Genomic DNA, 113,819 nt, shown 5'->3' with positions numbered 1-113,819 from the left:
CCGGGTCCCCGGTGGCGAACCCGAGGGAGGGGTGCACCTCCACCCAGGGCCGGGGTGTCTGCTCCACGAGGGCGCCCAGTCGCCTGGTCTGGTTGCCGGAGAGGAAGTGGGCGACGGTCCGCCCGGTGGTGAGTGACATCGGGTACTCGTCGCTGTAGGGGTCCACCGGCGGATGCCAGTCGACGACCTGGAGGTGGATCCGCCCGTCGGGGTGGTAGGTGCGGCCGGTCTCGAACAGCCGGGGTGTGCCCGGGTGGTCGGTGGACGGGCAGGGCCAGGCGATGCCTCCGGTCTCCTCCAGCCGCTCGTAGGTGATGCCGTAGTAGTCGTTGACCGTCCCCGCCGACGCGATCCGCAGTTCCTCGAACACCTCCCGCGAGCCGGCGAAGGCGAACTTGTCGCCCGCGCCGAGCCGCTGGGCGAGTTGGCACAGGACCCAGGTGTCGGTGCGCACGCCCGGGGGCGGTTCCTGGGCCTTGTTGTGCTTGACCACACGCGCCTCGGCGTTCGCCATCACCCCCTCGTCCTCGGCCCAGGTCGTCACGGGGAGGACTACGTGGGCGTTGGCCGCCGTCTCGGAAAGGAAGAAGTCGAATTGCGCATGGAACTCGACGGCGTCGTAGCCGTCCTTGACCACCCGGTAGTTGGGCAGCGACACGAAGGGGTTGTTGCAGACGCCGATCAGGCCGCGGATCTCGCCGCGCTGCATCTGCCAGACCATCTCCATCATCGAGGTCCCGGCGGGCGGGAGTTCGGACTCCTCGATGCCCCAGATCTCGCAGATCTGCCGGCGGTGCTCGGGATTCGTGATCGACCGGCCGCCCGGGAGCAGGTCGGACTTCTGGCCGTGCTCCCGGCCGCCCTGGCCGTTGCCCTGGCCGGTGATGGTGCCGTACCCGGCCCCCGGCCGGCCGATGTTGCCGGTGGCCACGCAGAGGTTGATGACGGTGAGGCAGTTCTCGACGCCCTGGGAGTGGTGCTCGATGCCCCGGGCGTGCCAGGCCATGGCCTTGCCCGCGCTCGCGAAGGCCCGGGCGACCTGGACGATCTGCTCGGCGGGCACACCGCAGATCTCCGCGGCGCGGGACGGCGGGTACTCGGCGGCCTTGGCGCGCACCTCCTCCCAGCCGGTCGCGTGCGTGGCGAGGTACGCCTCGTCCGTCAGGCCCTCGGCGATCACGACGTTCAGCACGGAGGTGAAGAAGGCGGCGTCGGTGCCGGGCCGGAGGGCGACGTGGATGTCGGCGGTGCGGGCGATCGCCGTCTCCCGCGGGTCCACGACGATCAGGCTCGCGCCGCGGTCCCGGGCGCCCCGGCCCGGTCGATGCCGAAGGCGAGCTTGTTGGCACCCGCCGCGGAGACCATGCAGAGCCGGCCGTTGTAGTCGACGTGGCGGGACTTCAGCGCGACGCGGGCGAACTTGCCGACGAGATAGGTCTTCTCGGAGAAGAGGCTGGCCCCGCCCAGCATCCCGAAGGCGTCGTTGCCGTGGGCTTCCTGGATACGCCGGACCTCGGAGGCGGTGAAGTCGAGGGCCTCCTCCCAGGACACCTCCCGGAAGGGTTCGTCCCGGGACCGGCGCATCAGCGGGGCGGTGAGGCGGTCGGGGTGGTTGACCTGCTGATAGGCGTTGATGCCCTTGGGGCACAGGCGCATCCGGTTGACGTCGTGGTTGCGCGGCTCCACGCCGAAGACCTTGCCGCCGTTGTCGACGCGGAGGTACATCCCGCACTGGACCCCGCAGAAGCAGCAGTGGGTCGGCACGAGGGTCTCGCCGTTCTGGTCGGCGTGCCACTGGTCGGCCGGGATGCCTCCGGCGTCGCGGAAGGCCCGGGTGCCGGGCGGGGCGATGGAGGGGTCGAGGGGGACCGCCGTCCGCTGGTCGGACGTCACTTGAAGCCCTTCTTGACGTGGGTCAGGTACGCGTTGCCGCGCAGGACGCGCTTGCAGCGGGGGCAGTACTCGGCCCATTCGGCGAAGTCCAGCTTCAGGTCCCGCATGGTGCCCTGGAGGTTCTCGACGTAGGGCGTGGTGTCCACGGGCTCCTGGCAGCGGCGGCAGTGGAAGACCTGTTCGTTCTGCCGGGCGGTGTACTTGAACAGCTGCATCCCGACGGCTGCGGGGCGCTGCACGATGTGGAAGAACTTGCCGAACGGGATGTAGATCAGCGTGAAGACCACGGACACCATGTGCAGGATCGCCAGGAACTCGTAGCCGCCGCCGTGCAGGAACAGGGAGGAGAAGGTGAGCAGGAGCCCGGTCACGGAGATGACGATGAGGGCGATCAGCGGGACGAGGTCGTAGGCGAAGCGCTGGCCCGTGACGGCGCCCCGGTCCCTCATCCGCCGCCACAGGAAGTAGGAGGCTCCCGGGATGACGAGGACGGCCGCGATGTCCAGCCCGTGGAACATGAGCCAGCCGAAGAAGTCCAGCGAGTCGAAGCCGAGGACCTTGAATCCCCAGATCCGCATCTCGTAGCCGGGCCCGGAGCCGGTGGCGGAGGTGAAGGTGAACCAGCCCCAGGTGAGGGGGAAGGTGATCAGGGCGGCGAGGACGCAGCCCCAGAAGATCAGCTGGTGGGCGACCCACCGGCCGTGCGAGCGGGCGCCGAGGAACTTCTGGAAGCCGAGGTAGGTGGCGATCATGCGCGGCACCGCGGTGGGCGCGCGGCGGAAGTTCTCCATGGAGAGGAAGCTGCGCCAGCCCTGCTTGAAGAGCCGGCGGGCGCCGGGGGAGGAGACCCAGACCGTGTAGCGGTAGGTGACGCCGAAGGCCAGGAAGACCGTCGCGACGGCGTACGGGAGGAGGGCGGAGTCGAAGTCCCGGAGCATCCGGCTCCCGAACACGATGGCGAGGACCAGCAGCACCGACACGGCGGTGGCCGTGAGTGCGGCGCGGGTCTGGACGGGCAGGGGCTGCCGGCTTCCAGGGGCCGCCGCGCCCGGGGCGCCGGGCCCGACCGGTACGCCGGGGCCGCCCGGTCCGCCGGGGCCGGGCGTTTCCCCCGCGAGGGCCGCCGGGGCCGCGGGCGGGGTGGCGGGCCGGTCCGGCGGGGCCGGCGGAACGGGCGGCTTCGCCGGTACGGCGGGGTCTTCGGGTGGCTCGGTCACGGAGACACCGTAGGGCGATTTATACCGTTGGACCCGTTCTGCGGGGCGGCGGGGTGAGGCTTTCGGCCGAACGTTCCGCCCCCGCGCGGCCACTTCCCGACGCCCCGTCACACCCGGGGACCGTCAACTACGGTGGCGTCATGGGCGACCACCACAGCTCCGCATCCGGGAGCACACCGAGCGGGCCGGCGGGCGGACTGACCGATGTATTGGGCTTGCGGGTCGGCCACGCGGCCGTCCCCGGTCCCGGGGCCCTCAGCGGTACGACCGTCGTCCTGGCACCGGAGGGCGGCGCGGTCGCGGCCGTCGACGTCCGGGGCGGCGGCCCGGGCACCCGGGAGACCGACGCGCTCGACCCCCGCAACCTCGTCCAGCGTGTCGAGGCCGTCGTCCTCACCGGCGGCAGCGCCTACGGCCTGGATTCCGCGGCCGGGGTGATGGCCTGGCTGGAGGAGCAGCACCGGGGTGTGCGGGTGGGGCCGGACCCGGCGCAGGTGGTTCCCGTCGTCCCGGCCGCCTGTGTCTTCGACCTGGGCCGCGGCGGCGACTGGAAGGCCCGGCCGACGGCCGCGACCGGGCGGGCGGCCGTCGCGGCGGCCGCCGCGCAGGACGAGGGCGCGCCCGTGGCGGAGGGCTCGGTCGGCGCCGGGACGGGCGCCGTCATCGGCGCGCTCAAGGGCGGGATCGGGACGGCGAGCCGGGTGCTGGACTCCGGGATCACGGTCGCGGCGCTCGTCGTCGCCAACGCGGTCGGGTCCGCGGTGGACCCGCGCACGGGCGCGCTCTACGGTGCGTACGTCACCGAACGCGCCGCCGAACCGGCGCCGGAGGTGCACGCGGCGGCGCTGCTCCGCGTCGCCGAGGCCCGCGAGCGGCAGGGGCCGCAGCCGCTGAACACGACACTCGCCGTGGTCGCCACCGACGCGGACCTGACCCGCGCCCAGGCGCACAAACTGGCGGGCACCTCGCACGACGGCATCGCCCGCGCCGTCCGCCCGGTCCATCTGATGAACGACGGCGACACGGTGTTCGCCCTGGCCACGGGCGCGCAGGCGCTGGACGCCGGCAATCCGCTCGCCCTCAACGACCTCCTCGCGGCGGGTGCGGACGTGGTGACCGAGGCGATCGTCCGGGCCGTCCGCGCGGCCCGGGGAGTCGACGGCCCCGGCGGCCCGTTCCCCGCCTACCGGGACCTCTACGGCACCGGCTGACGCCCGGCGGCCGCCGGTCGCGGAGACATACGACGGACGGGAACTCCCGTCCGTGCGCCCGTCGTTTTACCTGAACCTTGACCGCACTGTCCGCCCCAGGCGCTACGTTGAGCAATCGGAAAGTGACGTGTGGCGACGGCCTGGAGACCCTCTTGAACGATCCCATCGACCCGCACGAGACCACCGGAACCCACATCGCGCGACTCCTCGGCCGGGCGCTCAACTCCTTCGAGCTGCCGGACGCCGTGGTGGAGCGCCTCGAATCGGCGCTGGCGCACGCCGGTTCACTGCACTCCTCGCACCACTCCTCGGGGTTCCACCGGTCGCTGTACCGCCACGCCTACCTGCTGAGCGACGGCAGTCCGCTCGTCCTGTGGGAGCTGGTGCACAGCACCGGCCGGGAGGAGGCGGAGCAGCACGAGGTGTACGCGGAGGAGCAGGAGGCCCGGCTCGCCGCGTCCCGCCTGCCGGCCGGATTCCCCGGACTCGGTGACGACGAGGGGCGGTTGGGCCAGGGACCGTTCGACGCGGGGCCGTTCGCTCCGGACGCCGGGGCGCCCGCCTTCGACCTCGACGCGGACCTCGATCTGCTCGCCGCGCTGATGTCCCCGCCCCCGCCGCCCCTCCCGCCGGTGTACACGATCGACGACTCCCCGGACCACGCCCGCCGGGTGCTGCGCCGCGCGGAGAACGCGGACCGGCCCGGCGAGCACACGGCGCTGCGGCTGCGCGCCGCGTTCGCGCACCACATCACCCAGGTCTTCGGCCGGCAGTACCGGGTCGACGGCAAGGACGCCGGATTCACGCTCTACGAGCACGCGTTCCTGCTCATGGACGGCACCGAGACCAGCCTGTGGGAGGTCGAGCACACGGCCACCCCCGACGGCCGCCATATGTGCGAGGTGTACGAGGAGGAGCGAGCGGCCCGCCAGGCGATGGAACTCCGCGCGCAGGTCCGCTGACGCGGAACGCCGGGGCACTGACGCCACGCACCGCGCGCCGGGTCCCGCGGCCCTGTCGGGGCCGCGGGACCCGGCGCGCGGCGGCCGGGAGGCGGAGGGTCAGCGGGTGAGCGCGGGCTCCGGTTCGCCGGCTCCGTCGGCGGGGTGCCCGGCGGCGTGACCGGCGTGGTCACCGGCGGGCGACACGTCGGCCGCCGCCGCCCCCGGCGCGTCGTCGGGGCCGTCCCCTTCGGCGACCGCCGCGGTCTCCTGGTGCTGCTTGGGCCGGGCCGGGAGCGCGAACATCAGCAGGAAGATGGCCCCGAGGACCGCCGCGACCCACCACAGCGAGTGCCGGAACGCGTCGGTGAACACCGCCCCCACGGCCCCCGCCCCCGCCGCGTCGGGCGCGAGGTGTGCCTCGTCGACCGTGCCGAAGAAGACCACCGAGACGAGCCCCAGTCCGAGGGCGTTGCCCATCTGGGTCGTCGTGTTGATGAGTCCGGACGCCGATCCGGCGTGCTCGCGCGGCACTTCGGACAGGACCGCGTCGGTCAGCGGTGCCACGATCAGGCCCATGCCGAGCCCCATCACGACCAGCGGCAGCACCATCTGCCAGGGTTCGATCGCGGTGCCGTACCGGCCGGCCTCCCAGATGTAGAGGAGCAGCCCGAGCGCCATCGTCGCCGCGCCCGCCTGGAGGACCTTGCGCCCGAAGCGCGGCACCAGGAGCTGCACCGAGAGGCCCGCCGCCACCGACACGGCCACGGAGAACGGCACCCCGGTCACGCCCGCCTTCAACGGGCTCCAGCCCAGCCCGATCTGCATGTACAGCGTCCACACCAGGAAGAAGATGCCGAGCACGACGCCGAAGGTCAGCTGCACGGCGATACCGGCGGCGAAGCTCTTCACCCGGAACAGGGCGAGTTCGACCAGCGGGGAGCCGTCCCGGCGGGTCTTGCGGCGCTCGTACAGCACGAAGGCGCCGAACACCGGCAGGCTGCCTGCCATGCACAGGTGACCCCACAGCGGCCAGTCCAACTCCCGTCCACGGGTGAGCGGGTAGATCAGCATCAGCAGGCCGAGGGTGATCAGGGCGACGCCGACGAGGTCGAGCCGCAGTGCCTTCGCGGCGCGGGACTCGGTGATGTACTTGCGGCCCAGCAGGAAGCCGGCGATGCCGACGGGCAGGTTGATCAGGAAGATCGGCCGCCATTCGAGGCCGAACAGGTTCCACTGGGTCAGCAGCGCCCCCAGCAGCGGCCCGGACACCGCGCCGAGTCCGACGACGGCTCCGAACAGCCCGAAGACCTTGCCCCGTTCGTGCGCGGGGAAGGTGACATGGACGATGGAGAGCACCTGCGGCACCATCATCGCGGCCGACGCGCCCTGGAGCAGCCGGGCCGCGACCAGGGTCTCCGCGTTCGGGGCGAACCCGCAGAGCGCGGAGGCGGCGGTGAACGCGGCGATGCCGACGAGGAAGAGGCGCTTGCGGCCGTAGATGTCGCCGAGCCGGCCGCCCGTGATCAGACCGGCCGCGAAGGCGAGGGCGTACCCGGCGGTGATCCACTGGATCGCGCCGAAGGAGGCGCCCAGGTCCCCTTCGATGCTGGGGATGGCGATGTTGACGATGGTGACGTCGACCAGGTCCATGAAGGCGGCCGTCATCACGACGGCGAGGGCGATCCACCGCCGCCGGTCCCCCGCCGCGCCCGCACCCGGCTCCGCGCCCGAGACCGGCCCGCTCCCCGTGGCCGGGCCCGCCTCCGTGTGCGCGCTCGCCTCCGGGTGCGCGCTCGCGTCCGTACCCGTACCCGTCTTCGTGGCCGCGTCCTCGGCCCTGGGCTGCTGTGAACTCATACGGGAAGTCTGTCGGCCATATAGGTCAGATCATGTCCTGTACGGGGAGCATCCTGGACCCATGACGGACACCCCGGCACGGCTGCTGAATCTGCTGTCACTGCTCCAGACGCCACGCGAGTGGCCCGGGAGCGAACTGGCCGAGCGGCTGGAGGTCAGCGCGCGCACCATCCGGCGCGACATCGACCGGCTGCGCGCCCTCGGCTACCCGGTCGAGGCCACCAAGGGCGCCGTCGGCGGCTACCGGCTGGTGGCCGGTGCGGCGATGCCGCCGCTGCTGCTCGACGACGAGGAGGCGGTCGCCATCGCGGTGGGGCTGCGGGCGGGCGCCGGGCACGCGATCGAGGGGGTGGAGGAGGCGTCCGTACGGGCGCTCGCCAAGCTGGAGCAGGTGCTGCCGTCGCGGCTGCGCCACCGGGTGTCGACCCTCCAGGCGGCGACGCTGCCGCTGACCCGGGGCGACGGCGCGTCGATCGACCCGCGCACCCTGACGGTGATCGCGGGCACGGTCACCGGGCACGAGCACCTGCGGTTCGCCTACCGGGCGGGCGACGGCGCGGAGACCCGGCGGAAGGTGGAGCCGTACCGGCTGGTGTCCACGGGACGGCGCTGGTACCTGGTCGCGTACGACCTCCAGCGGGACGACTGGCGGACCTTCCGGGTGGACCGGGTGACGGAGCCGTTCGCGACGGGCGCACGGTTCACCCCGCGCGAGGCGCCGGTGGGGGACGCGGCGGAACTGCTGAGCCACACGATGTCCCGGTCGCAGCAGGAGCATGAGCTGGACGTGGAGTTCGAGGCGCCGGCGTCGCACGTCGCGGCGAAGCTGCGCGGGGAACTCGGAGCGCCGGAGCCGACGGGAGAGGAGACCTGCCGGCTGCGCGGGCGCTCCACGGACTCGGTGGAGTGGCTGGCGATGCGACTGGCCCTGGTGGACTGCGAGTTCACCGTGCACGGACCGGAGGTGCTGCGGCAGTACATGACGGCGCTGGCCGGCCGCCTCGCCCGCTCGGTGCCGCCCCGGCCCTGACGGCGGCGCGCCACCGGTGACCCGGAGCCGCCGCCCGAGCCCGGGAGCCAGAGCCCGGACCGGAACGCCACCCGGGTGGGGCCGCGCCGAAAGGCAAGCCGCGCAACCCGCGCCCGGCGGCCCGGAGTTCGGGCCGCCTCGCGGGGAGCGGGTCGCGTCAGGCCGCCGCGTCGAAGCCCGTGTCGCGGGCCATCTTCTTGAGTTCCAGCAGCGCGTGCTTCTCGATCTGGCGGATCCTCTCGCGGGTGAGGCCGTGCTCCTTGCCGACCTCGGTGAGGGTGCGCTCGCGGCCGTCCTCGATGCCGTACCGCATGCGGATGATGGAGGCGGTGCGGTTGTCCAGCTTGCCGATCAGGCCGTCGAGTTCCTCGCTGCGCAGCAGCGTGAGCACCGACTGCTCCGGGGACACCGCGGAGGTGTCCTCCAGCAGATCGCCGAACTGGGTCTCGCCCCCGTCGTCCACGGACATGTTGAGGCTGACGGGGTCACGGGCCCAGTCCAGGACGTCGGTCACGCGCTCCTCGGTGGAGCCCAGCTCCGCCGCGACCTCGGCGGCCTCCGGGTCCCGCCCGTGCTCGCGGTTGAACTCGCGCTGGACACGGCGGATCCGGCCGAGCTCCTCCACCAGGTGGACGGGGAGCCGGATGGTCCGGGACTGGTCGGCTATGGACCGGGTGATCGCCTGGCGGATCCACCACGTGGCGTACGTCGAGAACTTGAAGCCCTTGGCGTAGTCGAACTTCTCGACCGCGCGGACCAGGCCGGCGTTGCCCTCCTGGATCAGGTCGAGGAGGGGCAGCCCGCTGCGCGGGTACCGGCGGGCGACGGCGACGACGAGCCGGAGGTTGGAGCGGATGAAGACGTCCTTCGCGCGCTCGGCGGCCTCGGCGAGCGCCTCCAGCTCCTCCTCGGTCGCCTTGGTGTCGCTCTGCACCTCTCCGTCGAGGATCTGGCGGGCGTACACCCCGGCCTCGATGGTCTGGGACAGCTCGACCTCCTTGGCGGCGTCGAGCAGCGGCGTGCGCGCGATCTCGTCGAGGTACATGCCGACCAGGTCGCGGTCGGCGATCTCCCCGCCCACGGCGCGAACGCTGCTTGCCCTGTCGGTCCCTCCGGACTCGGACTGCCGACGGGCGACGGCACGGGTTGCCATGCGAGCTCCCTTGCTGAGTAGGTCGCGACACCCTCTCGGGTGCCCTGCATCCGATGAAAACAACGACTGGAATCAGGACAGAATTCCCATGCGAGGCATCGATTTTCGCGATCATGCAGTACCCTGTCCGGCTCTCGCGCCCGGCCGGGGACCTCGCCCACCACAGATCCGCAGGTCAGGGCGGGGGAACCGAGAGGTCCGCACCCCGGGCGGCCGCCGTCGGCCGCACCGCGTGTGAGACCACCGTCACCCTCGGGCACCAGGGTTCCGCCCCCGCGGACAACGCCGTCCGCGTCTGCGCTTCTGCCCCACTAGACGTCCGGTACCCCCGCACGGTTGCTCAGGATGCCCGTTTTGTCGTCGCGAGCCCGCGCGAACCCGGCGCGTTTGTCGTCGCGACCCCGCGCGAACCCGGCGCGCGCCGCGCACACCCCGCACCGGCCCTTCGCGCACCCCTCAGCCGAACTGGACGGACCGCTTGGCGAGCCCCATCCAGAAGCCGTCGATCACGCTCCGCCCCTGGTCCAGCTCCCCTTCCGACGCCCCCAGGGTCACGAAGAGGGGCGCGAAGTGCTCGGTGCGCGGGTGGGCGAGGCGTCCGGCCGGCGCCTTGTTCTCGAAGTCGAGGAGGGCGTCGATGTCCGCGCCCGCCAGCGCCTCGCGCCCCCACTCGTCGAACTCGGCCGACCAGGCCGGGGTGCCGTCGTGCCGCAGGGCGGCCAGGTTGTGCGTGAAGAAGCCGCTGCCGACGATCAGCACACCCTCGTCGCGCAGCGGCGCGAGCCGCCGCCCGATCTCCAGGAGCCCGCTCGGGTCGAGGGTGGGCAGGGAGATCTGGAGGACGGGGACGTCCGCCTCAGGGAACATCTCCACCAGGGGCACGTACGCGCCGTGGTCGAGGCCCCGGTCGGGCACGTCCTGGACCGGCGTCCCGGCCCGGCGCAGCAACTTGCACACCGCGTCGGCGAGGGCGGGGGCGCCGGGGGCCTCGTAGCGGACGCGGTAGTAGTGCTCGGGGAAGCCCCAGAAGTCGTATACGAGGGGAAGGGTCTCGGTCGCGCCGAGGGCGAGTGGGGCCTCCTCCCAGTGCGCGGAGACGACGAGGATCGCGGTGGGGCGGGGCAGCTCCGCGGACCAGGCGGCGAGTTGCCCGGGCCAGACCGGGTCGTCGGCGAGGGGCGGGGCGCCGTGCGACAGATACAGGGCGGGCATGCGCTCGCTTGCGGGTACGCGCTCCCCCGCGGACAGGCGCTCCGGCGCGGGTACGCGCGCCCCGGCGGGCGGCGCGGGTACGCGCCCTCCGGCAGGCGCGGCGGCGGCGTTCATGGCGGCTCAGCCTCCGATCATCAACTTGAAAGTTCAAGCTCGTAGCACCGACCACCCTAGGTCCAATTAGTTCAACTTTCAAGCATAGGGTCGTAGAGTGGGTTCATGAACTTGGCATCCACTGGTGACAAAGGCGTCGCACCCCGATGGCTGACCGAGGACGAGCAACGTGTGTGGCGCTCGTACCTCCACGCCACCACTCTCCTGGAGGACCACCTCGACCGCCAGCTCCAGCGGGACGCGGGCATGCCGCACATCTACTACGGCCTGCTCGTGCAGCTCGCGCAGGCGCCGCGGCGCCGGATGCGGATGACCCGGCTGGCGATCGACGCGAAGATCACCCGCTCCCGGCTCTCGCACGCCGTGGCCCGGCTGGAGAAGAACGGCTGGGTGCGCCGCGAGGACTGCCCCTCCGACCGGCGCGGCCAGAACGCCGTGCTGACGGACGAGGGGTACGAGGTCCTGAAGCGCACCGCGCCCGGCCATGTGGAGGCCGTGCGCCAGGCGATGTTCGACCGGCTCACCCCCGAACAGGTCCGCCAGCTCGGCGAGATCATGCAGGTCATAGCGGAGGGCCTGCAGCCGCAGGACACCGGCGCCGACCTCCCCTGGCTCCGCTGAGAGCAGGACGCGGGTGAGAGCAGGACGCGGGCGCCGACGGGCAGGCGCCGCCCGCACCCACGGCCGAGGGCCCGGCCCGGGGAACCACCCCCGGGCCGGGCCCTCGGCCGTAGCGCCTCACCGCACTCGCGGCCCCGGCGCCGGTGTCGGTGTCAGTGTCAGTGCGCGACCACCGGCACCCTGACCTGGTCCTCGGCGCCTTCCCCGGCGCCCGGACCGCCCCCGGCCGGACCCATGTCCGGGCGGCCCGTGTTGACCAGGGCGGCGGCGATCGCGGCGGCCGCCACGAGGATGCCGACGGCCCACCAGATCGCCGACGAGAAGCCGTGCACCATGCCCTGGAGCTCCAGCAGCCTCGGGTCCCGCGCGCCGGCCGCGTGCGAGGCGATGTACGAGGTGGTGGCGGAGGCGGCGATGGTGTTCAGCAGCGCGGTGCCGATCGCGCCGCCCACCTGCTGCGAGGTGTTGACCATCGCGGAGGCGACACCGGCGTCGGCCGGGTCCACCCCGTGCGTGGCCAGCGACATCGCGGGCATGAACGCCGTACCCATACCGAGGCCCAGCAGCACCTGGGCGGGCAGGATCAGGCCCGCGTAGGAGCTGTTCACGTCGAGCTGGGTCAGCATCAGCATGCCGGCCGCGGCGACGAGGAAGCCGGGCGCCATCAGCAGGCGCGGCGGCACGCGCGTCATCAGCCGGGTCCCGATCTGGGTCGAGCCCACGATCATGCCGACGATCATCGGCAGGAAGGCGAAGCCCGTCATGACCGGGGAGTACTCCTTCACGACCTGGAGGTAGAAGGTCAGGAAGAGGAAGAGCCCGAACATCGCGATGATCGCCAGACCCAGCGACAGGTAGACACCGCCGCGGTTGCGCTCGGTCAGCACCCGCAGGGGCAGCAGCGGCGAGGACACCTTCGCCTCGGTGACGACGAAGGCCAGCAGCAGGACGGCGGACGCGATGAACATGCCGACGGTCAGACCGTCCGACCAGCCCGCCGACTCGGCGCGGGTGAAGCCGTAGACCAGCGCGACCAGACCCAGGGTGGAGAGGACCACGCCCGGCAGGTCGAGGGGCGAGCGGTTGCGGGCGCCGGAGGGCTCGCGGATCACCAGATAGGCGCCGATCGCCGCGACGATCGCGAACGGGATGTTGACGAAGAAGGTCCAGCGCCAGTTCAGGTACTCGGTGAGGAAGCCGCCCAGGATCAGGCCGACCGCGCCACCGCCACCGGCGATGGCTCCGTAGATGCCGAACGCCTTGGCGCGCTCCTTGGCGTCGGTGAACATCACGGCCAGCAGCGACAGGGCCGCCGGGGCGAGCAGCGCACCGAAGGCACCCTGGAGGGCACGGGCGCCGAGCATCATGGCCTCACTGGTCGCGGCGCCGCCGAGGGCGGACGCGGCGGCGAAGCCGAGGAGGCCGACGACGAAGGCGCGCTTGCGGCCCCAGAGGTCGGCGATCCGGCCGCCGAAGAGCAGCAGTCCGCCGAAGGCGAGGGCGTAGGCGGTGATGACCCACTGCCGGTTGCCGTCGGAGATGCCGAGGTCCTGCTGGGCGGTGGGGAGCGCGATGTTCACGATCGTCGCGTCCAGCACCACCATCAGCTGGGCGAGGGCGATGAAGACCAGGGCCTTCCAGCGGTTGGGCTCGGAAAGGGAGAGATCGGGCGTCTTGGGCATGGGTCCCGCCACCTAGGTGTTCGCTGAGGGCACGCGGAAGCCGCGCGTGTCGGTGAGAGGTCCCGTCGCACGCCGGAGGCGCGTGCGGCGGTGAAGGTCCGTCCGGCGGGGTCGCGTCGGTGGGACGCCCCCGGGCGGGGTGAGGTCGTGGGTCACGCGGGACGGGGTCCTGCCGTCCGGTGCGCGTGCCGCGGGGTCAGGCGGCGCGTGGGCCGCGTGCGGTCATGGGGTGCTCCGCAGGTCGTCGAAGGTCGCTGCCGAGCCGGGCAGGGTGGAGCGCGCGGGCGCCTCCAGTCCGTCCAGGAAGAGCTGGAGATGGCGGTGGACGAAGCGGTCCATGTTCGGGCACAGGGTGCCCGGCAGGGGCCGGGTCAGCTGGGAGAGGGCGACCATCAGATCGCCCACGGCGACGTCCGGGCGCACCCGCCCGGCCGACTGGGCCCGGCGGACGAGACCCTGGACGGCCTCCTCCAGACGGTCCTTCCCGGCGAGCAGATCGGGGTGGTCGCTCTCGAAGGCGCCGGAGAGCATCGGGCACAGGGCGCCGATGCGCTCGTCGGCCGCGGCGTGCACGAACCGCCGCAGCGCCGCGAACGGGTCGGCCTCCTCGGCCGTCGCCGTCCCGGCCGCCGCCGTGGTCCGCGCCATCACGGAGAGCACGACCTCGCGGACGAGCACGGCACGGTCGGGGAAGTGGCGGTAGAGCGTGGCGTTGCCGATGCCCGCGCGGCGGGCGATCTCGTCGAGCGGGACGTCGGGCCCGTTCTCGACGAACATCTCGCGCGCGGCCGACACGATCCGCTCCCTGTTCCGCAGGGCGTCGGCCCGCGGTCGCGGGGTGCGGCGCGCTTCGGTGGCGGCGGGGCTCACGGCTCCACGTCCTTCCGGTCGGTCCCGCCGGGGCGGGTGGGTTCCCCCGGGCGGGTCGGTCCCGCCGGAGCGGGCCGGCTCCACCAAAGCGGGGAGGGCTTCCCCGTTTCACGGGGCCACGAGTGCAAACGGGGAAGCGGTCCCCGGTTATTTCCCCTGATCAATGTGACCCCCATCACCTTCCCGCGATCCAATCGCCCTGCCCGAAAGACCCCTCGAACGGCTCAGCCCGGCGCGCGCCCCCCGGGCCCCCGGCACAGGCTGATCCGCAGAGCGCAGCGAGGGTCCGGCCTGCTGCCGCGGACCGAAGGCGGACGCATGCAGCAGCCCCACCACCGGATATCCGGCGAGAGCAGCACCCGGTCCCCGCGGCCGGGAGGCAGTGCGCCTCGCCCCCGTTCGCGCCGCCTCGGGGCCCTGGCCGCCGTCGCCGCTCTCGCCCTGGCGGCCCTGACCACCGCGAGCGCGACCCTCCCCGCCTCCACCCGCGCGACCGCCGGCCCGGTCGCCGCCCCGGACGCCACCGGGCTGGGACCCTGCCGCCTGCCGGCCCCCCTGGGCGTCCAGATGTCGGTGGGACTGCCCACCCCCGAGGGCTACACGCCCTCCACCGGCGAGATCAGCGCCCTCAACCTGATGATCGACTTCCCGGACGCGGAGGGCGAGGGCTCGGCACTCGACCGGCTCGCCGAGTTCTTCCCGCAGACCTCCGAATGGTTCCGCACCAGCTCCTACGGACGGCTCAGCTACCGGCCCCACGCCCCGGTGGGCGACTGGCTGCGCATGCCCCGCCCGTTCGCCGACTACGGCATAGAGCGCGGCTCCCCCTACGAGCCCGGCTACCGGGAACTCGTCGAGGACCTGGTCGAAGTCGCCGACGCCGAGGTCGACTTCAGCGCCTACGACCTGGTCAACGTCCTCGTCACCCCCAACGCGGGCCCCTCGGCGCTGGACACCGTGCTCTCGGTGACCTTCTCGGGCAACGGCGAGGCCCCGCACGCGGACGGGGTGCCCCTCTCCAACACCTCGTTCGTCTACAGCCGCCAGGACGACGGCTCGGGCTCGTACGAGGAGACCGGCTACCGGGTCCTCCCCCACGAGAACGGCCATGTCTTCGGCCTGCCCGACCTCTACACGGCCGACGGCGGCGGCGCGGTCGGCCACTGGGACATCATGTCCGAGGACTGGGGGGCCAACAACGACCTGCTCGGCTGGCACAAGTGGAAGCTCGGCTGGCTGGACAACGAGCAGATACGCTGCGCCGCCGCTCCCGGCACCACCGAGTACGCACTGACCCCCCTGGCCACCTCCGGCGGTTCCAAGATGGCCGTGGTACCGCTCGGCGAGGACACCGGCTACGCCGTCGAGGTGCGCACCCGGGGCGGCAACGACGACGAGGTGTGCCGTCCGGGCGTGCTCGTCTACAAGGTCCGCTCCGGGGTGGACACCGGCCAGGGCCCGATCACGGTCGCGGACAGCAAGCGGGACAGCGGCGGCTGCACCCGCAGCCCCAATGTGCACGCCGAACTGTCCGACGCCGCCTTCGTGCCGGGCGAGACCTTCACCGACGACAAGCACGGGGTGCGCATCTCGGTGGTCGGCGAGGAGAAGGGGACGTACCGGGTCCGGATCACCCGCTCCTGAGCCCGGCGACACCCTGGCGCGGAGGGCCTCACGCGTCCGGGGCGAACTCCGCGCGGAGGGCCTGCTTCAGCACCTTGCCCGTCGCGTTGCGCGGCAGGGGCGCCTCCCGCAGGGCCACCCGCGACGGCACCTTGTACGCGGCCAGCGCCCGCCCGGCGTGGGCCCGCAGCTCCTCCGGTCCGGCCGCCGCGCCGGGGCGGAGCCGCACCACCGCGGCCACCTCCTCCCCCAGCCGGGCGTGCGGCACCCCGAGCACCGCGCAGTCCACCACGTCCGGGTGCGTGTGCAGCACGCCCTCCACCTCGACGCAGTACACGTTCTCGCCGCCGCGCAGGACCATGTCCCGCAGCCGGTCCACGACGGTGACCAGGCCGTCGCCGGTGCGCCTCGCCAGGTCGCCGGTGCGCAGCCAGCCGTCCCGGAACGCCTCCGCCGACGCGGCCGGGTCGCCCCAGTAGCCGCGCACCGTGCCCTGACCGCGCAGCCACAGCTCGCCGACCTCGCCGTCCGGCAGCGCGGCACCGTCCGGCCCCGCGATCCGCACCTCCACGGCGGGTGCGGGGCGGCCCGCGCTGTGGGGCCGGGACCGGTAGGCGTCACCGGAGTTGGCCAGGACGCCGCCGCTGGTCTCGGTCAGCCCGTAGCCGTTCCGCGGTTCGATCCGGTCGCCGTGGGCGGCGGTCAGTCGGGCGAGGAGGCCTGGTGGCGGGGGCGCGCCGCCGGTGCCGAGGTGGGTGAGGCTCGCGAGGGCGGACCCGGCCCGCCCGGCCGCGTCCAGCAGGTCGAGAGCGGTGGTCGGGACGCCCGAGAAGTGGGTCGCCCGGTGGGTGTCGATCAGCCGGACGGCGGCGTCCGCGTCCCACTTCGGCATCAGCACCAGGGTGCCGCCGACGCCCATCGTCGTGTAGACCGTGGTGAACGCCGCGACATGGAAGAACGGGAAGGTGGTCAGCGCGACCGGGGCCCCGCCCTGGCCGGGCAGCAGTCCGCGCCCGAGGGCGGAGACCGTGGCGTGGTAGCGGGGGTGGACGGTCGCACCCGCCTGGGCGAGATGGGTGGCGACCGCGCCCCGGGGGCGCCCGGTGGTGCCCGAGGTGTAGAAGACGGTGGCGTCCGACTCCGGTGCCACGTCGACGTCCGGGGGGCCGGCGTACGGGTCGGGCGGGCCGAAGTCCTCGTAGCGGTCCGCCTCGTGGTGCGTCCCGGGCCCGCCGTGGAAGAGGACGCAGCGCGCCCCGGTCCGCCGTCGCCAGGCGTCGACACGCGGCAGGTGCTCCCCGTCGACGAGGAGCACGCGCGGGGTGCAGTCGTCGAGCGCGTACCCCAACTCCCCTTCCGTCCAGTGCGTGTTGAGCGGTACGGCGACGAGGCCCGCCAACTGGGTCGCCCAGAAGGCGATCTGCCACTCGGGGTGGTTGCGCATCACGAGCGCAGCCCGGTCGCCGGGCGCGAGTCCGTAGACGCCGGTGAGGTGGCGGGCGAGCGCGCTCGCGGCGGCGAAGAACGCGCCGTAGGTGTAGGAGCCCGTCTCCGCGACGAGGAACGGGCGGTCCCCGTACGCCCATGCCGTCTCCGCGAACTCCCGCAGGGTGCGCGGCCCGGAGACGTACTCCAGCGCGCCGTCCTCGCCGCGGACCACCTCGAAGGGCGCGCCGGGCGCGGTCAGCCGGGCGAGCCCCGGGTCGGGCGGCGGGGACGCGGGCGTGGGCGTGGACGGCACGCGGCGACGCTATGCGGGGCCCGCTCCCTGGTCAAGGCGGGTCCGGGCGGGGCGCGGCGGGTCCCTGCCGTCTCCGGATCATGTCCGGGGCACGGCCCGGCGACGCGCGTCAGGGCTCGATGAGGCCGGCCCGGATCGCGTACCGCGTGAGTTCCAGGCGGTCGCGCAGGCCCAGCTTCTGGAGCAGGTTGGCGCGGTGCCGTTCGACGGTCTTGGCGCTGATGCCGAGCAGCTCCGCGATCTCCCGGGAGGTGTGGCCCTCGGCGACCAGCTTGAGGATCTCCTCCTCGCGGTCGGTGATCGCCCGGCCCGGGACGCCTTCGCCGTCGCGCGCGGACTCCAGGTAGTCGCGGATCAGGGCGTTGATCGCGCCCGGATAGAGGAACGGCTCGTCCCGCATGGCGGCCCGGCAGGCGGCGACCAGGTCGCGGTCGGCGACGGACTTGAGGACATATCCGGCCGCGCCCGCCTTCAGGGCCTCGAAGAGGTACTGCTCGTTGTCGTACATGCTGAGCACGAGGATCCGCAGCTCCGGCTGGAGGCGGGAGAGTTCACGGGCGGTCTGGAGGCCGGTGAGCCGGGGCATGGCGATGTCGAGGACGGCCAGGTCGGGGCGCTCGGCGCGGGCCTTGTCGATGGCCTCCGCGCCGTCGCCGGCCTCGGCGACGACGGTCAGGTCCGGTTCACTGTCGAGGATCAGCCGGACACCGCGCCGCACGAGGGCGTGGTCGTCGGCGAGCAGAATGCGGATGGGCGGCGCGGCCGCCGGGGAGACCGGGCCGGGGGCGGACTCGGGTGCGCGTCCGGCGGCCGGTTCGGCGGGACCGGGACCGGCCGGTTCGGGTGCGCGTCCGGCGGCGGGCTCGGGTGCGCGCCCGGCGGCCGGTTCGGGTGCGCGTCCGGCGGCGGGCTCGGCGTGACCGGGACCGGCCGGTTCGGGTGCGCGTCCGGCGGCGGGCTCGGGTGCGGGCCGGGGCTCGGGCATGTCAGCGGCCCCCGTTCATGACGGGACCGACGGGCCCCTCGCCCGGCCCGTCGCCGGGCGCGTCGGGCGAGAGGCGGGGCGCGTCGGTGCGGGGCCCGGCGTCCCCGTCGGCCGACGGCCCGGCCGGCAGGTCCCCCTGGCTGGGCACGGCGAGGCGGATCTCGGTGCCCCCGCCCGGCGCGGCCCCCACGCTGAGGTCCGCGCCGACCAGCAGCGCCCGCTCCCGCATCCCGTGCAGCCCGGCGCCCTCCGGGGCGCCGCGGATCCCGCGCCCGTCGTCGCGGATGCGCAGCTCCACCCCGGTGGGCGTGCGGCGCAGCGCCAGCTCGACGTTCTTCGCCTCCGCGTGCCGGACGGTGTTGGTCAGCCCCTCCTGCGCGACGCGGTAGAGGACGAGTTCGGCCTCGTCCCCGAGCGGCGGCAGCGGGGTCTCCAGCTTCCGGCGGGCGGTGAGTCCGCCGTGCGTCGGGGTCTCGCTCACCAGCGACTTGAGCGCGCTGACCAGGCCGAGTTCCTCCAGGACACCGGGGCGCAGCCGGCGGGCGATCCGGCGGATCTCGTCCAGGCTGCTCCGGGTCGTCTCCTGCACCTGGAGGAGTTCGGTGCGCAGGCCCTCCGGCGCCTGGTCGGCGACCCGCTTGAGTTCGAGGAGGACGGCGGTCAGCGTCTGCCCGACCTCGTCGTGGAGTTCCTGCGCGATACGGCGGCGCTCGGCCTCCTGCGCGGAGAGGGCGCGGGCGCTGCTGGTCGCGCGCTCGGCCTCCAGACGGTCGAGCATGCTGTTGAACGTCGTGATCAGGTCGGCGATCTCGCGGTGGCCCGTGGCGGCCGGACGCGGCCCGGGCCGCAGCAGGTCGATGGAGGTCATGGCGCGGGTGAGGCGCTGGAGGGGCGCCAGGCCGAGGCGGAGCAGGGCCGCGTTGGCGATCAGCATGACGCCGAGGCCCGCCGTGAGGATCAGCGCCTCGGTCAGGACGACCGGGGTGGAGACCGTGACCGGGCCGAGCAGCAGCAGCGTGGTGGCGAGGACCAGCACCGCCGCGTTGAGCAGGAAGATCCGCCAGAACAGCGACACTGCGACACCGCCTCCTCCGCGATCGATGCCCTCACTATCGCGCGTGCGTACCGGTACAGGGACGCCGGGCCCCCGCGGGCGCGCCGCCCCGCCGGAGCCCTCCCGCACCGCCGGAGCCTTTCCCCGCCGCACCGCCGGCCCCGGCCGCGACGCCCTCCGGGAGTGCGGGGCGCGCGCGGACGGGGTGCCCCGGGCACGACGGGGCCGCGCCGATCGCACACGGGTGGCGGCGGCGCCCGTGCCAGGGTGACGGCGCCGGCGGAGGGCGTCCATCGGGTCCGGCACCCACTTCGGGCGGGGTGCTCCCACCACCTGCCCGAAACGTCACGTACAGGGTGTCACCGCAGGAAATGGGTGTCGATGCGGATGGTGGGGTCCATGCGCCCCCGGTGACGCTGGGGGCAGGGCTTGCCGGGCCGGTCACGACGCCGTCGACCGCGACCCGGGCGGTGGTGGTTGCTCTCTCGCGGGCCGGCGCGACGACGCCGCGTGAGGGTCGGGCGCCGGGGGTCCGTGACGGACCGCCGACGAGAGGGGAGGCGCCCGTGTCGGTCACCACGTGGATGGCCATCGGGGTGTTCGCGGCCGTCTATGTGCTGATCGCCACGGAGTGGGTGCACCGGGTCGCCGCCGCGCTCGGCGGTGCGGTCCTGATGCTGGTCATCGGCGCCACCGACGCCGAGCACGCCTTCTTCTCGGAGCACGCGGGCATCGACTGGAACGTCATCTTCCTGCTGCTCGGGATGATGCTGATCGTCGCGGTCCTCAAACGGACGGGCGTCTTCGAGTACATCGCCATCCGGGCCGCCCAACTCGCGGGCGGCAGACCGTACCGGCTGATGGTGCTGCTGATCCTGGCCACCGGTGTGCTGTCCCCGTGGCTGGACAACGTGACGACCGTGCTGCTCATCGCGCCGGTCACGATCCTGGTGTGCCGCAGGCTCGGGCTGCCGGTGGTGCCGTATCTGATCGCCGAGGTGATGGCCTGCAACATCGGCGGGGCCGCGACCCTGATCGGCGACCCGCCGAACATCATGATCGGCTCGCGCGCGAACCTGTCGTTCAACGACTTCCTGATCCATATGACGCCGATCGTCGTGGTGCTGATGGGCGTCCTGATCCTGATGAGCCGGCTGCTGTTCCGCTCCGCGTTCCAGGAGGACCCCGAACGGGCCGCCGCGGTCGCGGAGTTGGACGCGCGGGGCGCGATCAAGGACATGCGGCTCCTCGTGGTCTGCGGTGTCGTGCTGGTCGCGGTGATGACCGGGTTCGTCCTGCACACCACGCTGCACCTGGAGCCCTCGGTGGTGGCGATCAGCGGCGGGCTGATCCTGCTCGCGGCCTCCCGGCTGTCTCCCGGCGAGGTCGTCAAGGACGTGGAGTGGGAGACCCTCGCGTTCTTCACCGGCCTGTTCGTGATGGTCGGGGCGATGGTGCAGACGGGCGTCATCGGCGACCTCGGCAAAGCGGCGGCGGAGGCGACCGGCGGGGATCTGCTGCCCACCTCGATGGCGCTGGTCTTCGGCTCGGTGGTCCCGTCGGCGGTGATCGACAACATCCCGTTCGTGGCCTCGGTCAGCCCGATCGTCGCCGAGATCGTGGCCTCTTCGGGCGGGTCCGAGAAGGCCGAGATGCTGTGGTGGTCGTTCGCCCTCGGCGCGGACCTGGGCGGCAACGCCACGATCATCGCGTCCTCGGCGAACGTGGTGGTCGTGGGTCTCGCCGAACGGGAGGGCCACCACATCTCGTTCTGGCAGTTCAGCCGCTACGGCCTGATCGTCACCGCCGTCACCGTCTCCCTCGCCGGGCTGTACGTGTGGCTCCGCTACTTCGTGCTGGCCTGACCCATGTCCCCGAAGACCCGGAGAAGGAGACGCCCATGACCGCCCGCCCGTCACGACACCTCCGGCTCGGGGTGCGGCGTCTGCGGCTCGGGGCGATCCGGGCGATCCGCTTGTGCCGAGGGGGCGTTCCGGAGCACGGGCCGCCGCGCCCGCTCCCGCCGGCGAGGCGGGCCCGCCGCCGACCCCGGCGCCGGGGGCTCAGGCGGGCCCCGGGGCCGGACCGGAGGAGGCCGCCGACACCGCCGGCACCGACGCGCTGCGCGCGCTGGAGGAGCGGCTGCACCGCGAGGACCCCCGGTTCGCCGAGGCCCTGGCGCACGGGCGCCCGTGCCGGCCGCGGGAGTACCGGCACGGACGGGCGTGGCTGCTCACCGGGTTCGGCCTGGTGCTGCTCGGTATCGGCATCGCCGTCGGCGACGGTCTGCTGATCGCGACGGGCCTGGTCACCGCGGGGCTGGGCGGACACCTCTTCGACCCGCCGCACGGCCCGCGCGCACCACGCCGCTGACCCGCGAAAGCCCCACAGAATTTCGCGCCTTTCCTCATGAATTGCCACGGTAGAAAATTCTTCACCCCATTTCTCCTGCGCTACAATTTTTACCGAGCCATTACGCTCCATTGAGCGGGATCGCGCTCATTCCAGAAGTCGGCAGGAATTCGACGCACAGCGGGGGGACGTGACATGAGCCGGAACGGCCGCACCACCGTCCCGCACCCCGCCGGGCTCGCTCCGGTCACGGCGACCACATCGGCCGCACCGACCGCACCGACCGCACCCGCCGAACTCCTCGCCGCCCGCGTCGAGAACGCGGCGCGCGACAGCGTGCCCGAAGCCGCCGGACGCCGCGCCTAGCTCCGCCGGACGCCTCGCGGCTCCGCCGGAGCATCCGCTTCCGGGCCCTCGCCGGCCCTTTCGCGAACACGCACGCGCCGCCTTTCACCCACGCGTCTCCTTTCCGCGTTCCGGAGGCGTGACGCGGATCACATCCACGCTTGCGTGAACCACGGAGAAACACCCTCGGGCCGATACCGGCATGTCATGCAGAATCCACTCCGGCATCTCTGCGCCGACGGCCGGCCGGCAGCAACGCGCTGTTCTCCCCCGGCCGCCGGCACTGCCGTCCGCACGCCCGCACCCGCGCTTTCTGGAGCAGACCATGGAACACACCGCCTACACCCGCCGGACGTCCCTGCCCGGCGTCGGGGTCCGCTACGACCTGGAGACCGACGCCGGCCAGCACCTCTCCGTCGTCGTCCGCCCCGACGGCCGCCGGATCCTCGCGTTCCACGACCCCGAGGACGACGACAACTGCAAGGACGCGGCGGCCCTCGCCCCGCACGAGTCCACCGCCCTGGCGAAACTGCTGACCCCGGACCCGGTGGCCCATATCCACCAGCACGTCGAGATCGACCTGGTCACCGAGCACATCGAGATCACCAAGCGCTCGCCGTACGCGGGCCGCACGCTCGCCTCGACCCAGGCCCGCACGCGCACCGGCGCCTCCGTCGTCGCCGTCCTGCGCCGTACCGCGGCCGTTCCCTCACCCACCCCCGACTTCCGCTTCGCGATCGGCGACACGCTCGTCGTCGTCGGGACCCGCGAAGGCGTGGACGCCGTCGCCGAACTGATCACCGGAGGATAGACGCCTGTGCACCACACGACTGCCATGCTCATCGAACTCGGGGCGATCGTCCTCGCGTTGGGCCTGCTGGGACGGCTCGCCGGGCGGGTGGGGTTCTCCCCCATCCCCCTCTACCTGCTCGCCGGACTGGCCTTCGGCCACGGCGGACTGATCCCCCTCCGGGCCAGCGAGGAGTTCATCGCGACCGGCGCCGAGATCGGCGTCATCCTGCTGCTGCTCCTCCTCGGACTGGAGTACAGCGCCTCCGAGCTCGTCACCAACCTCAAGACCCAGTACCCCTCCGGCGCCGTCGACTTCGTGCTGAACGCGACACCCGGCGCGGTCGCGGCCCTGGCCCTCGGCTGGGGGCCGGTCGCCGCCGTGGCGCTGGCGGGGGTCACCTGGATCTCCTCGTCCGGAGTCATCGCGAAGGTGCTGGGCGACTCGGGACGCCTCGGCAACCGCGAGACGCCCGTGATCCTGGGGATCCTGGTCATCGAGGACCTGGCCATGGCGGTCTATCTGCCGATCCTGACCGCGCTCCTCGCCGGGGTGAGCCTCGCGGGCGGTTCGGTCACCCTGCTCATCTCGCTGGGCACGGTCGGCGCCGTCCTCTATCTCGCCCTGCGGCACGGGCGGGTCATCAGCAAGGCGGTCTCCTCCGACAACGCCGAGATGCTGCTCCTCGTCGTCCTCGGCCTCACCCTGCTCGTCGCGGGCGTCGCCCAGCAGCTCCAGGTGTCGGCCGCCGTCGGCGCGTTCCTCGTCGGCATCGCCCTGTCGGGCGAGGTCGCGGAGGGCGCGAGCAACCTGCTGACGCCGCTGCGGGATCTGTTCGCCGCGGTCTTCTTCGTCTTCTTCGGCCTCTCCACCGACCCGGCCGACATCCCGCCGGTGCTGGTGCCCGCGCTGATCCTCGCGCTCGTCACCTCCCTCACGAAGATCGCCACCGGCTGGTACGCGGCGCGCCGCGCCGGCATCCGCAGCGCCGGGCGCTGGCGCGCGGGCGGAACCCTGGTGGCGCGCGGGGAGTTCTCCATCGTGATCGCGGGCCTGGCGGTGGGCGTCGAACCCCGGATCGGCCCGCTGGCGACGGCGTACGTCCTGATCCTGGTGATCCTCGGCCCGCTGGCGGCGCGCTGGACGGAGCCGGTGGCGCTGCGGCTGACGGGGCGGGGCGGGTCCGCGCCCGCGCCCGTGCCTGCGCCTGCGCCTGCGCCCTTGCCTGAGTGTGCCGTTGGTCCCGCTTCTGTGTCAGAGGTCCCGGACGGGGTGGCGGTTGCCGTGGCGGGCCCGGCGGAGGAGGCGGGCGCGGTGCGCCCGAGCGGCTGACCGACCGGGCTCCGGGAACCGGTGTACGCCAAGCGGGCGCGGGCGAGGGAACGTTCCCCCGCCCGCGCCCGGTCCGTCCGTCCGGCGTACCGTCGCCGACTCGCCCCGCGTACCGCCGCCGACTCGTCCGGCGTACCGTCACCGACTCGCCGTGCGGCCGGTCTGCCTTACTCGGACTTGACCTCGATCGTCCCGTTGTCCGACGGGCCGGCAGTCGGGGCCGAAGCCCCCGCGACCGCTCCGGCCGCCGCCGTCGTCCCGTTCTTCCGGGTGATCCCCTGAAGCAGCTGCGCCAGGTCGACACCCGTGGTGGAGCCGAGGAGTTCGAGCCCCTGGGCGACGTTGTCGGCGACCGCGCGCGGCAGACGACCGGCGCCGTCCGTGGAGATGACCGTCATCTTGTCGATGGCGGACAGCGGCTCGGCCGCCTTGCCGACGACCTGCGGCAGCACCTCGACGAGCATCTGCAGCACGGCCGCGTCGCCGTACTGGGCGAAGGCGTCCGCCTTCTTCTGCATGGCCTCCGCCTCGGCGGAACCCTTCGCCGCGATGGCCGCGGCCTCCGCCTCACCCTCGATCCGCACGGCGTCGGCGAGCGCGGCGCGGTGCGCCTTCTCGCCCTCACCGGTCAGCCGGGCGCGCTGGGCGTCGGCCTCGGCCTGCTTGACCAGGGCGATACGCCGGGCCTCGGCCTCCTGCTCGGCCTGGTAGCGCGCCGCGTCGGCGGGCTTGCGGACCTTGGTGTCCAGCTCACGGTCGGTCAGCGCGGCCTGGCGCTCGGCGACCTTCTCCTGCTGGCTGAGGATCTCCTGCTGGCGGTCGGCCTCGGCGAGCGGGCCGGCCGCGGCGGCACGGGCCCCGGCCTCGTCCGTCTCGGCCTTGATCTCGGCCTGCTTGAGGGCGAAGGTCCGCTGCGCGATGGCGATCTCCTCCTCCGCCTTCAGCCGCGCCTGCTCGGACGCGCGCCGGGCGACGGCCTCGGCGATGTCCGCCTCCTGCTTGGCGCGCGCGGCCTCCGGACGGCCGAGGTCCTCCAGGTAGGAGCCCTCGGTGGTGATGTCCTGGATCTGGAAGGCGTCCAGCACCAGGCCCTGCCCGGACAGGCTCGCCTCCGCCTCCTCGGCGACCTGCCCGGCGAACGCGGCGCGGTCCCGGATGATGTCCTCGACCGACATCCGGCCGACGATCGAACGCAGCGCGCCGGACAGCACCTCCTGGGTGAAGCCGACGATGCCGCCCTGCTGCATCAGGAAGCGCTGCGCGGCGGCCCGGATGGAGTCCTCGGTACCGCCGACCTTGACGATCGCGACGCCTTCGAGGTTGACCTTCACACCGCGCAGGGTGACCGCGCCGCGTACGGCGACGGGGATGTGCCGGCTGGACAGGTCGAGCGTGAACTTCTGCTGTACGAACGGCACGACGAAGACGCCGCCGCCGACCACGACCTTCTGGCCGCTGTTGTCGGTGGACACCCGGCCCGTCTCCGGGTCGGTCGACTTCTTGCCTCGGCGGCCGGTGATGATGAACGCCTCACTGGGACCGGCGACCTTGTACCGCGTGATGACGACGAGGGCGAGCAGCACGAGGAGTACGACGACTCCCACCACTGCGGTGAGTACAGGGCTCATGGCGAATCCCCTTGAGTGGAACCGGACAAATACAGGTCGGTGGTGCGGCCGTGTCCCCGCGCTTCGGGGCGGGGACGGGCCGTCGGTCGGCGGGCCGGCAACGGGTGCCGTCGCCTACGTTGGAACCTCAGCGGTCCACGGGACGGACCGCCACGGACGTCGAACTGAGCACCGACTCGACCCAGACCTCGGTCCCGCGCGTCACCGGGGTGTCGCTTTTCGCGGCGTACTTCACGGGCTGCCCGGCGAGGTACACCAGCACCTCGCCGTAACCGGCGGACGGGATCCCGGTGACGACCGTCCCGGAGCTGCCGACCAGGTCGTCGCCACGCGGTGTGTCCGCGTCGCCGTCCCGCATCAGGGCGCTGCTGAACCGCCAGGTCAGCCAGCCCGCACCGGCCCCGGCCACCACACCGACCGCGGTGGCGACCCCGGCACCGAGCCCCGTGGTCCCGAGCGTGATCGCCCCGGCGAAACCGAGCATCGACACGAAGCCCGCGATCACCGGGAGCGACAGCAGCCCGTCCAGACCCCCGCCGATCCCGTTGAAGAACCCCTCCAGGAGCCCGTCGAAGATCAGCGACAGCGCGAGGACGACCACGCCGGCAATGCCGAGTCCGAGAAACCAGCCCATGTCCGACCACCCCGTCCCACGCACTGCACCACTCGGTACAACCGGATGCTTTCACGTTCCTGCGGGACATTCACTGCCTGATCCCGGCAGTCTTCCCCGACCTTCCCTGCGGACCCCTCCCGACGGGCCGGACCTGCGACGTTCCGTACCCACGCGATCACCCTGCCCTCCCGCGCCGGGCCGGGAACCCCCGGTACGCACCGCACCCCACCCGCTACACTGTCCGCGGTGGCCCAGCCCTCCGGCCGGACCCACCACCTGTCGGGCCCCACCCCGCACCACCAGCGGACCGGCCACCCGATGGAACCCCGCCTTCGTAGCTCAGGGGATAGAGCACCGCTCTCCTAAAGCGGGTGTCGCAGGTTCGAATCCTGCCGGGGGCACCATGCAGTACCGCTCTGACCTGGGGTTCACCCCCTAGGGAGCGGCCTCACTCGGCCCCGGACGCCTCGTCCGGGGCCGTTTGCGTGAGCGCTGCGTGAGCGGACGGGGCGGCAGCCCCGAAATGGCCCCCAAACGATCAGCACCATCCGGCACGTCGCGAGGGGCTCGCGCACGCGGGACGAGACGGGCAGCGGCCTCGGCGATCGCGAGATCCGCTTCGGGGAGAAGGCTCGTGTACATGTCCGCCGTGATGGTGATCGAGGAGTGGCCGAGCATCTCCTGGATGTCCTTCAGGTCGGCGCCGGCCGCGTGGGCGAGGGTCGCCGCGCCGTGGTGCAGGTCGTGGAGCCGGACCGGCGGGAGGCCGATCTCCTCGTACAGCTCGATGAAGCGGCGGGTGACATTGGCGGGGTGGAGCAGTTCCCCGTTTCTCGCGCGTGAAGACGCGGCCGGTCTCCATCAGGCGGTCCCCCACTTCTCACGCTCCTCGTCCTGCCGAGCGCGATGCCGGCGCAGGACCTCGACCGTGTCCGCGTCCAAGGCGATGGTGCGCGCACCCGCGTCGGTCTTGGGGTCGCGGCTGGACAGCTTCAGGCAGTTCTTGCCGACCGGCTTGCCGGTTCTGGGGTCACGGCAGTAGCAGCGGCGGTGGGTGGAGCCCTTCAAGGGCGTTCCTCCGGAATAGTGTTGGGGTCGGTTTCGGGCGGGTCGACATCGCCCAGGCCCACATCACCGCGCTCGGCGACCTCGTCGAAGCCGCCACCCAGAAAGCCCCCACCCACCTCCACGCCGAACTACGAGCAGCCTCACGGGCGTTCGCCCGCGCTCAGCGCTCCCAGATCCGCGCCGAGAACCAGGCCGCCCCACGCCCTGCGTAAGGCAGCCCGCGACCTCGCCCACACTGCCACCGGCCCCGACGGCAGTGCCCTGGTGGCCTTGCTGGCTGCCCTTGTCTGGGCCACGATCGTCGCCGCCCGCTGGCACGAGGCAAAAAACCACGCCCACCAGACCGAAGCCGCCCGTAGCCGCTCCACCATGGCGCCCGCGCTCAACGAACACCAGGCCCGAAACCCCCAGCCCACCACGGCACCAACGCCACCCACCGCCCAGCGCCATCGACAGCGCTGACAGTCACAGGGAGCCATGACATCCTCCCTCCAACAGCCCACTCACCACGGCACGTGCACGGCTCTCTCGCCCAGTGGTGTGAATCGGATACGTGGGAAGCCCATCGGCGCTGAAGTCTTGCTTGCCGAGCGGCAGCCCGGTGGCAGTGGGCGCTTCGAAAGGTCGCCAGAGGGGCGCCCGCACGCTCACCCCACCGACTTCCGCACCGCGTCGGCCAACACAGCCGCACGGACATCGTCGGACCCGCTGATGATGTGGTTCATCACGTACCCGAAGGCGATGCCGCGCTCGGGGTCGGCGAAGGCGAGTGAGCCTCCGCGCCCGGTGTGGCCGAAGGCGTTCAGGCCGGTCATGAGGTTGCCCTCGGTGGGGAGCATGTATCCGGTGCTGAATCGGCTCTGGAACATCAGCACCTGGTCCTTGCCGCTGGCCTGCTCTTCGGTCGCGGACGCCAAGGTCTCCGGGGCGAGCAGACGCACGCCGTCGACCTCGCCGATCAGGGCGGCGTACATGCGGGCGAGGGAGCATGCGGTGCCGATGCCGTTGGAGGACGGGAGTTCGGCGGCCTGCACCTCTGGCGAGTCGAAGTCGATCTCGGCCGGGTCGGTGACCGCATACGCCCGATTGCTGAAGGAGTTCGGAGCGCGCCAGGCGGCGACCTGTTCGCGGAGTTCCTCGGGAATCGACTCAGTCGGCACCGTCGTAAGGTCGACGGCCGGTCGCCGGTACGCCATGCGGCTGACGCGCCCGCGTTCGCTCGTCGGCAGGCCGATGAAGAAGTCCAACCCCAGGGGGCGCGCGATCTCCTCGGCGAAGAAGCGGCCCGGCGAACGGCCGGAGACTCGGCGGATCACTTCACCGACCAGCCAGCCCCAGGTGCGACCGTGGTACCCGTGTGCAGTGCCCGGAGTCCACTGCGGGCGCTGGGCTGCCAGCGCTGCTGCCATGGGGTACCAGGTCAGCGCCTCGGCCAGTGGCAGCGGTTGATCGAGGGCGACCAGGCCGGCCTGGTGGGACAGGAGGGGATGTCCGCCTTGCCGTTCGCTGCGAACTCCGGCCAGTACTTCGCAACCGGAGCGTCGAGGTCGAGCATGCCGCGCTCGACCAGCATGTGCGCGGCGGTTGCGGTGGCTCCCTTGGTCGCCGAGTAGACCAACTGCAGGGTGTCCTGCGCCCACGGTCGGCCGGTGTCAGCATCGGCGACACCACCCCACAGGTCGACCACCGGCCGGCCGTGCCAGTAGACGCACACGGCCGCGCCGATGTCTCCGTGCTGGGTGAAGTTCGCTGTGAACGCCTCGCGGACCGGTTCGAATCCGGGCGCTACCTCACCGTTGATCGTCGTCATACCGTTCATCCTGGCAGCCGTGCTGCCCTCACTGACAGGGGAACTGACCTGTGCTCAGAGGCATTCGGCGTCGACGCGTACGACGAGGGTCACGCGTTCCCCCCTCGTGATCGGCCGTACGCCGTGGATGTGCTCGCGGGTGGCGGGGAAGGCGACCAGGGTGCCGCAGGGCGGCTTGATCTCCTGGGCGGGGTGCTCGAAGAACAGCTCGCCGCCGCCGTAGGAGTCCGGGGTGTTCAGCCAGACCACGAAGGTGAGGTCGCCGCCGACGACGGGCTGGCCGTTGGTCCGGGCCCGCTCGCGTTCGATGTCGGTGACCTCGTCGTGGTGGGCGGCGAAGCCGACGCCGGGGCCGTAGCGGTAGACGACCGCCGGCTGGTTGGGTACGCGCTTCGGGGCGATCTCGAAGTGGCTGCGGATGTGGGCGGCGCAGTGGGAGATGACCGCCTCCTCCAGGTGCGTCGGGATCTCGACGTACTCGCTCTTGCGCAGCGATTCGTTAATGACGCCCTGGTAGGTACGCGGGCGGGCGGTGTGGTTTTTCACGTGGTCCATCAGCGCTCCGCAGAGGCTGAGGGGGATGGTGCTCTCCACGACGAGCGGTAAGCGGCTCTTCCAGGTCATGAGGTGGTCTCCTTCCACCAACGGGTGCCTTCGGGCGAGTCCTCAAGGACGACGCCCTGCTGGGTGAGCTGGTCGCGGATCGCGTCGGCCTCGGCGAACTTCTTTGCCGCCCGGAGCCGGTCGCGTTCCTTCACGAGTTCGTCGACGGCGGCGTCGCTCTGGGCGGAGCCGGGGATGTCGAAGGTTCCGAAGAGGTTGTTCACGTCCTCGATCAGCCGCAGGGCGGCCGGCCCGGCCGGCTCCTCCGTGCGGTTCTGCTCGCGGATGTACTGGAACAGGGCTGCGAGGGCACCGGGGGTGTCGAAGTCGTCGTCCAGGCGCTCGCGCATCTCCTTCCAGGCGTCCGACGCGCGTGCGGCGTTCGCCGGGCTGTCGGGGTGCGCGGGGTCGATGGTCCGGGCGAAGTTCTCGATCCGGCGGCGTGCCCCTCGGGCCTGCTCCAGGGTGGAGTCGCTCAGCTCCATGGAGGAGCGGTAGTGCTGGGAGAGGAAGGCGTGCCGCAGGGTGCGGACGTCCGTCCGGGCGAGGGCGTCGCGGATGGTGAGGAAGTTGCCGGTGCTCTTCGACATCTTCTCGCCGTCGACCCGCAGCAGACCGGTGTGCATCCAGTAGCGGGCCAGCGGCTCGATACCGGAGGCGGCTTCCATCTGGGCGACCTCGGCTTCGTGGTGCGGGAAGATCAGGTCGACGGCGCCGCCGTGCAGGTCGTACGAGGGGCCGAAGAAGGTCTCCGTGATCACCTCCAGCCCGTTCGGTGAGCGCGGCGGCGCAGTCCTTGGCGTTGTCGTCGTCGGACTTCGAGCAGCCGACAGCCCCGACAGCGAGCAGGATGGCGGCGGCAAACAGGATGGTGGCATGGCGCATGGTTCTCCCCAAGGGCAATCGGCACATCGTCGGCATCATCCAGCCGCGTGCGCGCCGCGCGGAGGCGGTGTGCCCGAGCTGTGACATGCGAACGCCCCACCGTTCACGGGGTAAACGGTAGGGCCTCGGGCCGGACGTCACCCGGCGCGCAGTCCCCAGCGTGCCAGTCCTACAGTGCTTCGGGGCGGCAGGCGGCAGTCCGCTGACGATGGACCTGGAGGTGCACGGGCATGTGGCCACCGGCACCTGGACGGAGCAGACGGCGAACGCGGGCTACTACCGGGGCCCGGTGCCACGGGGCGATCCGGTTGCTCGTCGAGCCGACGGGGCGGCGGACGACCGGCAAGTGGGCGGGGTTCGGGAAGGAGCTCGACGTGAACACCGGCCCGTGGGAGCTGGTCTTCCAGGACGCGTCCACGTCGAAGGCGACGCTTTCCGCCTACACCAGGCGGCCGGACGCCTGACCGGGCACGGCGAGGCGGTGGAGCCGTAAGTGAGGTCGGCCACCGCGGAGTTGTGTGACGGCGGCTGGTGAACAACGGTCACGGTTCCGTCATGTGCGCCGGACTGCGTGGTCATGGGCTGCTGTGAGCCTGCTGTGTGACCCCGCGACGGGTCTGCGGGGAGACGGGGAGGCTCAGACTGTGTCAGTGCTGCTCATGACGCCCAGCCACGCGTGCCGAGCGGGGTACCGGGGCGTGGTCCTGAGACCGGTCAGTGTGGAGACGTGCCGCGCCCTCCTCGCGTCCTCGGACGGTGCGCGCGCCCAACTGCTCGGTCTGGGGCCGGAGTCGGGTGCGGTGACGGGTGTGGCTCTGGTGTTGTTACAGCTGCCCTGCGGGGCCCCCGCGGGGCAGGTCGGCGGCTGGTTCGGTTCGCTGGTGGAGCACCTGCGGAGTGCGGGCGTCTTCGCCGAGGTGGCCCTGGACAACGCTGTCACGCTCGCGGACGAGGTCCCGGACGCGGCCGTGCGGCGGGCCATGGCGTACTGCGCGGAACACGCCGGTGAGCCGGTGTCGGTCGCGGACATGGCCGTGGCGGCGGGGGTCAGCCCCCGTACGCTCCAGGACCGCTTCCGGAGCGGCCTCGGGACGACGCCGGCCGCCTACTTGCGGCGTCTGCGGCTGGACCGGGCGCACCGGGACCTGCTGCGGATCGCGGACGGGTCCGCGTCCGGGACGGTCGCCGAGGTCGCGACGCGTTGGGGCTTCACGCATCTGAGCCGGTTCGCGGCGTACTACCGCGAGGCGTACGGGCAGGTGCCGTCCCGTACCGCCGAGAGGCGCTGACGGGCGGCGGCTCACGGCGTGTTCAAGGACATTTCAGGGAGCGGACCTCGGGAATTCCGGGTCCGTTCTCGCTTTTCAGGGGGAAATTCGAACGGGCAATCCGAAACGCGCGGACCGCGCGGCGGAGATCGGATAGACCGCGCTCGCCCGCCATTCCTACGCTGCAATCGAGCCCGGAACGGCGATACTTCCCGACGGGCCTTCTTCTGACCGGAATCCCGAAAGGCACAGCATGTCCTTGCAGAGGAACGAGAACCGGAAGACGCGGCGACGGTGGGGAGGGGGCCGGCTGACCCGGCGCGGGCTCGCGCTCGCGGGCGCGGGGGCCGTGCTGGCCACCCTGGCGTCCGCCGCGCCCGCGGCCGCAGCGGGTGGCGGGGGGTGTACGAAGATCCAGGGGGTGACGGGGGTCCTGTGCGTCAGGTGGGACGGCCAGTCGCACCGGTACCTCGACACGATCGAGGGGGACTTCAGCTCCGTCCTCGGCATCGGCAATCCGCGTATCCACGTCAGGGTCCTGGACGCCCAGAACAGGGAGATGTTCAGCCGGGACCGCTCGTGGGGCGGCAGGCGGCACGACGAGGAAGCCCGGTTCGAGGTCCCGGTGCTGATGCCCCGGGACGCCGCGCGCGTCTGCGCCAGCCTCTTCGAAGGCGGCGGCCTCGTGAACACCGCGTGCGCCTCCGTCTATTTCTGAGCCGGTGCGCGTCGGCATCTGATTCCGAGCCGGCGCGCGTCCGCCAGGAAATTCCGTACGCCCTCTTCGAAAGGAAGAACGACCAGATGAAGCGCATGGCCGCGGCGATGGCCGCGGGAATCGCCCTGACGGGAATCGCGTCCACCTCCGCCTCCGCCGCGGAGTCCGCACCGCGGGACCGGACGAGTTGTCAGTCGACCACCCTCTTCGTCACCCACACCCTGTGTGTGGACTTCGAGGGTGACCTGTACGACGCCGACGTCGTGAAGATGGAGGTCCGCGCCACCACCCGGACGGGCATGGGCCACTGGGAGCTCTACGGCCCGCGCGGCACCATCAGGAACAGCCTGGACGGGGAGTGGAAGGACCGCACCCACTACTGGTCCGGGTACCAGGACGGGGGACACGGTGACCTGTGGTGCGCGGTCTTCTGGAAGGACATGGGGGGCGGGAGCGGCTACATCAAGGGCACCCAGCCGCTGTGCGTGAGGGCGACCGGCATCTGACCGGGCGCCGCCCCTCGTCCACTCCCGGCTCCTCCACGCGTACGCGAGGGCCGGGAGCGGACCCGCACCTGAGGGTGAGGCCGGTTCCTGTGGGCTCGCTACGCCGGCTCCCGTTCCAGGACGTAGGCGTTGCGGGAATCGGGGTCGCCGAAGAAGAAGTACAACAGCAACTGATTCTCGTCGTCGCGCTGCAACTCGAAGGTCCACGTATAGGTCTCGGGCGCGGGCCCCTGGTCGGACGCCGGGTAGAGACGCCGGGTGGGGTCCGGGGTGCGCATGGTCGACGCCGTACGTGAGGTGAGAGTCAGCCGGACATGCTGACCGTCGTTCCACCCGGCCCGCTTGTCGGTCAGCTCCCACTCCCCCGTCCCCGACAGCCGCCATCGGTCGTCGAAGTCGAACTCCTGCCCGTCCAGGAGGCTGACGACCGCTCTTCCGTCGGACCGGAGAGTGACCTCCGTGCCGTCGGTGCAGACCCACGACCCCGCGATTTCCGCCGACTTGACGTCGTGCAGCGCGGGCACCTCGTCGTACATGTGCGGACCGCACCCCACCAGGACGAACAGGCAGGCGATGACAGTCACGACCGGCCGCATCGGGCCACGGGAAGGGGTGTGCACGATCGGACCTCCCGGCAAGGCGCCATGAAGCACCGCGGTCGACCAGGTGTCGATCACGCGCTTGCCATGATGTCAGCGGAGTTGAACATGTTCAACTATCGCCGGGCTGTAGGAGGCACCCCGCCCGGCCCCCTCTACGTGACCGTCGTCAGAACCACCGTCGTGGTCGCCGTCGCGACCGCCGCTGCCGTGCGGGTGACGGCTGCGTTCACGGCGATGGCGCCCGTCTCGTCGTCGAGCAGGAGGAGCATCAGGTCCTAGACGATGAGCGGGGAGGGGGTGGGAGGGGGCATGGAGGGGCCCTTCGCGCCGGAGGGGCAGGGGTGGGGGTCAGAGCCAGTCGTGTTCGCGGGCGTAGCGCGCCGCCTCGTGGCGGGTGCGGGTCTGGGTCTTCTGCATCGCGTTGGAGAGGTAGTTGCGCACCGTGCCCTCCGCGAGGTGGAGGCGGGCGGCGATGTCGGCGACCGAGTAGCCGTCGCCGGTCACCCGGAGCACGTCGATCTCCCGGTCCGTGAGCGGGTTGTCGTCGATGACGGCGAGGGCGGAGACGTCCGGGTCGATCCAGCGCCGGCCCTCGTGCAGGGTGGTGATGACCGAGGTGATGTGCGCCGGTTCCGCGGACTTGCTGACGAAGCCCTGGACGCCGAGCTTCAGGGCCCTGCGCAGCACCCCCGGCCGGGCGTGGCGGGTCAGCATGAGGATCACCTGCTCCGGGCGCTCGCGGCGGATCTGCGCGACGGCGCCGAGGCCGTCCACGCCGGGCATCTCCAGGTCGATGACGAGCACGTCGGGCCGGTGCCGCAGGGTCTCCCGGACGGCGGACTCCCCGTCCTCCGCCTCGGCGACCACGGTGATCTCGCCCTCCAGCGGGAGGAGCGCGGCCAGTGCCTTGCGGAGCAGTACCTCGTCGTCGGCGAGCACCACCGTGGTCATCGGTCGTCGTCCTTCCGCTTCGGGGTCGCGGGGGTGGGCCGGCCGTCGGTCACCGGGGCGGAGCCGCCCGGGGCGGGCCGGGCCGGGAACACCGCGGCCGTCGTGAAGCGCCCGTCCCGCCGCTCCACCACCAGCTCGCCCCCGTCGTCCGCGACGCGCCGCCGCAGCGCGGCGAGCCCCCTCAGCTCGGGCGGCGGGCCCTTGGGCGCGGCGCCGTTGTTGACGACGGTGATGCCCGAGCCGGAGAGGGTGACGCGCACCCAGGTGGCGTCCGCGTGCCGCAGGATGTTGGTCGTCGTCTCGCGGAGCACCTGGCCGAGGAGCGCGCTGGTGCGGGCGTCGGTCGCGGTGTCGGGAGCCGGCGACGGATCGGCGGCGCCGGTGTCGGAAGCGAGACGGTCGACGCGGACGCGGATACCGGCCGCCTCGAAGAGGTTCTTGGCGTTCTCCAGCTCCGCCGACAGGTTCAGCCGGCGCTGCGCGTACGCGAGTTCCTTGGTCTGCGTGATGGTGTCGCTGACCAGGGCGTGGATCTCGCGCAGCTCCTGCTCCACGCGCGCCGTGTCGCTGTGCACCAGCTTCTGGGCCAGTGCGATCTTCAGCTTGACCACATGCAGGGTGTGGCCCTGGATGTCGTGCAGATCGCTCGCGAAGCGCACCCGCTCCCGGATGACGGCCAGCTCCGCCTCGCGTTCCCGTGACTCCTCCAGCTCCTCCACCACCTCGTAGAACCTCCGGTTGGGGAACATCAGGCCGGTCACCACACCGGTGACGCCGGTGGGCACGATGACGAAGGCGACCACGTCGTCGAGGACGTTCCCCTGCGTCACCAGCAGTCGCGCCGCGCCCACCACGGCGACGAAGGCGACCAGCGCCACGGCCGCCGCGACGCGGTGGTGGCGCAGCCGGGACACCACATGCGGGCCGGTGATCGAGAGGCCGTAGAACGCCGACTGGCAGTCCGCGGTCACCCCGTACACCCACACGGCCGCCGTGACGACCAGGCAGGGCACGGCGACGCGGAACAGGGCGCCCGAGGCCCAGCAGACGAAGGTCAGCAGGCCCGCCGCCAGGCCCGTGCCGAGGACGAGGGCCTGCACCCAGTTCCGGGCGTCGGTCGCCACCAGGAGCACCCCCGCGGCGGTGATCACCGGGAGGATCATGACGAGGTTGAGGTTGCGCAGCCGCCCCCGGGCCGCCGGGGCGGACGCCACCGGGCCACGCGGTGGTGCGGTGTCCATGCCGGCTCCCGGGGTTGGAGAGGTCGGTCGATACAGCGGCGGTCGCCAGGGGATTCGGATTCCGGTTACCAGTATTCGTCCGGGTCCGGGCCCCCACCAGTGACACCACGTCATGGCCGTACCCGCCGATGTGTCATCGCGAAGGGGTGACACGGCCGCACTGCCGCACGGGCGCGCCGGTTGGTGTCATCGAGGCATGACTTCCGCAACCACCCTCGCACCCGTCATCGACGTCCGGGACCTCAACCTCTCCTACGGGGACTTCCACGCCGTGAAGGACCTGTCCTTCCAGGTGGAAGCGGGTGAGCTGTACGCGCTGCTGGGCACCAACGGGGCCGGGAAGACCTCGACCCTGGAGATCATCGAAGGCCACCGCACCCCCACCTCCGGAACCGTACGTGTATTCGGACGCAGCCCGCGGGACCGGGCCGCCGTGCGCCCCCGGATGGGGATCATGCTCCAGGAGAGCGGCTTCTCCCCCGACCTGACCGTGCGGGAGTCCGTCCGGCTGATCGGCAAGCTCACCCGGCGGGCGGACGAGGTCGGGCGGGTGCTCGGCGTCGTCGGGCTCACGCACAAGGCCGGCACCAAGGTCTCCCAGCTCTCCGGCGGCGAGAAGCGGCGGCTCGACTTCGCCACCGCCGTCTGGGGCGGGCCGGAGCTGGTCTTCCTGGACGAGCCGACCACCGGCCTGGACATCCAGTCCCGGGACGCCCTCTGGGACGCCGTGGACCGGCTGCGCGAGGACGGGTCCACGGTGGTGCTCACCACGCACTACCTGGAGGAGGCCCAGCAGCGCGCCGACCGCATCGGCCTCATGCACCAGGGCTCCTTCCACACCGAGGGGACCGTCTCCGAGCTGACGCGGGCCCTGCCGGCCGCGATCCGGTTCGCCCTGCCGGCCGGGGCGCCGGCCCTGCCCCTCCCGCTGCCGGCCGAGCACCAGAGCGACGGCCGGCTGCTGGTGAAGGCCACCGGGCTCCAGAAGGACCTGTTCACCCTGCTCGGCTGGACGGAACACCACGGGCTGGAGTTGCAGGACCTGGAGGCCGGGCCGACCCGGCTGGACGACGTCTTCCGCGCCATCGGAAGCGGCGGCGGCAGCGGTGGCGGTCGCGGCAGCGGCCGGTAGGACGCCGACCCCGAGTACCGACCCCGCTCGCCCAGCCCCGCCCAGCCCCGAGAACCCGAGAACCCGAGAAAAGGACCTCCCCCATGCTCTCCATCGCGCTCAGCGAGCTGATCCAGATCTTCCGGAACCGCCTGGTCCTGGTCACCAGCTTCATCATGCCCACCGCCGTCAGCGCCTACTTCATCCGCCAGCACGAAGCCTTCGCCGAGCTGGGCAGCCTGGGCTACATCGCCGCCGTCGTGGTGTTCACCGTGTCCGCCTTCGGGCTGTACGCGACCACGGTGACCACCCTGGCCTCGCGCCGGCAGAACCTGTTCCTCAAGCGGCTGCGCTCCACCGCGGCCGGTGACGCCGGCATCCTGGCCGGACTGCTCCTGCCCGCCACCGTGATCGCGCTGGTCCAGGCGACCGTGATCCTCGCCGTGCTGGGGTCCGTGACCGGTGAGCCCGCCAACGCCGCGCTGCTGGTCGCGGCGGTCCTCTCGACGGTGGTCATGATGCTCGGCCTGGGCCTGGCGACGGCCGGGCTGACGAACTCGCCCGAGCACGCCCAGGTGACCACCCTGCCGATCATCCTCGGCACCATCGGGGTCGCGAGCTGGGTGGGGATCTCCGGCACCGAGGAGCTGGCCCTGCTCAAGCGCCTGCTGCCCGGCGGCTCGGCCACCGAGCTGGTCGTGGACGCGTGGAACGGCGGCGTCCCCGTCGCCGACTCCCTGCTCCTGCTGGCGCCCACGCTCGGCTGGGTCGTCGTCTCCCTCGCGCTGGCCGCCCGGCTCTTCCGGTGGGAACCGCGCCGGTGACGCTGCCGGACGCGAAACCCCGCGCGCAGCACTCGTGACGCAGAACGCCCCGCCCTCCGTACAACCCTCGGGGCGCACCGGTGGTCACCACTGCACCGGACGGCACATGTGTGCGGGGGCCGACGTCCTGTTCGGCGCGGACCCGCGGCGCGGTGCTCGGTCCGGCACACCGGATCGGACGGCCGTCACGGCGTCCCGCGTGCCGTAGGAGAAGAAGACACGCATGCAGCAGTACCTCCGCACCACCCTCGCGACCGCCACCGCCGCCGCCCTCGCCGGCGGGCTGCTGCTCGCCGCCGGCGGCCCGGCCGCCGCCGCGCCGGCCGGGACACCCGGTGACTTCAACGGCGACGGCTACCGCGACCTGGCCATCGGCGCGCCCCTCGGGAAGGCCGGCGGCAAGGCGAAGGCCGGCTATGTGGCCGTCGTGTACGGCACCAAGAACGGGCTCGACAAGTCCAAGCGGACGATCATCAGCCAGGCCACGCCGGGGATTCCCGGGGTGCCGGAGTCGGGCGACTACTTCGGCGACCGGCTCACCACCGGTGACCTCGACGGCGACGGCCACACCGACCTGGTGGTGGGCGTGCACGGCGAGCGGATCGGGAAGACGGACTCCTTCGGCGTCCTCACCGTGGTCTGGGGCGGCCCCGGCGGGCTGAAGTCCGGCACCGACATCTCCTCGCCGCTGCCCACGTACCGCAACGAGCTGGGCTGGAGCCTCGCCGCCGGGGACTTCGACGGCGACGGGCGCACCGACCTGGCCGCCGCCAACATCGCCATGCCCGAGCTGAACGTCTTCAAGGGGCCGGTCTCCCGCACCGGCAAGGCCGCGGGGCTCACCGGCATCGACACCTCCGCGCAGACCGGCATCAACGCCGACAAGCTCGTCGCGGGGAACGTCAACGGCGACAAGGCCACCGACCTGCTGGTCATGGGCCAGCAGGAGAGCGGCAACGGGTACACGACCCGCAGCGTCCTCTACAAGGGCGGCGCGACCGGGCTGAAGGCGGCGGGCAAGCTCGCGGGCGGCTACGAGGCGGTCATCGCGGACGTCGACAAGGACGGCTACGGGGACGTCGTGACCGGCAACTTCATGGAGAAGTCCGCCGGGGAACCCCACGGCGGCCCCGGGGGCGCGATCACGGTGACCTACGGCAGCGCCGCCGGGCTCTCCGGCCGTACGCCGGTCCGCCTCACCCAGGACACCGCCGGGATCCCCGGCACCGCCCGGAAGGGTGACAGCTTCGGCTGGAGCCTGGCCGCGGGCGACACCGACCGGGACGGCTACGCGGACATCGCGATCGGCGCGCCGGGCGAGGACGTCGGCGGCCGGACGGACGCGGGCGCGGTCACCGTGCTGCGCGGCTCGGCCAAGGGGCTGACCGGCACCGGCGCCAAGACCTTCACCCAGGACACGGCGGGAGTGCCCGGCGCCGCCGAGGCCCGCGACCGCTTCGGCGCCTCCGTGGAACTGACGGACGCCAACAAGGACGGCCGCGCCGAACTCGTCGCCGGGGCCTACGCCGAGAACGACGGCGCGGGCTCGGTCTGGCTCTTCAGGTCGGGCACGGGCGGGGTCACCGCGACCGGCTCGACGACCTTCGGCGCCGCGTCGGTCGGCGGCCCGGCGGGCCTGGCCTACTTCGGCGACGTCCTGGCCGGGTAGCGCCCGGCGGGACGCCACCGCCACCGCGACCGGGCCCCCGGACCACCCGGGCCGGGCCGGCGAAAGACACACCACCCTCACCACCACCGAAGGACTCCCAGGCCCCATGCGCGCACCCTCCAGAGGCGCCCTGCTCGTCGGCGCTCTCGCTCTCTGCGGCTCCACCCTCGGCGCCGTCGCGCCCGCCCACGCGGCGGAGACCCCCGTCGTCATCAAGAAGGTGTCCGTGAACGGCGGCAAGGCCGTCGTCTTCGGCACTTCCCGGACCGAGTCGTTCACCATCGCGGTGACCGCCTCCGACGACTCGGGCATCAGCACCAAGCACGCGTTCCTCCAGATCGACCGCGAACTGGGCGACGACTACTGGTCCTTCCACGGCACCCCCACCTGCAAGGCCGACAACGCCACCACCTCCACCTGCAAGCTCACGGTGAAGCTGCAACGCGACATCGACCTGCCCCGCAACACCCTCGCCGGGCCGTGGAACGTGTATGTGCAGCTCTCCTCGAAGGACGGGGACTACTACGGCGGCGACCACTCCAAGCACCTCGTGCAGCGCCGCTCCACCCTCACCGTCGACGCCTCGCCCGAGCCCGTCGTCAAGAACCGGACCATCACGGTCACGGGCAAGCTCGCCCGCGCCAACTGGGACCGCTACGTCTACGCGGGCTACACCCAGCAGCCCGTGCAGCTCCAGTTCCGCCCCAAGGACAGCACCACCTACACGACCGTCAAGACGGTGAAGAGCGACGGGACGGGCAAGCTGCGCACGACCGTCAAGGCGGTCCGGGACGGGTACTGGCGCTGGAACTTCGCCGGTACCGCCACCACTCCGGCGGTCAAGACGGCGGGCGACTTCGTCGACGTGCGCTGACCGGCGGAGCGGGTGCGTCGGTTGACCTTCACACCGGTGTAAAGGGCGACAATCCCCGGGAAGCCGACGGCCACTCCCGGGAGCACCGATCACATGACGCAGTCGCCCGCCCAGCACGCCCCGTTCGACCCCCGAGCCCTGCTCGCCGAGAGCAGGCTCGGGGTGCTCGCCACCGTCAAGTCGGACGGGCGGCCCCAGCTCTCCCCCGTGATGCCGTTCTACGACCGCGAGGCCGAGCTGCTGTATGTGTCGATGACCGAGGGCCGGGCCAAGACCGTGAACCTGCGCCGCGATCCGCGGGCCGCTCTGGAGGTCACCGGTCCGGACGGCCGGACCTGGGCCACCGCCGAGGGCGACGCGACCCTCACCGGCCCGGGGACCGACCCGCACGGGCCCGAGGTGGAGGCGCTGGTGGACTACTACCGCAAGGCCGCCGGGGAGCACCCGGACTGGGACGAGTACCGGTCGGTGATGGTCTCCGACCGCCGGGTCCTGATGGTCATGGCGGTCACCCACGTGTACGGCGCCGACATCCGCTGACCCGGCCCAGAAGGCGCGTTCCGCCGGGCCGGAGATGTCCCGATGAGTCCGTACAGCCGGGCGGAAGACGCGCAGAAACGATCCCAACGGGGCATTCACGGGCGGTAATCGGCGTCCCCGTGAGGCGTCCGGAAGTGCCCACTAGGGTGACGCGGATGAATCGACTCCCCGACCACGACCGCCTGCGGATATGCGTCGTCGGCGCCGGTCCCCGGGGGCTCTCCGTCCTGGAGCGGCTCTGCGCCAACGCCCGGGTCCTGGCGCCCCGGCGGCCCGTCGAGATCCATCTGGTCGACCCCTGCCGGCCCGGGGCCGGGCGGGTGTGGCGGACGGACCAGTCGCGGCGGCTCCTGATGAACACGGTGGCCTCGCAGATCACCCTTTTCACCGACGAGAGCGTCCACGTCGACGGCCCGGTGGAGCCGGGGCCGAGCCTGTACGGGTGGGCCCGGCGGCTCGCGGACGGCGAGGCGCCCGGGAACGGCGAGGCGGAGTACGCCGGGCCGGCGGAGTACGAGGAGGCCACCGTCCGGGAGGCCCGCGCTTTGGGCCCCGACGCCTATCCGACCCGGGCCCTGTACGGGCACTACCTGGAGTGGGTCTTCGGGCGCGTGGTGCGCGGCGCGCCCGCCGGGATCACGGTGCGGACGCACACCGGCCGGGCCGTCGCCGTCGACGACACCGACGGCACGCCGTGGCAGGAGGTCCGGCTGGCGGACGGCACCCGCCTCGGACGCCTGGACGCGGTGGTGCTGACGCAGGGTCATGTGCCCGCCCGGATGTCCGCCCCCGAGCGGGAACTGGCCGACCTCGCCGTCGACCACGGGCTCGCCTATGTGCCCCCGGCCAACCCCGCCGACCTCGATCTGGACCGGCTCGCCCCGCCAGGCGAGCCGGTCCTGCTGCGTGGTCTCGGGCTCAACTTCTTCGACCACATGGCCCTGTTGACCGAGGGGCGCGGCGGAACGTTCGTGCGCACCGCCCACGGACTCGTGTACCGGGCCTCGGGGCGGGAGCCGCTGCTCTGCGCCGGGTCCCGGCGCGGGGTGCCGTACCACGCGCGCGGCGAGAACGAGAAGGGCGCGCACGGCCGCCGGCTGCCGAGGCTGCTCACCCCCGACCGGGTCGCCCGGCTGCGCGCCGCCGGGCCGCTGGACTTCCGCCGCGAGCTGTGGCCGCTGATCGCGAAGGAGGTGGAGGGCGTCTACTACGAGGCGCTGCTCGCCCGCCGGGTCAGCGCGGGCGAGGTCGAGGAGTTCGCGGTCCGCTGGCCCGGGGCCGCGCCCGGTGTCGAGGAGGACCGGCTGCTCACGGCCGCGGGCGTCCGGGCCGCCGAACGCTGGGACTGGGAGCGCCTCCACCGCCCGTACGGGACACGGCGGTTCACCGGTCACGCCGACTTCACCCGCTGGCTGCTGGACCATCTGCGCGCGGATGTGCGCGAGGCCCGCCGGGGCAATGTCTCCGGTCCGCTCAAGGCCGCGCTGGACGTCCTGCGGGACCTGCGCAACGAGATACGCCTCGCGGTGGACCACGGCGGTCTGGACGGGCGCTCCCACCGGGACGACCTGGACCGCTGGTACACCCCGCTGAACGCCTTCCTCTCCATCGGGCCGCCCGCCCTGCGGATCGAGCAGATGACGGCACTGATCGAGGCGGGCGTGCTGCGCGTCGCGGGCCCGGGCACCCGGGTCGTCGCGGGCCCGGACGGCTTCGCGCTGGAGTCGGCGGTGCCGGGTGTGCGCCTGACGGGCCGGCTGCTCGTCGAGGCGCGGCTGCCCGAGCCGGATGTGCGCCGCACGGCGGACCCGCTGCTGCGCCATCTCCTGGCGACCGGCCAGGGCCGCCCGTTCCGGATTCCCGCCCGAAACCCCGAGGCGTCCGGGAACCCCGGCCCGGCCGGGAGCCCCGAGCCCTCCGCGAGCTACGAGACGGCCAGCTACGAGACCGGGGGCCTGGAGGTCACCGGGCGGCCGTACCACGTGGTGGACGCGGCGGGCCGGGCGCACCCGAGGCGGTTCGCCCACGGGGTGCCCACCGAGTCCGTGCACTGGGTGACCGCGGCCGGGATACGCCCCGGAGTGGACTCGGTGACCCTCGGCGACTCGGACGCGGTCGCCCGCGCGGTCCTGCTGCCCGCCGCGGCCCCGGCCGGCTCCGCGAGCACCGTGGTGGCACCGGGCCGTGCGACCGGGCTGGCGGAGGTGACGGCCTGACGCGCCGCCCCCGGGCCGGTGTCAGGCCCCGCACTCCGCCCGCATCTGCGCCGCCGCGTGGTGCGCCCCCGATCTGCCCCGCCCCCAGTCCACACCCCGGTCGACGAGCCGGACGGTGAGCCGCCGGTCGTGCACCGGGACCTTCTCGATCACGACGCCCTGCCCCCGCAGCGCGGTCTGGTCGACCTCGAAGGTGCGCACCGCGCTGTCCGGGTCGTCCGGGTCCGCCAGGACCAGATACGTGGTCGGGTCGCCGGCCGCGTCGCGTTCCCGCCCGCGCGCCGGTTCCGGGACGACGACGGCGACCGTGCAGGTCCGGTAGCCGCTGCCGACGAACCAGGACCAGGTCGCCGAACCACCGCTGTCCTCGCTCCGCGAGCCGGACATGGGGACCGCGCTGAAGCGGCCGTCGCAGCCGTCGCCCCGGTGCCCGCCCGTGTGGACGGTGTACCAGCCGTCGTCGCCGTCCGTGTAGCGCCCCTCCTCCTCGTAGCGCCCGCCGCCGGTGCAGCCGGGCCCGGCCCACGCCTCGTACGAGGGGCCGTCCGGCCGGTGCGACGGCGACGGGGAGGCGGCGGGGGGCTTGGGCCGGGGGCGCGGCAGGGACGGGGAGACGGAGGGCGAGGGGTCGGGGGCCGCGGTCCGGTCGTCCGGGGAGGGGGTGTTCCGCTGCGGGAGCCCGCCGAGCCCCGGGCCCGCGCCGGTGGGTACGGCCGCGCCGACCGGCGGGCCGTCCTCGTCGCCCGGTCCGCAGCCCGTCAGGGCAGGGCCCAGGGCGAGCAGCGCCAGGGCCACCGCCCCGGTGCGCAGCCCCCGTCCGGTCCCGTCGCGGTCGTTCCGTCCGTGCAGCTCGTGCCGTTCGTACTGCTCATCCTGCTCGTGCTGTTCGTACTGCTCATCCTGCTCGTGCTGTTCGTACTGCTCATCCTGCTCGTGCTGTTCGTGCTGTTCGTGCTGTTCGTACTGCTCGTTCCGCTCGTACGCCATGTCGCACCGGACCCCGTTGGCCGACTGATCGGTATGCCGTGAAGGCGGCTCCACTATGCACGAGCCCGCGAGGGCGCATAAGTGTTAACGACGGTAAGAATCACGGCGGTTCGGGCCACCGGGCACACGAGGTGCGGGGCGGGCGGCCGGTCAGCGCAGTTCTTCGGGGCAGGGTGTCCCGCGCGGGAGCTGATAGGGGGCGGCAAGGCGGTAGACGCCCGCGCGGGGGGCGAGCAGCTCGGTCCACTCGTCGCCCTCGACGTCCTCCTCGGCCTTCAGCAGACAGCCGTGCGGGTTGGTGAACTCCTTCGGCCCGTCGTCCTCGCGGAGCCTGGACGCCTCCGTCTCCTGCGGGCCCTCGACGCTCTCGCCGTCCTCGTCCACCAGGCTGAGCCACGGCGAGTACGGGACCCGGATCAGAACCCGCCCGGGGGACGTCACCTGGATCGTCACCTCGCCCGCACCGGCGTGCCGCACGGTCGCGGGCCGGTCGGCGAGGGGCACCGGGGACTGGACGGCGAAGACCTGCCAGTTCCGGTCGCCCCACACCCGGGTCAGATAGGGCAGTCCGCCGCCGACGAGTTCGGCCTCCTGCACGGCGCTGTTGTCCGGGCGGCCCTCGGGGAGGACCACGTAGTGCACGGCCCAGCGGTCCAGCCAGGCGCGGTAGCCGTCGGCGGTGAGGACGTTCTCCTTGTCGTAGAAGAGCGGGTTGCGCTCCATGTCGGCCTGCCGGTTCCAACCGCGCGCCAGGTTGACATACCGGGCGAGGGCCGAGGACTCGCGGTGGCTGCTCGCCGGGACGACCTCGACCCGGCCGCGTTCCGCGCCGAGCCGCTGGAGCCGGTCCACCAGCGGGGCGAGTTCGCGGTTCCAGGACGCGGTGGGGGCGGTGCGCACGATGTCGTCGACGCCCTTGAAGCCGATCCAGGCGTTCAGCCCGGCGAACGCGACCACCAGGGCGTACCAGCGGCGGGAGCGCGGCGCGGTCCACGGCAGGGCGGCGAGCAGCACCACCCCGGCGAAGAGCATCGGCAGCCGGGAGACGTTGGACCCGATCTGGGAGTCGATCAGCCAGGTCAGCAGGGTGCCGAGGGAGTAGACGGCCGCCGCGACCCGCACCGTGCGCCACTCGCGCGGCACCAGCAGGAAGGTCAGGACGCCGAAGAGGAACGGCAGCGAGGTCGAGCCCAGGGACATCGGCTGGGTCCCCGAGAACGGGAAGAGCCAGGAGGAGAGCGCGACCACGACCACCGGCGGGATGCCGATGACGTACGCGCCCGGGCGCCGTCCGCACAGGAACAGGGCGGCGGCGACGACCCCCAGGAAGAGCCCGGCGACCGGGCTGGCCGCCGTCGCGAGACCGGCGAAGGGAGCGGCGACGGCCGCCTTCACCCAGCGGTTGCGCCGCCACCGGTGCGGCCAGCAGAACACCGCGCCCACGGCGGCGAGGGCGAACATCATCCCGAGCCCGAAGGTGACCCGCCCGGACAGCGCGTTGCACAGGAACGCGAAGACCCCGGCGAACCCGCAGGCCACCGGGTTGCGCACCTCCCGCAGCCGCACCAGGATCAGCGCGGTCAGCGCGGAGGACACCGTGCCCGCGACGATCATCGTGGTGCGCACCCCGAGGACCGACATCAGATACGGCGAGACCACGCTGTACGAGACGGGGTGCATCCCCCCGTACCAGGCGAGGTTGTACGCGGAGTCCGGGTGGCGGCCGACGAACTCGGCCCAGGCGTCCTGGGCGGCGATGTCGCCGCCGCTGTTCGCGAAGAAGAAGAACCAGAGGAGATGGACGGCGGCGGCCGCGGCGGTGACGACGGTGACGGGGTGCCGCAGCAGCTCCGCGCGCCGGCTCCGGGGCGCGCCGGGTTCCGGGCTCGGGCCCGGGTTCTGGTGCGGCTCCGGGACCGGTTCCGTGGCGGGGGCGGGGATGGGGGCCGGGTGCGCCCCGGGGTCGTACGCGCGGGTGGGCTCGGCGGTGGTCACTGCGGCTCTCCCCGTCCTGTCCCTGTCTGCCTCACCCCTGAGGACGCGCCCCGGACGCCCCCGGGTTGCCCCTGCCGGCCCTGCCTCTCCGGACGCCGGACGCTAGCACGCGGGCGCCCCGGTGGACCGGGGCGCCCGGGCGTCGCTATCCGATCCGGGTCAGCTTGTCGGAGAACCCGGGTTCGGTCTTGTCCGTCTGGAGGGCGACCGGGACGCTGATCGTGCCCGCCCCCGATCCGGCGGTCAGGCTGCCGACGACGGTGCCCGCCTTCGCGTTGTGCGGGATCACCTTGCCGCCGTCCGTGATGTCGGACTTCACGGTCATCCCGGACCAGCCGACGACGGTCATGTCCCTGGTCGCCACGACCGGCGTCCGGCCGCCGACACCGTCGTCCACGTACCCGACGACATCACCCTTGGAGACGACCTTCTTCGCCTCCAGCAGCTCGCGGGTCTCCGTCAGGACCGCCTGGCTGGCGTCGTTGGCGGTCTTGAGGATCGGGACCTTGTGCTGGCCGAGGACGGCACCGACGATCGTCTGCGTCGAGCCGCCGACGTCCTTGTAGGAGGCGAAGAGGAGGTTGCCGCCGGCCTTGGTGGTGGAGCCGGTCTTGATGCCGATGGCGCCCATCTTGTAAGGCAGGTGGTTGTAGTTCGGGTGGACCTTGCCCGAGGGGTCGGTCCACTGCGCCTGCCGGGTGATGTCGACCATGGCCTTGTTCTTCACCAGGGCCATGCCCAGCTTCACCTGGTCGGCGGCGGTGGAGACGGTCGTCGCGTCGAGCCCGGACGGGTCGGTGTACGTCGTGTTCGTCATCCCCAGCTCCTTGGCGGTGTCGTTCATCTTCTTGACGAACGCCTCCTCGGAGCCCGCGTCCCAGCGGGCGAGCAGTCGCGCGATGTTGTTCGCGGACGGAATCATCACGGCGCTGAGGGCGTCGCGCTGGGAGATCTTCTGGCCCTCCTTGACGGTGTTGAGGGTCGACTCGCTGTTGGTCGTGTCGTAGCCGCCCTCCTTCTCGGCGAGGGCGTCGATCGTGATGGAGGCCCCGTCCTCGCCCCGCTTGTAGGGGTGGTCGCGCATGATGATGTACGCCGTCATCGTCTTGGTGACGCTGGCGATCGGGACCGGCTTCTCCTCGCCGAACTGCCCGACCGTGCCGAGACCGGACACCACGATCTGACCCTGACCCTCGCCGGGCCACGGCAGCGAGGGACGCTCGCCGTCGAAGGCGTACTCGGCGTCGGCGGTGAGCGCGAGCTCCGGCTCGGGGAGCGGGCGGAAGGACTGTGCGACCGCGAAGACGATCAGCAGGAGCAGGACCAGCGGGGTCCAGATCTTGACCCGGCGCACCAGGGTGCGGGTCGGCGTCTCGGGCGGCGGAGGCGTGTTGGTCAGCTCCGCGAGCAGGTCCAGCGGGGGCAGCGGCGGCATCGGCTGCTGCCGGGTGCGCTCGGCCTCCGCGAGGGAGGCGGGGGGCGCACCGGCGGACGCGTCCGCCTCGGCGCGGGCCTCGCCGGGGGCGGCGGGCTCGGCGCGGGTCGCGTTGGCCGGGGCGGGGGCGGAGGTCTCGGCCCGGGACGCGCCGGCCGGGGCGGGGGCGGGCTCGTCGCGGTGCAGCGGCACGAAGGTGCTCGCGGGGCGGGCGGGCTCGGCGTCCGCGTCGGCTCCGGCGGCCGGCTTCTCGGCGTCGGCCGCCGGCTTCTCGGGGTCGGTGGCGGGCTTGGGGAGCTTCAGCGCGGTGGTGGGCTGATCGACCACCGGGCGCTTCGGCATCGCGAACATGGCGGTGGGCTGGTCGACGGGCTTCCCGTCGTCGGCCCCGGGCTCCGCGCCGGCGCTCGTGGAGGGTTCCGCGTCCGCCTTGGCGGCCGCCGGGGCGTCGTCGGCCTCGGGCTCGGTGTCGCCGGAGGCCGCCGGGGCCTCGTCGGCGGCGGGCTCGGGCTCCGTGTCGTCCGCGTCGGCTTTGGCGGCGGGCTCCGGCTCGGCGTCGCCGGACGCCGGGTCCGCACCCGTGTCCGTGTCCGGGTCGGCGGTCTCCGCCTCCGCGGCGGCGGAAGCATTCTGCTTCGGCGCCTCCGGGGTGTCCTCGTCCTCGTCCGAGGTCGCGACCCACGCCGCCACCGCGTCGCGCAGCCGCGCGTCGCTCCCCGCGGCGGGCGCCCCGGCAGCGGCGGCGTCGTCCGACCCGGCCCGGCCACCGTCCCCACCGTCGCGGGCGTCACCGTCCGCGTCGCCCACGTCACCCGACGGTGACGCGTCCGCATCCGCGTCCGCGTCGGTATCCGCGTCGGACGGCTCGCGCTGCGGAAGACGGAAGACCGCCGTGCGCTGGTCCGTCGCCACGGGGGACGACGACCGCTCCGCCTCCGTCTCCGGTTCCGTCGAGGAGGAGGCCGCATCCGCGTCCGCCGGGGACCCCGGGGCCCCCTCGCGGAGCACCGCGAGACGCGGGTCGCGCCCGGTCTCCGTCTCCCCCGACGACTCCCGCTGCTCCGACCTGTCGGGGGACTCGCCCGCCACCGTGCCTCCTCCATGAGTCATGTGCCACGCACCCTGCGTATATGCCACCGGTATGTCACTGGCGCATGATGCGTGTCGTACAGGTATCACTACGAGCGCTCACCGCCGAGCGCTCGCCGTGTCCGAACCATCTACCAGTGTCCTGTGTGAGCGCTTGGCTCCCGTGCTAGACGAGAACGACATACCTATCGGTTCCCTAACAAAGCACCCGGGCCCCCTCGACAGACCAATGTGAGAGGGGTCACCCTGTCATTCATCCACGCGGGGAGGCATGGATGGGCAGGAGCCGCAGAACACTTCCGGAAGAGCTTCTGCTGCTCGCTCTGGACCCGACCACGGGTACCACAGCGCAGCCGCAGTCGCTCGACCTCGGTCTGGCAGGAGCTCAGCTAGTGGAGCTGGCCCTGGCAGGACGGATAGCCCCTGACGGGGATCGTATCGCCGTGGTGATGCCACGGCCGACCGGAGATCCGACTCTGGACTCCGCGCTGGAGCTGCTGCGCAGACGCGGCAGCCCGGTCCGCGCGGTCCACTGGATCGGCGGGCCCCGGCTGGGGCTGCGCCAGATCTATCTCTCGCATCTGGAACGGTGCGGCATGGTCCATGCCGTCGAGGGCCAGATGTGCGGGGTGCTGCCGACGACTCGCTACCAGGCGACGGACACGGCCATCAGCCGGGACATCAGGGCCCGGCTCGACAGTGCGATCCGCACCGGTGTACCGCCGGACCCGCGGACCGCGGCGCTCGCCGCCCTGGCCCACGCGGTCGGTCTCGGCAAGCACCTGTACCCGGGCAACGAAGGCCGTTCCTCGCGGTCCCGTCTGCGGGACCTCATCCGGCACGACCCCATGGGCGGCCTCGTGGCGCACGCCGTGATGGACGTCCAGAACGGCGTCGCGGCCCAGCCGCGGCGCAACGCACCGGCGGCGGGCGGCGGCGCGAGCCGGCCGGGCCCCGTGCCGATGCAGCCGCGCCGCACGGGCATGGCACGCGTCGCCGCGCACTGAGCGGCGAGCACTGAGCAGCGCGCACCGAGCACCGAGCGACACACGCATACGAGCACGAGCACGCACCACGAGGACCGCACCACCACCGCCGCACCGACGTCCCCAGACCCGGTTCGGGAGCCGCAGGAACGCGCGGGACAGCGTCTGACGCTGTCCCGCGCGTTCGCGTGTGTGGCCATTTCCCCACGCGGATACGACCATTGGTGGCAATCTGCTGAGCAATAGACACGCAGCGCAACGCTGAACGAGGCAGAACAACGCAGCCGGAGGTGCAGTTTCCGTGGCGTCCAACGTCAACCCCACCGTCAGGAGACGCCGATTGGGCCAGGAGCTGCGCCGGCTCCGGGAGATGAAGGGCATGACCGCGGAGGAGGTCGCGGAGCGCCTGCTCGTCTCCCAGTCCAAGATCAGCCGCCTGGAGAACGGCCGCCGCTCCATCAGCCAGCGCGACGTCCGCGATCTGTGCGGAGTGTACGAGGTCGAGGACCACCGGATCGTCGACTCCCTGATGCAGATGGCCAAGGACTCGCGCCAGCAGGGCTGGTGGCACGCCTTCGGCGACATCCCGTACAGCGTCTACATCGGCCTGGAGACGGACGCGGCCAGTCTGCGCGTCTACGAACCGCAGGTCGTGCCGGGCCTGCTGCAGACCCGTTCGTACGCGGAGGCGCTGATCGCGGGCGCGCTGCCGGAGAGCGGCCAGGCGGACGTGGAGAAGCGGGTCAGCGTACGGCTGCGCCGCCAGGAGCGGGTCAAGGACGCCGAGCATCCGCTGCGCCTGTGGGCGGTCGTGGACGAGGCGGCGCTGCGGCGGCGGGTGGGCGACCGGCATCTGATGCGGGAGCAGTTGGAGCACCTGGTGGGGCTGTCGCACCAGCCGCATGTCACCGTGCAGGTGCTCCCCTTCGAGATGGGCGCGCACCCGGGCATCAACGGCCAGTACGCCATCCTGGAGTTCCCGGACGCCTCGGACTCCAGCGTGGTCTACATCGAGGGCGTGACCAGCGACCTGTACCTGGAGAAGGCGAACGACGTGCAGAAGTACAGCGTGATGTACGAGCACCTGCGCGCCCAGGCGCTGAACGTGGACCAGACCCGGCAGTTCATCGCGAAGATCGCGAAGCAGTACGCCCAGGAGTCGCCCGACGAGTTCGCGGAGTAGCGCGGGAGGGGGAGCGGTACGGAGCGGGCGGGAAAATACACCATACGTCGGGCGTGACGGAAGGTTCTGCCGGTGCACATCATCCGGTCGAGTGAATGCTTCCCTCACGCCCGGGGCCCGGCGAGTAGCGTCGATCACGCCAGCAAGAACGTTGGCGCACATCACCCCCACTTGCCGAAGCGGAGCAATCATGGCAATCACCCAGGGCGCCACGGAGACCTGGACCAAGTCCTCCTACTCCACGGGCAACGGCGCCTGCGTCGAAGTCAAGTCCCCTGCCGTACAGGCGATCTCGGTGCGTGACTCCAAGGTCGTCGCCGGCCCGGTCCTCACCTTCCGCCCCGACTCGTGGAACGCGTTCGTGGCCGACGTGGCCCACGCTCCGGCCGACCTCGCCTGAGCCCGCGCAGCGAAATCCGGCCACAGGCCCGGAGCGCGGGAACGCCCGCCGCGGAGCCCACTCGACTGGATCGCCGTCCCGGCCGAGCGGGCCCGAACCGGCCACCACCGGGGCCGCACGGACACCCCGTCCGTGCGGCCCTTCGTCGTACCCGGCCCGGGACGCCGTGGGCGTCACGGTCTCCCGCACTGCCCGGTCCGGTTCGTCAGGACCCCGGCCCGGTCCGGTTCATCAGGACCCCAGTTCGGTGAGCCCCCGCGGGTAGCGCGCCAGCCACCCCGGCGCGGAGGCGGTCGGGCTGTGCAGGGCCGGGCCCTGGGTCATCTCCATCGCGAAGTCGTCCGCGATCTCCAGCAGTGTCCCCCGGCCCTCCAGCTCGCTCAGCCACGCGGGCGGCAGCGCCGTCTCCCCGTGCAGCGCGCCGAGCAGCCCCCCGCAGACCGCGCCCGTCGCGTCCGAGGCCCCGTCGTGGTTGACCGCGAGCCGCAGCCCGTGCCGGACGTCCTCCCCCACCAGGGCGCAGTACACGGCCGCGCCGAGGACCTCCTCGGCGAAGCCGCTCCCGGCGAGCGCGGTGACCCGCCCGGCGGCCGGGATGCCCTGGCGGACCGCGCCCAGGGCCTCCTTGAGCGCGTCCGTCACCGGCTGGTGGCCGGGCCGGGCCGCGAGCTGGGCCAGGGCCCGCTGCACGGCGCCGTCCAGCGTCCCGCCCCGGGCCAGGCCGTGCACGATCACGGCGAACGCGCCCGCCGACAGATACGCCGTCGGGTGCCCGTGGGTCTGCGCGGCGCACTCGACGGCGAGCTGGCAGACGAGTTCCGGCTCCCAGCCGACCAGCAGCCCGAAGGGCGCGGAGCGGACCACCGCGCCCGCGTCCCGGGCGGTCGGGTTCTTCGGGGTCTGGACCGTGCCCATCACCTCGTCGGCCAGCCCGGTCAGGCACTCCCGGGAGGGGGAGCGGCGGCTGTACAGCCACTCCTCGCGGGCGAGCCAGCCGATGTCCTTGCGGCGCTCGTCCGGCCCCCAGTACCGCTGGGTGGCGGCCCAGCGCAGATACGCGCGGTGCAGATCGGTCGGCGGGTGCCAGGCGCCCGTGTCCCGGCGGACCTGGGCGCGGATCAGCCCGTCGACGGTGAACAGGGTCATCTGGGTGGCGGCGGTGACGGTGCCCCGGCGGCCGGCGACGGGAACCAGGTCGACCAGTCCCTCGGGGCCGTGCGCCTCCCGCAGTTCCTCCAGGGTCCGGCCCTCGGCGCCGGCCCCGAGGGCGTCGCCGATCGCACCGCCGAGGAGGGCGCCGCGTACCCGGGCACGGAAGTCCTGCTGCTCGGCCCGGCCCCACACGGTCGCGGCTGCGCCCACCGTGTCCCTCCCCGACGTCGAACGAACACTGCCCCGGCGCAGCACGCACACACTGCCCGGCCCAGCACTGTAATCGAACGACCCCGCCCCGCCCGGCGCGCCGGGAGCCCACCGGCCGGAACGCCTGCGCGAGCCGGGCCCGGGCGGGCGGCAGCCCCCGCACCGGGCGCTCCCGGCCCGACGGCCCCGGGGACGCTCAGCCACCGGAACCCGGCCGCACCGGCGGGGCAGGCCCACGTGTCTGCCGAAGGCCACCGCAGGCCCCCGCCTGCCGGTGGCCTGCCGGGCGGGTCGGGGCGGCTCCCCGCAGGACCTCGCCCGGCCCGGGCCCTCGCCCTGGCCAGATGACCCCGGCCGAGTTCCCGGCCGCCGGGCCCGGCACGCCGCGTCAGTAGCCGGAGGAGCCGCCCAGGCCGCCCCCGTACCGCCGGTGGACGTCCTCGGGGGTGCCGGGGCCGACCGGGGTGCCGTGGGCCGGGCTCGGGCGGCCCGGGGTGCCCGGGGGGCGGGCCAGGGCCGACAGGTCGGCCAGGGCCTGCTGGGTGCGCCCCAGGGCGAAGTTGGCGCCCGCCCGGGACCAGAGGGCGGGGCGGTGGCCCGGAGCGAGCCGCAGGGCCCGGTCGAGGTCGGCCAGGGCCTCCTCGTGGCGGCCCGCCAGCGCGTGCGCCACGGCGCTCTCGGTCAGTTCCCCCGCCTGCCGGCCGCCCGCGGTGGACTCCGCCCGGTCCCGGTCGGCGCGGGCGCCCGCCGCGTCGCCGTGGCGTTCCCGGATCTCGGCCCGGCGGAGCAGCGCCCAGGAGTAGTCCGGCTCAAGGACGACGGCCCGGTCCAGGTCGGCGAGGGCCTCCTCGTGGCGGCCCGCGGCGTCCAGCGCCATGGCCCGGCTGCCGAGCGCCCAGGCGTAGCCCGGATCCAGCTCCAGCGCCCGGGTGTACTGCTCCACGGCCTCCTCGAACCGCCCGGCGAAGCGGTGCACATCGCCGCGCTCCCCCGCGATCCAGGGGTTGCCGGGTGCCAGCTCGCCCGCCCGGGCCAGATCGGCGAGCGCGCTCTCGGCATCGCCCCGCTGACCGTGCGCGCGGGCCCGCCGCAGCAGCGCCCACACATAGCCCGGATTCAGCTCGATCGCGCGGTCCAGGTCGGCGAGGGCCTCCTCGTGGCGGCCCAGGCGCAGCAGTGTGTGGCCCCGCCCGGCGAACGGCCAGTGGTGGTCGAGCCCGGCCCCGATCGCCCGGTCCAGGTCGGCGAGGGCCTGTTCGTACCGTCCGGCGAGCCGGTGCACCTCCCCGCGCTCGGCGAGCGTCCAGGCGAAGCCGGGGTCCAGCGCCACCGCCCGGTCGAGATCGGCGAGGGCCTCCGGGAGGCGGCCGACCCGGCGCAGGGTGCGGCCGCGGCCGTGCAGGGCGGGCGGGTGGTCGGGGAGGAGGCCGAGGGCGCGCCGGGAGTCGGCGAGGGAGGCGTCGAACTCGCCCGCGTTGTGCAGGTCGCGGGCCCGGACCACCAGGGCGTCCGCCCGGCCCGCCGGGTCCAGGCCCGCCCGCCGGATCAGCAGGTCCAGCAGGTCGATCCCGAGCCGGGACTCGTCCCCGAGGGCGGCGAGGCAGTCGCGGCCCCAGTCGCGCAGCGGGCCGCTGTCGGTGTCCTCCCCGGCCTGGGCCAGCATCCGCGCCCAGGCACGGGCCGCCGCGGTGCCCTCCCGGCAGGCGTCCACCCCGTCCCGCAGGGCGGCGGGCAGCGCGGCGCGCGGGTGGGCGCAGAGCCGGTGGTAGCCCTCCTCCAGCCGCAGTTCGCGCCAGTTCGCGGCGGACCACAGCCGGGCCGGGTCCACGCCCCGGGCGGCGCCGGCCGCCCAGCCGGCGAAGGCGTCGGCCAGGCGCTCATGGCGGGCGATCCAGCGCTGCGGGGCGCCGGCCCGGCGCAGCCGCAGCATCGGGGCGCGGACCACGTCGTGGTAGACGGTGAGCCCGGCGCGCTCCTCCACGAAGGGCATGGTGCGCAGCCAGGCGAACAGGGCCTCGGCGTCGCTCTCCACGGCCGCGCCAAAAACGTCCTCGTTGAGCCGGCGCGGCAGGGCCCCGTCGAGGGCGGCGGCCCGGTGGGCGGGGTCCCGCTCCCCGTTGAGGAAGCGTTCCACCGCGTTCGCGCTGGGGTCGCCGACCACCCCGGCCGCGGTGGCCCGGTCGGCGGCGAGGGTGGTGAGCAGGACGGGCAGCCGGCCGGAGAGGCGCAGCACCTCGCGGACCACGCCCTCGTCCACCACGCCGCGGGCGGTGAGCAGCCGCCGGGCCTCGTCGTCGGTGAAGGGCGCCAGCGGCAGTTCGGCGACCAGATCGATGCCGTCGGCCCAGCGGACCCGGTCCAGGGGCCGCTGGCCCGCGGTGGTGACGACCAGCCCGGCGGGCGCCTCGCCGTAGCGGCCGACGGCGAACAGGGCGGCGAGCCAGGGGTCCAGGAGGGCACCGGTCCGCTCGTAGGTGTCGAAGAAGAGGGCGAGGTGGGCCCGGGGGCCGAGGTCGGCCGCGGCCTCCTCCAGTTCGGCGAGGAAGACCGGGGAGAGCCGGGGCAGCGGGTCCATGACGAGGTGGACGTCGTCCTGGCGGAAGCGGGCGGCGAGCCGGGCGCGCAGCCGCTCGGTGCCCTCGGCGAGCTGCGCCGGGTCCACGAAGCCGGTGACGGCGGAGGCTCCGGGCAGCAGGGCGACGGCGGCGAGTCCGGCGCGGGCGGCGGCGAGCTGCCCGGGCGAGGCCCCCGGCGCGCCGCGATCGGGGCCCGCCCCGGGGCCGGCGGACGGAAAAGCCCGGTCGGGGTCCTCCACCAGGGAGGACGCCTCGTGACGGCGCTGCCGGTACGTCGCCATCAGTTTGTCGAACTCCTTGAGGCGGTACCCCTGCCGGGCCGCCTCCGCGCTGATCGCCGCCATCGCCTCGGGGACGCTGTTCACGGAGTCGTCCACGTACGCGGTGAGGGCACCGGCCTCGGCGGCGGCCGCCTTCAGCCGGTGCACCAGGGAGGTCTTGCCGACGCCGGAGCTGCCGTGCACATGGAAGACGAAGCGCCGGTCCGGGTGCTCGACGGGCAGCCGGATGTTCTCCCGGTACAGGTCCAGTTCGGCGGTGCGGCCGATGAACTGCGCGCCGCGCCGCTCCTCCAGCACCTGGCGCAGCGATTTCCTGGACCCGGACCCCATCCGCCCTCCCCCGTACGTTTTCCGACGGCCTGACGATCTGACGATCAGTCTGGCAGCAGGGGCAGCAGCTCCGGGAGGTGTCCGTCGGACGCGGCGGCGGCGCGCCGCCGTTCCTCGGGGACCTCGCCGTAGAGGGTGGTGCGCGGCTTCGCGGGGCGGCCGGCGGCCTCGGCGATGGCGGTGAGGTCGCGCACCGAGCGGTAGGAGCCGTAACTCGACCCGGCCATCCGGGAGATGGTCTCCTCCATCAGGGTGCCGCCGAGGTCGTTGGCGCCGGAGCGCAGCATCTCGGCCGCGCCCTCGGCGCCGAGCTTCACCCAGCTGGTCTGGATGTTGGGGATGTGCGGGTGGAGCAGCAGCCGGGCCATCGCGGTGACGGCCCGGTTGTCGCGGGTGGTCGGGCCGGGCCGGGCGATGCCCGCGAGGTAGACGGGCGCGTTGGTGTGGATGAACGGCAGGGTGACGAACTCGGTGAAGCCGCCGGTCTCCTGCTGGATGCGGGCCAGGGTGCGGAAGTGGCCGAGCCAGTGCCGGGGCTGGTCGACGTGCCCGTACATCATGGTGGAGCTGGAGCGGATACCCAGTTCGTGGGCGGTGGTGACGACCTCGATCCAGGTGGCGGTGGGCAGTTTGCCCTTGGTGAGGACCCAGCGGACCTCGTCGTCCAGGATCTCCGCCGCGGTGCCGGGGATGGAGTCGAGTCCGGCCTCCTTGGCGGCGGTCAGCCACTCCCGGATGGACAGGCCGGTGCGGCTGGCGCCGTTGACGACCTCCATGGGCGAGAAGGCGTGCACATGCATGCCGGGGACGCGTTCCTTCACGGCCCGCGCGATGTCGAAGTACGCGGTGCCGGGCAGGTCGGGGTGGATGCCGCCCTGCATGCAGACCTCGACGGCGCCGATGTCCCACGCCTGGGCGGCCCGGTCGGCGACCTGGCCGAGGGAGAGGGTGTAGGCGTCGGCGTCGGTGCGCCGCTGGGCGAAGGCGCAGAAACGGCAGCCGGTGTAGCAGACGTTGGTGAAGTTGATGTTGCGGGTGACGATGTAGGTGACGTTCTCGCCGACGACGTCCCGGCGCAGTTCGTCGGCGATCCGGGTGAGCGCGTCGAGGGCGGGGCCGTCGGCGTGCAGCAGGGCCAGGGCCTCGTCGTCGGTGAGCCGGGTCGGGTCGTCGGCCGCGACGCCGAGGGCGTGGCGGACGTCGGTGTCGATGCGCTGCGGGACCATGCCGGGGGCGGCGGCCTCGCGCAGGGCGTCCCAGTCGCCGTAGACGTGGTCGAAGTCCTCGCGGCGGTCGCCGGTGCGGCCTTCGGTGTCGATGGTGCGGTGCAGGTCGGTGCGGCCGGTGGCGGTGAAGCCCTCGTCCGGTTCCTGCCAGGGCAGTCCGGCGGGCAGGGCACCGGGGCGGGCGAGGCCGGTGGCGGGGTCGGCGAGCGCGTCGACGTGCGGGCGCAGCCGGGGGTCGAGCCAGGGCTCGCCGCGGCGCACGAACTCCGGGTAGACACAGAGCCGTTCGCGCAGTTCGAAGCCCTCGGCGGCGGACTGCTCGGCGAGTTCGTCGATCCGGGGCCAGGGGCGTTCGGGGTTGACGTGGTCGATGGTGACGGGCGAGACACCGCCCCAGTCGTCGATCCCGGCGCGCAGCAGGCGCGCGTACTCGCCGTCGACCAGGTTGGGCGGGGCCTGGAGGCAGGCGGAGGGGCCCATGATGTGCCGGGCGACGGCGACCGCGGCGACGAGTTCGTCGAGTTCGGCGTCGGGCATGCCGCGCATCGCCGTGTCCGGCTTGGCGCGGAAGTTCTGCAGGATCAGCTCCTGGATGCCGTGGTAGGCGCGGGCGATCCGGCGCAGCGCGAACAGGGACTCGGCGCGCTCCTCGTACGTCTCGCCGATGCCGATGAGGAGCCCGCTGGTGAACGGGACGGAGGAGCGTCCGGCGTCCTCCAGGACGCGCAGCCGCACGGCGGGCTCCTTGTCCGGGGAGCCGTAGTGGGGGCCGCCGGGCTCGGACCACAGACGGGTGGCGGTGGTCTCCAGCATCATGCCCATCGAGGGGGCGACGGGCTTGAGCCGCTGGAAGTCCGTCCAGGACATGACGCCCGGGTTGAGGTGGGGCAGCAGCCCGGTCTCCTCCAGGATGCGGACGGACATGGCCCGGACGTAGGCGAGGGTGTCGTCGTAGCCGTGCGCGTCCAGCCACTCGCGGGCCTCGGGCCAGCGGTCCTCGGGCTTGTCGCCGAGGGTGATCAGGGCTTCCTTGCAGCCGAGTTCGGCGCCGCGCCGGGCGACCTCCAGCACCTCGTCCGGCGACATGTAGACCCCGTGGCCGCTGCGGCGGAGCTTGCCGGGCACGGTGACGAAGGTGCAGTAGTGGCACTTGTCCCGGCAGAGCCGGGTGAGCGGGATGAAGACGCTCTTGGAGTACGTGATCACCCCGGGCCGGCCCGCGGCCTCCAGCCCGGCGTCCCGCACCCGGCCCGCCGACTCCGTGAGTGCGTCCAGGTCGGCTCCCCGGGCCTGGAGGAGCACGGCGGCCTCGCCGACGTCGAGCGCGACCCCGTCCCGGGCCCGCCTCAGCGCGCGGCGCATCGCGTTCCCGGTGGGCCGCGCGGTCGGGTGTTCCCCCTGGTGATCGCTCATGCCCCGAGCATACGAGCGCGGCCCGCCATCCCGGCAGGACGCAGGTCACGCCCTGCTCATCGCCCGGCCACCGGGAATCCGGCGGGGGTGGTCGGAGGGGCGGGCGGGGCGGCGGCCCCGGGCGCTTCCGGGCCCGGCGCGGGCGAGGGCGGGCGGGGGCGCAATCTGGCCTGATCCCGTCGCCGCGCCCCCTCCCCGGTCGCCCCGCTCGCTACAGATACTGCGCGTAGTCGTCGAGGGCCCGCAGGACCTCCAGTTCGGTGCCCGGCGGGAGTTGGAGGACGACCTCCTCGATGCCCTGCTCCGCGTAGTGGGCGAGCTTGCCCGGGGTGGGGCGGACCGCGTACGGGACGATGTGCAGCGCGTCCGGGTCGCGCCCGGCCGCCTCCCACACCGCGCGCAGCTCGGGGACGGGCTCCTGCAGGCCGCGCCCGCCGATGGGCAGCCAGCCGTCCGCGTACTCCGCGATCCCCGCGAACAGCCCCGGCCCCGCGCCCCCGCCGACCAGCACCCGCGGCGCCCCGCCGGCCGGCTTGGGGTGGGCGTGCGAGGCGCTGACGGAGGCGAGGGCGCCCTCGTACGCGGTCGGTTCGGCCGCCCACAGGGCCCGCATCAGACGCATCCGCTCCCGGACCAGCTCGCGCCGCGCGGACCAGATGACGCCGTGGTCCGCCGCCTCCTCCACGTTCCAGCCGAAGCCGACCCCGAGGGTGAAACGGCCGCCGGAGACATGGTCGAGAGTGGCGATCTGCTTGGCGAGCACGATCGGGTCGTGCTGGGCGACGAGGGTGATGCCGGTGGCCAGGGCCAGGGAGGTGGTGACGGCCGCCGCCTGCGCGAGGGCCACGAACGGGTCGAGGGTGCGCGCGTATTCGCGGGGCAGCTCACCGCCCGCGGCGTACGGGGTGATCCGCGAGGCGGGGATATGGGTGTGCTCGGGGAGGTAGAGCCCGGCGAACCCCCGCTGTTCGAGCTCGCGGGCCAGGCGCACGGGGGTGATCGTCTCGTCGGTGAGGAAGACCGTGGTCGCGATCCGCATGGGGACACGGTAGGCGAGAACGGGGGCGCGGAGGCACGGGACGGGCGGGGTGTGCGCTACCCGGAGTGCGCCGGCCGCCGCCGTTTACCGCGTCGGAGGCCGTTCAGCGCGTCGGGCGCCGTCTACCGCGCCGGCCGCCGTTTGACGAACTCGGCCCGCGCCGGCATCCCGTCCCCGGATTCCAGCGGTCCGGACTCGCGCCAGCCGCACGCCTCGTAGAAGGCGATGGCCCTGGTGTTGCCCGCGAAGGTCTCCAGGCGGATGTCCTCGTGGCGGGCGAAGAGGAGTTCCTCGGCGCGCCCGAGCAGGAACCGGCCCAGGCCCTGACGGTGGCGGCCCGCGTCGACCATCATCAGATCGAGGGTCGGGCCGTCCAGGATGGTCAGCCCCACGATCTCCCCGTCCGCCTGCATGCAGTGGACCTGCCCCTGCCGCAGATGGGTCGCGATGTGCTCGTCCGAGGCGCCGGAGCCGATGAACCAGTCGACGCTCTCGTCCCCCAGGAACGAACGGTAGCTCGCGTCGATCGTGCGGCGGGCCAGCGCCTGGAGGGCCGGCAGGTCCTCGTCGACGGCGGGACGCACGGCGAGGCGCGCGGGCTCGGGGTGCGGGTGCGGGTGCGGCATGGTGGTGCTCCGGTCCATCGGGGGGAGGGGCTGAGGGCTGAGGGGCGGCGGCCCAGCGTAGCCCCGGCTCCGGCGCGGGACACCCCGCGCTCAGTCCGCCGCGACCAGCGCCGGCGTCTCCTTCGTCAGCACCTCGCCGCGGAAGAACGCCGGGCTGCGGCGTTCCATCACCAGCATCAGCACCAGGCCGAGCAGCAGCAGCCCGACCCCGATCACGAAGACCGAGCCCATGCCCAGGACCGAGGAGCCCGAGCCGTAGGCCGGGTCCCACATGTCGTACAGGGTCTTGCCGAAGACCGCGGCGAGCAGGGTCCCGCCGAGGACCGGGAAGACGCCCTTGAAGACCAGGTCCCGCCCGGAGCGGGTGAGTTCGCGGCGGAAGTACCAGGCGCAGGCGAAGGCCGTGAGCGCGTAGTAGAAGCAGATCATCAGACCGAGCGCGTAGATCGTGTCCACGAGGACGTGCTCGCTGACCAGCGTCATCACCGTGTAGAACGCACCGGTGGCGAGGCCCGCGATCACGGTGGCCCGGCCCGGCGTCCGGAAGCGCGGGTGGACGCGGGCGTACGAGGCGGGCAGCGCCTGGTACGTCGACATCGCCAGGACGGTGCGGGCGACGGGGATGAACGTCGTCTGGAGGCTGGCGGCGGCGGACGCGAGGACCGCGACGAACAGCAGGACGCCGAGCCCGGGACCCATCACCGGGCCGGCCAGCGCGGCGAAGACGTTGTCGGAGGTCTCGGGGTTGGCGAGCCCGAGGCCCTGCTCGCCGGAGCCGACGGCCATCTGCGCGGCGACGCCGGTCGCGAGGTAGGAGCCGACCAGCACGACCATGGCGATCATCGCGGCCCGCCCCGGGGTCCGGGTGCTGCCGACGGTCTCCTCGTTGGCGGTCAGACAGGCGTCCCAGCCCCAGTACATGAAGATCGACAGGGAGAGCCCGGCGGTGAACGCGGCGAAGGACTGCACGGCGAACGGGTTCATCCAGGACCAGGAGAAGTCCAGGGACCCGACGAAGGCGTCCGCCTTGGTGAACGCCATGGTCACGAAGGCGGCCAGGACCAGCAGTTGGAGCCCGACCAGGGCGTACTGGACGCCCTTGGTGGCGGTCATCCCCCGGTAGCTGATCGCCGTGGCGACGGCGATCAGCACCAGACAGGTGACGATGTGGACGCCCTTGTTCCCGTCCAGCGCGGCGACGGACGGACTGCCGGTGATCTCCCCGGCGAGCAGCCAGAAGTACGAGGTCGCCACGCCCGCGAGGTTGGACAGCACGATGATCGTCGCGATCACCAGCCCCCACCCGCACATCCAGCCGATCCGCGGCCCGAACGCCTTCACGGTCCAGGTGAAGGAGGTCCCGCAGTCGGGCATCACGCGGTTCAGCTCGCGATAGGCGAAGGCGACGAGCAGCATCGGCAGGAACCCGGCCAGGAAGACGGCGGGCATCTGCACCCCGACCTCCCCGGCGGTCGAGCCGAGGGTCGAGGTCAGGCAGTAGACGGGCGCGACGGTCGAGATGCCGATGACGGCACTCCCCATCAGCCCGACCGAGTTCCCGCCGAGCCCCTTCCTCCGCACCCCGGCCTCGCCACCGCCCCCACCGGGCACGCTCCCTACCGGGTCTCCGGCCTGGGGCCGCGCTGCGGTTTCCACATCCGGATGAACGGAATCCGGCGGGACGGCATACGAAGCGAAGACACCCCCTCGCCTTCGATCATCGATCCGAAGGCATACGACACTTCTCGCTACACCATCGCGAGGCGCGAGACGCCATCTTCCACTCTGCGAGAACCGCAGCAACGTCCGTTTTGACCCGTTTCAAAATTTTCCCGCGCGTCCTCCGGAACCGCTCAGCTCAGCGACTTCTCGACGGCCTCGAAGATGTCCGCGTCCGTCTCCTGCTGCCAGGAGGGAAGATCCGCCCAGTCGGCGACATAGCCCGGCTTCGGGTCCTCGAAGTGCTTGAACATCTGCGCCGTCCAGCAGAGGGCGACGAAGCGGCTCTTCTGCTCACGGGACAGCCGCGCGGTCCCGCCACCGCTGATCTCGACGAACCGCCGGACCTGCTCGTGAACGGCCCCGGCCGCCTCGCGCTCCCACTGCGGGGTGTCGTCCCACGGCGTGACGTATCCGGCCTTCGGCTCACCGGGGAAGTGCCGGAGCACCCCCGCGATCCACGCTTCCCGGAACAGTCGCGCACCTTCGGTCCCCGGCATGCCAACCCCTCTCGTCACGGCGCCCCTTGAAGCGCGGCGATCTCCGCCCCCAGCTCCGCCACGCGATGATCCCGGGCCAGGGGGCCGAACTCGTCGGACAGGCTTCGGAGTCTACGGGCGAGGTACCCGGACGATGAGGCACGCGCCAGCACGGCGGCCTCCCTGCCATAGACGACAGCCTGTTCCGGATCGCGCCGTTTCACGCCGACAGCCGCGAGGTCCGTCAGCACCGCGCCCCTGCGCCGTAGCGACTGCCCCGACGCCAAGTCCATGTGATGCAGCGCCTCATTCAATGTGGCCTCCGCCAGGTTCAGTCGCCCGAGGCGCACATAGCGGGCACCGCGCTCCTCCACGAGCCGGGACCCGTCGAACCGGAGCCACCCTCTGCTGCCGCCGTCCGAAGGGAGCTCCCGGACCTCCTCGGCACGGTCGAGGGCCCGCTCGCACGCGCCCAGGTCGCCCAGCCCGGCATACGCCTCGGCCTGCACCGATGCGACCCAGTGCCGGGTCGACAGCGCCCCGTCCCCACGTCCGGCCAACCTCTCGGCCACGCCGAGCATCTGCGCCGCCTGCCCGTAGCGGTGCTCCGAGATCTCCACATAGGCATGCCGCACAAGGGCGCAGGCCCAGAGGTCGTACGCATCGACCTCCCTGCTCACCGACGCGGCGAGCGTGTACGAGGCGGCGGCGTCGGCGTACCGGTTCGCGTCGAACGCCACCTCACCGGCGAGTTGGAAGAGATCGGCCGCCGCGCCCAGGAGAGACCGTGCCTCACTCCCGGGGCCGTCCAGCGCCTCACTGAGGGCCGTGAGCTGGTCTCGGACGACAGGAGAGACGGACCCCTTGGACCGGGCCAGTCGGTAGACCTGCCAGAGATGCCCGTTCATGCGTGTGAAGTCGGCCGGATTCGACCGGCGTACGCCATCGGTGAGGGCTTCGACCTCTTCCACGGGCAGAGCGGCGAGCGCTCCGCTGATGGTGAGCACCCGGAGGAATTCGCGGCGAATCATGTCGTCGGGGTCTCCCGCGCTCAGGGGACCGGGGCTGCTGCCGGTCCGCCGGTCCGCGCCCCCTTCGCCGGCTGCGCTCAACGGGTCCAAGAGGACGTCCAGTTCGTGAAGGCCGATGTCGAGAGCGGCTGCCAAGACGCGTCGCTGTGCCGGTTGCGGAGCGATTCTGCCGGTCTCCCAGCGGCCGACCGTTGTGCGGTCCACACCGAGTAACTGGGCCAGTTCTTCTTGACTGTAACCCAGGGCCCTACGTCGCCTCGCCAGCCCCATGACTGACCTTTCCCCCGGTTCGACCTGTTCGCAATCCGTGCACGGACATGCACCAAGAGTGCCGCATCGATGCCGTGGAGACATCCGACTCCACACGTTTTCCTGGGTGTTGCCCGAGCCGATGCGGCGAGCCAGGAGGAATCCGTTCATGGACACGAGACACGACCCCGGGACGCGAGCCCCGGAGGACGGCGAACGTCCCCAGGAAGCCGATACGGAAGACCGCGTCCGGATGACGGTTCGGGTGTCGCGCGACTCGGGCCGGACGTGGGGGCCCCTGACCGAGGTGCGGGTGGGCGAGGACGCGGTCGTCCCGCCCGGCGCGGGCTGGTTCCCACCGTGCGCCTGCGCCCGGTGTGTGCCGCTCGGCCCTCTTCGAGGTGCGCGGTGACGGCGAGGTGCGCCCACTGGCGGACGCTGCCCCTGGGCCTCGCGCGGGAAGCGCGGGCGAGGTCCGCCTCGGAGTGCGTGGACAGTGCCGTGCAGTGCCAGTTCTCCGTGCACGAGGACGGCGAGCACTACGGCCTGATCGACGATCTCGACGAACGGGGCACCGCGCTCTGGATCCGCTGGAACGGCAGGACCGCCGTGGAACTGGTCGCCCTGCGCGACTGCCCGGCCGTGGGGCCGACGGCTGCTGGTTGTTCGCCGGGCACCCCCACCCGCACACCTGGGCGGAGACCCCGTAAGCAGACCCCACCCCTACCGAAGTTCCCCCGCCAGCAGCCCCATCGGGATCTCGTCGTGCCAGGCGCCGTCGCGGCGGAAGGTCTGGCGGAGGCGGCCCTCTTCGGCGAAGCCGACCTTGGCGTAGACGCGGCGGGCCGCGTGGTTGTCCGCGACGACGGTGAGGCGGATCTTGTGGAGGCGCATCGCGTCGAAGCCGTAGCGGCAGGCCGTGCGCATCGCGTCCGTCGCGTAGCCCTTGCCCCAGCAGTCCTTCTCGCCGAGGTAGAGGTCGAGCGTGGCGATCCCCGTCTCCGGCTCGGTGTCCCGCAGGGCGACCAGGCCGATCAGCCGGCCGCCGTCGCCCGCGCCGTCCCCGTCCCAGAGCGCCTCGATGCCGAAGAGGACGTCGCCGTAGGTGTTGCGGGGGCGGTCGGTGAGCCACTTCTCGACGTGTTCGCGGGTGGCGGGATACGTGTCGTCCATCCAGCGCATCACCTCCGCGTCGTGGTTCCAGCGCCACAGCGCGTCCGCGTCCCCCGGCCCCATGGCCCGCAGCCCCACCAGTTCTCCGCGCACCATGACGGCCCGCCCTCCCCTGCCCGTTGTCCCTGTCGTCCTGCGTCCGACCTGCTGTCCGGCCCGTTGTTCGAACCCGCAAGGGTTAGCACGTCACCGGCGCGCCCTCAACGCGATTTCGGGGCTCTACGCTCGGGCGCGCGGCCCCGACGAGAGGGCCGCGCAGGGGCACACGAGGGGGAGGTACGGCGATGCGCAGCGCCGAGGTGACGCCGCAGGGGGACCGGATCCGCTGGGTGGAGCTGCCGGGGGCGGAGCCCGCGCGGGTGTATGTGCACGGGCTCGGGGCGGCGTCCGGGCCGTACTTCACCGAGGTCGCCCTCCACCCCCTGCTGGCCGGCCGGCGTTCGCTCCTCGTCGACCTGCTCGGGCACGGCCTCAGCGACCGGCCGGTGGACTTCGCCTACACGCTGGAGGAGCACGCCGACACCCTCGCCACCGCCCTGCGCGCGGCAGACGCGCCCGCCGCCGAGTTCGTCGCGCACAGCATGGGCGGCTCGGTCGCGATCGTCCTCGCGGACCGGCACCCGGAACTGGTCTCCCGGCTGGTCCTGGTGGACGCCAACCTCGACCCGCTGACCCCGGCCCGGGGCGCGGTGGGCAGCCGGGGCATCGCCGCGTACACGGAGGAGGAGTTCCTGGCCGGCGGCTGGGCCGAGGTGCGCGAACGGGCGGGCGCGCACTGGTGGTCCACGATGCGGCTGGCCGGACGCGAGGCGCTGCACCGGAGCGCGGTACAGCTGGTGCGCGGCACCCGGCCGACGATGCGGGAGACCCTGACGCGGCTGAGGGTGCCACGCGCCTACCTGTATCCGGCGGCGGACGGGCCGCTGCCCGGCGCCGAGGCGCTGACCGCCGCGGGCGTGTCCGTCGTCGCCGTCCCCGACTGCGGGCACAACGTGATGCTCGACAACCCCCGGGGTTTCGCGGAGGCGACGGCGGCGGCGCTGACCTGAGCCGGGTCGGGTCGGCCGGAAGGCCCTCACCCCCCTATACACCCCGTGTATACGCGCTATGTATAGTCGAGGCGGCGCCCACGGCCCGACCCGTCGCGGCATCCCGCCGCCACCCCGTCGCGCCCGCACCACCGCACCGAAGCCACCACCGAGGGGGACCACCGCCATGCCCGCAACCGCGCCGACCCCGGCGTCCACCGCCGAACCCGCGTCCACCGCCGGACCGGCGGACACCGCCGCCACGACCCCGTCACCCCGGAAGACGGGCGCGACCCGGTCCCGGGTTGCCTCCGCCCTCGCCGCGGTGGCGCTCACGGCGCTCGCCCTCAGCGGCTGCGCCGGCTCGGTGTCGCCCGCCGAGGCCCGCGCCGACGCCCCCGAGGGCGCGGCCGCCGAACGCGAGCCGAAGCCCGGTTCCGCCGGACGCAACGCGGCCGCGGCCGCCCGCCCCGCCGTCGACTGCGAGAAGGCGAAGTGCATCGCGCTGACCTTCGACGCCGGCCCCGGCAAGGACACCCCCGCGCTCCTGGACCACCTCAAGAAGGAGAAGGTGCCCGCCACCTTCTTCCTCCTCGGCAAGAACCACGTCCTGAAGTACCCGGACACCGTCCGCCGGCTCGCCGCCGAGGGCCACGAGGTCGCCAACCACACCTGGACGCACAAGCGCCTGGACCGGCTCGACAGGGACGGGATACGCGAGGAACTGGGCCGCACCCAGGACGCGATAGCCGAGATCACCGGCGAGAAGCCCACCCTGATGCGCCCGCCGCAGGGCCGCACCAACGACGACGTCACCGCCGTCAGCAAGGAACTCGGCCTCTCCCAGGTGCTGTGGAGCGCCACCGCGAAGGACTACTCGACCACCGACTCCGCCCTGATCGAGAAGCGCATCCTCGACCAGGCCGGCCGGGACGGGATCATCCTGCTGCACGACATCTACGACGGCACCGTGCCCGCCGTGCCCGGCATCGTCAGCGAGCTGAAGAAGCGCGGTTACACCTTCGTCACGGTCCCCGAACTCCTGCACCCCGCGAGCCCGGTGCCCGGAACCGTGTATCGCCCCTGATCAGCGCGGCGATCCGGCTGGGACACGCGTCACATGTCCGGAGCCCCGCAGGGGCCCTCCCGCTGCTGACGCGGCCACCACCCACAGGGCAGACTGTCGAGGGCGATTCCGGCAGTACCGGCAGGGGGCAGCCAATGGACCGTGACAGCGGGCCACATGTACCGAAGCAGCGCGTTCCGCACGCCGACGACAGCGCCGGCCTGCGCGGCGAGGAGAGCACCGGCCCGCGCATCGACGACGGCGCCGGCCCGCGCGGGGACGACAGGACCGGCCCGCACGGCGAGGAGAGCGCCGACAACGGCACCGGCCCGCGCGCCGGCCTGCGCTTCACGGTGCTCGGGCCCGTCCGGGTGAAGCGGGGCCCCGAGACCCTGCCGCCCGGCTCCCCGCAGCAACGCGCCCTGCTCGCCGCGCTGTTGCTCCGCGACGGGCGGACCGCGACCGCCTCCGAGCTGATCGACGCGATCTGGGGCGAGCAGGCGCCCCCGCAGGCCCTGGCCGCCGTCCGCACCTACGCCTCCCGGCTGCGCAAGGCGCTGGACGCGGAGGCGCTGGTCAGCGAGTCCGGGGGCTACGCGCTGCGGATCGAGCGGGACGCGCTCGACCTGGCGGTGGCGCAGGAGCTGGCGGCCGAGGCGTACAAGGCGCACGCGGCGGGCGACCGCGCCCGGGCCCGGGCCCTGATCAACAAGGTGCTCGGGCTGTGGGACGGCGAACCGCTCTCCGGCGTCCCCGGCCCCTACGCGGAGAACCAGCGCGCCCGGCTGGTCGAGTGGGGCCTCCAGCTGCTGGAGACCCGCCTCGATCTGGACCTGGAGGTCGGCCGGCACCAGGAGGCGGTCTCCGAGCTGACCGCGCTCACCGCCGAACACCCGCTGCGCGAACGGCTGCGCGAGCTGCTGATGCTGGCGCTCTACCGCAGCGGCCGGCAGGCCGAGGCCCTCGCCGTGTACGCGGACACCCGCCGGCTCCTCGCCGAGGAGCTGGGCGTCGACCCGCGCCCCGAACTCGCGGGCCTCCAGGAGCGCATCCTGCGAGCCGACGCGGAACTGGCCGCCCCGGCCGAGGAGCCCGCACCCGCCGTGCGGATCACCCGGCCCGCCCAACTCCCGGCGAGCGTGCCCGACTTCACCGGTCGGGACGCCTTCGTCCGGGAGCTGAGCGACCGACTCGCCACCGCCGAGGGCTCGGTGATGGCGGTCTCCGCCCTCGCGGGCATCGGCGGCGTCGGCAAGACCACCCTCGCCGTCCACGTCGCCCACCGGGCCCGGACGCGTTTCCCCGACGGCCAGTTGTACGTGGACCTCCAGGGCACCGGCAGCCGCGCGGCGGAGCCCGAGGCGGTGCTCGGCGCCTTCCTGCGGGCCCTCGGCGCGGCGGACTCGGCGGTGCCGGACACCCTGGACGAACGGGCCGCCCTCTACCGCTCGATGCTCGACGGCCGCCGCGTCCTGGTCCTGCTGGACAACGCCCGGGACGCGGCCCAGATCCGGCCGCTGCTGCCCGGCACCCCCGGCTGCGCCGCCCTGGTGACCAGCCGGGTGCGGATGGTGGACCTCGCGGGCGCGCACCTGGTGGACCTGGACGTGATGTCCCCGGACGAGGCGCTCCAGCTCTTCACCCGGATCGTGGGCGCCGAGCGGGTCTCGGCGGAGCGCGAGGCGGCCCTGGACGTGGTCGCCGCCTGCGGTTTCCTGCCCCTGGCCATCCGGATCGCGGCCTCCCGGCTGGCGGCCCGGCGCACCTGGACGGTCTCGGTCCTGGCGGCCAAGCTGGCGGACGAGCGGCGCCGGCTGGACGAGCTCCAGGCAGGCGACCTGGCGGTGAAGGCCACCTTCGAGCTGGGCTACGGCCAGTTGGAGCCCGCCCAGGCGCGGGCGTTCCGGCTGCTGGGGCTGGCCGACGGGCCGGACATCTCGCTGGCCGCGGCGGCTGCCGTGCTGGATCTGCCGCCGCACGCGACGGAGGACCTGGTCGAGGCGCTGGTCGACACCTCCCTGCTGGAGTCCGCCGCCCCGGGCCGGTACCGCTTCCACGACCTCGTGCGGCTCTACGCGCGTGCGTGCGCGGAGCGGGACGAGCAGCCCCCGGCCGAGCGGGAGGCGGCCCTGTCGCGGCTGCTGGACTTCTATCTGGCGACCGCCGCGCGGGTGTACGCGATGGAGCGGCCCGGCGACCGCCTGGTGGACCATCTGGAGCCGACCGGTGACGCGGGCCTGGCCTTCGCCGACCGCAGCGCGGCGCAGGACTGGCTGTACGCGGAGGCCAACTCCCTGCTGGCGTGCGCCCGTCAGGCGGCTCCGGGGGCGCAGCTGCGCCGCGCGGTGGACCTGCTGTGGGCGGTGCAGAACCTGGCGGAGTCCGGGGCGAACGCGAAGACCTACGAGACGGCCGCGTTCGCGGCGGTGGAGGCGTCCCGCGCCGCGGGGGACGTGCGCACCGAGGCCCGGGCCCGGACCTCCCTCACCAACGTCCATCTGGTCGCCGGGCGTTACGCGGAGGCCGACGAGGAGGCGGGGCGGGCGGCCGAGCTGGCGCACCGGGCCGAGGACCTGGTCCCGGTCGCCTACTGGTCGGACAACGACCGGGGCATCATCGCGTTCAACCAGGGCCGCAACGCGGAGGCGGAGGAGTATCTGCGCCGGGCGCAGGAGGGCTCCCGCGCGGACGGCAACCTGCCGGGCGAGGCGAGCGCGCTGTGCAACCTGTCCCGGGTCCATGTGGTGACCGGCCGGGCGGACGAGGCGATCACCCTGGCGCAGGAGGGCGTGGCACTGTACGAGCGCATAGGGCACCGGCTGCGGCTGGCCAACGCCCGTTTCGCGCTGGGGATCGCGCTGACGGCGGCCGCGCGGCACAGCGAGGCCCTGGCGGAACTCCACGAGGCGCTGGCGCAGTTCGAGGCGAACCGGCAGCGCCTGTGGGAGGGGACCACGCACTTCCGGATCGCCCAGGTGCATCTGGCGGCGGGCCGCCCGGCCCGCGCGGCGCAGCACGCGGAGCAGGCGCGGGCGATCGGCTGCATCGGCGGGGACCGGACCCTGGGCAAGGTGCTGATCACCCTGGGCGGGGCGCTGGACGCCCTGGGGCAGGCGGACCGGGCGCGGGCCTGCTGGCGGGAGGCGCTGTCCCTGCTGGAGAAGTCGGGGACGGCGGAGGCGGAGGAGGCCCGGCGGCTGCTGGCCGCGCCGGTGCGGGCGGCCTGAGACGCGCCTGCGAACCGGCGCGCGGCGCCCTGCGCCGGGCCCGGCGCAGGGCGGTCCGGGCCCCCGGCCAAGGCCGGCCCCGGCCCCGGAAAAACGCCGGGCCAGGTCGTTCATCGAATGTTTATGCTCGTCCGACATGCTCCTCGGCATGCGATGCGTCGCGTCGGGGGGCAGACGGATCGCAGGGACCGAAAGGTCCACCGGCCTTCTGTCCGGCGACCCTCGGGGGAGTTGCCGGGCAGGAGGCCACCGAACAGACACCGGTCGAATCCATGGGGGACGACATGAGCGGCACCGAGAACGCACCCGACGAGATCACCACGATGGGCGACCACCACTCGCCCGCGCCGCCCAAGGACGGCGCCGTGAAGCCGCTGGGCGACCACCACTCGCCGGCCCCGCCGGCCGACGGCCCCGTGAAGCCCCCCAAGGGCAAGGGCAAGGGCGGCGCCACCACCCTGGGCGACCACCACTCCCCGCCTCCGCCGAGGGACTGAGACGGGCCCGGGACCGCACGACGGGGGACACGGAGGCGGTCCCGGGGCCAACCGACGGGGGACGGACGCGGCGGCGGGGAGGGGAGCCTCGCCGCCGCGTCCGCTTGCCGGACAGCGCGTCCTGAAGGTCAACATTCAACGACCGATTGTGTCCTGATGCACACTCAGACACTTCACCCGCAATAGGGCAGCCTTCGGACAATTTCATAAGGATCTTGGGCGGAAACCGAGCACAACCGTACGGTTGCAGTGTGTACTTGGGCGGGTCCGCGTCCCCGGCGCGGATCACACCCCCCTGCCTTCCCCCGAGGTCCACCACAATGATCGAGATACCGGAGCTGGCCGCAGGCGGCCTGGCCGCCGGGACACTGTCGGCGTTCGCCCTCGGCGGCGGCCTGCTGCGCGCCCGCCGCGCCCGCGCCCGGCAGCAGACCGAGATCGAGGCTCTGCGCGAGCGGCTGGACGCCGCTCGCGGCGAACTGGAGCGCGCGGGAGCGGCGTTCGCGGCGGAGGTGGAACACCTCACCGACCGCCGGATGCCCGCCGAGGCCACCCGCAGCGCCCATCCGCACATCCAGGTGCCCGGCCCGCTCGGGCCCGCCGGCGCCGGACTGGACGGCGTCCTCGACAGCCTGCGCGGCGCCATCGCCCACGAGCGCAAGCGGGTCGACGCCGCCGCCCGCGCCGGCATGCGGGGCACCACCCGCGAGATCCAGGCCGGCCTCTACCGCCTCCAGGACGTCCTCCACGGCCTCCAGCAGCGCTACGACGACCCCGAACTGGCGCAGACCCTCTACGCCCTCGACCACGAGAACGAGCAGTCCCTGCGCCGCGCGCAGGTCGCCGCCGTGGTCTGCGGCGCCTGGGTGGGCCTCGCCCGCGAGGAGTCCCACCTCGTCGACGCGGTCACCGGCGGCCAGGCCCGGCTCGTCGGCTACCACCGCGTCCAGGTCCACCACCACCTGGAGCCGGGCACCGCGCTGGTCTCGCACGCGGTCGAACCGGTCGCCATCATCGTCGCCGAGCTGCTCGACAACGCGCTGCGCCACTCCTCCCCGGACACGGCCGTCGTAGTCAACCTGGAGCGGGCCCACCACGGCGTCACCGTCACCGTGGACGACGCCGGTGTGGGCATGGCCCCCGACGAACGCGCCCGCGCCCAGCGGATGGTGGCGGGCAGCGACCCGATCCTCCTCTCCGAGCTGGGCGACCCGCCGCGGATGGGCCTCGCCGCGATCGGCCAGCTCACCCGGCAGTTCGACCTGACCGTCGACCTCTCCACGCCCTCCCCGTACGGCGGTGTGCGCGCGGTCCTGCTGGTGAAGAACCACCTGCTGTCGTACATCGACCCCGTGCTGCACCCGGCCGCCGCCGGCGCAGCGCCCTCCACCCGGCCCGCCGCCGAGCCCGAGCACGAGCCGCAGCCGGACCACACCCACCCGGGCCCCGCCGAGGCCGTCCGGGAGCGCCCCCGCTCCCCGTTCGAGCCGCCCGCCCGGCCCACGGCACCCCGGCCCGGGCCCGAGACGGCCCCGACCCGCCCCGCGCCCGTCTCCGGCGCACCCGTCCCGGCGAGGGCAACCGCGCCCCCCGCCCTGCCCGGAACCGCCGCCCCCGACGACGGTGACGACGAGGCGCTCCCCCAGCGCCGCCGCCGCACCCCCGCCCAGTCCCCCGCGCCGGCCCGGCAGCCGGCCACCCCCGCCCGCACCCCCGAGGAGTCCGCCGCGGCGCTCGGGGCCCTGCAGTCCGCCACCAGGGCGGCGCGCCAGGCGGCCGCCGCCCCCGAAGGGAGCGACCCCCGATGAACGCCCGCGAGACCGGTGACTCCGCCTGGGTGCTCGACCCGATCCTGGAGATCCCGCACGTACGCGCGGCCGTGCTGCTGACCCGGGACGGTCTGGTGTCTGGCTTCTCCGCGGCCCTCGCCCAGGACTCCGCCGAACGCGTCGCCGCCATCGTCTCGACCGTGCAGGGCGCCTGCCGCACCGCGGCCGCCGCGTTCGCCGACGCCCCCGCGGCCCAGCTCCGGCAGGTCGTCGTGGAGTCCGACCACGGCTACATCCTGGTCGCGCCCACCGACCACGGCACCTGTGTCGCCGCCTACGGCGGGCCCGAGGTCCGGCTCGACCTGCTGGGCCACCGCGTCCACTCGCAGGTCGCCCGGCTCGGCGAGAAGGCCATGGCCGCGGCGCCCCGCGCCGACGGCGGCTTCCCGGCATGACGGGCCGCCGCCGGGGCGGCCGCCCGCTGGTCCCCGCCTATCTGTCGACGGGCGGGGTGGCGCGGCCGAGCCGCAACAGCCTGGAGCGCCTGTCCGTGCTGACCGGACCGGGCGGCCCCGCCCCCGCGGGGCTGCCCCCGGCCCAGCACGCCCTGCTGAACCTCCTGGACGGCGGGTCCCTGACCGTGATGGAGAGCGCGGCGCTGCTGCGCCTGCCGGTCTCCGCCGTGCGGGTGCTGGCCGCCGCCCTGATCGACCAGGGGCTGGTGAGCGCCCGCCCGCCGGTCCCCTCCGCCGCCCTGCCCGACCGCGACCTGCTGAAGAGAGTGGCCGATGGCCTCCGCGCCCTCAAGCTCTGACCGGATGCACAGCCCCGCCGTCCCCGCCGACGTGGCCCATCTGCCGGACTCCGCCCGCGAGTTGGTGAAGATCCTGGTCACCGGCCCGTTCGGGGTGGGCAAGACCACCCTGATCGACTCGGTCTCCGAGATCCGCCCCCTGCACACCGAGGAGCATCTGACCGAGGCGTCCGTCCAGGTCGACGACCTCGCCGGGGTCCGGGACAAGACCACCACCACGGTGGCGATCGACTTCGGCCGGGTCTCCCTCGGCGACTCGGTCGTCCTCTATCTGTTCGGCACCCCCGGGCAGGAGCGTTTCCGCCCGCTGTGGGACGACATCGCCTACGGGGCCCTCGGCGCCCTGGTCCTGGTGGACACCCGCCGGATCGACGCCTCCTTCGACGTCCTCGGGCTCGTCGAGGAGTCCGGGGTGCCGTACGCGGTGGCCCTCAACGCCTTCCCGGACGCCAAGCGCTACAGCGAGGAGCAGTTGCGCCGGGCGCTCGACCTGGAACCCGACACCCCGCTCGTCACCTGCGACGCGCGCGACACCAACGCGTCCGTGGACGCGCTGCTCGCCCTCGTCCAGCACCTGATCGACCGCATGGCCCCGGAGGCGACGTGACCGCGTACCCCGCCCGCTCGGACGCCTTCACCCTCACCGCGCCGGTCCGGCTGTGGGAGGACGGCTTCGCCGCCGACCCGTACGCGTACTACGCGACGCTGCGCGCCCAGGGCCCGATCGGCTGGGCCGAACTGGCGCCCGGTGTCTTCGCGTACATCGTGACCGACCGGCGCGCGGCCCTCGACCTGCTGCACGACACCGAGACCTTCTCGGCGGACCCGCGCCCGTGGGAGAAGACCGTCTCGGAGGACTCCCCGATCCTCGGCATGATGCGCTGGCGCGCCAACGCCCTGTTCGCGGACGGCGCCGAGCATGTGCGCTACCGGCAGACCCTGCTGGACGCCTTCGACCTGGTCGAGCCGCACGAGCTGCGCGAGCGGGTGCACAAGGCGGTGGACATCCTGGTGTCCCGCTTCGGCCCGGACGGACAGGCGGACCTGGTCACCCAGTTCGCCCGGCCGATGATGGCGCTGGTCTTCAACAACCTCTTCGGGCTGCCGGACAGTGAGTCGGGCCGGCTGGACGCGGCGCTCGGCGCGATGATGGAGGGCGGCGAGCGCTCCGCCGAGGGCGAGGCCGAGTACGGCCGGTACGTCATGGAGCTGATCGCCGCCAAGACCGCCCGGCGCGGCGACGACCTGACCAGCCGGCTGCTGGACCACCCCCTGGGGCTCACCCCTGAGGAGGTCGTCTGGCAGGTGTTCCTGACCCTCGGCGCCGGCCACGAGCCCTCGGCGAACCTGATCTCCAACGCCCTCTCCCGCATCCTGGGCAACCCCGCCTACTACTCCACCCTCACCTCCGGCGCCCGCCCGGTGATGGACGCGGTGATGGAGGTGCTGCGGTACGAGACCCCGCTGGCCAACTACGGGGTGCACTACGCGCGGGAGTCGGTGAGCTTCCACGGCATGTGGATCCAGGCGGCCGTCCCGATCGTCATCTCCTTCGGCGCGATGGGGCACTTCGCGGAGAAGGACTTCGCCGGCGGCCACCATCCGCACGACGCCTCCCATGTGTCGTGGGGCGCCGGGCCGCACGCCTGCCCGGTGAAGCAGCCCGCGCTGCTGATCGCCACCGAGTCGGTCGAGCGCCTGACCCAGTGGCTGCCGGACATGGAGCCCGTGGTCGCCCGTGACCGGCTGACCTGGCGGCCGGGGCCGTTCCACCGCTCGCTGACCGCGCTGCCGGTCCGCTTCACCCCGCGCACGCCCGACCGCGTCCCCTCGCTCTCCCCCGATGCTTCCGATGCTTCCGACCAGGCAGGAGACCGCGCATGACCGTGTCCACGCGTGTGGCCATCGACCCGTTCGGCGCCGACATCGTCGCCGAGAGCGCTCGGCTGCGCTCGCAGGGCGCGGTCGTGCCCGTCGAGCTGCCAGGCGGTATCCCGGCCTGGGCGCCGACCGGGTACGACACCCTGAAGCGGCTGATCCTGGATCCGCAGGTCAGCAAGGACCCGCGCAAGCACTGGGCGCTCTTCCCGAAGGTCCTCGAAACCCCCGAGTGGAGCTGGATCCTCGGCTGGGTCGGGGTGGTCAACATGCTCTCCACGTACGGCAGCGACCACACCCGGCTGCGCCGGCTGGTCGCCCCGAGCTTCACCGCCCGCCGCACCGAGGCGATGCGCGCCCGGGTCGAGGCGATCACCGCCGAACTGCTGGCGGACGTGGCGGAGGCGGGCGCGGACGGCTCGGTGGTCGATGTGAAGGCCACCTTCGCGCACCCGCTGCCGATGCGGATGATCTGCGAACTCTTCGGTGTGCCGGACCACTTGCACGAGGCGACCGCCGCGCTGATCGCCGCCATCATGGACACCTCCGACCCGACCCCCGAGCACGCCGCCTGGGTGCAGGAGCAGATCGGCGCGGTGCTCGGCGGACTGATCGCGTACAAGGCCCAGAACCCGGGCGACGACATGACCACCGAGCTGATCCGGGTCCGCGACGAGGACGGCGACCGCCTCGGCGACGAGGAACTGCTCTACACCCTGCTGCTGGTCATCGGCGCGGGCTTCGAGACGACGGTGAACCTGATCGGCAACGCGGTGGTGGCCCTGCTGAGCCACCCGGAGCAACTGGCCGCCGTGCGGGCCGGGGAGGTCTCCTGGGACCAGGTGATCGACGAGGTGCTGCGGGTCCACCCCTCGATCGCCTCCCTGCCGCTGCGCTTCGCGGTGACGGACGTCGAGGTCGACGGGGCGCTGATCCCGGCGGGCGACGCCATCCTCACCACGTACGCGGCGGCGGGCAACGACCCGGCGCACTACGGGGAGACGGCCGCCACCTTCGACGCGACCCGGGCCGCCGACGACCACATGGCCTTCGGTATCGGTGTGCACCGCTGCATCGGTGCGCCGCTGGCGCGGATGGAGGCGATCACGGCCCTGCCCGCGCTCTTCGACCGCTACCCGGACCTGGCGCTCGCGGTGGAGCCGGGCGAGCTGAAGCAGGTGCCCTCGTTCATCGCCTACGGCTGGCAGGAGATCCCGGTCCGCCTGCACGGCTGATCCGCCCCGCCGCACACAGAACGGGCCCGGCCCGGCACCGCGAGCATGCGGTGCCGGGCCGGTGCCGTGTGCCGGTGGCGCGGGGTCAGCTCCGGGTGACGCGGCCGACCTCGCACCTGGTGTACTCGGAGCCGTCGCCCGAGCCGGAGTACGGGGCGCTCACCTCGGTGCTCGCGGTGCCGTTGGCCGTCACGGAAATGCCGGACTCGGTCGCGGTGACGGGCACGACGGTGCTGCCCGAGTCGCCGCTGAACTCCAGGGTGACCAGGTACTCGTAGTCGGTCGGGGCGTCGTTGTCGACGCTGATCCGGGCGACCAGGTTCCTGGTCGCCGCGTCGTACGCGCACTCGTCGATCGTGACGTCGCGGATCGCCTTGTCGGCGCTCGAACCGCCGCCCGGGACCGAGCCGCCGCTGCCGCCGGAGGTGTCGTCGTCGCGGTGGCTGCCGCCGCTGCTCGAACTGCTGGAGCTGCTGCTGTTGTCGCAGCCGCCGCCTCCGGAACCGCGGGCACCGGTCAGCGCGACGAGCGCGATACCGAATACGGCGATGGCGCGGACATGGCGAATCTTCACGTTTCAACCCCCGTTGAAAGTGGTAGGACTTGGACCCGATTGACGAGCGCACGTCACCCTAGCAGCGCGGAGTCACCCCTCGTCCCGCTTGTCCCGCCCGGGCCCTCCGTACGGTTCCTGCCCGTGATCGGGCAGCGTCGGCGGCCCCTCGTCCGGGCGCAGTTCGTACGGTCCCCGGCGGTAGGGCACCGGGCCGGTCGGGTCCGGGCCGTAGGGGCCCCAGTCGTCCTCCGGGGGCACGGTGTGCGGCTCCCCGTCGAGATCCCGGCCCGCCGGGCGCGGACGGCCGCTCATCACCAGCGCGGCCAGCAGCAGCACCACCCCGCCGCCCGCCGCGAGCGCCACCCCGTCCCCGAGCCCGCCGGCGTCGCCCACCGAGAGGCTGCCGGCGGCCTGGCCCTGGCGCACCATCCACAGCACGGTGAAGCCCAGCACGATCAGCCCGGACAGGGCCACCAGGAGCCGGGAGCGCAGCAGTACCCCGAGGACGGTGATCAGGGCCGCGAAGGCGAGAGGCAGCAGGACCGAGGAGACCAGGGCAGCCCCGGTGTCCGTAATGCCGTTGAACAGGTCCTGGACCCGGTAGTCGCGGCCGGGACGGCCGTCGTACCAGTCACGGAAGGGGCTCCATACGGCGGCCGCCGCTCCTGCGAGGGCGAGGATCGAGCCGAGGACGTTGCGGACCATCAGCGGCCCTCCTCCGAGTCAGCCGTCGGGGTCGTCCGGCGCCGTGCGCCGTCCCCCCGTCAGGTCATGACCGCTCCCGGTCCCGACGCTACGCCCGCCCCCGTGGCCCCGCCACCTGCCGCCCGCCCCCGTCGCGGGGCGCGCCCGCGGCTCAGCGCGCGGCGGCGCCCCGGCCCGTGGCCGTGCCCTTGACCGCGTCCAGCGCGTAGACGCAGCGGTCCTTGCTGCACGCGTACACGACACCGTTGCGCACCACCGGGGAGCCGGTGATCTCGCCGCCGGTGGCCAGCTTCCAGCGCAGCTGCCCGCCGGTCGCGTCCAGGGTGTAGAGGACGTGGTCGGCCGAGCCGAAGTGGACCCGCCCGTCGGCGACCACCGGCGCGCCCACGACCTCCCCGCCCGCGGCGAACCGCCACATCGGGGTGCCGGTGACGGCGTCCAGCGTGTAGAGCGCGCTGCCGCTGCCGACGTGGATGTTCCCGGCCGCGACGAGGACCGGCTCCACGGACTGCCGGGACTCGGTCGCGATCCGCCAGCGGTCCTTGCCGGTGGTGGCGTCGAGGGCGTAGACCGTGCCGAGGTAGTCGGCCAGGTACACCCCGCCGCCGGTGACGGCCGGGCCGGGCGCGAAGGCGGGCGGGCAGAGGAAGACGGCCGGCGCCTCGAAGTGCCAGCGCACCCGCCCGGTCGCGATGTCGAAGGCGAGCACCCGGGTGCCGGCCGAGACATAGACGTAGCCGTCGGGCGCGGGGGCCACCCGGACGGGGACGTTTCCGCAGGAGGCCGCGTCCCCGATCGGGTAGGACCAGCGCTCCTCGCCGGTCCGGGCCTCCAGGGCGCGCAGCCGGGCGTCCTTCCACACGTAGACGGTGTCCCCGAAGATCGCGGGGCCCGCCTCGGCGGTCTCGAAGTCGGTCTGGGCGCCGGTGATCTCCCAGAGCTTCTCGCCGTTGGACGCCTCCCGGGCCTGCACCCCGCCACCGCGGGTGCCGGTGAGGACGGTGCCCCGGTCGGCCTTGAGCGAGTACACCCAGGCGTCGCTCTGCAGCCGCCAGCGCTCGGCGCCGCTGCCCGCGTCCAGGGCGTACAGGGTCGGCCCGTCGGAGCCGTGGATGCGTCCGCCGTCCACGGCCATGGACCAGGCGACGTCCCGGGTCTTGAACTGGCGGCGGCCGGTGCCGGTGTCCAGCGCGTGCACCTCGAAGGAGGTCACGTACAGCAGCTCGCCGTCGACCGCGGGGGTCCCCCAGACGTCGTTGGACATCCGGAAGCGCCATGGACGCCAGTGCCCGGGGCCGCCCTCCTGCTGCGGCACCGGCGGAGCCTGGGGCGCGGGGGCCGCGCCGTGCGCCTCGGAGCCGTTCACCCCGCCGGGCGGGCGGATCCAGCCGGTGGCCGGTCCCGCGTCCACCGCGGCCGCGCGGGAGGCGTCGGCGACGCGGGGGCCGGGCCCGATCGCCACGCCCGCGCCCGCCAGGCGCACCGGCCCGCTGCCACCGGCCGCTCCCCCGCCCCGGGGGTCGCCGGACGCCGCCCACGAGGGCTCGGGCGCGGGCGGGGCGTGCGGGGGCCGGGGCGGTTCGGGCGGACGGGACGGGGCCGGGCCGCGCCCCGGGGTGCGCCCGCCCCCGCCGCGACGGGTCTCGATCATGGCGGTGGCCCGGCCGGGCAGCCAGGCGGACGCGGTACCGCTGTCGTCGTGCCCGGACGAGAAGAGATGCGGAGCCAGCTGCGCCTGGAGGTCCTCCGGGGAGGGCCGCAGCCCGGCGTCCATCTGCATGCAGTGCTCGATCAGCGGCCGCAGCTCCTCGGGCAGCCCCTCCAGGTCCGGCCCCTCGCGCAGCAGCATGAACACGGTCTCCACGGGGTTCGCGCCGTGGAAGGGGGCGTGCCCGGTGGCGGCGAAGACCAGGGTGGAGCCGAGGGAGAAGACATCACTGGCCCCGGTGACACTGCGGGAGTCCCGCGCCTGCTCGGGGGACATGTAGGCGGGGGTGCCGACGGCGACGTTGGTCATGGTCAGCCGGGTGTTGGACACCCCGGAGGCGATACCGAAGTCGATCACCCGCGGGCCGTCCTCGACGACCAGCACGTTCGACGGCTTGAGGTCCCGGTGCACCAGACCGGCGCCGTGGATCGACTGCAGGGCCTCCGCGATGCCCGCGGCCAGCCAGCGCACCGCCTGCGCGGGCAGCGGCCCGCATTCGTTGACGATCTCCTCCAGGGAGGGCGCGGGGACGTACGCGGTCGCGAGCCAGGGCACGGCGGCGCGGGGGTCGGCGTCGACGACGGCGGCCGTGTAGAACCCGCTGACCGCGCGCGCGGCCTCCACCTCACGCGTGAAGCGGACCCGGAAGAGCTGGTCCTCGGCGAGCTCGGTGCGCACCGTCTTGATCGCCACCCGGCGGCCGGACGCCGACCGTGCGAGATACACCAGTCCCATGCCGCCGGCCCCGAGCCGGCCCAGCACCTCGAACGGACCGATCCGTCTCGGGTCGTGCTGCGTCAGCGCCTCCATACCTGCGTCCCACCTCCCCGTACGGGCCCATTCGTCGTGGAGCCCGTCTCTTGCCGCCCCGTGCAGGGTCTCACCATCGAGCCCTCAGCGGTGAGCACCCTGATTCTTCCTGTCCGGGGCGGCTGTTGCGAACCCGGGGGCGGATCGGGGTGTCTCACCGTTTATCGGACACGGCGGCGAGGCGGGGGCGGCGGCCCGCCGCCGGTCTGCGGGGCCCGGGCCCGGCCCCGGCTGCTCGCCTCGGCACTCGCCTCCGTCATGGGCCGCGCGAACGCCCGCTCCGCGTGGGTCCGCATGGGGCGGGGCGTTCGCCGCCACCTGGCTCGGCAGGTTCGCCGCCGTCACCGGCCCGGCCTGATCCCCCGACGAGGCCGACGAAGCCCGCAGCCTCCCGCCGTCGCGGGCCCTGGTGGCTGCGCTCCGGAGGCGCGCCGGACGACCGGTCGTCCAGCCGCCCGGCTCGGCGTAGCCGCCGCCGTCGTGGGCCGCGCGGGGTCATCCGCGTGGGGCGGGGGTGTCGTCGCCGTCCGGGTGGTCCGGGCCGGCCTCGTCCTCGTCGCCGCCCGGTTCGGCAGGCTCGCCGCCGTTGCCACCCTGCCCTGAGCCGCCGACGGGGCCGGGCCCACCCCGACCGCCCGAGCACCGTGCCGGGCGTCCACCCGCCCGGCACGGCGGGCCCTCCGCCGTCGCACCCCTCGCCGACCCGCGCTTCGCGCGGATCACCCGCGCGGGGCCGGGGTGTCGTCGCCGTCCGAGGGGTCCGAGTCGCCGTCGTCGCCACCGCCCGACTCGGCGGGCCCGGCGCCACCGTCAGTCGGCCCGGAGCCCCCGGCGGGCTCACCACCCTCGCCGTCCGGCCTGCTGGACGGCGGTCCGGCGGAATCCGCAGGCTCCTCGCCGTCCTCGCCCCGCCCTGGGCCACCGGCGGAGCCGGCGGGCTCAGCGCCGTCGCTGCCACGCGGCCCGGCGGGGCCCGCGGGCTCGCTGTCGTCGGCGTCGTCCGGCCTGCCGGTGGCGGGCTCGGCCCGGGCGGGGTCGGTGGCGGGCTCGGCCCGGGCGGGGGCCGAGGGTTCGGGGTCCGGGGCCCGTACCGGGCCCGGGGCGTCGTGCGGCCGGCCCTCGTCGTCGCTCGCGGCACCCGTACCGCCCCCGCCCGAGGGCGCCGCCGCCTCCGCCAGGACCGCGAACTGCGCGCCCTGGTCGTCGGCGAAGACGGCCATACGCCCGTACGGGATGTCGTACGGTGCCGTCCGCACCCGGCCGCCCAGCCGGGCGACCGTCTCGGCCGCCGCGTCGCAGTCCTCGACGCGGAAGTAGACGAGGAAGTGCCCCGGCATCTCCGCCGGGAGCGAGTCGTCGATGACGCTGCGCCCGCCGACCGCGGAGCTCTCGCCCGGCTCCGTGCCCGCCGGCGACCACATGCGGAAGTCCTCGGAACCGAGCCCGTGCAGGTCCGTCCCCTGGAAGCCGAAAACCCCCTCGTAGAAGGCGTCCACCCGCTCCCTGGCCCGGGTGTAGACCTCGGTCCAGCAGTACGAACCGGGGTCCCCGTGCTTCTCGAAGCCCTCGCGCTCCCCCGCCTGCCACAGGCCGAAGACCGCGCCGCCCGGGTCCGCCACCACGGCGGTGACCGCGTCCGTGCCCGCCGGCAGCGGGTCGTTGATCACCTGCCCGCCGCTCGCGGTGATCAGCCGGGCGGTGCTCCGGGCGTCCTCGGTGGCCAGGTAGACGCCCCACACAGTGGGCATCCGCCCGTCCCGCTTGGGCGTCAGCGCCGCGACGAGCCGCCCGTCGCTGTACGCGTCCGCCCAGCGCCCCCGCGTACCGCCGCCCGGCAGCCGCTCCCCGCCGCGGTCGGTGAACGTCCAGCCGAACAGCGCGCCGTAGAACCGCTTGCCCGCTGCCACATCAGGGAGGGCCGCGTCCACCCAGCACGGTGTTCCCGGTACGAATCCGGCCATCGACGTGATCCCTTCACCATGGTGCCCGTCACACTCAAGCTAACGGCGGCCCGGCCGATGCGCGCGAAATCCATTCGAACGAAAAATCGAAAGATGACCTTTTGCCGGGCTCGCACCCCTCTTTCAGGGGGTTCCGGCGTCACTCCGTCCACGGATTTTGTCCACAGGCTGTTGATAACACTTGCCCCTCTGTGGACCGCCACCCCATTTGCAGTCGGCCGAATCGCGCGCTGATCACCCCTCGGTAAGCTGACGGCATGACAGGACAAGTACGCACCGTCGACGGTCGCGTGGCCGGTCGACGCGGTCAGGCGACGCGGCAGAAACTGCTCGACTGCCTCAGCGAGATGCTCAGCTCCTCGCCGTACCGGGACGTCAAGGTCATCGACGTCGCACGGAAAGCGGGCACTTCGCCCGCGACGTTCTATCAGTACTTCCCCGACGTCGAAGGCGCCGTCCTCGAACTCGCCGAGGAAATGGCCAAGGAGGGGGCGTCACTGACCGAACTGGTCGCCGGACGCTCCTGGACCGGCAAGGCCGGATGGCTCACCTCCGAGGAACTCGTCGAGGGATTCCTCGACTTCTGGCGGCGCCACGACGCGATCCTCCGGGTCGTCGACCTCGGGGCGGCGGAGGGCGACAAGCGCTTCTACAAGATCCGCATGAAGATCATGACCTCGGTCACCAACTCCCTTTCGGAGGCGGTGGCGGAACTCCAGTCCAAGGGCAAGGTCGACAAGGACGTGAGCCCCGGCGCGATGGCGGGCTCCCTGGTCGCGATGCTGGCGGCGGTCGCCTCGCACCAGAAGGGCTTCAGCACCTGGGGTGTGAAGCAGGCCGAACTCAAGCCCAATCTCGCGCTGTTGGTGCACCTGGGCATCACCGGCAGGAAGCCGACGAGGTAACGCATCGCCCCACTGACCCCACGTCCTGTCACACCGGCGGCGGCCACCCCATGAGGTGGCCGCCGCCGCGCGTTTCCGCCGCCGCGCGTTTCCGCCGCCGCGCGTTTCAATGGGGCCATGCACAAGGAACACGAGGAACACCAGGAGCACCCGGACCAGAGCGTCACCCAGGACGAGTTCCGGGACCTGCTGCGCGCCCAGCGCGTATGGGACCTGCCGGAGCTGCCCTCCTTCGACCCGGACGCGGCACCCGGCGACCCCCTCCCCCTGTTCCACCGGTGGTTCACGGAGGCGGTGGCCGCCGGGCAGACCGAGCCCCACACCGCCACCCTGGCGACCGCCGACGAAGAGGGCCGACCGGATCTGCGCACCCTGATGCTGCACGACGCGGACGAGCACGGCTGGCACTTCGCCACCCACGCCACCAGCGCCAAGGGCCGCCAGCTCGCGGCCCGCCCGGAGGCGGCGCTCGGCTTCTACTGGCCCGCGCAGGCCCGGCAGATCCGGGTGCGCGGCACGGTCACGGCCCGCCCGTCCGCCGAGGGGCAGGCGGATCTGCACGCCCGGTCCACCGGGGCGCTGGCCGCCGCGCTCACCGGACGGCAGAGCGAAGTCCTCGGCTCGGCAGCCGAGTTGGCGCGCGCCTCGGAGGCCGCCTGGGAGCGGGCGCAGGCGGAGCCGGACACCCCCGTGCCGACCTGGACGGCGTATGTCCTGCGGCCGCGCGAGGTCGAGTTCTTCCAGGGCGACACCCGGCGCCGGCACATACGCCTGCGGTACCGGCGGGACGGCGGGGACGGCACCGGGGGCTGGTTGCGGGAACTCCTCTGGCCGTGACCGCGCGCCCGCACCCCGGACACCTCGTTTCCTGACATGGCGTCACTTTCCGTCGGGGCGCGGTCACCCGAGCGTGACCTTTTCGCAACCGAACCCGGTCTTGACTGAGACCCATCAAGAAATCGGAAGATTTACGCTCTCCGTTCATGGCCGGAGAAATGGGCAGCATCAAGGGCATCGACCGCACGGACGACCGGCCCGTCTATGTGGTCGGCGGCGGACCGGGGGGTCTCGCCGTCGCCGCCGCACTGCGGGGGCGGGGTGTGCGGGCCGTCGTGCTGGAGCGCTCCGGCGCCGTGGGCGCGTCCTGGCGCGGCCACTACGACCGGCTCCGCCTGCACACCACCCGCCGGCTCTCCGCCCTCCCGGGCCTGCCGATCCCCCGGGCCGGCGGCCGCTGGGTCGCCCGTGACGACCTCGTCGACTACCTGGACGCGTACGCGGAGCACCACGAGCTGGAGATCGTCACCGGCGTGGAGGTCTCCCGGATCGAACGCGCCGACGGGAGCGACTGGTTGCTGCGCGCCAGCGGCGGGCGTGAGCTGACCGGGCGCGCGGTCGTGGTCGCCACCGGCCACCACCACACCCCCCGGATTCCCGACTGGCCCGGCCGCGAGGCGTTCACGCCCGAGCTGATCCACTCCCGCGACTACCGCAACCCCGGCCCGTACGCGGGCAAGGACGTCCTCGTCGTGGGCGCGGGCAACACGGGGGCGGAGATCGCCGTCGACCTGGCCCGGGGCGGGGCCGCGCGGGTGCGCCTGGCGGTGCGGACCGCGCCGCATGTGGTGCGCCGGTCGACCATGGGCTGGCCGTCCCAGCGGTCCGCCATCCTGATCCGGCGGCTCCCGCTGCCGGTCGCGGACGGGGCGGGCCGGGTGCTGACCCGGCTGACCGTGCCCGACCTGACCGCGCACGGGCTGCCCCGCCCCGCCACCGGCCTGGCCACCCGAGCCCGCGCGGGCGCGACCCCGGTCCTGGACCCCGGGCTGACCGCCGCCGTGCGGGAGGGGGCCGTCGAAGTGGTCGCCGCCGTGGAGTCGTTCGAGGACACCAAGGTGACCCTGGCGGACGGCACCCTGCTCGCGCCGGACGCGGTGATCGCGGCGACCGGCTACCGGCCCGCCCTGGAAGGGCTCGTGGGCCACCTGGACGTCCTGGACCCGTCCGGCCGCCCGCGCGTCCGGGGCGGACGCTGCACCGCCGGGGCCCCCGGGCTGTACTTCACCGGCTTCACCAACCCGATCAGCGGGATGCTCCGCGAACTGGCCCTGGACGCGGGCCGCATCGCCCGCGCGGTCGCCCGGGGCTGAACCCCCACCGGGGCCGTTAGGTCGTGTCCGGGACGTCTCTCGCCTGGTTCGCGGCGTCCGGGCGAACGGCGCGACCTTCCGGACACTCCCTACGGCTCCTGCTTCCGCAGGACGTACAGCTCCCCCGCGTCCGGATCGCCGATCACCACGAAGAGTTCGGGCTTCTCTTTCGTGCCCGCGAACAGCCAGGACCGGTCCGCGGCCGCGCCGCAGCCGGGCGGCGCGTCGACGGTCACGCCCGCGCGCCGGTCCCCGTCGCCCGCGTCATGGGCCCAGGTGCCCGTGCCGTCGCAGAACGTGGTGGTGAAGAACTCGCCGCCCTCGTGGGGGACGTCGGAGAGAAAGGCGGTGCCGTCGGCCCTCAGGCGGATCACGGTGTCGCCGTCCTCGTCCCGCCAGGTGCCCACGGCCTCGGCGCGGCCGATCTCGGGCGGCCGGTAGGAGGCGAGGTGGCCGGTCGAGGTCCCGAACCAGAGGGCGAGGGGCACGAGTGCCAGGCCGCCGAGGGTGAGGAGCGTCCACTCCCCGACGATCCGCCAGTGGGAGGCGAGCCGTCCGCGCGCCCTGCGGTGGACCGTCCACACCGCGGCGAGCACCGGGAGGGCGCTGCCGCCCGCGATCCAGAGCAGGGCCGGGAGCCAGGGGGTGCCGGTGAGCAGCCGTGCGGCCAGGGCGTATCCGGCGGCGAGCGGCACGGTGGCCGCGAGGGCCCAGCCGAGGACGGGGTCACCGGCACGGCGGGCGGCGGCACGGCCGAGGGCGAGAGCGGGCAGCGCCAGCGCCCAGGCGTGCGCGAACCCGGCCAGGACCAGCGCGAGCAGGACGCAGGGGAACATCACGAGGACGCCGATGGCCGGGCCGGGGGCGTAGTACGTCTCCTCCCGCGCGGGGAGCAGGGCAAACACCGCCAGCAGGACGGCGAGCTGCCCGCCGCAGGCCGAGGCCGCGGCGAGGACCGCGCTCCACACCCAGCCCTCGTACGCCTGGTGCCGCACGGGCCGGGGCCCGTCCGTCGTAGCCGTGACCATCCCGACCCCCTGTTTTGAACACGTTCAACAGGGGTGACCGTACCGCACGGCGGCGGCTCAGCGCAGCGCCGGGGCCACCTCCGTCAGGGCCGGGCGGCGGATCACCAGGGCCATTAGAGCGGCGACCGCGCAGAGCGCGCCGGAGGCGTACCAGACGACGTCGTAGCTGCCGAAGACGTCCCGGGCGACACCGCCCGCGAAGGCGACCACGGCCGCGCCGACCTGGTGGGAGGCGAGGACCCAGCCGAAGACGATCGCGCCGTCCTCGCCGTAGTGCTCACGGCAGAGGGCGATGGTCGGCGGGACGGTGGCCACCCAGTCCAGGCCGTAGAAGACGATGAAGAAGATCATCGGGAGCTGCACGGACGGGGCCAGCAGCATCGGCAGGAAGAGCAGGGAGATCCCGCGCAGCGCGTAGTAGACGGCCAGCAGCCGGCGGGCCTCGAAACGGTCGGTGAACCAGCCGGAGGCGATGGTGCCGACGACGTCGAAGACGCCGATGACCGCGAGGAGTGAGGCGGCGGCCGTGATCGGCATGCCGTGATCGTGCGCGGCGGGCACGAAGTGCGTCTTGACCAGGCCGTTCGTCGAGGCGCCGCAGATCGCGAAGGTGCCCGCGAGCAGCCAGAACGGCCCCGTGCGCGCGGCCCGGAACAGGACCGCCACCGCTCGGCGGGCCGCCCCCGGCACCGGGTCCGGCTTGGGCGTGAAGCCCTCCGCGCCGTACGCGGCCGCGCCCACGTCGGCCGGGTGGTCGCGCAGCAGCAGCCAGACGAACGGCACCACGGCGAGCGCGGTGAGCGCGACGGTGACCGCGGCCGGACGCCAGCCGTGCTCTTCCACCAACCAGGAGAGCAGCGGCAGGAAGACGAGCTGCCCGGAGGCGCCGGCCGCGGTGAGGATGCCGGTGACCAGCCCGCGCCGCTTGACGAACCAGCGGTTGGTGACGGTCGCGGCGAAGGCGAGCGCCATCGACCCGGAGCCCAGGCCGACCAGCACGCCCCAGAACAGGACCAGTTGCCAGGCGGCGGTCATCCACACGGTGAGCACGGAGCCGGCGGCGATGACCGACAGGGCCACGGCGACCACCCGGCGGATGCCGAAACGGTCCATCAGGGCCGCGGCGAAGGGGGCGGTCAGGCCGTAGAGCGCGAGGTTCACCGAGATCGCGAAGCCGATCGTGCCGCGCGACCAGTCGAACTCCCGGTGCAGCGGGTCGATCAGCAGCCCGGGGAGGGAGGCGAAGCCCGCCGCGCCGATGATCGTCACAAAGGCGACGGCGGCGACGGACCAGGCGCGGTGGACACGGGGCGGGCGGCGCCGGTCCCGGCCGGGGCGCGGCCGGGCGGGCCCGGGGCCCGGGGAACCCGCCGGTGGAGAGCTTGTCTGGGTCACGCCACCCAGACTCGTGCCCGCGCGATCACCGGACGACTGGCCCGAAGGACAGGGTTCGCTAGGATCGGGCCATGGACGCCATGAACCAGGAGACGGCGGCGGGAGCGGAGACGGATCGGGCCGGGGCGGGGGCGCCGCACCGGGTGGTGGTCCTGGCGCTGCCGGGGCTGCTCCCCTTCGAGCTGGGCATTCCGCACCGGATCTTCGGCCGGGCCAGGAGCCCCTACGGCGCGCCGCTCTACGAGATCGTCACCTGCGGGGTGCGCCCCGGACCGGTGCCCACGGACGCCGACTTCGCGATCCATGTCGAGCACGGGCCGGAGGCCCTGGCCACGGCCGACACCGTCGTCGTCCCGGCCTCGTACCGGCTCGGGCCCGTGTACCGGGAGGGCCGGCTGACCCCGGAACTGGCCGGGGCCCTCGCCCTGGTGCGCCCCGGCACACGGATGGTGTCCATCTGCACGGGCGGCTACGTACTGGCCGCGGCCGGCCTGCTGAACGGGCGGCCCGCCACCACCCACTGGTCCTCCGCCGAACACTTCCAGCAGCTCTTCCCCGAGGTCCGGGTGGACGCGGACGTGCTGTTCATCGACGACGGGGACGTGCTCACCTCGGCGGGTGTCGCGGCCGGCATCGACCTCTGCCTGCACCTCGTGCGCCGCGACCACGGCACGGCGGTCGCCAACGACGTCGCCCGCCGCACGGTCGTGCCCCCGCACCGGGACGGCGGCCAGGCGCAGTACATCCGCCGCCCGCTCCCCGAACCGCAGCTCGCCACGACGACCGCCGCGCGCGCCTGGGCCCTGGACCGGCTGCACGAGCCGATCCAGCTGCGCGACCTGGCCCGCCGGGAGGCGATGTCCGTCCGGACCTTCACCCGCCGCTTCCGCGAGGAGGTCGGGCTCAGCCCCGGCCAGTGGCTCACCCAGCAGCGGGTGGAACGGGCGCGGCACCTGCTGGAGACCACCGGGCTGTCGATGGAACAGGTCGCCCGGGACGCCGGGTTCGGCACCGCGCAGTCCCTGCGCCAGCATCTGACGGCGGTCCTGGGGGTGACCCCGACCGTCTACCGGCGGACCTTCCGCTCGACGGCCGTCTGAGCACACCGCTCGGGTCCGAGTACGCGGGACGGGTACGCGTACTCATCCCCCGCGGCCCCGCGCCTCCCTACGCTCGCCGCACGGGCACGGCACGGGCGAAGGACACGGGGGCGGGAGGCGGTGGCCATGCGGACGAGGTGGCGGCGAGGGGTGGTGGTCGCGGCGCTGGCGCTGCTGGTGAGCGGCTGCGGGGTGCTGTCGACGAAGGAGGACCGGGCCTTCGCCGCCGAGCTGGCCGAGCGGGTCCACCCCGGTGAACTGCGCCTGATCGGCGCCCGGACGCTGTTCCCGGAGACCTCCGGCTCGGAGGTCACCTACGCGCTGCGCGACGACCCGGACGCGTTCGTCCGGCTCCGCGTCGACGCCGGACGCGAGCGCTGCGAGGGGAGCGGCGACTGCGCGGCCGCCCTGCGGGAGGCACGGGCGCGCGGCGAGGCGGCGGCTGCCGAATGGCGGCTGCTCCGGGACGAGTTGGGGCGCTGCGGCTACGAGGTGCACGCGGTGCGGGTGCTGCGCGGCACGGTCTTCGAACCCTGGATCGCGACCGAGCTGACGGAGCCGGGCCTGGCGGACCAACTGGCCCGGATCGGCGGCTGCCTGGAGCGCTACGCCCGCGCCCTGCCCGCCGCGACGGCCGCGGAACGCACCGGTACGAGCGTCCACATCGCCTCCCCGGCGGCGGTGCGCGAGCTGCCCCGCGGCGAGGAGGACGCGCCGACGCTGCTGCGGCTCTCCTCCTCCGGCCGGCAGGCGGCCCTCGCCGCGCGGACCTCGCACGCGGTGGCGTACACCTGGCGGGACGGGGCTCTTCTGCCGGACTCCGGCCGGCCCCGGATCGTCCGGACCCGGGAGGACCGCCTCGCGTTCACGGCGGCGGTGCACGACGCGACCGACGCCTGGCTGGCGCGCTCGGTGCCGGGTGCCCGCGCGGTGCGCACCTGGGGCGGGGTGTGGAGCCTGCTGCCCGGCCGACTGGACCGGCAGCGGGGGTACGTGCTGTTCTGCGAGGGCCCGGTGGCGGCGGACGAGCGGTGCCTCGGCAAGGACGCGGTCCTCGTCACCGTCGACCCGGCGGGCCGGCTGGTGGCGGAGCCGCAGGTGGTGCGTGATGTCCGGGAGGGGCGGGGGCCGTTGAACCTGCCGCCGCTGGACCCGCCGCCGGGATCGTCCGAGGTGGGGCCGCCGGTGGGGCCCCCGCCGGGGGACTGATCAGCCGGCCGTCGCGCGCAGGGAGCCGTAGGAGTCGGCGCCGAAGGAGGCCCGGGCGGGCCGGCTGCCGAGCGGGGCGGCGGTGGAGCGGGGACATCGGTCCACCTCGCACCAGATCGACTTGCCGCCGCCCTCGGCCGTCCAGCCCCAGCGGTCCGCGAGCCCGTCGACGAGTTCCAGCCCGCGGCCGTTGGTGTCGTCGCCCTCGGCGCGCCGGGGCCTCGGCGGGACGGCGCTGGCGTCGGCGACCTCCACGCGGACCGTGCCGGCGTCGGCGGGGCCGGCGCCGAAGAGCATCCGCAGCACCGCCGGACAGCCCGTGTGGACCACGGCGTTGGTCACGAGCTCCGAGATCAGCAGGATCAAGGTCTCGGCCAGCGGCTCGTCGTCACGGACGCCGGAGCCCAGCAGACGTGACCGGGCCCATCTCCTGGCCCGCCCCACCTCTGCGGGGTCGGGGCCGATCTCCAACTGCACCTGAAGCACCTGCACCGCTCACACCATCCGAACCGGCGGACACATCGCCTTGCGCCTCACTGCCATCACGGAACGTGATTCCCTTGCCGGACAGCATGGTTGACGTACAGTCACCGCAACAAGCGCTTCGGGCATATTCCAGCAAGAAGGAGTACCCGTGGTGCATACTGTGCGACGCACCGCGCGGGGACTCGAACACAGGGGCGCGGCCCGTACGCACGCCGGATGATCAGCGCGCATCGACGGTACCGGAGCGGCCGTTGTGGCCGTGCCGGGGAACTCCGTCCTCGCAGCGACTCGCATCCCATGGAGGGTACCGGAGCCGGGGGACGACTCCGGGCCGTGACCACCCCTTCCGAGGACACAACCCGATATCGACGCGACGGTCGACACAGGGTGACGCTCCGGCACACCTCGGGCCACGGCACGGGCCGGGCTCCGGTCCCACCCGCGTTCCGCACGGGTGGGACCGGAGCCCGGCCGAATCGCCGCCTCTAGTGGGGCTGTTCCGGGGTGACGCAGTACGCCGCGAAGGCGGTCAGAACCTCCTGCTCGGAGATCCGGCCGTCGCCGTCCGCGTCCAGGGCGCGGGCGGCCTGCTCGGACGCCTCCTCTGCGACACCGAGGGCACGCAGCACCCGCGCCGCGGCGGCCGGGGTGACGCCCTGCCCGTCCTCGTCGGCGACGGCGACCACGGCGTGCAGGAACGGACGGGCGATCTCGCCGAAGCGCTCGGGGTCGTCACGCAGTCTCTTCGCCGCGCCGGTGACGAACTCCTGGCGGCTGACCCGCTGGTCGCCGTCCACGTCGGCGATGCCGGCCATGCCCTGCCAGAACGCCTCCGCCCCGCCGTAGAGGGCCTGCCCCTTGTCGGAGCGCGCCGCGACGGAGAACTCGGCGAGGACCGCGGCGGCGGCCTTGCTGAAGTCCTCGCGGTCGATGGAGCCGTTGCCGTCCTGGTCGAAGGCCGCGAAGCGGGAAGCGATCTTCCGCTCGTACTCTGCGCTGTCCATGCCGGGAGCGTACGGCCCCGACGGCCCCCGCGGGTACCGGGCGGTCACCGGATCGGTCACGGCCCCGCCACAGGAGCCCCGCCGGCACCGCGCACACGGCCCGGGCCGGCCGCGCTACGCGGAGAGCGGGCGCGCCTCCTCGTCGGCGGCCGAGTCCGCGTCCGCGTACACGTCGAAGAGGCGGCGGACGCCGAGAGCGGCCAGGACGCGGTTCACATGGGAGCCGTCCTCCGCGCCCCGGGCGGGCAGCACCAGCCGCAGCCGCCCCCGGCAGGAGCGCATCAGCCGGCGGGCGGCGACCAGGACCCCGACACCGCTGGAGTCGCAGAAGAGGACCTCGGAGAGGTCGAGCACCACATCCCGGTGGCCGGCGGCGACCGCGTCGTGCACCCGCTGGCGCACCACGGGCGAGGAGACGAGATCCAGCTCGCCGGACACATGCAGCAGGGTCCATCCGCCCTGCCGGGCCTCGGCCACCTTGAGCATCATCAACGGACCCCTTCGCGCACCGGCGGCCCGAAGACCGGAAGCCGCCCTTCCACTCGCCCCTGCCCTGCCGTGCATGCGTGAAACGCGACGGAGGCCACCCGGAGTTCCCCCTTCCGCGACCGGTTCCGGGGGCCTATCACGCGCGAGGGGCCTCTGTCCGTACTTGTCGCAAAGGGGAGCACACACGCCACAGGGCGCACTACATTCGATGGGGACGTACGGTGGGCCCGGGTCGACGCGGGCAGAAGCGGAAACAGGGCAGCGCCGCAGGTACGACGCACCGCAGGGACTGGGGGCAGCATGGCGAAGGACGCACCACCGCGCTGGGACCGCAGGATGCAGCAGCGGCTCGCGCGCGGCGAGGCCGCCGCCCTGGGCGAGCTGTACGACCGGTTCGCGTCCCTCGTCCACAGCCAGGCCCACCGGGTCCTGGAGGACGAGGAGGCCGCGGACCAGGTCACCCGCGAGGTCTTCGGCTACATCTGGGAGAACCCCGACGCCTACGACCCCAAGCAGGGGTCCATGCGCGCGTGGGTCGCCCGGCTCACCAACAGCCAGGCCGTGCACCGGCTCCGCCAGACCGAGGCGGCCGCCCTGGCCGCGGGCGGCGAGGGCACGCCCGAGGAACTGGAGCAGCGGGTGCGGCGGGCGGCCGTCGCCGCCCGGGCCGACTACATCCGCACCTCCATGCCGGCCCCACTGCGCGCCGCGCTGGAGCTGGCGTACTTCCAGCGGCGCGACTACCGGCAGACCGCCGCCGACCTGGGCGTCACCGAGGACGAGGCCCGCCGCCGGCTGCGGCTCGGCCTCCAGTTGCTCTCCACCGCGCACACCCGCCCGCTGGAGGGCTCCTCGCCGCCCGGATACGGACGCGCCCTGTGAGCGCGCACGACGACAACCCCTATGACGGTGGGGCCGGTGGGGCGGGCGGCTCCGGCGACGACCGTGACCGGGGCCGCGACGAGGTCCGGGGCGCCCCGCGGATACCGGGTCCGCGCGGGGCCGCGGACGATCTGCCGCCCGAGGCGTACCGTCCGCGCAGGCCCGCGCTGCCGCGCCGCAAGGACCCCGGGCGGGGTGCGCGGCCGCCGGCCGCCGGCGCCCGGCCGGAGTCCCGGGTGACGGGCCGCGACGACAGCCCGCCCGCCGCTGACACTCCGCCCGCCCCGGCCGAGCCCGTCGAGCCCGAGGTGCCGCCCGAACCGGCCGCGCCGCCGCCCGAGGCGGCCGGAGCCGCCGAACCGCCCTCGCACGGTGTGCTGAAGTCGCTGCTCGGCGCCTGGGCGCTGTCCGCCTGCTCGGCGGAGGAGACCGCCGCCGTCGAGGAGCACCTCGGCGACTGCGCGCCCTGCGCGGAGGAGGCGCTGCGGCTGCGCGAGGCCGTGGGGCTGCTGCACGCCGACCGTGATCTCGACCTCGACCCTCTGCTGCGCTTCCAGGTCCTGGAGAACTGCCTCGGCCGGCGCCCCGCCCGTATCCCGGTGCCCGGCTGGGCCGACGCCTACGACGCGGAGACCGCCCGGCTCGACGCCCTGCTGCGCGACATCGGCGACGGCGAGTGGCACGCGCCCGTGCGCCTCAAGTGGTTCGACGGGGAACGGCGGGTGGACCGCGGGACCACCGTCGCCGGGGTCATCGCCCATCTGATGAGCGTCGACGGTCTGGTGGCCGCCGCGCTCGGTCTGGACGACCCGCTCGGCCCGGACGCGCCGCGGCGGCCCGGCCGGCGGACCGAGGTGTTCTGGGAGTGCGGGACGCTGCCGTCCGGCCGCCGGATCCGCGAACCGTGGCGGGAGCAGACCCACACGCTGATCCGCACGGTCTCCTTCGCGGGCCGGGGCGTCGCGGAACTCCCGGTCTCCTACGGCGCGTTCGCCCTTCCGCTGGGGGACGCGCTGCTCGACCGCGCCTTCGAGTGCTGGATCCACGCCGACGACATCGCGGGCGCCGTCGACTACCCGTACACCGCGCCCAGCGGCGCCCATCTGCACCGGATGATCGACCTGGCGGCCCGGCTGCTGCCCGCGGCCCTCGCCGACCGCCGCCGGGCCGGGCTCGCCTCCCCGGCGCGGCATCTGGTGACGCCCGGCTCACCGGGGCGTTCGCTGCACCTGGAGGTCGAGGGCTCCGGCGGCGGGAACTGGTACATCGCGCTGGACTCCCCCGCGGCGGTCGGCTCGGCGGACCGGGCGGTCGCCCAGGTGGCCCTGGACGGGGTGGAGTTCTGCCGGCTGGTCGCGGGGCATGTCTCCCCGCAGGAGGCGGCGGCCGGACAGGACGGGGACCGCGAGGCGATCAGCGACGTCCTCTTCGCGGCGGCCGCGCTCAGCCGGCTCTGACGCCCGCCCCGTGCGGAGGCGTCCGCGTCAGGCGAAGACGACCGTGCGGCGGCCGTTGAGCATGATGCGGTGCTCCGCGTGCCACTTCACCGCGCGCGCCAGCGCCTGGCACTCCACGTCCCGGCCGGTGGCGACCAGTTGCTCCGGGCTGACCTGGTGGCCCACCCGCTGGACCTCCTGCTCGATGATCGGGCCCTCGTCGAGGTCCGCGGTCACATAGTGGGCGGTCGCGCCGATCAGCTTCACCCCCCGGTCGTGCGCCTGGTGGTAGGGCTTGGCGCCCTTGAAGCTCGGCAGGAAGGAGTGGTGGATGTTGATGATCCGGCCGTTGAGCTGCTTGCACAGGTCGTCCGAGAGGACCTGCATGTACCGGGCGAGGACGACCAGTTCCACGTCCTCCTCGCGCACCAGCTCCAGCAGCCGCGCCTCGGCCTCGGCCTTGGTGTCCCTGGTCACCGGGATGTGGTGGAAGGGGACGCCGTAGGAGGCGACCAGGTCCGCGAAGTCGGTGTGGTTGGAGACGACCGCGGCGATCTCCACCGGGAGGACCCCGGTGCGCGCCCGGAAGAGCAGGTCGTTGAGGCAGTGGCCGAACTTGCTGACCATCAGGACGACCCGCATGCGCTCACCGGCGCTGTGGATCTCCCACTCCATCCCGAAGGAGTCCCCGACGGCGGCGAAACTGGCGCGCAGCTTCTCCACGGTGACCGGCGTCTCGGCCGAGAAGTGCACCCGCATGAAGAACAGACCGGTGTCCTGGTCGCCGAACTGCTGGCTGTCCTCGATGTTGCAGCCGGTGATGAAGAGATAGCTGGAAACGGCGTGCACGATGCCCTTTTTGTCCGGGCAGCTGAGCGTGAGGACGTACTGGTCGGTCATCCTCGTAGCCTGCCACAGTCCGCGTCCCGGCCCGCACCACCGTCCGACCGGCGGACGCGGGCCCGGACACAGGCGCCGCGACCGGGGCGGCCCCGGTCCGTCAGGACGCGGCGCTGGTCATGATCCGCAGCACGTCCAGCGAGCGCGGCGGGGCGTCCGGGTCCTCGCCGTCGTTCGAGGCGAGGCGGACGTGCGCGTCCCGCGCGGCCCGCACGGCCTCGGGCCAGCCGTGGTGCTCCAGGTACGCGGAGACCGGGGCGTCCGCGCCGACCTGGTGCATGATGCGCAGCACCCGCAGCACGGCGACGTCCACGAGGGCGGCCTCGCCGGAGTCGCGGAAGATCGTGCCGACGTACTTCTCGGCCGACCAGTTGTCCAGCCAGGTGTCCTCGACCAGGCGGTACACGGCGTCGGTGACGTCGCCGTACCCCTCCCGGCCCGCCAGCCAGCACTCCTGGTGGAAGACGGGGTCGGACAGCATGTGCAGCGCCGAGCGCACGTTGGCGCGCCAGCGCCACCAGGGCATGTCAGTGAGCGGCATGCCGCCCATGGTGGAGGAGCGACGGCCGCGACGGGAAGGGTTGACCGAACCTTGCTGCACATGTTCGATCGTACGTTCCCTTTTCGATCATCCTGAGCCGCCCCCGTAATTCACTTTCCGGTCACCGAGCGTTGAAGCGCGCTCACTGTGGTGTTCCCCGTGGGGAGGAAGTGTGCGGGGTCATGACCGGTTGGCGTCGTTCCCCGTCCCCCCGCCCGTCCAGGACCGCATCCCGGGTCCGAGTCCTCTGTACGGCGGCCGCGGTGGCCGTGACGGCGGGGGCCGCGCTCGTCGCCGGGTGCGGTGCCCTCCCGGGAGGCCCGGGGGGGCTCCCGGGAGCCCGTCACCGTGATGACCTTCGCCCCCGTGGACACCCGGGCCACCAACATGCCCGGGATGACGGCGATGGCCCGGGCCTACGCGCGCTGGGCGGCCACCCGTGACGGGCTGGACGGCCACGAGCTGCGCGTCCTCACCTGCAATGAGCGCAACACCCCCGAGGGCGCCTCCGCCTGCGCCCGCCGCGCGGTCAAGGAGGGGGTCGTCGCGGTGGTCGGCTCCTACAGCCAGCACGGTTCGTTCATGGCCCCGCTGGAGGCCGCGGGCATCCCCTTCATCGGCGGATACGGCATCTCCGCGGACGAGTTCACCAGCTATCTGTCCTACCCCGTCAACGGCGGCCAGCCCGCCCTGCTGGCCGGCAACGGGCAGCAGCTCGCGGGGTCCTGCGGGGACGTGTCCCTGGTGCGCCCGGACAGCCTGGCCGGGGACGATCTCTCCCAGCTGCTCACCTCGGGCCTGAAGAAGGGCCGGAGCGGGGCCTCCACGGCCGACATCATCGCGCGGGACGACGCGACCGACTACACCGAGCAGGCGGAGCTGGCCCGGAAGCGGGCGGCGGAGCCCGGCGGCGGGATCGGCACCCTCGCGGGCCACGCCGGGAGCACGGGCAGCACGGGGGCGGCCGGGTCCGCCGGGAAGGCCGGGGGCACGGCGCGGCCGGGCTGTGTGACCGCCGCCCTCGGCGACCGGACGGAGACCTTCTTCGACTCCTACCGCCGCCTGCCCGAGGACGGCCGGGACATCCGGATCTCCTCCGTCATCGGCAGTGTCGGCCAGCCGCTGGTGGACCGGACGGGCGGGCGCTCCGGCCCGTTCGAGGGCGCGTACATCACCAGCTGGTACCCGTCCGCCGACGACAGCCGCTGGGCGGCGATGCGGCGGGTCATCGACGAGCACGCCTTCGGCGACAACGCCGTGGACCCGGCCGACCCCGGGGTGCAGACCACCTGGATCGCGTACACGGTCCTGGAGCGGGTGTTGGCCGCGCTCGACAGCGACACGATCACCCCGCGGCGCATCGCGTACGCCCTCGACCAGGGGCTGACGGTCTCGACCGACGGCCTCACCCCGGAACTGCGCTGGGGCCACGACGACATGCTCGGCGCGCCGGACTACCCGCGGATCGTCAACCGCAGCGTGACCTTCCAGGTCGTCCGGGAGGGGCGGCTGGTACCGCAGCGGGAGGAGTTCGTCGATGTCGCGGACACGCTGACCGCGGCCTCCTGACGCGGCGCGTGGACGAGGGGGGGGCGGGGCCGGCCGGCCCCGCCCCCCCTCGTCGTCACAGCTGCTGGCTGCGGCGCTCGGTGAGGCCGTGCTCGCGGGCGATGGCGTTCCAGAGCGGCGCGGCCTTGTTCTTGGCCCGGGTAGCCTCGCCGCTGGCGCGGTTGCCCTGCGCGGTCTGCGAGGTGGCGCGGGCCTTGCCGCCCCGGCACACCTTCTTGCCCTTGGCCTGCTCCGCCCACGCCGCGTAGTGGTCGTCGGCGGAGGCGGACGCCTGCCACGCCTCGTTCAGGGAGGCGGTCAGCGCCGCGTGGTTCGGCAGGGCGTCGACGGTGAGCCCGCCGAGCCGGGTCACCAGATCGCGGCGCTGGGCGGCCGCGTCCTTCAGGTCGGTGACCGCCTGGTCGAGGTCGGTGCACTGCTTGATGTTCTCGACGGAACGGATCACCGCGGCCCGGCTGTTGTTGCTGTCGGCGAGCAGCTTGTCGAGCGCCTCGGCCTGGTTCTTCGCCGGGTCGGGCGGCGGCGGGGAGGAGGGGCTGCTCTCGACCGGGGCGGAGGAGGACGCGGCGACCGTCTTGTCCGGTTCGTCCGAGGAGTCGTCCCCGCCGAACATCACCGCGCCGACACCGAGCCCGAGCACGGCGCAGCCGATGACCAACGCGGCCACCACCGGGACGGCGGACCGGCGCCGCTCCGGGGGTTCGTCGTCGTAGCGGTGGGCGCGGTACGGGGGCTCTTCGTCGTAGCGGTGGCCGCCGCCGTGCCGGGCCGTCTGGCGGGGGCCGGAGGCGGGCGGGCCGGCGTCCATCCGCGGCAGCTGGGCCGTGGCATCGGCGGGGGCGGCGGCGTACGGGGCGTCCGACCGGAAGAGGCTGTCGAACTCCGCGGGCGGCTGCCGGTCGCCGGGGGCGCCGGGGCGGATGCCGAAGGGGGCCCCGGCGGGGGCGGGCGGCACGGGGGCGATGTACTGCGTGGCGTCGTCCGCGCCACCGCCGGGGGCGGCGTGGGCCTCCGGGGCGGGGCGCCTGGTGCCGAGGAAGGTGGTGGACTCGGCGGGCCGCTCGGGCGGCAGCGCCCCGGGCCCGGCGCCGCTCCGGACGGGCGCGAGGTACTGGGTGGCGTCGGACGCGCCGGGGGCCCCGGGCGCGGGCCCGGCGCCCGGACCGACGGGCGCGGCGCCGGTCTGCGGAGGGATGAGCTGGGTGTGGTCGTCCGCGCCGGACGGCCCCGGCGCGGGGAGGGGCCCGCCGGACACGGGCGGGATCAGTTGGGTCCGGTCGTCGCCCCCCGGTACCTGAGCGGCCGGCAGGGGCCCGGGGCCGCCGTACGTCTGGTGTGCGGGCGGGCCCGCCGCCGGGGCCTCCGGCCCGGGGTACCCGCCGGTGCCGTGCTGCGGGGGCAGGGGCTGGGCGACGGGGACGCCGTATCCGGCGTCCGGGCCGGGGTAGCCGTAGCCGGGCTGGGCGGGCGCGGCGGGGTAGCCGTAGCCCCCGGTCGCCCGGCCCGGTGCGGGAGCCGGAGCGGGCGCCTGTCCTGGTCCGGGAGCCGGAGCCCCACCGGGATACCCGTAGCCGGGCGCGGCCGGGGAGCCGTAGCCGTAGCCGTCCGTGGCCTGCCCCGGGAGCGGGGCCGGGGCGCCGCCCGGGTGGCCGGGGCCCGGCTGCGCGGACGCGGGCGGGTAGCCGTAGCCCGGCTGGGCGGGAGCGGAACCGTGGTCGGCGCCGTACGTCGGAGTGCCGTGGTCGGCGCCGTACGCGGGGGAGCCGTGGCCCGCGCCCGGGCCGCCGGGGGCCGGGGGCTGCCCCTGGGGCGGGCCCCACGGCTCACCCCACGGCTGCCCGCCCGTGGGAGCCGCCTGCGGACCCCGGTGGGCGCCGGGTATGAGGGGCTCGCTGCCGTCCGCGGGCAGCACGACGCCCTCGTGCGCGGGCCGCGCGGCCCGCGGGTGCTGCTCGTCACCCTGTCCGCTGTGCGTCACCGGGACTCCTACATCTGGACCTACGGAATCGTCGGTTCACGCTACCGGGTGCCCGGAGGCCGCCGCACACACGTACGGCAGCAGTGACACGATGGGGACACAGGACGCTGTTCATGCCCCGCCCGCACGGCCGTTCACCGGGAACACCCGCCGGCACCCCGCTCTCCGGCGCCCGGCGGGGCGGGGGCGGTGGCGCCGCAACCCCCGCTCCCCGGCGGCCGGTTGGCACCTCGCCGCCCGCCCTCGGGACGGACCGTCCGCGCCGCTCAGGCCGCCGTGCGCAGATCCAGCCGGGTCGAGAACTCGCGGACCGCGGCCTCCCGCGCGTACGGCTCCAACCGCTGCCGCAGATCGTCGAGATACTCCGCGCCGCGGCTGGAGCGCAGGGTGTCGAGGAGTTCCACGGCCTGCATGCCGGTGCAGCAGGCGTGTTCCACCTCACGTTGCTGGACCTGCGCCGAGGCGAGGAGGACCAGCCCGATCGCCCGGCGGCGGGCCTTGGCCTCCGGGAGCCCGGCCAGCGCGGTGCGCGCCTGTCGGGCGGCCGCGTCCGCCTCGCCCAGGTCGCGGTGGCAGTGGGCCAGTTCGTCGGCGAGGTACGCCTGGTCGAAGTGGGTGATCCAGTCGGGGTCGTCACCCGAGCCGGGCTCGGCCCGCTCCAGCGCGGCGACCGCCCGGCCCGCCGCCTCGTGGCAGGTGTGCGCGTCGCCCAGGAGGGCGTGCCCCCGGGCCTCCGCCGCGTGGAACATGGCCTCGGCACGCGGTGTGACCCGGCCCCGCGCGCCCTCCTGCGCGGCCCGCGCCAGCTGGGCGATCTCGCGCGGGTTCCCCAGCTCGGCGGCGAGATGGCTCATGGAGGCGGCCAGGACGTATCCGCCGTAGGCGCGGTCCCCGGCGGCCTGGGCGAGCCGCAGCGCCTGGATGTAGTAGCGCTGGGCGAGGCCGGGTTGGCCGGTGTCGACGGCCATGTAACCCGCCAGCTCGGTCAACCGGGCGACGGCGGCGAACAGTTCACGACCGACCGCCTCCCGGTAGGAGCCGGAGAGCAGCCCGGAGACCACGCTGTTCAGATAGTGGACCAGGATCGGGCGGACCTGGCCGCTGCCGAAGCGGTGGTCCAGTTCGGTGAGGGCGGCCGTGGTGGCCCGCACCGCCGCCACGTCCGAGGCGCCGACCCGGGCGCCCGCCGAGCGCGCGACATGCGGGTCCGCTCCGGTGATCAGCCAGTCGCGGCTGGGCTCGACGAGCGCGGACGCGGCGACCGCCGACCCGGAGAGGAAGTCCCGGCGGCCCACGTCGGACCGCCACAGCTCGCAGACCTGCTCGATCGCCCCGGGCACGGTCGGCGCGAACTGGAGGCCCACACCGGTGGCCAGGTTCTTGCCGTTGGCCATGCCGATCTCGTCGATCGTGACCGTGCGGCCCAGTTTCCGGCCGAGCGCCTCCGCGATGACCCCGGGCGCCCGGCCGCGCGGCTGCTGCCCGCGCAGCCAGCGCGCCACCGAGGTCTTGTCGTACCGCAGATCGAGGCCGCGCTCGGCGCCGACCACGTTGACCCGGCGGGCGAGACCGGCGTTGGAGCACCCGGCCTCCTGGATGAGCGCCTGCAACCGTTCGTTCGGCTGTCGTGCGACGAGCGGCCTGGCTGCCATGAAGTACCCCCTGGTGCCGCGATGATCGATGAGTCGATCACTGCCCGGCTGGTATACGGAGAATGCACAGTTGGTCGGATTGATTACCTTTGCTGCTGTTGCCCGTGGTGCGAGTGCCGCCGTCGCCCGGTGCGCGGGGTGCTCCCGCCCGCCGGACGCGCGCACGGGGAAGCGCCCCCGCACGTCTCCCCGCCGCAGTGGCTACCCGCTGCGGGCGGCCCGCCCTCGCGCGCGCCCCCGGCCGTGCATCCGTGCGCCCCGCATGCAGGATCGATGCGCCGAGCGCGTACGCGGGCGGACCGTAACCGGAGGTGACCGCCGCAGTTGAGTGTGGCGTGGATGAGACCTTGGGAGTCACGGAAGCCGCACGGATCCCCCAGCAGCGCGGCGAGCAACTGCTGGACAGTGCCGTGCGGTACGCGGAAGAGCGGCACTGGGACGTCTTCCCCGGCACCTGGCTGGAGGCCGTCGACGGCGCGGAGCGCTGCTCCTGCGGCGACACCGGCTGCCCCGCGCCCGGCGCCCACCCGGACCGGCCGGACTGGGCGGGCCAGGCGACCGGGAGCGCGTCGGGCGCCCGGCGGATGTGGACCAAGCAGCCCGGCTCCTCGATCCTGCTGCCGACGGGCCGCGCCTTCGACGCCCTGGAGGTCTCCGAGTCCGCGGGTTTCCTCGCCCTCGCCCGGCTGGAGCGGATGGACCTGCCGCTCGGCCCGGTGACCTGCACCCCGGACCGCCGGATGCTCTTCTTCGTCCTCCCCGGGGCGTCCGCGAAGGCGCCCGACCTGATCCGCAACCTCGGCTGGATGCCCTCCGCGATCGACCTGGTCACCCGGGGCGAGGGGCACTGGATCGCCGCCCCGCCCACCCGGATCGGCGGCCGGGGCGCGGTCCAGTGGGCCCGCCGCCCCACCCCCGCGAACCGCTGGCTCCCGGACGCGGAGGAGCTGATCAGCCCGCTCGCGTACGCCTGTGGCCGGGAGGCGGCGGAGCTGCGGACCCGCGAGGTCTGAGCCGGGCCCCCGCCGACCCGGGCCCGGCGGGGGCCGCTACCGGGCCCGGCAGGGGGGCGGTTCCGGCAATGCTGACCTGCCGGGACTTCCCGTTCCGACCCCTGTGCGATCACCGGCGGCCTCCGTAGGCTGAGGCCGTACCGACGGGGAGCACAGGAGGCAGTGACCATGCCGGAGCAGACGGACGGCACGGCGGGGGGCGGGGAGCGCACGGCCCCGCCCGCCGTTCAGGTGGAAGGGCTGTGGAAGCGGTTCGGCGAGCAGATCGCCGTGTCCGGGATCGATCTGGCCCTGCCCGCGGGCAAGTTCATCGGCCTGGTCGGCCCGAACGGCGCCGGAAAGACGACGACCCTCTCCATGGTGACCGGTCTGCTCCGGCCCGACCAGGGCCGGGTGCTGGTCGCCGGGCACGACGTCTGGCGGGACCCGGTCCAGGTCAAGGCCCGGATCGGGGTGCTCCCGGAGGGCCTGCGCATGTTCGAGCGCCTCTCCGGTCGCGAACTCCTCGCGTACAACGGCCGGCTGCGCGGTCTGCCGGGCGAGGAGGTCGACAAGCGCGCCGCGCAGCTCCTCGACGTCCTCGACCTCGCGGGGGCCGGCAACAAGCTGGTCGTCGACTACTCGACCGGTATGCGCAAGAAGATCGGACTGGCCGCGGCCCTGCTGCACAACCCCGAAGTCCTCTTCCTGGACGAGCCGTTCGAGGGGGTGGACCCGGTGTCCGCGCAGACGATCCGCGGGGTGCTGGAGCGCTACACCACCTCCGGCGCGACCGTCGTGTTCTCCAGCCATGTGATGGAGCTGGTGGAGTCGCTGTGCGACTGGGTCGCGGTCATGGCCGCGGGCCGCATCCGGGCGCAGGGCCCGCTGGCCGAGGTGCGCGGCTCCGCGCCCACCCTCCAGTCGGCCTTCCTCGAACTCGTCGGCGCGCAGGGGCGCGACGCGGGCGCCTCGCTGGACTGGCTCGGCGGCGGTGGCCGGTGAGCGCCACCGGCCCGGACCGGGCGAGCGGCACGGCCCCCGGCCACGACCGCGCGGCGGACGTACTCCGCCCGACGCCCTCCGACGGCGGCGCGGGGCGGCCCGCGCTGAGCACCGCGGAACTGACCCGGGTCGTGGTCCGGCTGAAAGTCGCCCTGCTGCGCAACGGACTGCGCCAGTCCACCGGCCGCACGGCCGTGTTCGTGATCTCCCTGGTGTTCACCCTGCTGCTCGCGGCGGGCCAGCTCCTGGGGCTGATCCTGCTGCGCGGCGAGGAACAGGCGTCCACCGTGGTGGTGCTCCTCGCCGGGATCGTCGCGCTCGGCTGGGCGATCCTGCCCCTCTTCTTCCCCAGCGGTGACGAGACCCTCGACCCGAGCCGGCTGGTGATGCTGCCGCTGCGGCCGGGGCCGCTGGTGACGGCCCTGCTCGGCGCGTCCCTGGTCGGCATCGGGCCGCTGTTCACCCTCTGCCTCGCCCTGGGCGCGGTCCTGGCGCTGGCGCAGGGGGCGGCGGCGACGGTGGTGGCCGTGCTCGCGGTGCCGCTGCTCCTGCTGGTGTGCGTGGCCCTCGCCCGGGCGGTCGCCGCCGCCAACATCCGGCTGCTCACCTCCCGCAAGGGCCGCGATCTGGCGGTGCTGAGCGGTCTGCTGGTCGCGGTGGGCATCCAGGTCGTCAACTTCGGGGCGCAGCGCATCAACCAGGCGGGCGGTCTGGCGTCGCTGGAGCCGGTGGAGGCCGTGGTGCGCTGGGTCCCGCCCGCCTCGGCGATCGCGGCGGTCGGCTCGGCGGCGGACGGCTCCCTCGGCACGGCGCTGACCCAACTCGCCCTCTCCGCGCTGGCGCTGGTCGCCCTGCTGTGGTGGTGGCAGCGGAGCCTGACCACGCTGATGACGGCCCCGGACGCGTCCACGATGGCGGCGGCCACCACCGACCCGGGCCGTGAGCGCACCTCCTCGACCGGGCTCGGCCGGCTGCTGCCCGACGGCCGGACGGGCGCGGTGGTGCAGCGCGCGCTGCGCTACATCTGGCGGGACCCGAAGACCCGGGGCGCCTGGGTGACCTCTCTGGCACTCGGCCTGATCGTGCCGGTGTTCAACGCCCTCCAGGGCACCGGCTCGGTCTACTTCGCCTGCTTCGCGGCGGGCATGCTCGGGATGCTGACCTACAACCAGTTCGGCCAGGACTACTCGGGCTTCTGGATGGTCGCGATGACGATCTCGACGACCCGGGACGCGTACGAGGAGCTGCGGGGCCGCGCGCTGGCGATGCTGCTGGTCACCGTCCCGTACACGGTGCTGGTGTGCGCGGTGACGGTCGCGATGCTCGACGTCTGGGGGGATCTGCCGGAGGTGCTGGGGCTGTCGTTCGCGCTGCTCGGGGCGCTGGCGGCGACGGGGGCGGTGGCGTCGGCGCTGTTCCCGTACTCGATCCCGCAGGACAGCGCGTACAAGAACGTCGCGCCGGGGCAGGGCGGGCTCGCCTGGATCTCGATCATGGGCGGGCTGCTGGTCTCGGCCCTGCTGGCCTCGCCGGTGCTGGTGCTGACGATCTGGCTGCATGTCTCGGAGGCGGGCGGGCCCTGGCTCGTCCTGCCGGTGGGCACGGCGTACGGGGCGCTGCTGGCGTGGGCGGGCGTCCGGCTCGCGGCCCCGCGGACGGCGAGGCGGCTGCCGGAGATCCTGACGGCGGTCAGCAAGGGCTGACGCGGGACCGGGGCCGGCCCGGGGGCAGGCCCCGGGGTCAGGCCGGGAGAACGTTGTCCAGGAAGGGTTCGATCGCGCCGCGCCAGCCGTCGGGGTGGTCGTAGTGGACCAGGTGGCCCGCCTCGGCGACCTCCCCGTACTCACCGCGCGGCAGGACGCGCACCATCTCCTGCGCCTCGGCCCGGCCGAGGCGCCCGTCCAGCCCGCGCACGACCAGGGTGGGGCAGCGGACCTGGGCCAGCTCGTCCCAGTGGGCGTGCAGGGCCCAGGAGGCGCGGGCGTCGAGCATCTGGCGCGGGGAGAAAACGGGCCGCCAGCCGTCCGGGCCCTCGGCCATCACCTCGGCGAAGAACTCGCCGCGGGCCGGGTTGGGGCGCTCCACCCAGGGGTCGTCCTCGCCGAACCACTTGCGCACGTCCGCGAGGGTCGCGAAGGGCACCGGCCAGGAGCGGAACCACTCCTCCCAGTCGCGCTGGGAGGCCGTGCCCAGGGCCGAGGCGCGCATATCGCAGATGACCAGGGCGCGGACGAGGTCGGGCCGTCTGGCGGCGAGCTGCCAGGCGGTCAGCGCGCCCATCGCGTGGCCGACCAGGGTGACCGGGGCGAGGCCGAGCTGTTCGACGGCCGCCTCGGCGTCCGCGATGTACGCCTCACGGGTGTACGGGCCCTCGGCGGGCTTGTCGCTGCGGCCGTGGCCCCGCTGGTCGAGGGCGACCGCGCGGTGGCGTTCGGCCAGCCAGCGGGCGGTGGGCGCCCAGTGGGAGGCGCGGCCCATCAGCCCGTGGAGCAGTAACACGCCGGGCGCGTGCTCGTGCTCCCCGCGGCCCTTGGGCGGGTCCGCGAACTCCCAGGCAGCCAGGCGTACGCCCTCGGCTCCGGTCACGTCGATGCGCCGCACCATCTGGCCTGGCACCCCCTTCTTCCCCCGGTTCGAACGGTTGCTGTCGAGCACCGCCCACACTATCGAACCTTTATTCGAAAACGCGGTTCCGCCACGCAACACCCCTCGTTCGAGTGACTGCCGCGCGGGATTGGACACGGGCGGCGCGGGGAGATTCCCTGCGGGAGGCGGACCGCTCGGGGATTGACCGGTCCGAGGGGACCGACCCTGGGAGCTCGGGGCTCCGGGTCGGAATCGGGGAGGCGGAGTCCCGGCACCCTCGGGTGCCGGGACTTCTCCCGTCCACCGGGCGTACGGCTTCACCGGGCGTACGGCGCAGCACCGTGGCTCCCCTCCCCGGCCGTGGTCCTCTGCCTCGTCATATGCCTGGGCTTCAGAGTGGCACGGGCCGCGCACCGGCCGCTGCCGTTCCGGGCGGAAATCGGACGCGTCACAGTCCGGGGGCACGCGCCCCGGGCAGGGCACGCGCCCCGCGCCGGTGCCGGGCGTCCCGCGGACCCGGGGTGAGCGCCCCCGGGCATGCGGACGGCCCCGGAGCGAGGTGCTCCGGGGCCGTCGCGCGGCCTGCACGCGCGGGGCTACCGCTTGGCCACGAAGACGTGCGACGCGACCTCCGCGTCCAGCTCGGCCGCCTCGCCACTGCTGCCGACGAGCACCCCGCCCGCCGACTCCGTCACGCTCACCACGGACCCGGGCTGCACCCCGGCCCTGCGCAGCGTGTGCATCAGCTGGGCGTCCGTCTGGATCGGCTCGCCGATCCGGCGCACGACGACCGTCTTGCCGTCGCTGCCCGGGTCCAGCTCGGCCAGCGAGACCATGGTGTCGTCCAGGAACGGATCGGCCTCCGCCTCCTCGCCCAGCTCCTCCAGGCCCGGGATCGGGTTGCCGTACGGCGACTCGGTGGGGTGGCGCAGCAGCTCCAGCACGCGGCGCTCCACCGCCTCGCTCATCACGTGCTCCCAGCGGCACGCCTCCGCGTGGACCTGCTCCCACTCCAGACCGATGACGTCCACGAGCAGGCACTCGGCGAGCCGGTGCTTGCGCATGACGCGCGTGGCCAGCTGCCGGCCCTCCTGGGTCAGCTCCAGGTGCCGGTCCCCCGCGACGGTGACCAGACCGTCGCGCTCCATCCGGGCCACCGTCTGGCTGACCGTGGGACCGCTCTGGTCCAGCCGCTCCGCGATACGGGCCCGCATGGGCACCACACCTTCCTCTTCGAGCTCGAGGATGGTGCGGAGATACATCTCCGTCGTGTCGATCAGTCCGGACATACGTGCCCCTCGATGCTGTGGCGTGGAAACAGTCGTGCGTGGCCCCGGCTCAATTCTTGCGCATCGCGCCGACAACCGTGCCGCACATGCCCTCACCCCGTATTGACAGAGCAATGGTCCAGACCTCAACGTGATCCGCGACACGGATGTTCCCCGTCCCGCGTCACCCGCGCGCACTACCCTCGTAACCACCTCCGGAAAGGGCTCGGGATGAGCGAGAGCAAGCTGGCCGGTCAGTTCTTCGACGCCGCGATCGGTCTGCTGCAGCGCACCAGGGACGAGGAGTCCGCCAACATCGCGGCCGCGGGCACGGCCGTCGCGGACGCCGTCGCCGCGGGCGGCCGGCTCTTCGCCTTCGGCGCGGGGCACTCCTCGCTCGCCGCACAGGACGTGGTCTACCGGGCGGGCGGCCTGGCCCTGATGAACCTGCTGACCGTGCCGGGGGCGGTGGGCGTCGACGTGATGCCGGCGACCCTCGGCTCCGCGCTGGAGCGGGTGGACGGCCTGGCGAGCGCGGTCCTGGACTCCAGCCCGGCGAAGGCCGGTGACGTCCTGGTGATCATCTCCCTCTCCGGTCGGAACGCGCTGCCGGTGGAGATGGCGATGAACGCGCGGGCGCTGGGCCTGACCGTCATCGGCGTCACCTCCGTCGCCTACGCGACCGAGACCCGCTCCCGGCACACCTCGGGCACCTTCCTCAAGGACCACTGCGACATCGTCCTCGACTCCAAGATCGCGGTCGGCGACGCCGAACTCACCCACGACGGCATCGAGGCGCCGTTCGCCCCGGCCTCCACGGTCGTCACCAGCGCCCTGATGCAGGCGACGATGGCCGCGGCGGCCGAACAGCTCGCGGAACGCGGCATCGAACCGCCCCTGCTGCGCTCGGGCAACGTGGACGGGGGTCACGAGTGGAACGGGCGCGTGATGACGGAGTACCGCGACCGGATCTTCTTCCGCCACTGAGCCCTCCCGGGCTGACTTCGGCCCACCGGACCGGGGGCCGACGCGGGCCGAGCCGGGTCCGGGGCCGCCCGTCAGGCGCCCGGCATGGCGAGGGCGCCCGCGGCCACCGCCGCCAGGCTTTCCGCGTAGACCGCGTCCTGCGGGGTGAACGCGGGGCGGCTCGTGGTGCGGAGGAGGGTGAGGAGGCCGACCGTCCGGCCGCGGGCGCGGAGGACCGTGCAGAGGGCGTGGATGCTGCCGGCCGGCCACTGGCGGCGCCGCGCCCAGTCGTCGGCCGCGTCCGGGTCGGGGGCGCTCGCGCGGACCGGGCCGAGGCGGTCGAGGGACTGGTGGGCCGGGTGGCCCTTGGCGTACCGGACGGGCAGACCGCCGCCCGCGGTGCCCGGGGACGGCCCCGGGGCGCGCCCCGGGGAGACGGCCGCCCGGACCAGCCGGCGCCCCTCGTCCTCGACCAGGTCGACCAGGGCGTGGTCCGCGAAGCCCGCCAGCGCGAAGTCCGCGCAGACCCGGGCCGCCTCCAGCGCGTCCGCGCACTCCGCCACCGCCCGGCCGGCCCGGTGCAACTGGCCCGCCCGGAACCGCAGCCGGTCGGCCTCCTGCTCGGCGAGCCGGGCGTCCGTGACGTCGTGGAACAGCCAGCCGACACCCAGCGGGACCGGCTGCTCGGCCAGCGGGGACGCCAGCCGCAGGAACCCGCTCCGCCAGCAGCGGCGGCGCTCGCCGTCGGGCCCGGCCACCGTGACCCACAGGTCCGCGAGACCGCGCGGCGGGCCCTCCGCCAGCACATGGTGCAGGGCGCCCTCCAGCTCCTCCACGCCCTGGACGACGACCTCCCCGAGCGGCCGCCCCAGCACCCCGGAGCGCCCCGCGCCCAGCACCCGCAGGGCCTCGGCGTTGACCACGGCGGGCCGCAGGTCCACGTCGACCAGGACCACGCCCCAGGCCGCGTCGTCGAAGAGGGCCTCGCTCAGGGCGATGGAGCGCTCCAGGTCGATCTGGGCGTGCACCTCGGTGAAGGCGCAGTACACCCCGGCGGGCTCGCCGTCCGCGCCGGTGACCCGCGCGGACTGGGTGCGCACCAGGACCCGGCCGCCGTCCTTGCGCAGCAGCGCGAACTCGTGCACCTCGCGGCCCGGTGAGTCCATCGACGCCATCAGCCGCCCCTGCACCTCGTCCGCGTCGGCCTCGCGCACGGCCCACCCGGCGAGCCCCCGCCGCCCCACGGCCTCCGCCGCGGTCCAGCCGAGGACCCGCTCGGCCTCCCGGTTCCAGTGCGTGACGGTGCCCTGCGCGTCGAACGCGCAGAGCGCCGCGTCCATCCCGTCGAGCAGCGCGGCGAGCAGGTCCGCGCCGTGCGGCGCGCTCTCCGCCGCCCCGGCAGGCCCCGATCCGGCCCCCGGCGCGGGCGCGCCGGAGCCGGGTTCCCCCGACCCGATGTCGTCGGTGATCTCACTCCTGGAAGCACTCATCCCGGCACCCCCTGCAGGACGCGTCCATGGTCCGATCCCCTCGTGTTCATTCAACGTCAACGTGACCCGGAACACATAGGGTTCCCGCAAACTTCGGCCGGTCCCCGACGCCTCCGCGCCTACGATGACCGGCCATGCCGAACGAGACGGCCCCGCAGGACACCGCCCCTGCCGCGCAGCACACCGCCCGCCACGACCCGGTCCTGTGCGGCCTCGCCCGCAACCCCGCGCTCCCGCCCGCGCTGCTGCGCCGGCTGCTGCGTCACCGCACGGCCCGCGGCCGGGCCGCGCACGAGCGGACGGACCTGACCGCGGAGACCGCCGAGGCGGTCCTCGCGTCCGGCGACGACTGGGCCGCCTACTGCCTCGCCGCCAACCGGCACGCCCCCGCCGAAGCCCGGTCCCGGCTGGTGCGCGGCGCGGACGCCCTGGTGCGCACGGTCCTCGCCGGCCGGCCCGAGGACCTGACGGCCCAGGAGGTCGCCCTGCTGGCGGAGGACCCGTCCGCCGAGGTCCGCAAGGCCCTCGCGGCGGCGGACGGCACCCCCGGCCCCCTCCGCGCCCGGTTCGCGACCGACCCCGACCCGGCCGTCCGGGCGGAGCTGGCCCGGTGGTGGACGGGCGCGCCCGAGGAGGTGCGGCGGCTGCTGCTGACGGACGGGGCGGCCGAGGTCCGGGCGGCGGCCTGCGCCGTGTACGTCCCCCGGCCGCCCCGCCCGGTGCCGCCCGGTGCCGCCCGCCGACCTGCACGAGACGCTGCTCGCGGACCCGGTGACCCGGGCCGGTGCGGTGGCCCGTCTGTGCCTGGACGAGGCCCTGGCCGAACGCCTGGCGGCCGACCCGGACGAGGAGGTGCGCGCGGCCCTGGCGGAGCACCCCGCGCTGCCCGCCGCCGTACGGGACGCGCTGGCCGCCGACCCGGCCCCGGACGTGCGGGTGAAGGTGTTCCTGCGCGAGGACACCCCGGAGGCCCTGCGCGCGACCGTCCACACCGGACTGACGGCGGGCGCGGAGGCAGGCGCGGGAGGGGCGTTCTCGGTCACGGAGGAGGGCCTGTCCTGCGAGATCGCCCTCGCCGGACTGCGCTTCACCCTGGTGCCCTGGGTCCGGGCGGACCCCGTCCCGTACGTGGCCTCGCCGTATGTCTGCTTCCGCCGCTCGGCGGCGGCCGCCCGGGACCTCCCGGCCGGGGCGCGCGAGAGGCTGCTGGACGATCCGGACGCCCTCGTACGGCACACGGCGGCCGCCGCCGCGCCCGTGCTGTCGCCCGAGGCCGCCGAGCGGGCGGAGCGCCGGCACCGGCGCGGCGGCAAGCTGCGCGGCGGGCCCGCCGACCACGCCGACTTCCCGCCCGCGACCCTGCGGCGGTTCGCCGGGGACCCGGACGCCCGGATACGCGTGCTGGCCCTGCGCGACCCGGAGCTGCCCGCCGCCCTCGTCGCCCGGCTGGCGGCGGACGACGAGACGCCGATCCGCCGGGCGGCGGCCGGCCACCCGGCCCTGCCCCTCGCCGCGCTGCTCGCGCTCGTCACGGACGAGGAGGAGGACCCGGAGGTCCGGGAGGAAGCGGCCGCCTCACCGGTGCTGCCGGTCTCCGACATGGCCGACCTGCTCACCCGAGCACGCCTGTGACCTGCGGTTTCGACCATCGCTTCGAACGGTCCGGGAAATCGGCGGTAAATCGCTTGAACCACGCCCCGGGGTGTTCCTAGGGTGTGGGCACACGCGAAAGGAGGTGATCCGAAAACATGATTTCTTTTCGGACTCGTGAGGTGACTGCGGGCTAACGGCCTGCCGTCGCACTCTGTGCACCTCGGCAGGTCGTCTGCCGAAAACCCAGCAGTCACCCGACCCGTGGGCCGCCGGTAAGTCCGGCCGGCTCCCTCCGATCCGGACGGAGGGACCAAAGGCCCACGGGTCGTCTGCGTTCCCGGGCCCCGACCGGGACCGGGGCGGGCCCGGATTCAACCGGGCGGCGCGCTACGGCGCCAGCCGCTCCACCCGCCAGCCGCCCGCTCCCTCAGCGCCCTCCCCGCCCTCTGCCCCGCGCACGAAGCGCAGCCGGTCGTGGAGCCGGTTCTCGTGGCCCTGCCAGAACTCGACCCGCTCCGGGACGACGCGGATGCCGCCCCAGTGCTCCGGCACCGGCAGGGACTCCCCCGCCGGATGGCGCTCCGCCAGCTCCTCGTAGCGGTCCAGCAGCTCCGCGCGGGAGCCGATCACGGCGGACTGGTCGCTCGCCCACGCGCCGAGCTGCGAGCCGTGCGGGCGGGTGCGGAAGTACGCGGCCGTCTCCTCGCGCCCGATCAGGGACGCCCGCCCGTCGACGATGATCTGGCGGGCGATCGGGTGCCAGGGGAAGAGCAGCGAGACATACGGGTTGGCCGTCAGCTCCCGGCCCTTGCGGGAGGTGTAGTTGGTGAAGAAGACGAAGCCGTCCGCGTCGTACTTCTTCAGCAGCACGGTCCGCGAGGACGGGCGGCCGTCCGGTGTCGCGGTGGAGACCACCATCGCGTTCGGCTCGGGCAGCGCGGCGGCGGCCGCCTCGGCGAACCAGCGGCCGAACTGCTCCATCGGGCCGGCCGCGAGGGCCGTCTCGTCCAGCGGGGTCGACCGGTACTGCTCGCGCATCACGGCCGGGTCGGGGATCACCAGCCCGGTCGCGTCCGGGTCGGGCGCCGGGAGGCCGGTGACGGTCACCGCGGGCGCGGGCGGCGCGGGACGGGCGGGGCTCCGGTCGGCGGCGTCCGGGGCGCGGTCACCGGACGGGGTGCGGTCACCGTGCGGGGCGGGTTCACCGTGCGGGGCGCGTCCGGCGGCGGGATCACGGTCGGCGTGGTCGGTCACGGGGACATCCTGCCGCAGCGGCCCCGCCCGCCGGGAGCCCGGCCCGGGACCGCACCCGGGGCCCCGGAACGGTAGAGCAGTCTGCCCGGCACAGAGTGCCACCAACCCTCCCGCGGCAGTTGCCGGAGTGTGCCGGATGTCACGCTTCCCGGCATAGTCGGGACCGGCCAAAATCTGAAGTGGGCCGCTGTGCCCTCCGTACAGCCCCGGTTCCGGCGGCAGGGTGACGATCGCCGGAACGGGGAATCACCGGGGTGCCGGTTGTTCCGCTCGCGGGTGTTCCGCCCGCGCCTGCCGACCATCGTGAGGAGCCGCCTGATGTCCGACTTCGTACCTGGGCTCGAAGGAGTCGTCGCGTTCGAGACGGAGATCGCCGAACCGGACAAGGAGGGCGGCTCCCTCCGGTACCGGGGCGTCGACATCGAGGATCTGGTCGGTCACGTCTCCTTCGGCAATGTGTGGGGGCTGCTGGTGGACGGGGCGTTCAACCCCGGTCTGCCGCCCGCCGAGCCGTTCCCGATCCCGGTGCACTCCGGTGACATCCGGGTCGATGTGCAGTCCGCGCTGGCCATGCTGGCGCCCGTGTGGGGCCTGCGGCCGCTGCTGGACATCGACGAGGCGCAGGCCCGTGACGACTTGGCGCGCGCCGCCGTGATGGCCCTCTCCTATGTGGCACAGAGTGCCCGCGGGCAGGGGCTTCCGATGGTGCCGCAGAGCGAGATCGACAAGGCGCAGTCCGTCGTCGAGCGCTTCATGATCCGCTGGCGCGGCGAGCCGGACCCCCGGCACGTCAAGGCCGTGGACGCGTACTGGACCTCGGCGGCCGAGCACGGCATGAACGCCTCCACCTTCACGGCCCGGGTGATCGCCTCCACCGGCGCCGATGTCGCCGCCGCGCTCTCCGGCGCGGTGGGCGCGATGTCCGGCCCGCTGCACGGCGGCGCCCCCTCGCGCGTCCTCGGCATGATCGAGGAGATCGAGCGGACCGGGGACGCGACCGCGTACGTCAAGCAGGCCCTCGACAAGGGCGAGCGCCTGATGGGCTTCGGGCACCGGGTCTACCGGGCCGAGGACCCGCGCGCCCGGGTGCTGCGCCGCACCGCCCGGGAGCTGGCCGCGCCGCGCTTCGAGGTGGCGGAGGCCTTGGAGAAGGCGGCCCTGGAGGAGCTGCACAACCGCCGTCCGGACCGGGTCCTGGCGACGAACGTGGAGTTCTGGGCGGCGATCGTGCTGGACTTCGCGGAGGTCCCGGCGCACATGTTCACCTCGATGTTCACCTGCGCCCGCACCGCGGGCTGGTCGGCGCACATCCTGGAGCAGAAGCGCACGGGCCGGCTGGTCCGCCCGTCCGCCCGCTATGTGGGCCCGGGCGCCCGTGACCCCCGGGACATCACGGGCTACGAGGACATCGCGGCCGCCGGGGCCTGAGCCACTGCGGGGGCCGGGGCCTCGCGCAGGGCCAGGTCCGCGTGGTGGCGCGCGGCCACCAGGGGGTGGGCGCGCAGCTTCCCCTTCAGCTCGTTCCGGCCGTACTCGGCGAACAGCGGGTTCGCCGGGTCGGCCGTGACCCCGGGCGCGAGGGAGGCGTGCGGGAAGTCCAGCGGCTCGATCCGGGCGTCCAGGCGCGGGTTGTAGAAGAACGGCACGGAGAACCGCTCGCGCGCCCCGGGCGGGGAGACCACCCGGTGGTTGGTGGCCTTCAGATAGCCGTCGGTGGCGACCTCAAGGAGTTCGCCGAGGTTGACCACGAAGGCGCCCGGCAACGGCGGGACGTCGTGGAAGCGGCCGTCCTCCCGTTCCACCTGGAGCCCGCCGACGGTGTCCTGGCGGAGCAGGGTCAGGAAGCCGTAGTCCTTGTGCGCGCCGACGCCCTGGCCGCTGCCGTCGGCGGAGCTGCCGGGGTAGCGCACCAGCTTCAGATGCGGGTGGGCGCCCTCGCCGAAGGCGGCGTC

General features: G+C 73.8%; 94 protein-coding genes, 1 tRNA gene and 6 pseudogenes (2 of these 101 only partly in view). 51 read left to right on the top strand and 50 right to left on the bottom strand.

From position 1 onward, the window contains the following. Together ABZ457_RS03385 and ABZ457_RS03380 are read right to left on the bottom strand one after the other, a co-directional pair. Positions 1 to 1,893: pseudogene (locus ABZ457_RS03385) on the bottom strand (molybdopterin oxidoreductase family protein); it reaches 323 nt to the left of the window's first position. Continuing rightward, positions 1,890 to 2,831 (bottom strand): MFS transporter, encoded by a 942-nt coding sequence (locus ABZ457_RS03380; RefSeq protein ID WP_359153476.1) that lies wholly within the window; start codon positions 2,829 to 2,831, stop codon positions 1,890 to 1,892. Before ABZ457_RS03380 ends, ABZ457_RS03385 begins: the two are co-directional and overlap by 4 nt. Before the next feature lie 419 nt (positions 2,832 to 3,250). On the opposite strand from ABZ457_RS03380, the gene ABZ457_RS03375 reads away from it, so the two are divergent. Together ABZ457_RS03375 and ABZ457_RS03370 are read left to right on the top strand one after the other, a co-directional pair. After that, positions 3,251 to 4,321, top strand: coding sequence for a P1 family peptidase (locus ABZ457_RS03375; RefSeq protein ID WP_359153344.1), 1,071 nt, complete (start codon positions 3,251 to 3,253; stop codon positions 4,319 to 4,321). Positions 4,322 to 4,473: 152 nt separating this feature from the next. Then, positions 4,474 to 5,283 carry a DUF6227 family protein gene (locus ABZ457_RS03370; protein ID WP_359153342.1) on the top strand — a complete coding sequence of 270 codons (810 nt, stop codon included), beginning with the start codon at positions 4,474 to 4,476 and terminating at the stop codon, positions 5,281 to 5,283. A 99-nt stretch (positions 5,284 to 5,382) separates the two neighbouring features. Here the strand turns inward: ABZ457_RS03370 and ABZ457_RS03365 are convergent, their stop codons facing one another. Further along, positions 5,383 to 7,122 carry an MFS transporter gene (locus tag ABZ457_RS03365; RefSeq protein ID WP_359153340.1) on the bottom strand — a complete coding sequence of 580 codons (1,740 nt, stop codon included), beginning with the start codon at positions 7,120 to 7,122 and terminating at the stop codon, positions 5,383 to 5,385. Positions 7,123 to 7,183: 61 nt separating this feature from the next. Here ABZ457_RS03365 and ABZ457_RS03360 point away from each other — a divergent pair, with 61 nt between their 5' ends. Continuing rightward, the gene (locus tag ABZ457_RS03360; protein ID WP_359153338.1) at positions 7,184 to 8,152 is read left to right on the top strand and encodes a YafY family protein; all 969 of its coding nucleotides are present in this window, start codon (positions 7,184 to 7,186) and stop codon (positions 8,150 to 8,152) included. 157 nt (positions 8,153 to 8,309) lie between these two features. On the opposite strand, the gene ABZ457_RS03355 is transcribed toward ABZ457_RS03360, so the two are convergent. Continuing rightward, entirely contained in the window at positions 8,310 to 9,305 is a 996-nt protein-coding gene (locus ABZ457_RS03355) for a sigma-70 family RNA polymerase sigma factor (RefSeq protein ID WP_359153336.1), read from the bottom strand. A gap of 456 nt (positions 9,306 to 9,761) precedes the next feature. Next, complete coding sequence (locus ABZ457_RS03350; RefSeq protein ID WP_359153334.1) at positions 9,762 to 10,517, bottom strand: class III extradiol ring-cleavage dioxygenase; 756 nt, start codon at positions 10,515 to 10,517, stop codon at positions 9,762 to 9,764. A gap of 219 nt (positions 10,518 to 10,736) precedes the next feature. Between ABZ457_RS03350 and ABZ457_RS03345 the strand changes: the two genes are divergently transcribed. Then, on the top strand, positions 10,737 to 11,252 hold the full coding sequence (locus ABZ457_RS03345; protein ID WP_359153332.1) for a MarR family transcriptional regulator: 516 nt from the start codon (positions 10,737 to 10,739) through the stop codon (positions 11,250 to 11,252). 158 nt (positions 11,253 to 11,410) lie between these two features. Here ABZ457_RS03345 and ABZ457_RS03340 read toward each other — a convergent pair whose 3' ends face one another. Further along, a complete protein-coding gene (locus ABZ457_RS03340; RefSeq protein WP_359153330.1) occupies positions 11,411 to 12,934 on the bottom strand; it encodes an MFS transporter in 1,524 nt (507 codons plus the stop codon). 222 nt (positions 12,935 to 13,156) lie between these two features. After that, positions 13,157 to 13,804, bottom strand: coding sequence for a helix-turn-helix domain-containing protein (locus ABZ457_RS03335; protein ID WP_359153328.1), 648 nt, complete (start codon positions 13,802 to 13,804; stop codon positions 13,157 to 13,159). 318 nt (positions 13,805 to 14,122) lie between these two features. Between ABZ457_RS03335 and ABZ457_RS03330 the strand changes: the two genes are divergently transcribed. Further along, positions 14,123 to 15,448 (top strand): M6 family metalloprotease domain-containing protein, encoded by a 1,326-nt coding sequence (locus ABZ457_RS03330; RefSeq protein WP_359153326.1) that lies wholly within the window; start codon positions 14,123 to 14,125, stop codon positions 15,446 to 15,448. 28 nt (positions 15,449 to 15,476) lie between these two features. Here ABZ457_RS03330 and ABZ457_RS03325 read toward each other — a convergent pair whose 3' ends face one another. From ABZ457_RS03325 to ABZ457_RS03315, 3 genes are all read right to left on the bottom strand, one after another. Next, positions 15,477 to 17,168, bottom strand: a complete 1,692-nt coding sequence (locus ABZ457_RS03325; protein ID WP_359153324.1) for a class I adenylate-forming enzyme family protein — start codon at positions 17,166 to 17,168, stop codon at positions 15,477 to 15,479. 109 nt (positions 17,169 to 17,277) lie between these two features. Further along, positions 17,278 to 17,919 (bottom strand): response regulator transcription factor, encoded by a 642-nt coding sequence (locus ABZ457_RS03320; RefSeq protein ID WP_359153474.1) that lies wholly within the window; start codon positions 17,917 to 17,919, stop codon positions 17,278 to 17,280. Between the two features lie 235 nt (positions 17,920 to 18,154). Continuing rightward, the gene (locus ABZ457_RS03315) at positions 18,155 to 19,228 is read right to left on the bottom strand and encodes a sensor histidine kinase (RefSeq protein ID WP_359153322.1); all 1,074 of its coding nucleotides are present in this window, start codon (positions 19,226 to 19,228) and stop codon (positions 18,155 to 18,157) included. Positions 19,229 to 19,773: 545 nt separating this feature from the next. Here ABZ457_RS03315 and ABZ457_RS03310 point away from each other — a divergent pair. The 5 genes from ABZ457_RS03310 to ABZ457_RS03290 all read left to right on the top strand — a co-directional run bounded on the left by ABZ457_RS03310 (position 19,774) and on the right by ABZ457_RS03290 (position 24,026). Beyond that, positions 19,774 to 21,072, top strand: coding sequence for an ArsB/NhaD family transporter (locus ABZ457_RS03310; protein ID WP_359153320.1), 1,299 nt, complete (start codon positions 19,774 to 19,776; stop codon positions 21,070 to 21,072). 256 nt (positions 21,073 to 21,328) lie between these two features. Continuing rightward, positions 21,329 to 21,580, top strand: coding sequence for a DUF3040 domain-containing protein (locus ABZ457_RS03305; RefSeq protein ID WP_359153472.1), 252 nt, complete (start codon positions 21,329 to 21,331; stop codon positions 21,578 to 21,580). Between the two features lie 174 nt (positions 21,581 to 21,754). Beyond that, positions 21,755 to 21,925, top strand: a complete 171-nt coding sequence (locus ABZ457_RS03300) for a hypothetical protein (RefSeq protein ID WP_359153318.1) — start codon at positions 21,755 to 21,757, stop codon at positions 21,923 to 21,925. A gap of 304 nt (positions 21,926 to 22,229) precedes the next feature. Next, positions 22,230 to 22,715 carry a TrkA C-terminal domain-containing protein gene (locus ABZ457_RS03295; RefSeq protein ID WP_359153316.1) on the top strand — a complete coding sequence of 162 codons (486 nt, stop codon included), beginning with the start codon at positions 22,230 to 22,232 and terminating at the stop codon, positions 22,713 to 22,715. Positions 22,716 to 22,721: 6 nt separating this feature from the next. Next, complete coding sequence (locus ABZ457_RS03290) at positions 22,722 to 24,026, top strand: cation:proton antiporter (protein WP_359153314.1); 1,305 nt, start codon at positions 22,722 to 22,724, stop codon at positions 24,024 to 24,026. Positions 24,027 to 24,193: 167 nt separating this feature from the next. Here ABZ457_RS03290 and ABZ457_RS03285 read toward each other — a convergent pair whose 3' ends face one another. Both ABZ457_RS03285 and ABZ457_RS03280 read right to left on the bottom strand, forming a co-directional pair. After that, entirely contained in the window at positions 24,194 to 25,654 is a 1,461-nt protein-coding gene (locus ABZ457_RS03285; protein WP_359153311.1) for an SPFH domain-containing protein, read from the bottom strand. Positions 25,655 to 25,781: 127 nt separating this feature from the next. Next, the gene (locus tag ABZ457_RS03280) at positions 25,782 to 26,288 is read right to left on the bottom strand and encodes a hypothetical protein (RefSeq protein WP_359153309.1); all 507 of its coding nucleotides are present in this window, start codon (positions 26,286 to 26,288) and stop codon (positions 25,782 to 25,784) included. A 310-nt stretch (positions 26,289 to 26,598) separates the two neighbouring features. Between ABZ457_RS03280 and ABZ457_RS03275 the strand changes: the two genes are divergently transcribed. Continuing rightward, positions 26,599 to 26,674, top strand: a tRNA-Arg gene (locus ABZ457_RS03275). A gap of 31 nt (positions 26,675 to 26,705) precedes the next feature. On the opposite strand, the gene ABZ457_RS03270 is transcribed toward ABZ457_RS03275, so the two are convergent. Together ABZ457_RS03270 and ABZ457_RS03265 are read right to left on the bottom strand one after the other, a co-directional pair. After that, positions 26,706 to 27,041, bottom strand: coding sequence for a tyrosine-type recombinase/integrase (locus ABZ457_RS03270; RefSeq protein WP_359153470.1), 336 nt, complete (start codon positions 27,039 to 27,041; stop codon positions 26,706 to 26,708). A 90-nt stretch (positions 27,042 to 27,131) separates the two neighbouring features. Further along, positions 27,132 to 27,338, bottom strand: a complete 207-nt coding sequence (locus ABZ457_RS03265) for a hypothetical protein (RefSeq protein ID WP_359153486.1) — start codon at positions 27,336 to 27,338, stop codon at positions 27,132 to 27,134. Positions 27,339 to 27,388: 50 nt separating this feature from the next. Between ABZ457_RS03265 and ABZ457_RS03260 the strand changes: the two are divergent. Next, a pseudogene (locus ABZ457_RS03260) lies at positions 27,389 to 27,695 on the top strand (mobilization protein); the annotation flags it as partial. 290 nt (positions 27,696 to 27,985) lie between these two features. Here ABZ457_RS03260 and ABZ457_RS03255 read toward each other — a convergent pair. From ABZ457_RS03255 to ABZ457_RS03245, 3 genes and pseudogenes are all read right to left on the bottom strand, one after another. Next, a pseudogene (locus ABZ457_RS03255) lies at positions 27,986 to 29,148 on the bottom strand (serine hydrolase domain-containing protein). A 54-nt stretch (positions 29,149 to 29,202) separates the two neighbouring features. After that, positions 29,203 to 29,772, bottom strand: coding sequence for a 2OG-Fe(II) oxygenase (locus ABZ457_RS03250; protein ID WP_359153307.1), 570 nt, complete (start codon positions 29,770 to 29,772; stop codon positions 29,203 to 29,205). Then, entirely contained in the window at positions 29,769 to 30,512 is a 744-nt protein-coding gene (locus ABZ457_RS03245) for a DALR domain-containing protein (RefSeq protein WP_359153305.1), read from the bottom strand. The genes ABZ457_RS03250 and ABZ457_RS03245 overlap by 4 nt, the downstream gene beginning before the upstream one ends. On the opposite strand from ABZ457_RS03245, the gene ABZ457_RS03240 reads away from it, so the two are divergent. The 5 genes and pseudogenes from ABZ457_RS03240 (at position 30,505) to ABZ457_RS03220 (ending at position 33,128) form a co-directional block, all read left to right on the top strand. After that, on the top strand, positions 30,505 to 30,720 hold the full coding sequence (locus tag ABZ457_RS03240; RefSeq protein WP_359153303.1) for a hypothetical protein: 216 nt from the start codon (positions 30,505 to 30,507) through the stop codon (positions 30,718 to 30,720). The two genes, ABZ457_RS03245 and ABZ457_RS03240, sit on opposite strands and share 8 nt — an antisense overlap. Positions 30,721 to 30,832: 112 nt before the next feature. Beyond that, positions 30,833 to 31,100 (top strand): annotated as a pseudogene (locus ABZ457_RS03235) (XRE family transcriptional regulator); the annotation flags it as partial. A gap of 255 nt (positions 31,101 to 31,355) precedes the next feature. Further along, positions 31,356 to 31,925, top strand: coding sequence for a helix-turn-helix transcriptional regulator (locus tag ABZ457_RS03230; protein WP_359153301.1), 570 nt, complete (start codon positions 31,356 to 31,358; stop codon positions 31,923 to 31,925). A 232-nt stretch (positions 31,926 to 32,157) separates the two neighbouring features. Next, positions 32,158 to 32,622, top strand: a complete 465-nt coding sequence (locus tag ABZ457_RS03225) for a hypothetical protein (RefSeq protein ID WP_359153299.1) — start codon at positions 32,158 to 32,160, stop codon at positions 32,620 to 32,622. Between the two features lie 86 nt (positions 32,623 to 32,708). Further along, the gene (locus ABZ457_RS03220) at positions 32,709 to 33,128 is read left to right on the top strand and encodes a hypothetical protein (RefSeq protein WP_359153297.1); all 420 of its coding nucleotides are present in this window, start codon (positions 32,709 to 32,711) and stop codon (positions 33,126 to 33,128) included. Positions 33,129 to 33,226: 98 nt separating this feature from the next. On the opposite strand, the gene ABZ457_RS03215 is transcribed toward ABZ457_RS03220, so the two are convergent. From ABZ457_RS03215 to ABZ457_RS03205, 3 genes are all read right to left on the bottom strand, one after another. Beyond that, positions 33,227 to 33,712, bottom strand: coding sequence for a hypothetical protein (locus ABZ457_RS03215; protein WP_359153295.1), 486 nt, complete (start codon positions 33,710 to 33,712; stop codon positions 33,227 to 33,229). A 366-nt stretch (positions 33,713 to 34,078) separates the two neighbouring features. After that, entirely contained in the window at positions 34,079 to 34,681 is a 603-nt protein-coding gene (locus ABZ457_RS03210; protein ID WP_359153293.1) for a response regulator transcription factor, read from the bottom strand. Beyond that, a complete protein-coding gene (locus ABZ457_RS03205; protein ID WP_359153290.1) occupies positions 34,678 to 35,922 on the bottom strand; it encodes a histidine kinase in 1,245 nt (414 codons plus the stop codon). Before ABZ457_RS03205 ends, ABZ457_RS03210 begins: the two co-directional genes overlap by 4 nt. Positions 35,923 to 36,118: 196 nt before the next feature. Between ABZ457_RS03205 and ABZ457_RS03200 the strand changes: the two genes are divergently transcribed. The 6 genes from ABZ457_RS03200 to ABZ457_RS03175 all read left to right on the top strand — a co-directional run bounded on the left by ABZ457_RS03200 (position 36,119) and on the right by ABZ457_RS03175 (position 43,156). After that, entirely contained in the window at positions 36,119 to 37,054 is a 936-nt protein-coding gene (locus ABZ457_RS03200) for an ABC transporter ATP-binding protein (protein ID WP_359153288.1), read from the top strand. Between the two features lie 83 nt (positions 37,055 to 37,137). After that, positions 37,138 to 37,857: an ABC transporter permease gene (locus ABZ457_RS03195; RefSeq protein WP_359153286.1), complete on the top strand. Its 720-nt coding sequence runs from the start codon at positions 37,138 to 37,140 to the stop codon at positions 37,855 to 37,857. Between the two features lie 223 nt (positions 37,858 to 38,080). Beyond that, positions 38,081 to 39,526: an FG-GAP and VCBS repeat-containing protein gene (locus ABZ457_RS03190; protein ID WP_359153284.1), complete on the top strand. Its 1,446-nt coding sequence runs from the start codon at positions 38,081 to 38,083 to the stop codon at positions 39,524 to 39,526. Between the two features lie 106 nt (positions 39,527 to 39,632). Next, positions 39,633 to 40,400, top strand: a complete 768-nt coding sequence (locus tag ABZ457_RS03185; protein WP_359153282.1) for a hypothetical protein — start codon at positions 39,633 to 39,635, stop codon at positions 40,398 to 40,400. Positions 40,401 to 40,493: 93 nt separating this feature from the next. Further along, on the top strand, positions 40,494 to 40,940 hold the full coding sequence (locus ABZ457_RS03180) for a PPOX class F420-dependent oxidoreductase (RefSeq protein WP_359153280.1): 447 nt from the start codon (positions 40,494 to 40,496) through the stop codon (positions 40,938 to 40,940). A gap of 155 nt (positions 40,941 to 41,095) precedes the next feature. After that, complete coding sequence (locus tag ABZ457_RS03175) at positions 41,096 to 43,156, top strand: FAD/NAD(P)-binding protein (protein ID WP_359153278.1); 2,061 nt, start codon at positions 41,096 to 41,098, stop codon at positions 43,154 to 43,156. Positions 43,157 to 43,177: 21 nt separating this feature from the next. On the opposite strand, the gene ABZ457_RS03170 is transcribed toward ABZ457_RS03175, so the two are convergent. The 3 genes from ABZ457_RS03170 to ABZ457_RS03160 all read right to left on the bottom strand — a co-directional run bounded on the left by ABZ457_RS03170 (position 43,178) and on the right by ABZ457_RS03160 (position 48,683). Continuing rightward, positions 43,178 to 44,143, bottom strand: coding sequence for an adhesin (locus ABZ457_RS03170; protein WP_359153276.1), 966 nt, complete (start codon positions 44,141 to 44,143; stop codon positions 43,178 to 43,180). Between the two features lie 150 nt (positions 44,144 to 44,293). Next, a complete protein-coding gene (locus ABZ457_RS03165; RefSeq protein WP_359153468.1) occupies positions 44,294 to 45,991 on the bottom strand; it encodes an MFS transporter in 1,698 nt (565 codons plus the stop codon). 292 nt (positions 45,992 to 46,283) lie between these two features. Then, positions 46,284 to 48,683, bottom strand: coding sequence for a D-alanyl-D-alanine carboxypeptidase (locus ABZ457_RS03160; RefSeq protein ID WP_359153274.1), 2,400 nt, complete (start codon positions 48,681 to 48,683; stop codon positions 46,284 to 46,286). Positions 48,684 to 48,937: 254 nt separating this feature from the next. Here ABZ457_RS03160 and ABZ457_RS03155 point away from each other — a divergent pair, with 254 nt between their 5' ends. The 3 genes from ABZ457_RS03155 (at position 48,938) to ABZ457_RS03145 (ending at position 51,231) form a co-directional block, all read left to right on the top strand. Next, positions 48,938 to 49,669 carry a GPP34 family phosphoprotein gene (locus ABZ457_RS03155; RefSeq protein ID WP_359153272.1) on the top strand — a complete coding sequence of 244 codons (732 nt, stop codon included), beginning with the start codon at positions 48,938 to 48,940 and terminating at the stop codon, positions 49,667 to 49,669. 280 nt (positions 49,670 to 49,949) lie between these two features. Continuing rightward, the gene (locus tag ABZ457_RS03150; protein WP_359153270.1) at positions 49,950 to 50,831 is read left to right on the top strand and encodes a helix-turn-helix transcriptional regulator; all 882 of its coding nucleotides are present in this window, start codon (positions 49,950 to 49,952) and stop codon (positions 50,829 to 50,831) included. 190 nt (positions 50,832 to 51,021) lie between these two features. After that, complete coding sequence (locus tag ABZ457_RS03145; RefSeq protein ID WP_359153268.1) at positions 51,022 to 51,231, top strand: DUF397 domain-containing protein; 210 nt, start codon at positions 51,022 to 51,024, stop codon at positions 51,229 to 51,231. A gap of 231 nt (positions 51,232 to 51,462) precedes the next feature. Here the strand turns inward: ABZ457_RS03145 and ABZ457_RS03140 are convergent, their stop codons facing one another. The 9 genes from ABZ457_RS03140 to ABZ457_RS03100 all read right to left on the bottom strand — a co-directional run bounded on the left by ABZ457_RS03140 (position 51,463) and on the right by ABZ457_RS03100 (position 64,831). Next, positions 51,463 to 52,593 (bottom strand): ADP-ribosylglycohydrolase family protein, encoded by a 1,131-nt coding sequence (locus ABZ457_RS03140; RefSeq protein WP_359153266.1) that lies wholly within the window; start codon positions 52,591 to 52,593, stop codon positions 51,463 to 51,465. A gap of 388 nt (positions 52,594 to 52,981) precedes the next feature. Next, complete coding sequence (locus tag ABZ457_RS03135; protein WP_359153264.1) at positions 52,982 to 55,780, bottom strand: tetratricopeptide repeat protein; 2,799 nt, start codon at positions 55,778 to 55,780, stop codon at positions 52,982 to 52,984. 44 nt (positions 55,781 to 55,824) lie between these two features. Then, positions 55,825 to 58,419 carry a bifunctional FO biosynthesis protein CofGH gene (locus ABZ457_RS03130; protein ID WP_359153262.1) on the bottom strand — a complete coding sequence of 865 codons (2,595 nt, stop codon included), beginning with the start codon at positions 58,417 to 58,419 and terminating at the stop codon, positions 55,825 to 55,827. A gap of 211 nt (positions 58,420 to 58,630) precedes the next feature. Beyond that, positions 58,631 to 59,458 (bottom strand): TIGR03619 family F420-dependent LLM class oxidoreductase, encoded by an 828-nt coding sequence (locus ABZ457_RS03125; RefSeq protein WP_359153260.1) that lies wholly within the window; start codon positions 59,456 to 59,458, stop codon positions 58,631 to 58,633. A gap of 122 nt (positions 59,459 to 59,580) precedes the next feature. Next, entirely contained in the window at positions 59,581 to 60,102 is a 522-nt protein-coding gene (locus ABZ457_RS03120) for a GNAT family N-acetyltransferase (RefSeq protein WP_359153258.1), read from the bottom strand. Between the two features lie 72 nt (positions 60,103 to 60,174). Continuing rightward, entirely contained in the window at positions 60,175 to 61,626 is a 1,452-nt protein-coding gene (locus tag ABZ457_RS03115) for an APC family permease (RefSeq protein WP_359153257.1), read from the bottom strand. Positions 61,627 to 61,937: 311 nt separating this feature from the next. After that, positions 61,938 to 62,303, bottom strand: a complete 366-nt coding sequence (locus ABZ457_RS03110; RefSeq protein WP_359153255.1) for a hypothetical protein — start codon at positions 62,301 to 62,303, stop codon at positions 61,938 to 61,940. A 14-nt stretch (positions 62,304 to 62,317) separates the two neighbouring features. Next, positions 62,318 to 63,583, bottom strand: a complete 1,266-nt coding sequence (locus tag ABZ457_RS03105; protein WP_359153253.1) for a helix-turn-helix transcriptional regulator — start codon at positions 63,581 to 63,583, stop codon at positions 62,318 to 62,320. A gap of 702 nt (positions 63,584 to 64,285) precedes the next feature. Next, positions 64,286 to 64,831 carry a GNAT family protein gene (locus ABZ457_RS03100; RefSeq protein ID WP_359153251.1) on the bottom strand — a complete coding sequence of 182 codons (546 nt, stop codon included), beginning with the start codon at positions 64,829 to 64,831 and terminating at the stop codon, positions 64,286 to 64,288. A gap of 188 nt (positions 64,832 to 65,019) precedes the next feature. On the opposite strand from ABZ457_RS03100, the gene ABZ457_RS03095 reads away from it, so the two are divergent. The 10 genes from ABZ457_RS03095 (at position 65,020) to ABZ457_RS03050 (ending at position 76,249) form a co-directional block, all read left to right on the top strand. After that, on the top strand, positions 65,020 to 65,784 hold the full coding sequence (locus ABZ457_RS03095) for an alpha/beta hydrolase (RefSeq protein WP_359153249.1): 765 nt from the start codon (positions 65,020 to 65,022) through the stop codon (positions 65,782 to 65,784). Between the two features lie 166 nt (positions 65,785 to 65,950). Beyond that, complete coding sequence (locus ABZ457_RS03090) at positions 65,951 to 66,850, top strand: polysaccharide deacetylase family protein (RefSeq protein WP_359153247.1); 900 nt, start codon at positions 65,951 to 65,953, stop codon at positions 66,848 to 66,850. Positions 66,851 to 66,984: 134 nt separating this feature from the next. Beyond that, positions 66,985 to 70,056: a BTAD domain-containing putative transcriptional regulator gene (locus ABZ457_RS03085; protein WP_359153245.1), complete on the top strand. Its 3,072-nt coding sequence runs from the start codon at positions 66,985 to 66,987 to the stop codon at positions 70,054 to 70,056. A 284-nt stretch (positions 70,057 to 70,340) separates the two neighbouring features. Further along, the gene (locus ABZ457_RS03080) at positions 70,341 to 70,553 is read left to right on the top strand and encodes a hypothetical protein (protein ID WP_359153243.1); all 213 of its coding nucleotides are present in this window, start codon (positions 70,341 to 70,343) and stop codon (positions 70,551 to 70,553) included. A 320-nt stretch (positions 70,554 to 70,873) separates the two neighbouring features. Then, entirely contained in the window at positions 70,874 to 72,361 is a 1,488-nt protein-coding gene (locus tag ABZ457_RS03075) for an ATP-binding protein (protein WP_359153241.1), read from the top strand. Continuing rightward, positions 72,358 to 72,777 (top strand): roadblock/LC7 domain-containing protein, encoded by a 420-nt coding sequence (locus tag ABZ457_RS03070; protein WP_018846997.1) that lies wholly within the window; start codon positions 72,358 to 72,360, stop codon positions 72,775 to 72,777. The genes ABZ457_RS03075 and ABZ457_RS03070 overlap by 4 nt, the downstream gene beginning before the upstream one ends. Further along, positions 72,774 to 73,136, top strand: coding sequence for a DUF742 domain-containing protein (locus ABZ457_RS03065; protein WP_359153238.1), 363 nt, complete (start codon positions 72,774 to 72,776; stop codon positions 73,134 to 73,136). Before ABZ457_RS03070 ends, ABZ457_RS03065 begins: the two co-directional genes overlap by 4 nt. Before the next feature lie 4 nt (positions 73,137 to 73,140). Beyond that, complete coding sequence (locus tag ABZ457_RS03060; RefSeq protein WP_359153236.1) at positions 73,141 to 73,743, top strand: ATP/GTP-binding protein; 603 nt, start codon at positions 73,141 to 73,143, stop codon at positions 73,741 to 73,743. Further along, entirely contained in the window at positions 73,740 to 75,020 is a 1,281-nt protein-coding gene (locus tag ABZ457_RS03055; RefSeq protein ID WP_359153234.1) for a cytochrome P450, read from the top strand. Before ABZ457_RS03060 ends, ABZ457_RS03055 begins: the two co-directional genes overlap by 4 nt. Next, the gene (locus ABZ457_RS03050; RefSeq protein ID WP_359153232.1) at positions 75,017 to 76,249 is read left to right on the top strand and encodes a cytochrome P450; all 1,233 of its coding nucleotides are present in this window, start codon (positions 75,017 to 75,019) and stop codon (positions 76,247 to 76,249) included. The genes ABZ457_RS03055 and ABZ457_RS03050 overlap by 4 nt, the downstream gene beginning before the upstream one ends. An 85-nt stretch (positions 76,250 to 76,334) precedes the next feature. Here ABZ457_RS03050 and ABZ457_RS03045 read toward each other — a convergent pair whose 3' ends face one another. The 4 genes and pseudogenes from ABZ457_RS03045 to ABZ457_RS03030 form a co-directional block, all read right to left on the bottom strand. Continuing rightward, positions 76,335 to 76,823: a hypothetical protein gene (locus ABZ457_RS03045; protein WP_359153230.1), complete on the bottom strand. Its 489-nt coding sequence runs from the start codon at positions 76,821 to 76,823 to the stop codon at positions 76,335 to 76,337. A gap of 72 nt (positions 76,824 to 76,895) precedes the next feature. Further along, positions 76,896 to 77,510, bottom strand: coding sequence for a hypothetical protein (locus tag ABZ457_RS03040; protein WP_359153228.1), 615 nt, complete (start codon positions 77,508 to 77,510; stop codon positions 76,896 to 76,898). A gap of 151 nt (positions 77,511 to 77,661) precedes the next feature. Continuing rightward, complete coding sequence (locus tag ABZ457_RS03035; protein ID WP_359153226.1) at positions 77,662 to 80,028, bottom strand: PQQ-binding-like beta-propeller repeat protein; 2,367 nt, start codon at positions 80,026 to 80,028, stop codon at positions 77,662 to 77,664. Positions 80,029 to 81,203: 1,175 nt separating this feature from the next. Continuing rightward, positions 81,204 to 81,989 (bottom strand): annotated as a pseudogene (locus ABZ457_RS03030) (VOC family protein); the annotation flags it as partial. A 257-nt stretch (positions 81,990 to 82,246) separates the two neighbouring features. Between ABZ457_RS03030 and ABZ457_RS03025 the strand changes: the two are divergent. The 3 genes from ABZ457_RS03025 (at position 82,247) to ABZ457_RS03015 (ending at position 85,044) form a co-directional block, all read left to right on the top strand. Next, positions 82,247 to 82,894 carry a TetR family transcriptional regulator gene (locus tag ABZ457_RS03025; RefSeq protein WP_359153224.1) on the top strand — a complete coding sequence of 216 codons (648 nt, stop codon included), beginning with the start codon at positions 82,247 to 82,249 and terminating at the stop codon, positions 82,892 to 82,894. A 117-nt stretch (positions 82,895 to 83,011) separates the two neighbouring features. Next, the gene (locus ABZ457_RS03020) at positions 83,012 to 83,731 is read left to right on the top strand and encodes a pyridoxal 5'-phosphate synthase (RefSeq protein ID WP_359153222.1); all 720 of its coding nucleotides are present in this window, start codon (positions 83,012 to 83,014) and stop codon (positions 83,729 to 83,731) included. Between the two features lie 158 nt (positions 83,732 to 83,889). Beyond that, positions 83,890 to 85,044 (top strand): NAD(P)/FAD-dependent oxidoreductase, encoded by a 1,155-nt coding sequence (locus tag ABZ457_RS03015; RefSeq protein WP_359153466.1) that lies wholly within the window; start codon positions 83,890 to 83,892, stop codon positions 85,042 to 85,044. 89 nt (positions 85,045 to 85,133) lie between these two features. Here ABZ457_RS03015 and ABZ457_RS03010 read toward each other — a convergent pair whose 3' ends face one another. Together ABZ457_RS03010 and ABZ457_RS03005 are read right to left on the bottom strand one after the other, a co-directional pair. Further along, positions 85,134 to 86,072, bottom strand: coding sequence for a hypothetical protein (locus tag ABZ457_RS03010; protein ID WP_359153220.1), 939 nt, complete (start codon positions 86,070 to 86,072; stop codon positions 85,134 to 85,136). Positions 86,073 to 86,129: 57 nt separating this feature from the next. Continuing rightward, positions 86,130 to 87,467, bottom strand: a complete 1,338-nt coding sequence (locus ABZ457_RS03005; RefSeq protein ID WP_359153218.1) for an MFS transporter — start codon at positions 87,465 to 87,467, stop codon at positions 86,130 to 86,132. Between the two features lie 80 nt (positions 87,468 to 87,547). On the opposite strand from ABZ457_RS03005, the gene ABZ457_RS03000 reads away from it, so the two are divergent. Beyond that, positions 87,548 to 88,567 carry a helix-turn-helix domain-containing protein gene (locus tag ABZ457_RS03000; protein ID WP_359153464.1) on the top strand — a complete coding sequence of 340 codons (1,020 nt, stop codon included), beginning with the start codon at positions 87,548 to 87,550 and terminating at the stop codon, positions 88,565 to 88,567. Positions 88,568 to 88,693: 126 nt separating this feature from the next. Beyond that, positions 88,694 to 89,776, top strand: coding sequence for a hypothetical protein (locus tag ABZ457_RS02995; RefSeq protein WP_359153216.1), 1,083 nt, complete (start codon positions 88,694 to 88,696; stop codon positions 89,774 to 89,776). Here ABZ457_RS02995 and ABZ457_RS02990 read toward each other — a convergent pair whose 3' ends face one another. Continuing rightward, positions 89,777 to 90,268: an ATP-binding protein gene (locus ABZ457_RS02990; protein ID WP_359153214.1), complete on the bottom strand. Its 492-nt coding sequence runs from the start codon at positions 90,266 to 90,268 to the stop codon at positions 89,777 to 89,779. A 210-nt stretch (positions 90,269 to 90,478) separates the two neighbouring features. Here ABZ457_RS02990 and ABZ457_RS02985 point away from each other — a divergent pair, with 210 nt between their 5' ends. Next, complete coding sequence (locus ABZ457_RS02985) at positions 90,479 to 90,751, top strand: hypothetical protein (RefSeq protein ID WP_359153212.1); 273 nt, start codon at positions 90,479 to 90,481, stop codon at positions 90,749 to 90,751. On the opposite strand, the gene ABZ457_RS02980 is transcribed toward ABZ457_RS02985, so the two are convergent. Both ABZ457_RS02980 and ABZ457_RS02975 read right to left on the bottom strand, forming a co-directional pair. Beyond that, positions 90,748 to 91,266, bottom strand: coding sequence for an EF-hand domain-containing protein (locus tag ABZ457_RS02980; protein ID WP_359153210.1), 519 nt, complete (start codon positions 91,264 to 91,266; stop codon positions 90,748 to 90,750). The genes ABZ457_RS02985 and ABZ457_RS02980 overlap by 4 nt on opposite strands. A gap of 114 nt (positions 91,267 to 91,380) precedes the next feature. After that, a complete protein-coding gene (locus tag ABZ457_RS02975) occupies positions 91,381 to 91,755 on the bottom strand; it encodes an STAS domain-containing protein (protein ID WP_359153208.1) in 375 nt (124 codons plus the stop codon). Between the two features lie 300 nt (positions 91,756 to 92,055). Here ABZ457_RS02975 and ABZ457_RS02970 point away from each other — a divergent pair, with 300 nt between their 5' ends. Together ABZ457_RS02970 and ABZ457_RS02965 are read left to right on the top strand one after the other, a co-directional pair. Further along, entirely contained in the window at positions 92,056 to 92,637 is a 582-nt protein-coding gene (locus ABZ457_RS02970; protein ID WP_359153205.1) for a sigma-70 family RNA polymerase sigma factor, read from the top strand. After that, positions 92,634 to 94,094, top strand: a complete 1,461-nt coding sequence (locus ABZ457_RS02965; RefSeq protein ID WP_359153203.1) for a maleylpyruvate isomerase N-terminal domain-containing protein — start codon at positions 92,634 to 92,636, stop codon at positions 94,092 to 94,094. Before ABZ457_RS02970 ends, ABZ457_RS02965 begins: the two co-directional genes overlap by 4 nt. Before the next feature lie 27 nt (positions 94,095 to 94,121). Here the strand turns inward: ABZ457_RS02965 and purU are convergent, their stop codons facing one another. Beyond that, positions 94,122 to 94,973 (bottom strand): formyltetrahydrofolate deformylase, encoded by an 852-nt coding sequence (gene purU / locus ABZ457_RS02960; protein WP_359153201.1) that lies wholly within the window; start codon positions 94,971 to 94,973, stop codon positions 94,122 to 94,124. Between the two features lie 100 nt (positions 94,974 to 95,073). Next, the gene (locus ABZ457_RS02955) at positions 95,074 to 95,523 is read right to left on the bottom strand and encodes a hypothetical protein (RefSeq protein ID WP_359153462.1); all 450 of its coding nucleotides are present in this window, start codon (positions 95,521 to 95,523) and stop codon (positions 95,074 to 95,076) included. A 173-nt stretch (positions 95,524 to 95,696) separates the two neighbouring features. Here ABZ457_RS02955 and ABZ457_RS02950 point away from each other — a divergent pair. After that, a pseudogene (locus ABZ457_RS02950) lies at positions 95,697 to 97,083 on the top strand (ABC transporter substrate-binding protein). A 55-nt stretch (positions 97,084 to 97,138) separates the two neighbouring features. Here the strand turns inward: ABZ457_RS02950 and ABZ457_RS02945 are convergent. Both ABZ457_RS02945 and ABZ457_RS02940 read right to left on the bottom strand, forming a co-directional pair. After that, positions 97,139 to 99,061 carry a hypothetical protein gene (locus ABZ457_RS02945; protein WP_359153199.1) on the bottom strand — a complete coding sequence of 641 codons (1,923 nt, stop codon included), beginning with the start codon at positions 99,059 to 99,061 and terminating at the stop codon, positions 97,139 to 97,141. Positions 99,062 to 99,327: 266 nt separating this feature from the next. Next, entirely contained in the window at positions 99,328 to 100,713 is a 1,386-nt protein-coding gene (locus ABZ457_RS02940; RefSeq protein ID WP_359153197.1) for a transcriptional regulator, read from the bottom strand. Between the two features lie 347 nt (positions 100,714 to 101,060). On the opposite strand from ABZ457_RS02940, the gene ABZ457_RS02935 reads away from it, so the two are divergent. The 3 genes from ABZ457_RS02935 to ABZ457_RS02925 all read left to right on the top strand — a co-directional run bounded on the left by ABZ457_RS02935 (position 101,061) and on the right by ABZ457_RS02925 (position 104,413). Continuing rightward, complete coding sequence (locus tag ABZ457_RS02935; RefSeq protein ID WP_359153195.1) at positions 101,061 to 101,726, top strand: bifunctional DNA primase/polymerase; 666 nt, start codon at positions 101,061 to 101,063, stop codon at positions 101,724 to 101,726. Between the two features lie 168 nt (positions 101,727 to 101,894). Further along, positions 101,895 to 102,710 carry an ABC transporter ATP-binding protein gene (locus tag ABZ457_RS02930; RefSeq protein ID WP_359153193.1) on the top strand — a complete coding sequence of 272 codons (816 nt, stop codon included), beginning with the start codon at positions 101,895 to 101,897 and terminating at the stop codon, positions 102,708 to 102,710. A gap of 104 nt (positions 102,711 to 102,814) precedes the next feature. Continuing rightward, entirely contained in the window at positions 102,815 to 104,413 is a 1,599-nt protein-coding gene (locus tag ABZ457_RS02925; protein ID WP_359153460.1) for a transporter, read from the top strand. A 37-nt stretch (positions 104,414 to 104,450) separates the two neighbouring features. Here ABZ457_RS02925 and ABZ457_RS02920 read toward each other — a convergent pair whose 3' ends face one another. Further along, positions 104,451 to 105,314 carry an alpha/beta hydrolase gene (locus ABZ457_RS02920; protein WP_359153458.1) on the bottom strand — a complete coding sequence of 288 codons (864 nt, stop codon included), beginning with the start codon at positions 105,312 to 105,314 and terminating at the stop codon, positions 104,451 to 104,453. Between the two features lie 578 nt (positions 105,315 to 105,892). Then, positions 105,893 to 106,585: a metal-dependent transcriptional regulator gene (locus ABZ457_RS02915; protein WP_359153191.1), complete on the bottom strand. Its 693-nt coding sequence runs from the start codon at positions 106,583 to 106,585 to the stop codon at positions 105,893 to 105,895. 210 nt (positions 106,586 to 106,795) lie between these two features. On the opposite strand from ABZ457_RS02915, the gene ABZ457_RS02910 reads away from it, so the two are divergent. Beyond that, complete coding sequence (locus ABZ457_RS02910) at positions 106,796 to 107,551, top strand: SIS domain-containing protein (RefSeq protein WP_359153189.1); 756 nt, start codon at positions 106,796 to 106,798, stop codon at positions 107,549 to 107,551. Between the two features lie 71 nt (positions 107,552 to 107,622). Here the strand turns inward: ABZ457_RS02910 and ABZ457_RS02905 are convergent, their stop codons facing one another. Next, positions 107,623 to 109,020, bottom strand: coding sequence for a PAS domain-containing protein (locus tag ABZ457_RS02905; protein WP_359153187.1), 1,398 nt, complete (start codon positions 109,018 to 109,020; stop codon positions 107,623 to 107,625). A gap of 729 nt (positions 109,021 to 109,749) precedes the next feature. Between ABZ457_RS02905 and ABZ457_RS02900 the strand changes: the two genes are divergently transcribed. Beyond that, positions 109,750 to 110,652, top strand: a complete 903-nt coding sequence (locus ABZ457_RS02900; RefSeq protein WP_359153185.1) for a hypothetical protein — start codon at positions 109,750 to 109,752, stop codon at positions 110,650 to 110,652. Between the two features lie 348 nt (positions 110,653 to 111,000). Here the strand turns inward: ABZ457_RS02900 and pdxH are convergent, their stop codons facing one another. Next, entirely contained in the window at positions 111,001 to 111,651 is a 651-nt protein-coding gene (pdxH, locus tag ABZ457_RS02895; protein ID WP_359153456.1) for a pyridoxamine 5'-phosphate oxidase, read from the bottom strand. A gap of 534 nt (positions 111,652 to 112,185) precedes the next feature. Here pdxH and ABZ457_RS02890 point away from each other — a divergent pair. Beyond that, on the top strand, positions 112,186 to 113,295 hold the full coding sequence (locus tag ABZ457_RS02890) for a citrate synthase 2 (RefSeq protein WP_359153183.1): 1,110 nt from the start codon (positions 112,186 to 112,188) through the stop codon (positions 113,293 to 113,295). On the opposite strand, the gene ABZ457_RS02885 is transcribed toward ABZ457_RS02890, so the two are convergent. Further along, on the bottom strand, positions 113,265 to 113,819 hold the final stretch of the coding sequence (locus tag ABZ457_RS02885; protein ID WP_359153454.1) for a 2-oxoglutarate and iron-dependent oxygenase domain-containing protein. 570 nt of this gene lie beyond the right edge of the window; only the last 555 of its 1,125 coding nucleotides appear in the window; its start codon lies beyond the right edge, outside the window; it ends in the stop codon at positions 113,265 to 113,267. The two genes, ABZ457_RS02890 and ABZ457_RS02885, sit on opposite strands and share 31 nt — an antisense overlap.

Origin of the sequence: Streptomyces sp. NPDC005805, assembly GCF_040630445.1 — a bacterium.
Lineage (GTDB): Bacteria > Actinomycetota > Actinomycetes > Streptomycetales > Streptomycetaceae > Streptomyces.
Note: the sequence above shows the minus strand (reverse complement) of the source record. Positions and strands in the feature narration are given on the sequence as shown.

Excerpts from the sequence above, each read along its gene's own strand:
- ABZ457_RS03380 (WP_359153476.1), bottom strand. The coding sequence starts at position 2,831 with ATGCTCCGGGACTTCGACTCCGCCCTCCTCCCGTACGCCGTCGCGACG.
- ABZ457_RS03375 (WP_359153344.1), top strand. The coding sequence starts at position 3,251 with ATGGGCGACCACCACAGCTCCGCATCCGGGAGCACACCGAGCGGGCCG.
- ABZ457_RS03365 (WP_359153340.1), bottom strand. The coding sequence starts at position 7,122 with ATGAGTTCACAGCAGCCCAGGGCCGAGGACGCGGCCACGAAGACGGGT.
- ABZ457_RS03360 (WP_359153338.1), top strand. The coding sequence starts at position 7,184 with ATGACGGACACCCCGGCACGGCTGCTGAATCTGCTGTCACTGCTCCAG.
- ABZ457_RS03355 (WP_359153336.1), bottom strand. The coding sequence starts at position 9,305 with ATGGCAACCCGTGCCGTCGCCCGTCGGCAGTCCGAGTCCGGAGGGACC.
- ABZ457_RS03350 (WP_359153334.1), bottom strand. The coding sequence starts at position 10,517 with ATGCCCGCCCTGTATCTGTCGCACGGCGCCCCGCCCCTCGCCGACGAC.
- ABZ457_RS03345 (WP_359153332.1), top strand. The coding sequence starts at position 10,737 with ATGAACTTGGCATCCACTGGTGACAAAGGCGTCGCACCCCGATGGCTG.
- ABZ457_RS03340 (WP_359153330.1), bottom strand. The coding sequence starts at position 12,934 with ATGCCCAAGACGCCCGATCTCTCCCTTTCCGAGCCCAACCGCTGGAAG.
- ABZ457_RS03330 (WP_359153326.1), top strand. The coding sequence starts at position 14,123 with ATGCAGCAGCCCCACCACCGGATATCCGGCGAGAGCAGCACCCGGTCC.
- ABZ457_RS03300 (WP_359153318.1), top strand. The coding sequence starts at position 21,755 with ATGAGCCGGAACGGCCGCACCACCGTCCCGCACCCCGCCGGGCTCGCT.
- ABZ457_RS03295 (WP_359153316.1), top strand. The coding sequence starts at position 22,230 with ATGGAACACACCGCCTACACCCGCCGGACGTCCCTGCCCGGCGTCGGG.
- ABZ457_RS03285 (WP_359153311.1), bottom strand. The coding sequence starts at position 25,654 with ATGAGCCCTGTACTCACCGCAGTGGTGGGAGTCGTCGTACTCCTCGTG.
- ABZ457_RS03280 (WP_359153309.1), bottom strand. The coding sequence starts at position 26,288 with ATGGGCTGGTTTCTCGGACTCGGCATTGCCGGCGTGGTCGTCCTCGCG.
- ABZ457_RS03250 (WP_359153307.1), bottom strand. The coding sequence starts at position 29,772 with ATGACCTGGAAGAGCCGCTTACCGCTCGTCGTGGAGAGCACCATCCCC.
- ABZ457_RS03225 (WP_359153299.1), top strand. The coding sequence starts at position 32,158 with ATGTCCTTGCAGAGGAACGAGAACCGGAAGACGCGGCGACGGTGGGGA.
- ABZ457_RS03220 (WP_359153297.1), top strand. The coding sequence starts at position 32,709 with ATGAAGCGCATGGCCGCGGCGATGGCCGCGGGAATCGCCCTGACGGGA.
- ABZ457_RS03210 (WP_359153293.1), bottom strand. The coding sequence starts at position 34,681 with ATGACCACGGTGGTGCTCGCCGACGACGAGGTACTGCTCCGCAAGGCA.
- ABZ457_RS03205 (WP_359153290.1), bottom strand. The coding sequence starts at position 35,922 with ATGGACACCGCACCACCGCGTGGCCCGGTGGCGTCCGCCCCGGCGGCC.
- ABZ457_RS03200 (WP_359153288.1), top strand. The coding sequence starts at position 36,119 with ATGACTTCCGCAACCACCCTCGCACCCGTCATCGACGTCCGGGACCTC.
- ABZ457_RS03195 (WP_359153286.1), top strand. The coding sequence starts at position 37,138 with ATGCTCTCCATCGCGCTCAGCGAGCTGATCCAGATCTTCCGGAACCGC.
- ABZ457_RS03190 (WP_359153284.1), top strand. The coding sequence starts at position 38,081 with ATGCAGCAGTACCTCCGCACCACCCTCGCGACCGCCACCGCCGCCGCC.
- ABZ457_RS03185 (WP_359153282.1), top strand. The coding sequence starts at position 39,633 with ATGCGCGCACCCTCCAGAGGCGCCCTGCTCGTCGGCGCTCTCGCTCTC.
- ABZ457_RS03180 (WP_359153280.1), top strand. The coding sequence starts at position 40,494 with ATGACGCAGTCGCCCGCCCAGCACGCCCCGTTCGACCCCCGAGCCCTG.
- ABZ457_RS03175 (WP_359153278.1), top strand. The coding sequence starts at position 41,096 with ATGAATCGACTCCCCGACCACGACCGCCTGCGGATATGCGTCGTCGGC.
- ABZ457_RS03170 (WP_359153276.1), bottom strand. The coding sequence starts at position 44,143 with ATGGCGTACGAGCGGAACGAGCAGTACGAACAGCACGAACAGCACGAA.
- ABZ457_RS03160 (WP_359153274.1), bottom strand. The coding sequence starts at position 48,683 with ATGACTCATGGAGGAGGCACGGTGGCGGGCGAGTCCCCCGACAGGTCG.
- ABZ457_RS03155 (WP_359153272.1), top strand. The coding sequence starts at position 48,938 with ATGGGCAGGAGCCGCAGAACACTTCCGGAAGAGCTTCTGCTGCTCGCT.
- ABZ457_RS03145 (WP_359153268.1), top strand. The coding sequence starts at position 51,022 with ATGGCAATCACCCAGGGCGCCACGGAGACCTGGACCAAGTCCTCCTAC.
- ABZ457_RS03135 (WP_359153264.1), bottom strand. The coding sequence starts at position 55,780 with ATGGGGTCCGGGTCCAGGAAATCGCTGCGCCAGGTGCTGGAGGAGCGG.
- ABZ457_RS03130 (WP_359153262.1), bottom strand. The coding sequence starts at position 58,419 with ATGAGCGATCACCAGGGGGAACACCCGACCGCGCGGCCCACCGGGAAC.
- ABZ457_RS03125 (WP_359153260.1), bottom strand. The coding sequence starts at position 59,458 with ATGCGGATCGCGACCACGGTCTTCCTCACCGACGAGACGATCACCCCC.
- ABZ457_RS03120 (WP_359153258.1), bottom strand. The coding sequence starts at position 60,102 with ATGGACCGGAGCACCACCATGCCGCACCCGCACCCGCACCCCGAGCCC.
- ABZ457_RS03115 (WP_359153257.1), bottom strand. The coding sequence starts at position 61,626 with ATGGGGAGTGCCGTCATCGGCATCTCGACCGTCGCGCCCGTCTACTGC.
- ABZ457_RS03110 (WP_359153255.1), bottom strand. The coding sequence starts at position 62,303 with ATGCCGGGGACCGAAGGTGCGCGACTGTTCCGGGAAGCGTGGATCGCG.
- ABZ457_RS03105 (WP_359153253.1), bottom strand. The coding sequence starts at position 63,583 with ATGGGGCTGGCGAGGCGACGTAGGGCCCTGGGTTACAGTCAAGAAGAA.
- ABZ457_RS03100 (WP_359153251.1), bottom strand. The coding sequence starts at position 64,831 with ATGGTGCGCGGAGAACTGGTGGGGCTGCGGGCCATGGGGCCGGGGGAC.
- ABZ457_RS03095 (WP_359153249.1), top strand. The coding sequence starts at position 65,020 with ATGCGCAGCGCCGAGGTGACGCCGCAGGGGGACCGGATCCGCTGGGTG.
- ABZ457_RS03090 (WP_359153247.1), top strand. The coding sequence starts at position 65,951 with ATGCCCGCAACCGCGCCGACCCCGGCGTCCACCGCCGAACCCGCGTCC.
- ABZ457_RS03085 (WP_359153245.1), top strand. The coding sequence starts at position 66,985 with ATGGACCGTGACAGCGGGCCACATGTACCGAAGCAGCGCGTTCCGCAC.
- ABZ457_RS03080 (WP_359153243.1), top strand. The coding sequence starts at position 70,341 with ATGAGCGGCACCGAGAACGCACCCGACGAGATCACCACGATGGGCGAC.
- ABZ457_RS03075 (WP_359153241.1), top strand. The coding sequence starts at position 70,874 with ATGATCGAGATACCGGAGCTGGCCGCAGGCGGCCTGGCCGCCGGGACA.
- ABZ457_RS03070 (WP_018846997.1), top strand. The coding sequence starts at position 72,358 with ATGAACGCCCGCGAGACCGGTGACTCCGCCTGGGTGCTCGACCCGATC.
- ABZ457_RS03065 (WP_359153238.1), top strand. The coding sequence starts at position 72,774 with ATGACGGGCCGCCGCCGGGGCGGCCGCCCGCTGGTCCCCGCCTATCTG.
- ABZ457_RS03060 (WP_359153236.1), top strand. The coding sequence starts at position 73,141 with ATGCACAGCCCCGCCGTCCCCGCCGACGTGGCCCATCTGCCGGACTCC.
- ABZ457_RS03050 (WP_359153232.1), top strand. The coding sequence starts at position 75,017 with ATGACCGTGTCCACGCGTGTGGCCATCGACCCGTTCGGCGCCGACATC.
- ABZ457_RS03040 (WP_359153228.1), bottom strand. The coding sequence starts at position 77,510 with ATGGTCCGCAACGTCCTCGGCTCGATCCTCGCCCTCGCAGGAGCGGCG.
- ABZ457_RS03035 (WP_359153226.1), bottom strand. The coding sequence starts at position 80,028 with ATGGAGGCGCTGACGCAGCACGACCCGAGACGGATCGGTCCGTTCGAG.
- ABZ457_RS03025 (WP_359153224.1), top strand. The coding sequence starts at position 82,247 with ATGACAGGACAAGTACGCACCGTCGACGGTCGCGTGGCCGGTCGACGC.
- ABZ457_RS03020 (WP_359153222.1), top strand. The coding sequence starts at position 83,012 with ATGCACAAGGAACACGAGGAACACCAGGAGCACCCGGACCAGAGCGTC.
- ABZ457_RS03015 (WP_359153466.1), top strand. The coding sequence starts at position 83,890 with ATGGGCAGCATCAAGGGCATCGACCGCACGGACGACCGGCCCGTCTAT.
- ABZ457_RS03010 (WP_359153220.1), bottom strand. The coding sequence starts at position 86,072 with ATGGTCACGGCTACGACGGACGGGCCCCGGCCCGTGCGGCACCAGGCG.
- ABZ457_RS03000 (WP_359153464.1), top strand. The coding sequence starts at position 87,548 with ATGAACCAGGAGACGGCGGCGGGAGCGGAGACGGATCGGGCCGGGGCG.
- ABZ457_RS02995 (WP_359153216.1), top strand. The coding sequence starts at position 88,694 with ATGCGGACGAGGTGGCGGCGAGGGGTGGTGGTCGCGGCGCTGGCGCTG.
- ABZ457_RS02985 (WP_359153212.1), top strand. The coding sequence starts at position 90,479 with ATGATCAGCGCGCATCGACGGTACCGGAGCGGCCGTTGTGGCCGTGCC.
- ABZ457_RS02980 (WP_359153210.1), bottom strand. The coding sequence starts at position 91,266 with ATGGACAGCGCAGAGTACGAGCGGAAGATCGCTTCCCGCTTCGCGGCC.
- ABZ457_RS02975 (WP_359153208.1), bottom strand. The coding sequence starts at position 91,755 with ATGATGCTCAAGGTGGCCGAGGCCCGGCAGGGCGGATGGACCCTGCTG.
- ABZ457_RS02970 (WP_359153205.1), top strand. The coding sequence starts at position 92,056 with ATGGCGAAGGACGCACCACCGCGCTGGGACCGCAGGATGCAGCAGCGG.
- purU (WP_359153201.1), bottom strand. The coding sequence starts at position 94,973 with ATGACCGACCAGTACGTCCTCACGCTCAGCTGCCCGGACAAAAAGGGC.
- ABZ457_RS02955 (WP_359153462.1), bottom strand. The coding sequence starts at position 95,523 with ATGGGCGGCATGCCGCTCACTGACATGCCCTGGTGGCGCTGGCGCGCC.
- ABZ457_RS02940 (WP_359153197.1), bottom strand. The coding sequence starts at position 100,713 with ATGGCAGCCAGGCCGCTCGTCGCACGACAGCCGAACGAACGGTTGCAG.
- ABZ457_RS02930 (WP_359153193.1), top strand. The coding sequence starts at position 101,895 with ATGCCGGAGCAGACGGACGGCACGGCGGGGGGCGGGGAGCGCACGGCC.
- ABZ457_RS02920 (WP_359153458.1), bottom strand. The coding sequence starts at position 105,314 with ATGGTGCGGCGCATCGACGTGACCGGAGCCGAGGGCGTACGCCTGGCT.
- ABZ457_RS02915 (WP_359153191.1), bottom strand. The coding sequence starts at position 106,585 with ATGTCCGGACTGATCGACACGACGGAGATGTATCTCCGCACCATCCTC.
- ABZ457_RS02910 (WP_359153189.1), top strand. The coding sequence starts at position 106,796 with ATGAGCGAGAGCAAGCTGGCCGGTCAGTTCTTCGACGCCGCGATCGGT.
- ABZ457_RS02905 (WP_359153187.1), bottom strand. The coding sequence starts at position 109,020 with ATGAGTGCTTCCAGGAGTGAGATCACCGACGACATCGGGTCGGGGGAA.
- pdxH (WP_359153456.1), bottom strand. The coding sequence starts at position 111,651 with ATGCGCGAGCAGTACCGGTCGACCCCGCTGGACGAGACGGCCCTCGCG.
- ABZ457_RS02890 (WP_359153183.1), top strand. The coding sequence starts at position 112,186 with ATGTCCGACTTCGTACCTGGGCTCGAAGGAGTCGTCGCGTTCGAGACG.